Origin of the sequence: Rhodovulum sp. P5 (genome assembly GCF_002079305.1) — a bacterium.
Lineage (GTDB): Bacteria > Pseudomonadota > Alphaproteobacteria > Rhodobacterales > Rhodobacteraceae > Rhodovulum.
The window spans coordinates 2,815,457-2,928,905 of sequence record NZ_CP015039.1; the positions used below are offsets into that span (position 1 = coordinate 2,815,457).

106 protein-coding genes, 1 tRNA gene and 2 pseudogenes (1 of these 109 only partly in view) are annotated in these 113,449 nt (G+C 64.4%); 67 read left to right on the forward strand and 42 right to left on the reverse strand.

Going from position 1 to position 113,449, the window contains the following annotated elements:
* Positions 1-84: 84 nt before the first annotated feature.
* Positions 85-1,254 (forward strand): esterase-like activity of phytase family protein, encoded by a 1,170-nt coding sequence (locus RGUI_RS13660; protein ID WP_081533803.1) that lies wholly within the window; start codon positions 85-87, stop codon positions 1,252-1,254.
* A gap of 75 nt (positions 1,255-1,329) precedes the next feature.
* Here RGUI_RS13660 and RGUI_RS13665 read toward each other — a convergent pair whose 3' ends face one another.
* The gene (locus RGUI_RS13665) at positions 1,330-2,205 is read right to left on the reverse strand and encodes a 3-hydroxybutyryl-CoA dehydrogenase (RefSeq protein ID WP_081533804.1); all 876 of its coding nucleotides are present in this window, start codon (positions 2,203-2,205) and stop codon (positions 1,330-1,332) included.
* A 152-nt stretch (positions 2,206-2,357) separates the two neighbouring features.
* On the opposite strand from RGUI_RS13665, the gene RGUI_RS13670 reads away from it, so the two are divergent.
* The gene (locus RGUI_RS13670; RefSeq protein ID WP_081533805.1) at positions 2,358-3,197 is read left to right on the forward strand and encodes a DUF6473 family protein; all 840 of its coding nucleotides are present in this window, start codon (positions 2,358-2,360) and stop codon (positions 3,195-3,197) included.
* 54 nt (positions 3,198-3,251) lie between these two features.
* On the opposite strand, the gene RGUI_RS13675 is transcribed toward RGUI_RS13670, so the two are convergent.
* From RGUI_RS13675 to RGUI_RS13690, 4 genes are all read right to left on the reverse strand, one after another.
* Positions 3,252-4,178: an electron transfer flavoprotein subunit alpha/FixB family protein gene (locus tag RGUI_RS13675; protein WP_081533806.1), complete on the reverse strand. Its 927-nt coding sequence runs from the start codon at positions 4,176-4,178 to the stop codon at positions 3,252-3,254.
* 1 nt (position 4,179) lies between these two features.
* Positions 4,180-4,941, reverse strand: a complete 762-nt coding sequence (locus RGUI_RS13680; protein WP_081533808.1) for an electron transfer flavoprotein subunit beta/FixA family protein — start codon at positions 4,939-4,941, stop codon at positions 4,180-4,182.
* 153 nt (positions 4,942-5,094) lie between these two features.
* A complete protein-coding gene (locus RGUI_RS13685; protein ID WP_081533809.1) occupies positions 5,095-5,655 on the reverse strand; it encodes a cob(I)yrinic acid a,c-diamide adenosyltransferase in 561 nt (186 codons plus the stop codon).
* Between the two features lie 141 nt (positions 5,656-5,796).
* Positions 5,797-6,627 (reverse strand): SDR family NAD(P)-dependent oxidoreductase, encoded by an 831-nt coding sequence (locus RGUI_RS13690; protein ID WP_081533810.1) that lies wholly within the window; start codon positions 6,625-6,627, stop codon positions 5,797-5,799.
* Positions 6,628-6,680: 53 nt separating this feature from the next.
* Here RGUI_RS13690 and RGUI_RS13695 point away from each other — a divergent pair, with 53 nt between their 5' ends.
* The 4 genes from RGUI_RS13695 to RGUI_RS13710 all read left to right on the forward strand — a co-directional run bounded on the left by RGUI_RS13695 (position 6,681) and on the right by RGUI_RS13710 (position 11,447).
* Complete coding sequence (locus RGUI_RS13695) at positions 6,681-8,987, forward strand: DNA topoisomerase IV subunit A (protein ID WP_081533811.1); 2,307 nt, start codon at positions 6,681-6,683, stop codon at positions 8,985-8,987.
* 69 nt (positions 8,988-9,056) lie between these two features.
* The gene (locus tag RGUI_RS13700) at positions 9,057-9,683 is read left to right on the forward strand and encodes a hypothetical protein (protein WP_081533812.1); all 627 of its coding nucleotides are present in this window, start codon (positions 9,057-9,059) and stop codon (positions 9,681-9,683) included.
* Between the two features lie 88 nt (positions 9,684-9,771).
* Positions 9,772-10,947 (forward strand): elongation factor Tu, encoded by a 1,176-nt coding sequence (gene tuf / locus RGUI_RS13705; protein ID WP_081532260.1) that lies wholly within the window; start codon positions 9,772-9,774, stop codon positions 10,945-10,947.
* A complete protein-coding gene (locus tag RGUI_RS13710) occupies positions 10,944-11,447 on the forward strand; it encodes a thermonuclease family protein (RefSeq protein ID WP_156882971.1) in 504 nt (167 codons plus the stop codon). The genes tuf and RGUI_RS13710 overlap by 4 nt, the downstream gene beginning before the upstream one ends.
* An 88-nt stretch (positions 11,448-11,535) precedes the next feature.
* Here RGUI_RS13710 and aroQ read toward each other — a convergent pair whose 3' ends face one another.
* Positions 11,536-11,982 carry a type II 3-dehydroquinate dehydratase gene (gene aroQ, locus RGUI_RS13715; protein WP_081536094.1) on the reverse strand — a complete coding sequence of 149 codons (447 nt, stop codon included), beginning with the start codon at positions 11,980-11,982 and terminating at the stop codon, positions 11,536-11,538.
* A gap of 202 nt (positions 11,983-12,184) precedes the next feature.
* On the opposite strand from aroQ, the gene RGUI_RS13720 reads away from it, so the two are divergent.
* On the forward strand, positions 12,185-13,015 hold the full coding sequence (locus RGUI_RS13720) for an MBL fold metallo-hydrolase (protein ID WP_081533814.1): 831 nt from the start codon (positions 12,185-12,187) through the stop codon (positions 13,013-13,015).
* 49 nt (positions 13,016-13,064) lie between these two features.
* Positions 13,065-14,483 (forward strand): FAD-binding oxidoreductase, encoded by a 1,419-nt coding sequence (locus RGUI_RS13725; protein ID WP_081533815.1) that lies wholly within the window; start codon positions 13,065-13,067, stop codon positions 14,481-14,483.
* A gap of 51 nt (positions 14,484-14,534) precedes the next feature.
* On the opposite strand, the gene RGUI_RS13730 is transcribed toward RGUI_RS13725, so the two are convergent.
* Complete coding sequence (locus RGUI_RS13730; RefSeq protein WP_081533816.1) at positions 14,535-15,074, reverse strand: adenine phosphoribosyltransferase; 540 nt, start codon at positions 15,072-15,074, stop codon at positions 14,535-14,537.
* Positions 15,075-15,397: 323 nt separating this feature from the next.
* Between RGUI_RS13730 and RGUI_RS21735 the strand changes: the two genes are divergently transcribed.
* On the forward strand, positions 15,398-15,562 hold the full coding sequence (locus tag RGUI_RS21735) for a hypothetical protein (RefSeq protein WP_253798423.1): 165 nt from the start codon (positions 15,398-15,400) through the stop codon (positions 15,560-15,562).
* Between the two features lie 32 nt (positions 15,563-15,594).
* On the opposite strand, the gene RGUI_RS13740 is transcribed toward RGUI_RS21735, so the two are convergent.
* Both RGUI_RS13740 and RGUI_RS13745 read right to left on the reverse strand, forming a co-directional pair.
* On the reverse strand, positions 15,595-16,467 hold the full coding sequence (locus RGUI_RS13740) for an S-methyl-5'-thioadenosine phosphorylase (protein ID WP_081533818.1): 873 nt from the start codon (positions 16,465-16,467) through the stop codon (positions 15,595-15,597).
* Positions 16,468-16,568: 101 nt separating this feature from the next.
* The gene (locus RGUI_RS13745; protein WP_172841218.1) at positions 16,569-17,174 is read right to left on the reverse strand and encodes a flavin reductase family protein; all 606 of its coding nucleotides are present in this window, start codon (positions 17,172-17,174) and stop codon (positions 16,569-16,571) included.
* Between the two features lie 73 nt (positions 17,175-17,247).
* On the opposite strand from RGUI_RS13745, the gene RGUI_RS13750 reads away from it, so the two are divergent.
* Positions 17,248-17,751, forward strand: coding sequence for a GNAT family N-acetyltransferase (locus RGUI_RS13750; RefSeq protein WP_081533820.1), 504 nt, complete (start codon positions 17,248-17,250; stop codon positions 17,749-17,751).
* A gap of 62 nt (positions 17,752-17,813) precedes the next feature.
* Here RGUI_RS13750 and RGUI_RS13755 read toward each other — a convergent pair whose 3' ends face one another.
* From RGUI_RS13755 to RGUI_RS13785, 7 genes and pseudogenes are all read right to left on the reverse strand, one after another.
* Entirely contained in the window at positions 17,814-19,460 is a 1,647-nt protein-coding gene (locus RGUI_RS13755) for an IS1634 family transposase (protein ID WP_081532493.1), read from the reverse strand.
* Between the two features lie 292 nt (positions 19,461-19,752).
* Positions 19,753-20,820, reverse strand: coding sequence for a type I restriction endonuclease (locus tag RGUI_RS13760; RefSeq protein WP_081536095.1), 1,068 nt, complete (start codon positions 20,818-20,820; stop codon positions 19,753-19,755).
* A gap of 105 nt (positions 20,821-20,925) precedes the next feature.
* Positions 20,926-22,572, reverse strand: a complete 1,647-nt coding sequence (locus RGUI_RS13765) for an IS1634 family transposase (RefSeq protein ID WP_081533821.1) — start codon at positions 22,570-22,572, stop codon at positions 20,926-20,928.
* A gap of 289 nt (positions 22,573-22,861) precedes the next feature.
* Positions 22,862-25,104, reverse strand: a pseudogene (ptsP, locus tag RGUI_RS13770) (phosphoenolpyruvate--protein phosphotransferase).
* An 11-nt stretch (positions 25,105-25,115) separates the two neighbouring features.
* The gene (locus tag RGUI_RS13775) at positions 25,116-26,354 is read right to left on the reverse strand and encodes an aspartate kinase (protein WP_081533822.1); all 1,239 of its coding nucleotides are present in this window, start codon (positions 26,352-26,354) and stop codon (positions 25,116-25,118) included.
* Between the two features lie 67 nt (positions 26,355-26,421).
* On the reverse strand, positions 26,422-27,087 hold the full coding sequence (locus tag RGUI_RS13780) for an SDR family NAD(P)-dependent oxidoreductase (protein ID WP_081533824.1): 666 nt from the start codon (positions 27,085-27,087) through the stop codon (positions 26,422-26,424).
* A gap of 10 nt (positions 27,088-27,097) precedes the next feature.
* Positions 27,098-27,520, reverse strand: a complete 423-nt coding sequence (locus tag RGUI_RS13785; protein WP_081533826.1) for a DUF1178 family protein — start codon at positions 27,518-27,520, stop codon at positions 27,098-27,100.
* Positions 27,521-27,659: 139 nt separating this feature from the next.
* Between RGUI_RS13785 and RGUI_RS13790 the strand changes: the two genes are divergently transcribed.
* The 4 genes from RGUI_RS13790 (at position 27,660) to RGUI_RS13805 (ending at position 29,644) form a co-directional block, all read left to right on the forward strand.
* Positions 27,660-28,187, forward strand: coding sequence for a glutathione peroxidase (locus RGUI_RS13790; RefSeq protein WP_081533828.1), 528 nt, complete (start codon positions 27,660-27,662; stop codon positions 28,185-28,187).
* A 164-nt stretch (positions 28,188-28,351) separates the two neighbouring features.
* On the forward strand, positions 28,352-28,918 hold the full coding sequence (gene thpR / locus RGUI_RS13795; protein WP_081533830.1) for an RNA 2',3'-cyclic phosphodiesterase: 567 nt from the start codon (positions 28,352-28,354) through the stop codon (positions 28,916-28,918).
* Between the two features lie 27 nt (positions 28,919-28,945).
* Positions 28,946-29,431: a hypothetical protein gene (locus RGUI_RS21290; protein ID WP_156882972.1), complete on the forward strand. Its 486-nt coding sequence runs from the start codon at positions 28,946-28,948 to the stop codon at positions 29,429-29,431.
* A 137-nt stretch (positions 29,432-29,568) separates the two neighbouring features.
* Positions 29,569-29,644, forward strand: a tRNA-Trp gene (locus tag RGUI_RS13805).
* A gap of 109 nt (positions 29,645-29,753) precedes the next feature.
* Here the strand turns inward: RGUI_RS13805 and RGUI_RS13810 are convergent.
* The gene (locus RGUI_RS13810) at positions 29,754-31,673 is read right to left on the reverse strand and encodes a tetratricopeptide repeat-containing sulfotransferase family protein (RefSeq protein WP_081533834.1); all 1,920 of its coding nucleotides are present in this window, start codon (positions 31,671-31,673) and stop codon (positions 29,754-29,756) included.
* Between the two features lie 181 nt (positions 31,674-31,854).
* Here RGUI_RS13810 and secE point away from each other — a divergent pair, with 181 nt between their 5' ends.
* The 9 genes from secE to RGUI_RS13855 all read left to right on the forward strand — a co-directional run bounded on the left by secE (position 31,855) and on the right by RGUI_RS13855 (position 44,952).
* Positions 31,855-32,052 carry a preprotein translocase subunit SecE gene (secE, locus tag RGUI_RS13815; RefSeq protein ID WP_081533836.1) on the forward strand — a complete coding sequence of 66 codons (198 nt, stop codon included), beginning with the start codon at positions 31,855-31,857 and terminating at the stop codon, positions 32,050-32,052.
* Positions 32,053-32,228: 176 nt separating this feature from the next.
* On the forward strand, positions 32,229-32,762 hold the full coding sequence (gene nusG / locus RGUI_RS13820) for a transcription termination/antitermination protein NusG (protein ID WP_081533838.1): 534 nt from the start codon (positions 32,229-32,231) through the stop codon (positions 32,760-32,762).
* Positions 32,763-32,868: 106 nt separating this feature from the next.
* Complete coding sequence (gene rplK / locus RGUI_RS13825; RefSeq protein WP_081533840.1) at positions 32,869-33,297, forward strand: 50S ribosomal protein L11; 429 nt, start codon at positions 32,869-32,871, stop codon at positions 33,295-33,297.
* Positions 33,298-33,302: 5 nt separating this feature from the next.
* Positions 33,303-34,001 carry a 50S ribosomal protein L1 gene (rplA, locus tag RGUI_RS13830; RefSeq protein ID WP_081533842.1) on the forward strand — a complete coding sequence of 233 codons (699 nt, stop codon included), beginning with the start codon at positions 33,303-33,305 and terminating at the stop codon, positions 33,999-34,001.
* Positions 34,002-34,450: 449 nt separating this feature from the next.
* Positions 34,451-34,969 carry a 50S ribosomal protein L10 gene (gene rplJ, locus RGUI_RS13835; RefSeq protein WP_081533844.1) on the forward strand — a complete coding sequence of 173 codons (519 nt, stop codon included), beginning with the start codon at positions 34,451-34,453 and terminating at the stop codon, positions 34,967-34,969.
* Between the two features lie 72 nt (positions 34,970-35,041).
* Positions 35,042-35,422, forward strand: a complete 381-nt coding sequence (gene rplL, locus RGUI_RS13840; RefSeq protein WP_081533858.1) for a 50S ribosomal protein L7/L12 — start codon at positions 35,042-35,044, stop codon at positions 35,420-35,422.
* Positions 35,423-35,669: 247 nt separating this feature from the next.
* Positions 35,670-39,806, forward strand: a complete 4,137-nt coding sequence (gene rpoB / locus RGUI_RS13845; protein ID WP_081533874.1) for a DNA-directed RNA polymerase subunit beta — start codon at positions 35,670-35,672, stop codon at positions 39,804-39,806.
* A 50-nt stretch (positions 39,807-39,856) separates the two neighbouring features.
* Entirely contained in the window at positions 39,857-44,101 is a 4,245-nt protein-coding gene (rpoC, locus tag RGUI_RS13850; protein ID WP_081533876.1) for a DNA-directed RNA polymerase subunit beta', read from the forward strand.
* Between the two features lie 146 nt (positions 44,102-44,247).
* On the forward strand, positions 44,248-44,952 hold the full coding sequence (locus RGUI_RS13855) for a DUF2306 domain-containing protein (RefSeq protein WP_156883091.1): 705 nt from the start codon (positions 44,248-44,250) through the stop codon (positions 44,950-44,952).
* Positions 44,953-45,028: 76 nt separating this feature from the next.
* Here the strand turns inward: RGUI_RS13855 and RGUI_RS13860 are convergent, their stop codons facing one another.
* From RGUI_RS13860 to RGUI_RS13875, 4 genes are all read right to left on the reverse strand, one after another.
* Positions 45,029-46,300 carry an NAD(P)/FAD-dependent oxidoreductase gene (locus RGUI_RS13860; protein WP_081533880.1) on the reverse strand — a complete coding sequence of 424 codons (1,272 nt, stop codon included), beginning with the start codon at positions 46,298-46,300 and terminating at the stop codon, positions 45,029-45,031.
* Positions 46,301-46,484: 184 nt separating this feature from the next.
* Positions 46,485-48,014 carry a cryptochrome/photolyase family protein gene (locus RGUI_RS13865; protein WP_081533882.1) on the reverse strand — a complete coding sequence of 510 codons (1,530 nt, stop codon included), beginning with the start codon at positions 48,012-48,014 and terminating at the stop codon, positions 46,485-46,487.
* Positions 48,008-48,676: an SDR family oxidoreductase gene (locus tag RGUI_RS13870; RefSeq protein WP_081533884.1), complete on the reverse strand. Its 669-nt coding sequence runs from the start codon at positions 48,674-48,676 to the stop codon at positions 48,008-48,010. The genes RGUI_RS13865 and RGUI_RS13870 overlap by 7 nt, the downstream gene beginning before the upstream one ends.
* A 24-nt stretch (positions 48,677-48,700) precedes the next feature.
* The gene (locus tag RGUI_RS13875) at positions 48,701-49,414 is read right to left on the reverse strand and encodes a hypothetical protein (protein ID WP_156882973.1); all 714 of its coding nucleotides are present in this window, start codon (positions 49,412-49,414) and stop codon (positions 48,701-48,703) included.
* A gap of 327 nt (positions 49,415-49,741) precedes the next feature.
* Between RGUI_RS13875 and RGUI_RS13880 the strand changes: the two genes are divergently transcribed.
* From RGUI_RS13880 to RGUI_RS13915, 8 genes and pseudogenes are all read left to right on the forward strand, one after another.
* On the forward strand, positions 49,742-51,301 hold the full coding sequence (locus RGUI_RS13880) for a 2-isopropylmalate synthase (RefSeq protein ID WP_081533886.1): 1,560 nt from the start codon (positions 49,742-49,744) through the stop codon (positions 51,299-51,301).
* A gap of 174 nt (positions 51,302-51,475) precedes the next feature.
* Positions 51,476-52,084: a PEP-CTERM sorting domain-containing protein gene (locus RGUI_RS13885; protein ID WP_172841151.1), complete on the forward strand. Its 609-nt coding sequence runs from the start codon at positions 51,476-51,478 to the stop codon at positions 52,082-52,084.
* Positions 52,085-52,330: 246 nt separating this feature from the next.
* Complete coding sequence (locus RGUI_RS13890; RefSeq protein WP_081533890.1) at positions 52,331-53,368, forward strand: rod shape-determining protein; 1,038 nt, start codon at positions 52,331-52,333, stop codon at positions 53,366-53,368.
* 30 nt (positions 53,369-53,398) lie between these two features.
* A pseudogene (gene mreC, locus RGUI_RS13895) lies at positions 53,399-54,291 on the forward strand (rod shape-determining protein MreC).
* Positions 54,284-54,823, forward strand: a complete 540-nt coding sequence (locus RGUI_RS13900) for a hypothetical protein (protein WP_081533892.1) — start codon at positions 54,284-54,286, stop codon at positions 54,821-54,823. Before mreC ends, RGUI_RS13900 begins: the two are co-directional and overlap by 8 nt.
* Positions 54,820-56,766 carry a penicillin-binding protein 2 gene (mrdA, locus tag RGUI_RS13905; protein WP_081533894.1) on the forward strand — a complete coding sequence of 649 codons (1,947 nt, stop codon included), beginning with the start codon at positions 54,820-54,822 and terminating at the stop codon, positions 56,764-56,766. The genes RGUI_RS13900 and mrdA overlap by 4 nt, the downstream gene beginning before the upstream one ends.
* Positions 56,763-57,908, forward strand: a complete 1,146-nt coding sequence (gene rodA / locus RGUI_RS13910) for a rod shape-determining protein RodA (protein ID WP_081533896.1) — start codon at positions 56,763-56,765, stop codon at positions 57,906-57,908. The genes mrdA and rodA overlap by 4 nt, the downstream gene beginning before the upstream one ends.
* Position 57,909: 1 nt before the next feature.
* Entirely contained in the window at positions 57,910-58,842 is a 933-nt protein-coding gene (locus RGUI_RS13915) for a glyoxylate/hydroxypyruvate reductase A (RefSeq protein ID WP_081533898.1), read from the forward strand.
* A 6-nt stretch (positions 58,843-58,848) separates the two neighbouring features.
* On the opposite strand, the gene RGUI_RS13920 is transcribed toward RGUI_RS13915, so the two are convergent.
* Positions 58,849-59,625: an SseB family protein gene (locus RGUI_RS13920; RefSeq protein WP_081533900.1), complete on the reverse strand. Its 777-nt coding sequence runs from the start codon at positions 59,623-59,625 to the stop codon at positions 58,849-58,851.
* Positions 59,622-60,224, reverse strand: coding sequence for a uracil-DNA glycosylase family protein (locus RGUI_RS13925; protein ID WP_081533903.1), 603 nt, complete (start codon positions 60,222-60,224; stop codon positions 59,622-59,624). Before RGUI_RS13925 ends, RGUI_RS13920 begins: the two co-directional genes overlap by 4 nt.
* 79 nt (positions 60,225-60,303) lie before the next feature.
* Between RGUI_RS13925 and RGUI_RS13930 the strand changes: the two genes are divergently transcribed.
* From RGUI_RS13930 to RGUI_RS13940, 3 genes are all read left to right on the forward strand, one after another.
* Positions 60,304-60,648: a helix-turn-helix transcriptional regulator gene (locus RGUI_RS13930; protein WP_081533906.1), complete on the forward strand. Its 345-nt coding sequence runs from the start codon at positions 60,304-60,306 to the stop codon at positions 60,646-60,648.
* Positions 60,641-61,687: a permease gene (locus RGUI_RS13935; protein WP_081533909.1), complete on the forward strand. Its 1,047-nt coding sequence runs from the start codon at positions 60,641-60,643 to the stop codon at positions 61,685-61,687. Before RGUI_RS13930 ends, RGUI_RS13935 begins: the two co-directional genes overlap by 8 nt.
* 85 nt (positions 61,688-61,772) lie before the next feature.
* Positions 61,773-63,047 (forward strand): Na+/H+ antiporter NhaA, encoded by a 1,275-nt coding sequence (locus RGUI_RS13940; protein WP_081533912.1) that lies wholly within the window; start codon positions 61,773-61,775, stop codon positions 63,045-63,047.
* 178 nt (positions 63,048-63,225) lie between these two features.
* Here the strand turns inward: RGUI_RS13940 and rpmE are convergent, their stop codons facing one another.
* The 13 genes from rpmE to RGUI_RS14005 form a co-directional block, all read right to left on the reverse strand.
* Positions 63,226-63,447 (reverse strand): 50S ribosomal protein L31, encoded by a 222-nt coding sequence (rpmE, locus tag RGUI_RS13945; protein ID WP_081533915.1) that lies wholly within the window; start codon positions 63,445-63,447, stop codon positions 63,226-63,228.
* A gap of 11 nt (positions 63,448-63,458) precedes the next feature.
* A complete protein-coding gene (rplS, locus tag RGUI_RS13950; protein ID WP_081533918.1) occupies positions 63,459-63,836 on the reverse strand; it encodes a 50S ribosomal protein L19 in 378 nt (125 codons plus the stop codon).
* 49 nt (positions 63,837-63,885) lie between these two features.
* A complete protein-coding gene (gene trmD, locus RGUI_RS13955) occupies positions 63,886-64,716 on the reverse strand; it encodes a tRNA (guanosine(37)-N1)-methyltransferase TrmD (RefSeq protein ID WP_081533921.1) in 831 nt (276 codons plus the stop codon).
* Between the two features lie 38 nt (positions 64,717-64,754).
* Complete coding sequence (locus RGUI_RS13960; RefSeq protein WP_081533924.1) at positions 64,755-65,102, reverse strand: hypothetical protein; 348 nt, start codon at positions 65,100-65,102, stop codon at positions 64,755-64,757.
* A 28-nt stretch (positions 65,103-65,130) separates the two neighbouring features.
* On the reverse strand, positions 65,131-65,637 hold the full coding sequence (gene rimM, locus RGUI_RS13965; protein ID WP_081533927.1) for a ribosome maturation factor RimM: 507 nt from the start codon (positions 65,635-65,637) through the stop codon (positions 65,131-65,133).
* Positions 65,638-65,639: 2 nt separating this feature from the next.
* Positions 65,640-66,290, reverse strand: coding sequence for a 5,6-dimethylbenzimidazole synthase (gene bluB / locus RGUI_RS13970; protein ID WP_081533930.1), 651 nt, complete (start codon positions 66,288-66,290; stop codon positions 65,640-65,642).
* A gap of 3 nt (positions 66,291-66,293) precedes the next feature.
* Positions 66,294-66,680 (reverse strand): 30S ribosomal protein S16, encoded by a 387-nt coding sequence (rpsP, locus tag RGUI_RS13975; RefSeq protein ID WP_081533933.1) that lies wholly within the window; start codon positions 66,678-66,680, stop codon positions 66,294-66,296.
* 38 nt (positions 66,681-66,718) lie between these two features.
* Complete coding sequence (locus tag RGUI_RS13980; protein ID WP_081533936.1) at positions 66,719-67,015, reverse strand: chorismate mutase; 297 nt, start codon at positions 67,013-67,015, stop codon at positions 66,719-66,721.
* Positions 67,008-67,613: a GNAT family N-acetyltransferase gene (locus RGUI_RS13985; RefSeq protein WP_081533939.1), complete on the reverse strand. Its 606-nt coding sequence runs from the start codon at positions 67,611-67,613 to the stop codon at positions 67,008-67,010. Before RGUI_RS13985 ends, RGUI_RS13980 begins: the two co-directional genes overlap by 8 nt.
* On the reverse strand, positions 67,613-68,149 hold the full coding sequence (locus RGUI_RS13990; RefSeq protein WP_081533942.1) for a GNAT family N-acetyltransferase: 537 nt from the start codon (positions 68,147-68,149) through the stop codon (positions 67,613-67,615). The genes RGUI_RS13985 and RGUI_RS13990 overlap by 1 nt, the downstream gene beginning before the upstream one ends.
* Positions 68,146-68,661 carry a GNAT family N-acetyltransferase gene (locus RGUI_RS13995; protein WP_081533945.1) on the reverse strand — a complete coding sequence of 172 codons (516 nt, stop codon included), beginning with the start codon at positions 68,659-68,661 and terminating at the stop codon, positions 68,146-68,148. The genes RGUI_RS13990 and RGUI_RS13995 overlap by 4 nt, the downstream gene beginning before the upstream one ends.
* Positions 68,661-70,169, reverse strand: coding sequence for a signal recognition particle protein (ffh, locus tag RGUI_RS14000; RefSeq protein ID WP_081533948.1), 1,509 nt, complete (start codon positions 70,167-70,169; stop codon positions 68,661-68,663). The genes RGUI_RS13995 and ffh overlap by 1 nt, the downstream gene beginning before the upstream one ends.
* A 247-nt stretch (positions 70,170-70,416) precedes the next feature.
* The gene (locus tag RGUI_RS14005) at positions 70,417-71,010 is read right to left on the reverse strand and encodes an FMN-dependent NADH-azoreductase (protein WP_081533951.1); all 594 of its coding nucleotides are present in this window, start codon (positions 71,008-71,010) and stop codon (positions 70,417-70,419) included.
* Positions 71,011-71,117: 107 nt separating this feature from the next.
* Here RGUI_RS14005 and RGUI_RS14010 point away from each other — a divergent pair, with 107 nt between their 5' ends.
* Together RGUI_RS14010 and RGUI_RS14015 are read left to right on the forward strand one after the other, a co-directional pair.
* A complete protein-coding gene (locus RGUI_RS14010; RefSeq protein ID WP_081536097.1) occupies positions 71,118-71,987 on the forward strand; it encodes a LysR family transcriptional regulator in 870 nt (289 codons plus the stop codon).
* Complete coding sequence (locus tag RGUI_RS14015) at positions 71,978-72,868, forward strand: DMT family transporter (protein WP_081533953.1); 891 nt, start codon at positions 71,978-71,980, stop codon at positions 72,866-72,868. Before RGUI_RS14010 ends, RGUI_RS14015 begins: the two co-directional genes overlap by 10 nt.
* Here the strand turns inward: RGUI_RS14015 and RGUI_RS14020 are convergent.
* Positions 72,865-73,215 (reverse strand): metalloregulator ArsR/SmtB family transcription factor, encoded by a 351-nt coding sequence (locus RGUI_RS14020; RefSeq protein ID WP_081533956.1) that lies wholly within the window; start codon positions 73,213-73,215, stop codon positions 72,865-72,867. The two genes, RGUI_RS14015 and RGUI_RS14020, sit on opposite strands and share 4 nt — an antisense overlap.
* Before the next feature lie 195 nt (positions 73,216-73,410).
* Here RGUI_RS14020 and RGUI_RS14025 point away from each other — a divergent pair, with 195 nt between their 5' ends.
* From RGUI_RS14025 to RGUI_RS14060, 9 genes are all read left to right on the forward strand, one after another.
* Positions 73,411-73,755 (forward strand): AtpZ/AtpI family protein, encoded by a 345-nt coding sequence (locus tag RGUI_RS14025; RefSeq protein WP_081533959.1) that lies wholly within the window; start codon positions 73,411-73,413, stop codon positions 73,753-73,755.
* A 2-nt stretch (positions 73,756-73,757) separates the two neighbouring features.
* Positions 73,758-74,510 (forward strand): F0F1 ATP synthase subunit A, encoded by a 753-nt coding sequence (locus tag RGUI_RS14030; protein ID WP_253798426.1) that lies wholly within the window; start codon positions 73,758-73,760, stop codon positions 74,508-74,510.
* A 48-nt stretch (positions 74,511-74,558) separates the two neighbouring features.
* The gene (locus RGUI_RS14035) at positions 74,559-74,795 is read left to right on the forward strand and encodes a F0F1 ATP synthase subunit C (RefSeq protein ID WP_074220027.1); all 237 of its coding nucleotides are present in this window, start codon (positions 74,559-74,561) and stop codon (positions 74,793-74,795) included.
* Positions 74,796-74,881: 86 nt separating this feature from the next.
* Positions 74,882-75,442 (forward strand): F0F1 ATP synthase subunit B', encoded by a 561-nt coding sequence (locus tag RGUI_RS14040; protein ID WP_081533962.1) that lies wholly within the window; start codon positions 74,882-74,884, stop codon positions 75,440-75,442.
* A 4-nt stretch (positions 75,443-75,446) separates the two neighbouring features.
* Positions 75,447-76,001 (forward strand): F0F1 ATP synthase subunit B, encoded by a 555-nt coding sequence (locus tag RGUI_RS14045; RefSeq protein WP_081533964.1) that lies wholly within the window; start codon positions 75,447-75,449, stop codon positions 75,999-76,001.
* Positions 76,002-76,228: 227 nt separating this feature from the next.
* Positions 76,229-76,366: a hypothetical protein gene (locus RGUI_RS21295; RefSeq protein WP_156882974.1), complete on the forward strand. Its 138-nt coding sequence runs from the start codon at positions 76,229-76,231 to the stop codon at positions 76,364-76,366.
* A 432-nt stretch (positions 76,367-76,798) separates the two neighbouring features.
* On the forward strand, positions 76,799-77,713 hold the full coding sequence (locus tag RGUI_RS14050; protein WP_253799157.1) for an SIS domain-containing protein: 915 nt from the start codon (positions 76,799-76,801) through the stop codon (positions 77,711-77,713).
* Between the two features lie 50 nt (positions 77,714-77,763).
* The gene (locus RGUI_RS14055) at positions 77,764-81,027 is read left to right on the forward strand and encodes a hypothetical protein (protein WP_081533969.1); all 3,264 of its coding nucleotides are present in this window, start codon (positions 77,764-77,766) and stop codon (positions 81,025-81,027) included.
* 147 nt (positions 81,028-81,174) lie between these two features.
* On the forward strand, positions 81,175-82,392 hold the full coding sequence (locus RGUI_RS14060; protein WP_081533971.1) for a glycosyltransferase: 1,218 nt from the start codon (positions 81,175-81,177) through the stop codon (positions 82,390-82,392).
* Between the two features lie 28 nt (positions 82,393-82,420).
* Here the strand turns inward: RGUI_RS14060 and RGUI_RS14065 are convergent, their stop codons facing one another.
* On the reverse strand, positions 82,421-83,119 hold the full coding sequence (locus tag RGUI_RS14065) for an NnrU family protein (protein ID WP_081533974.1): 699 nt from the start codon (positions 83,117-83,119) through the stop codon (positions 82,421-82,423).
* A 355-nt stretch (positions 83,120-83,474) separates the two neighbouring features.
* Here RGUI_RS14065 and RGUI_RS14070 point away from each other — a divergent pair, with 355 nt between their 5' ends.
* The 6 genes from RGUI_RS14070 (at position 83,475) to pssA (ending at position 89,194) form a co-directional block, all read left to right on the forward strand.
* Entirely contained in the window at positions 83,475-83,795 is a 321-nt protein-coding gene (locus RGUI_RS14070; protein WP_081533977.1) for a hypothetical protein, read from the forward strand.
* 149 nt (positions 83,796-83,944) lie between these two features.
* The gene (locus RGUI_RS14075; protein WP_081533980.1) at positions 83,945-84,472 is read left to right on the forward strand and encodes a molybdopterin-dependent oxidoreductase; all 528 of its coding nucleotides are present in this window, start codon (positions 83,945-83,947) and stop codon (positions 84,470-84,472) included.
* A 70-nt stretch (positions 84,473-84,542) separates the two neighbouring features.
* Positions 84,543-86,723, forward strand: a complete 2,181-nt coding sequence (locus RGUI_RS14080) for an ATP-binding protein (RefSeq protein ID WP_081533983.1) — start codon at positions 84,543-84,545, stop codon at positions 86,721-86,723.
* A gap of 87 nt (positions 86,724-86,810) precedes the next feature.
* Entirely contained in the window at positions 86,811-87,629 is an 819-nt protein-coding gene (locus RGUI_RS14085) for a cyclopropane-fatty-acyl-phospholipid synthase family protein (RefSeq protein ID WP_081533986.1), read from the forward strand.
* Positions 87,630-87,742: 113 nt separating this feature from the next.
* Positions 87,743-88,426, forward strand: coding sequence for a phosphatidylserine decarboxylase (locus RGUI_RS14090; RefSeq protein WP_081533989.1), 684 nt, complete (start codon positions 87,743-87,745; stop codon positions 88,424-88,426).
* 3 nt (positions 88,427-88,429) lie between these two features.
* Complete coding sequence (gene pssA / locus RGUI_RS14095; protein ID WP_081533992.1) at positions 88,430-89,194, forward strand: CDP-diacylglycerol--serine O-phosphatidyltransferase; 765 nt, start codon at positions 88,430-88,432, stop codon at positions 89,192-89,194.
* 22 nt (positions 89,195-89,216) lie between these two features.
* On the opposite strand, the gene RGUI_RS14100 is transcribed toward pssA, so the two are convergent.
* The gene (locus RGUI_RS14100) at positions 89,217-89,873 is read right to left on the reverse strand and encodes an ABC transporter ATP-binding protein (protein ID WP_081533995.1); all 657 of its coding nucleotides are present in this window, start codon (positions 89,871-89,873) and stop codon (positions 89,217-89,219) included.
* Between the two features lie 3 nt (positions 89,874-89,876).
* Positions 89,877-91,163: a hypothetical protein gene (locus tag RGUI_RS14105; protein ID WP_081533998.1), complete on the reverse strand. Its 1,287-nt coding sequence runs from the start codon at positions 91,161-91,163 to the stop codon at positions 89,877-89,879.
* Between the two features lie 122 nt (positions 91,164-91,285).
* On the opposite strand from RGUI_RS14105, the gene RGUI_RS14110 reads away from it, so the two are divergent.
* Positions 91,286-92,041 (forward strand): ABC transporter permease, encoded by a 756-nt coding sequence (locus tag RGUI_RS14110; RefSeq protein ID WP_253798429.1) that lies wholly within the window; start codon positions 91,286-91,288, stop codon positions 92,039-92,041.
* Between the two features lie 24 nt (positions 92,042-92,065).
* On the opposite strand, the gene RGUI_RS14115 is transcribed toward RGUI_RS14110, so the two are convergent.
* On the reverse strand, positions 92,066-93,469 hold the full coding sequence (locus tag RGUI_RS14115) for a short-chain fatty acyl-CoA regulator family protein (protein ID WP_081534004.1): 1,404 nt from the start codon (positions 93,467-93,469) through the stop codon (positions 92,066-92,068).
* 169 nt (positions 93,470-93,638) lie between these two features.
* Here RGUI_RS14115 and RGUI_RS14120 point away from each other — a divergent pair, with 169 nt between their 5' ends.
* The 8 genes from RGUI_RS14120 (at position 93,639) to RGUI_RS14155 (ending at position 103,423) form a co-directional block, all read left to right on the forward strand.
* Positions 93,639-94,616, forward strand: coding sequence for a tripartite tricarboxylate transporter substrate binding protein (locus RGUI_RS14120; RefSeq protein ID WP_081534007.1), 978 nt, complete (start codon positions 93,639-93,641; stop codon positions 94,614-94,616).
* Between the two features lie 79 nt (positions 94,617-94,695).
* Positions 94,696-95,190, forward strand: a complete 495-nt coding sequence (locus RGUI_RS14125) for a tripartite tricarboxylate transporter TctB family protein (protein ID WP_081534010.1) — start codon at positions 94,696-94,698, stop codon at positions 95,188-95,190.
* A 13-nt stretch (positions 95,191-95,203) separates the two neighbouring features.
* Positions 95,204-96,721, forward strand: a complete 1,518-nt coding sequence (locus tag RGUI_RS14130; RefSeq protein ID WP_081534012.1) for a tripartite tricarboxylate transporter permease — start codon at positions 95,204-95,206, stop codon at positions 96,719-96,721.
* 35 nt (positions 96,722-96,756) lie between these two features.
* Complete coding sequence (locus tag RGUI_RS14135; protein ID WP_081534014.1) at positions 96,757-98,286, forward strand: acyl--CoA ligase; 1,530 nt, start codon at positions 96,757-96,759, stop codon at positions 98,284-98,286.
* An 87-nt stretch (positions 98,287-98,373) separates the two neighbouring features.
* Entirely contained in the window at positions 98,374-99,354 is a 981-nt protein-coding gene (locus tag RGUI_RS14140) for a 2-dehydropantoate 2-reductase (RefSeq protein WP_081534017.1), read from the forward strand.
* 359 nt (positions 99,355-99,713) lie between these two features.
* Positions 99,714-100,667 (forward strand): TRAP transporter substrate-binding protein DctP, encoded by a 954-nt coding sequence (gene dctP, locus RGUI_RS14145; protein ID WP_253798432.1) that lies wholly within the window; start codon positions 99,714-99,716, stop codon positions 100,665-100,667.
* 86 nt (positions 100,668-100,753) lie between these two features.
* A complete protein-coding gene (locus RGUI_RS14150) occupies positions 100,754-102,064 on the forward strand; it encodes a TRAP transporter small permease subunit (protein ID WP_081534020.1) in 1,311 nt (436 codons plus the stop codon).
* Between the two features lie 3 nt (positions 102,065-102,067).
* Entirely contained in the window at positions 102,068-103,423 is a 1,356-nt protein-coding gene (locus RGUI_RS14155) for a TRAP transporter large permease subunit (RefSeq protein WP_081534023.1), read from the forward strand.
* 55 nt (positions 103,424-103,478) lie between these two features.
* Here RGUI_RS14155 and RGUI_RS14160 read toward each other — a convergent pair whose 3' ends face one another.
* Complete coding sequence (locus RGUI_RS14160) at positions 103,479-104,249, reverse strand: DeoR/GlpR family DNA-binding transcription regulator (RefSeq protein WP_081536099.1); 771 nt, start codon at positions 104,247-104,249, stop codon at positions 103,479-103,481.
* 173 nt (positions 104,250-104,422) lie between these two features.
* Between RGUI_RS14160 and glpD the strand changes: the two genes are divergently transcribed.
* From glpD to RGUI_RS14195, 7 genes are all read left to right on the forward strand, one after another.
* Positions 104,423-106,021, forward strand: coding sequence for a glycerol-3-phosphate dehydrogenase (glpD, locus tag RGUI_RS14165; RefSeq protein WP_081534026.1), 1,599 nt, complete (start codon positions 104,423-104,425; stop codon positions 106,019-106,021).
* Between the two features lie 90 nt (positions 106,022-106,111).
* Complete coding sequence (glpK, locus tag RGUI_RS14170) at positions 106,112-107,602, forward strand: glycerol kinase GlpK (RefSeq protein WP_081534029.1); 1,491 nt, start codon at positions 106,112-106,114, stop codon at positions 107,600-107,602.
* Positions 107,599-108,744 carry an iron-containing alcohol dehydrogenase gene (locus RGUI_RS14175; protein WP_172841152.1) on the forward strand — a complete coding sequence of 382 codons (1,146 nt, stop codon included), beginning with the start codon at positions 107,599-107,601 and terminating at the stop codon, positions 108,742-108,744. The genes glpK and RGUI_RS14175 overlap by 4 nt, the downstream gene beginning before the upstream one ends.
* A gap of 72 nt (positions 108,745-108,816) precedes the next feature.
* Positions 108,817-109,767 (forward strand): TAXI family TRAP transporter solute-binding subunit, encoded by a 951-nt coding sequence (locus RGUI_RS14180; RefSeq protein WP_081534035.1) that lies wholly within the window; start codon positions 108,817-108,819, stop codon positions 109,765-109,767.
* Positions 109,768-109,831: 64 nt separating this feature from the next.
* Positions 109,832-111,631, forward strand: coding sequence for a TRAP transporter fused permease subunit (locus RGUI_RS14185; RefSeq protein ID WP_081534038.1), 1,800 nt, complete (start codon positions 109,832-109,834; stop codon positions 111,629-111,631).
* 174 nt (positions 111,632-111,805) lie between these two features.
* Entirely contained in the window at positions 111,806-113,050 is a 1,245-nt protein-coding gene (locus RGUI_RS14190) for an ABC transporter substrate-binding protein (protein ID WP_081534041.1), read from the forward strand.
* 88 nt (positions 113,051-113,138) lie between these two features.
* On the forward strand, positions 113,139-113,449 hold the 5' portion of the coding sequence (locus RGUI_RS14195) for a branched-chain amino acid ABC transporter permease (RefSeq protein WP_081536100.1). It continues 958 nt past the right edge of the window; the window shows 311 of its 1,269 coding nt (coding positions 1-311); it begins with the start codon at positions 113,139-113,141; its stop codon lies off the right edge, out of view.

Here is a 113,449-nt window from a genome sequence, read left to right on the forward strand (position 1 = left end):
TCGTCCCGTCACAGGAGCACAGCATTTCTGTTACGCCGGTTGCGTATGCGGAAACGGTCTGTTCACTCTTGGGGGATTCCAAACATGGCACTCCGACTGACCGCAAGCGCGGCTGCTCTGGTTCTTTCGGCCTTCTCGGCCAATGCGGCACCGATTACGCTGAACCTGCTGGGTTCGACCGTTGTCCCGGATGGCACCGAGTTCGAAGGTGTCGAATTCGGCGGTATTTCGGGCCTTCAGATGGCCGAAGACGGGACGTTCTACGCCCTGTCGGACGACCGGGGCGATGCCGGCCGTGCGCCGCGCTTCTACACTCTTGACCTCGACTATGACCTGGGCGGGTTCAACGGCGTGACAATCCTCAGCCAGACGGCGCTGACGGACACGGACGGCTCGCCGCTGCCCACCGATGCGCCGACGGTCGACCCCGAGGCGATCCGCCTTGCGCCCAATGGCAACCTCTACATTTCCAGCGAAGGCAATTTCAGCACCGATCCGGACGCGCTGGTGCAGCCCTTCGTGCGCGAATACACCACCGATGGAGAGTATGTGCGCGATCTCGCCTATCCGGATGTCTATCGCTATGTCGACAACGCCACCGATGGCGCCCGCGACAACAAGCTTTTCGAGGCGATGGCGGTGGATGCCGACGGCACCATCTTCGTCGGTAACGAGGAAGCGCTGATCCCCGATGGCGCGACATCGACCGCGGATGAGGGCAGCTTTGTGCGCATTGCCGAAATCGACCCCATCCTTGGGGAAGCGGTTGCCCAATATGCCTATGCCCTGCCGGCGATCCCGCTGGACGGTGACGCCGGTGCGCCCGGTCTGGTCGAGCTTCTGGCGTATGGCGATGGGTTCCTCGCGCTGGAGCGGTCCTATGCCAGCGGCGTCGGCAACACCGTGACGATCACCTATTCCGAGATTCTGGACGACAGCACCAACATCCTCGATCTGGCGGCGCTGGACGGAGAGGACGTCGTGCCGATGAGCCGGGAGGTCCTGCTGACCATCACCGACCCGTTCATGGGCATCGACAACGACAATCTTGAGGCGATGTCCTTCGGTCACACGCTGGCCAACGGCAATCTCAGCCTTGTCCTTGCCGCGGACAACAACTTCAACCCGCGCTATCAGGAAAGCCTGTTCATCGCTTTCGAAATCGCGCCGGCAGCCCCGGCCGTGCCGCTTCCCGCCGGTCTGCCGCTTCTGCTGTCGGCGCTGGGCGGCATAGCGGTTCTGCGCCGCCGCTGAGCCTGCGCTTTCAAAACACGAACGGGCGCCTGTCGATGGCGCCCGTCTTCGTTTGACCGGTGACGAAGTCCCGGCTTACCGGGTGGGAACCGGCGTTTCCCCGCGATAGTCGTAGAAACCGCGCTGGGTCTTGCGGCCGAGCCATCCGGCCTCGACATATTTCGTCAGCAGCGGGCAAGGCCGGTACTTGGTGTCGGCCAGCCCGTCATGCAGCACGTTCATGATGGCAAGGCATGTATCCAGCCCGATGAAATCGGCCAGTTCCAGCGGCCCCATCGGATGGTTCGCGCCAAGCTTCATCGACTCGTCGATGGAGCGGACATTTCCCACGCCCTCATAAAGCGTATAAACCGCCTCGTTGATCATCGGCATCAGGATCCGGTTGACGATGAAGGCCGGGAAATCCTCTGCCGACGCCGCGGTCTTGCCGATCTTTTCGACCAGCGCGAGCATTGTCTTGTACGTGTCCTCATCGGTCGCGATGCCGCGTATCAGTTCAACAAGCTGCATCACCGGAACCGGGTTCATGAAATGCAGGCCCATGAACTTTTCGGGACGGTCGGTCCGGCTGGCCAGCCGCGTGATCGAGATCGACGAGGTGTTCGAGGTCAGGATCGTGTTGGGCTTCAGATGGGGCTGAAGGTCTTCGAAGATCGCGGTCTTCACGGTTTCCCGTTCGGTCGCGGCCTCGACGATCAGGTCGGACGGGCCGATATCGGTCAGCACCGTCGTGGTCGAGATCCGGGCAAGCGCGGCTGTCTTCTCCTCTTCGGAGATCTTGCCGCGGCTGGCCTGCCGCGAAAGGTTCTTGTCGATCTCCGACAGGGCGCGGCTCAGCGCGTCGGCCGACAGGTCGTTCAGCGTGACCTCATATCCCGCAAGGGCAAAAACATGGGCGATCCCGTTGCCCATCTGACCTGCGCCGACAATCCCAACCGTCTTGATATCCATTGCCCGTCCCCGCCATGTTCGCGGGGACCTTAAGGCGGTGTGCTGCGGTCGCGCAAGGGGCTGTGGATGGATAAAATCCGAACCTTAGCGACTTCGAAACCCGGGCCCGACACTCTCGCGACAGGTGAGTCGAATTATGCGAGCGGGCGGATATGAGCTTCCAGCAACCGGGCGCCGGGACCTTGGCCTACTTCCCGTGCCGATACGGTAATTCAAGGCTGCTTTTCCGGGGGCCGCGTCAGGACGTCGACAAGCCCTACTGCGCCGTCGTCGGCGGGACCGAGACATATGGGAAGTTCATCCCCAAACCCTTCCCGGCCCTTGTGGAAGAGCGGACCGGCACCCCGGTGGTCAATCTGGGCTGCGTCAATGGCGGCCTCGATGTCTTCGCCAATGATGCTTCGGTGGTCGATCTGTTGGCCGGGGCCCGGGTGGCCGTCATTCAGGCGCTGGGCGCGCACAACATGTCGAACCGCTTCTATGTGGTTCACCCCCGGCGAAACGATCGGTTCCTCCGGGCCTCATCCATGATGAAGGCCCTGTTCCCGAGCATCGACTTTGCCGAATACAATTTCACGCGCCATCTGTTGTCGACGCTGAGAGATACCTCGCAACCCGCCTTCGAAATGGTCGTGGCAGAGTTGCAGATGGCGTGGCAGGCGCGCATGCGCGGGTTGGCGGCGGGCATCCCCGGTGAAAAGGTCCTGCTGCGGTTTTCGTCGAGGCCGCCGGAACATGCCGGGCCCGACGACGATCTGGGCGACGATCCGCTGTTCATCACCCCGCACATGATCGACTCCGTCCGCCCCTATTTCAGCCGGGTGGTGGAGGTCGAGCCGAGCGAGCCCGCGCTTTCGCAGGGCACGGCCGGCATGGTCCACAGCGAAATGGATGAACCGGCGGCCGCGGCGCTGCCCGGTCCGGCCGTGCACGAGGAGATCGCCGCGGCCCTTGCCCCGGTGGTAGAAGACCTGATGGCGGCCGCCCGATAGAAAAAGGCCCGCGACGATGCGCGGGCCTTTCGTGTTCCCAAGGGTGCGTCCCGGTCAGAGCTTTTCGACCAGTTCCGGCACCGCGTCGAACAGATCGGCCACCAGCCCGTAATCGGCGACCTGAAAGATCGGGGCTTCCTCGTCCTTGTTGATGGCGACGATGACCTTGCTGTCCTTCATGCCCGCAAGGTGCTGGATCGCGCCGGAAATGCCGACGGCGATGTAAAGCTCGGGCGCGACGACCTTGCCGGTCTGGCCCACCTGCCAGTCATTGGGCGCAAAGCCCGAGTCGACCGCGGCGCGCGAGGCCCCGACGGCAGCGCCCAGCTTGTCGGCCAGTTGTTCGATCAGCTTGAAGTCGTCTTCCGACCCCACGCCGCGCCCGCCCGACACGATCACCCCGGCCGAGGTCAGTTCCGGTCGGTCGCTTTCGGCGGCGGTGTCGGACACCCATTCGGACATGCCCGGATTGGCGGCGGTGGCCGCGTCCGCGACGGGGGCGGCATCGCCTTCGCCAGCAGCCTCGAAGGTCGAGGTGCGGATGGTGATGACCTTTTTCGGGTCTCTCGACTTCACCGTCTGGATCGCGTTGCCGGCATAGATCGGCCGGTCGAACGTGTCGGCATCGACCACGCCCACGATCTCGGAGATCACCATCACATCCAGAAGCGCGGCGACGCGCGGCATGATGTTCTTGGCATCCGTCGTGGCCGGGGCGACGATGTGGTCGTAGTCGCCGGCCAGCGAGACGATCAGATCTGCGGTCGGTTCGGCCAGACGGTGGTTGTAGATGGCATCCTCGGCCACCAGAACCTTGGCCACGCCGTCGATCTTGGCGGCAGCTTCGCCTGCGGCCTTGGCATGGGCGCCGACACACAGCGCGGTGATGTCACCCAGCGGTTTGGCGGCGTTCACGGCCTTGGCGGTGGCATCCAGTTGCAGTTCACCGCCGGTGACTTCGGCAAGAAGAAGAACGGCCATCTTACAGCACCCCCGCTTCGTCTTTCAGCTTGGCGATCAACTCGTCGACCGAGGCGACCTTGACCCCGGCCTGACGCTCGCGCGGCTCGGCTGTTTTCAGGATCTCAAGCCGCGGCGTGACGTCCACGCCGTAATCGGCGGGGGTCTTTTCCTCCAGCGGCTTCTTCTTCGCCTTCATGATGTTGGGCAGCGACGCATAGCGCGGTTCGTTCAGGCGCAGGTCCACGGTGATGATGGCGGGCATCTTCACCTTGATGGTCTGCAGGCCGCCGTCGACTTCGCGCGTCACGCTTGCGCTGTCGCCCTCGATCTCGACCTTCGAGGCAAAGGTGGCCTGGCTCCAGCCCAGAAGCGCGGCCAGCATCTGGCCCGTCGCGTTCATGTCGTTGTCGATCGCCTGTTTGCCGGCCAGAACAAGGCCCGGCTGTTCGGCGTCCACGACGGCCTTCAGCAGCTTGGCGACCGCCAAGGGTTCGATATCGTCATGCACATCCTCGGCGGCGACGATCAGGATGGCGCGGTCGGCCCCCATCGCCAGCGCGGTGCGCAGCGTTTCCTGTGCCTGCTTCACGCCGATAGAGACCGCGACGATCTCGTCGGCCTGGCCTTTTTCCTTCAGCCGGATCGCCTCTTCCACGGCGATCTCGTCAAAGGGGTTCATCGACATCTTGATGTTGGCGAGATCGACGCCGGTGCCGTCCGCCTTCACGCGGACCTTCACGTTGTAGTCGATCACGCGTTTGACGGGTACGAGGACCTTCATCGGCGTGCGTCTCCATGGCTAGCGCCCCGGATGTCGGGGCAGGACAGTCATTCCGCCACCTGTTAGCGACTCTGAAACGCGGACAACAGGCCAAAATCGACACGACAGGAAGTTTCCGCGTCGCGTCGCAGCCTTTTCGATTGTTGCGCGCTCCTATTGGCGCTTTTCGCCGGGGGTCCAAAGCACGTCGGCCTTGCCCCCGTCATTGGCGGTGCGGGCGGCCACGAAAAGCCAGTCTGACAGGCGGTTGAGATAAGACATGACCTCAGGGTTCACGTGGTCGTCGGTGGCAAGCTTTCGGGTCAGGCGTTCGGCACGGCGCACAAGCGTGCGTGCCATGTGCATATGGGCGGCCAGCGGCGTGCCGCCGGGCAGGATGAATTGCGTCAGCGGCGGCAGGGTCGCCTCCATCGCGTCGATTTCCGATTCCAGCCGGGTCACCTGCGCGGCAGAGATTCGCATCGGCGCGTTGTCGTCGCCAATGTCCTTGTGCAGGTCGGCGCCCACATCGAACAGGTCGTTCTGAACGACGCCAAGGCGCGCATCCATGTCGCCCGATGCCTGAAGCCGGGCCAGCCCCAGGGCGGCGTTGGCTTCGTCCACGGCCCCATAGGCACGGATCCGGGGGTCATCCTTGGGCAGCCGGGTGCCGTCGCCAAGCGCGGTTTCGCCGTGGTCGCCTGTTCTGGTGTAGATGTTGCTCTGCTCGGGCATCGTTGGCCTCCCTGTATCTGTATCTGTATCTGTATCTGTATCTGTATCTGTATCTGTATCTGTGACTGTGTCGTTCGGGTCGGTGTTTCCGTACCCGACGCCTCGACATAGGGGGCAGGCGGCGAAAGGCGATACGGGGAGTCAGTTCTTGTTGATCAGCCAGTCCAGCGCGGCGGTCGGGAACACCCGTCGGGCAAAGCCCATCAGGTAGGTCGGCGTGGTGACATAGTAGCGGGCGCGCGGCGTGGGCGATTCCAGCGCATGAATCAGTTTTCGGCTGACCGCAGAGGCCGGCAATTCGAACGGATCGGGCCCGCGATCATCGTAAAGCCGTTTCAGCAGAGAGGTCCGGTACTGGTCGGCCCGTGCGCTGTTTTCCCAGTCGACCCAGCGCTCGAAATGCGGAATTGCCTTTTGACGAATGCTTGATGTCACCGGGCCGGGCTCAATCAGGATGATCTTGATTGCCGTATCGCGCATCTCGATCCGGAGCGTATCGGTCAGCCCTTCCAGCGCATATTTGGTGGACACATAGGCGCCGCGCCATTTGCCAGCGACAAACCCCAGAACCGAGGAGCAGTTGACGATCCGGCCATGCCCCTGTGCCCGCATGGTGGGGATCACGCGGTTCGTCAGGTCATGGACGCCGAAGAGATTCGTCTCGAAGATCTCTCGCAATGCACCACGCGGCAAATCCTCTACCGCGCCGGGGCAACCGAAGGCCCCGTTGTTGTAAAGCGCATCCAGCGTGCCACCGGTTCGGGTCAGGGTTTCATCGACGGCGGCCGCAATGCTTGCCTCGTCGGCATAGTCGAGCACGAAGCTCTCCAGCCCCTCACCGCGCAGCCTGTCGCAGTCGGCCACCTGCCGGCAGGTGGCAAAGACGCGCCATCCGCGGGCGTGCAATGCATGGGCCGCATCATAGCCGATGCCAGAGGAACACCCCGTGATCAGAACCGATCTTTGCGCCATCTGTTAACCACTCGCCTCTGGACCGCGTATCACGGCCGTTCTACACAACATCCATGGCCGATGCCACAGATGACCCCAAGATGAATGCCCCCCTGGCCGAACCGCTGCGCCGTGCAATCGGAGAGCGGTATCTGACCTATGCGCTCTCCACGATCATGGACCGGGCGCTGCCGGATGCGCGGGACGGGCTGAAACCGGTACACCGGCGGATCCTCTACGCGATGCGAGAGTTGCGGCTCTCGTCGTCGGGCGGGTTCCGGAAGTCGGCGAAGATTTCCGGCGATGTGATGGGCAACTATCACCCCCATGGCGACGCCGCGATCTATGACGCGATGGCGCGGCTGGCGCAGGAGTTCAACGTCCGCTACCCGCTGGTCGACGGGCAGGGGAATTTCGGCAATATCGACGGCGACAACCCCGCCGCCAGCCGTTACACCGAGGCCCGCCTGACCGCGGCGGCCGAGGCGCTGATGGAGGGGCTGGCCGAGAACGCGGTCGATTTCCGCCCCAATTACGACGGCACGCTTGAAGAACCTGTCGTTCTACCGGCCGCGTTTCCGAATCTGTTGGCGAATGGGTCCTCCGGCATCGCCGTCGGCATGGCCACGAACATCCCGCCGCACAATATCGACGAACTGGTCGGCGCCTGCCTGCACCTGATCAAGACGCCCGACGCCCGCGACGACACGCTATTGAACTATATTCCCGGCCCGGATTTCCCGACCGGCGGCGTGATCGTGGAGCCGCCCGAGAATATCGCGCAGGCCTATCGCACCGGCCGGGGCAGTTTCCGGCTGCGCGCCTATTGGCAGGTGGAGGATCTGGGGCGCGGCACATGGCAGGTGGTGGTCACGGAAACCCCCTATCAGGTGCAGAAATCCAAGTTGATCGAGCGGATTGCGGACCTGATCCAGACCAAGAAGATCCCGATCCTTGCGGATGTACGCGACGAAAGCGCCGAGGATATCCGCCTGATCCTTGAACCCCGGTCGAAGAATGTCGATCCGGAGGTTCTGATGAACACGCTGTTCCGCAATTCCGATCTGGAGGTGCGGTTCAGCCTGAACATGAACGTGCTGATCGACGGGCGCACGCCGAAGGTCTGCAGCCTCAAGGAGGTTCTGCGCGCCTTCCTGGATCACCGGCGCGAGGTGCTGCTCCGGCGCAGCCAGCACCGGTTGGAGAAGATCGACCACCGACTTGAGGTTCTGGAAGGGCTGCTGATCGCCTTTCTCAACCTCGACCGGGTGATCGACATCATTCGTTATGACGACGACCCCAAGGCCGCCCTGATGGCCGAGGACTGGTCGAAAGGTCATGTGCGGGCGGCGTCTGAACGGGATTATGTCTCGCCCCTGCCGGCCGAGGGGGAGGGCCAGCTGACCGAGGTTCAGGTCGAGGCGATCCTGAACATGCGCTTGCGTTCGCTCCGCCGCCTTGAAGAAATGGAACTGACCGCAGAGCGCGACAAGCTGCTTGAGGAGCGCGCCGCGCTGGAAGACCTGCTGGAAAACGAAACCGTCCAGTGGACGCGGATTTCGGAGGAGTTGCGCGAGGTGCGCGAGGCATTCGGCCGGAAAGCGCCGGGCGGCGCCCGCCGCACGCGCCTGGCCGAGGCAGCCGAGGTCGAAGAGGTTCCGCTGGAAGCGATGATCGAGCGGGAGCCGGTGACGGTGGTCTGCTCGAAAATGGGCTGGGTGCGGGCGATGAAGGGACATATCGACCCCGGCACTTCCCTGAAATTCAAGGACGGTGATGAAGGCCGCTACCTGCTGCATGCGGAGACCACCGACAAGGTCTTGCTGTTCGGGGCGAACGGGCGGTTTTACACGCTGCCGGTCACGCAACTGCCCGGCGGGCGTGGCATGGGCGAACCGGTGCGCCTGATGGTCGATCTGCCGAATGATTGCGACATCGTCACCCTGCGGGTGTATCGCCCGGGCGAGAAACTGCTTGTCGCGTCCAGCGCGGGCGACGGCTTCCTTGTTGCCAGCGATGAGGTTCTGGCCCAGACGCGCGCGGGCAAGCAGGTGCTGAACGTCCGGGACGGTACGGTGGCCCGGGTCTGCAAACCGGTTTCGGGCGACCATGTCGCCTGCGTGGGTGAAAACCGCAAGGTGCTGGTGTTCCCCCTGTCGGAATTGCCCGAGATGACGCGCGGCAAGGGCGTGCGCCTTCAGAAATACAAGGACGGGGGCCTGTCGGATGCAGCGACGTTCACCTTGGCAGACGGCCTGTCCTGGCTTGACCCTGCCGGACGCCGGCGCACCGAAACCGATCTTGCCGAATGGCTGGGCAAGCGGGCCGGCACGGGCCGTATGGCCCCGCGGGGCTTCCCGCGGGACAACCGGTTCACCTGACGGGCGTCGTTGCACCGTCTTGGCGGTTGCACTATTCCGGGTGCGAACCGCTTCATCCTGGGGGAGCCCATGCATCGGCTGTCGTGCCTGATCCGTCCTGTACTGCTTCTGGCCAGCATGGCGTTTGTGGCCGGCTGCGCGGCCCGGAACCAGGAGTTGTCGCCCCCGCAGGATCTCGGGAATTTCCGGCTCGGCCATAACATCGTGGTGTCTAAGAACATGGAGAAGGTGCCCCCCAGCCGCGATGCCAGCGCCGAAGAGTGGAAGACGGTACTGACCGAAGCCATCGACAAGCAGTTCCGCCGCTATCAGGGCGACAAGCTGTACCATCTGGGCGTGAATATCGATGGCTACTCGCTGGCCGTGCCGGGGATTCCGGTGATCGCCTCGCCCAAGTCGATCCTCGTCATCTCGGCCAATGTCTGGGACGATGCTGCCGGCAAGAAGCTGAACACCGAAGTCAAGCAGATCACGATCTGGGAGAGTTTGTCGGGCGAGATGCTTTTGGGCTCCGGCCTGACGATGAGCAAGGACCAGCAGATGCGCGACCTTGCCGCGAATGCGGCGCGCCAGATCGAGGCCTGGCTTGTCGAGAACCGGGAAGAGTGGTTGGGCTATGATCCGGCATCAGCCACGGGCCCTGCCGCCGAAACGGCCACATCGCGTCCCGCGCCGCGACCGGCAAGCCTCAACTGACGCTTGATTTATTTCCGTCCGCGGACTAGAGAGCGCCCGATGTTGAATCGGGCCCGGTCCGGCCCCCTAATCGATGAGGCGCCCCACCATGGCGAAGGCAAAGTTTGAACGGACGAAACCGCACGTGAACATCGGCACGATCGGCCACGTTGACCACGGCAAGACGACGCTGACGGCGGCGATCACGAAGTATTTCGGCGAGTTCAAGGCCTATGACCAGATCGACGGCGCGCCGGAAGAGAAGGCCCGCGGGATCACGATTTCCACCGCGCATGTGGAATACGAGACCGAGAACCGTCACTACGCGCACGTGGATTGCCCCGGCCACGCCGACTACGTCAAGAACATGATCACCGGTGCGGCGCAGATGGACGGCGCGATTCTGGTGGTGAACGCGGCCGACGGCCCGATGCCCCAGACGCGCGAGCACATCCTGCTGGCCCGCCAGGTGGGCGTGCCCGCGCTGGTGGTGTTCCTCAACAAGGTCGACCAGGTCGATGACGAGGAACTGCTGGAACTGGTCGAGATGGAAGTGCGCGAGCTTCTGGACAGCTACGACTTCCCCGGCGACGATATCCCGATCGTCGCGGGCTCGGCGCTGGCCGCGATGGAGGGCAACAACCCCGAGATCGGCGAGGAGAAGATCAAGGAACTGATGGCCGCCGTGGATGAGTACATCCCGACGCCGGAACGTCCCGTGGACCAGCCCTTCCTGATGCCGATCGAGGACGTGTTCTCGATCTCCGGCCGCGGCACGGTTGTGACCGGCCGGGTGGAGCGCGGCGTGATCAATGTGGGCGACGAGATCGAGATCGTCGGCATCAAGGACACCCAGAAGACGACCTGCACGGGCGTGGAAATGTTCCGCAAGCTCCTGGATCGCGGTGAAGCCGGCGACAACATCGGCGCGCTGCTGCGCGGTATCGACCGCGAGCAGGTGGAACGCGGCCAGGTGCTCTGCAAGCCCGGCTCGGTGACGCCGCACACCAAGTTCGAGGCCGAAGCCTACATCCTGACCAAGGAAGAGGGCGGGCGCCACACGCCGTTCTTCGCCAACTACCGCCCGCAGTTCTACTTCCGCACGACGGACGTGACCGGCACGGTTCAGCTGGCCGAGGGCACCGAGATGGTGATGCCGGGCGACAACGTGTCGTTCACGGTGGAACTGATCGCGCCGATCGCCATGGAAGAGAAGCTGCGCTTCGCCATCCGCGAAGGCGGGCGCACCGTCGGCGCCGGCGTCGTGTCGAAAATCATCGAGTGACCGGACGACGCGTCACGTCAGTTTTGGGAAAGGCCGCGCTTCTGTGCGGCCTTGCTTTCTTTGGTGCAGCGGGGTCATCCGCGGCCCAGACTGCGTTCGACAAATTCCCGCAATATACGGGCCGGGTGGTGCGCGTCATCGATGGCGACACGATCGAGGTTGAAATCAACCTCTGGCCAGGTCTGGTCGCACGCTATTCGGTTCGTGAGCGGGGGATCGACGCGCCGGAACTCAGGCGCGTGGCCTGTGAGGAAGAGCGCATCTGGGCCGAAGATGCCCGGAGACAGCTTACGCGCCTCTACCCGGAAGGCACCATCGTCAGACTCGACGATGTAGAGGAGGACTCATTCTCGGGACGCGTGGTTGCTGACATTCGACGGTTGTTGCCATCAAATCAGTGGATTCCACTGGAACGCGACATGGTCTCGCGCGGCTTGGCCGTCGAATGGACGCCGAAACAGCCCGACGTCCCTTGGTGTCTTCTGGCCAAGACGCGTTAACCTGACCTGCTGGAATCGGCCAGGACGCTGACAAGCCATTCGGTGTCGGTCACGTCGGCGGTGCAAAAACGTCGTGAGAACTCGATGGTCAACCGCCCGCGGAAACCACCGAACAAATCCGCCGCACCGCAAGTTCGTAGCCTTCCACACCGAACCCCGCCAAAACGCCATCGGCGCGGAGCGAGACATAGGAATGATGCCGGAATGCCTCGCGCTTATGGACGTTCGAGATATGGCATTCGATCACCGGCCCCTCGAAGGTGTTGAGCGCATCGAGGATCGCCACCGAGGTGTGGGTGAAGGCGCCGGGGTTGATGACGATACCGCAGGCGGCGGACCGGGCCTCGTGGATCGTGTCGATGATCACCCCTTCGTGGTTGGACTGGAACAGGTCGACCGAGAACCCCTTTCCCTCGGCCAGCTGTGCGCATCTCTGCCGGACGTCGTCGAGCGTGTCGTAGCCATAGATCTCTGGCTGTCGCTGACCGAGGAGATTGAGGTTCGGGCCGTTCAGGATGTAGATCGTTCTGGACAAGGTACGCTCCGCCATCGTTTGGGTTCTGTCCGGGCTTGAACCTTGCGCGAGGGCGCGCGCGCCTGCAAGGGGCGCCTCGTGACCCCAGCAACCGCAGGCGTCTGTCATTTGTGGGGGCCGCGGGTCATTCCGCCCCACGCCGGAAATCCCGTGACAGGTACAGGTTGTGTCGTATCCTTTCCGTCAGGGGAGGGAATCACAAATGCTGCGTTTGCTGATTGTCGTTACGGCTGTCCTGTGCGTCACGCCGGCCTTGGCCCAAGAGCGTCGCCCAAGCCATTGCATCGCGATTGCCGAGGCTGATCCAGCGATGGAGTTCGTGCAGCTTGCAGGGTTTCGCATGCCCTTTCCCGACGCCTATACGGTGCGGATCAATTATATCGAGCACGCCACCTTCCTGATCGAGACCGCCGGCGGTCTGACGGTGGCGACCGACTATACCGGTATGCTGGGGGCAACCACCCTGATCCCCGATGTTGTCACGATGAACAACGCCCATGAGACGCACTACACCGTGTTTCCCGACCCCGATATCGCTTATGTTCTGGAAGGCTGGGCGCGCAACGGGAAGGCCGCCGACCACTATCTCGACCTCGGAGAGATGCTGATCCGCAACGTGCCGACCGATGTCCGGGGGTATGACAGATCACGGGTGCGCCAGAACGGCAACTCGATCTTCGTGTTCGAGGTGGCGGGGCTGTGTATCGGTCACCTGGGCCACCTGCATCACGAACCGGACGAGATGCAGTATGCCTCGCTCGGGCGGCTGGACGTCGTGATGGCGCCGGTCGATGGCGGGATGACGCTGGATTTGCCGACCATGATCAAGGTTCTGACGCGGCTGAAAAGCTCCATCGTGATCCCGATGCACTGGTTCGGTACCTACTCCCTTGACCGGTTCCTGGCGGGTATCTCGGAGGAGTTTGAGGTGCATCGCCCCGGGATCACGTCCATAGAGGTTTCGCTCCGCACGCTGCCCCAACGCCCGACGGTCATCGTGCTTGAACCGTCCCCCTTGGTCGACCCATGGTGACTTGCGTGGCGACCGGCGCCGTGCTTCACCAAGGGGGAAAGGACTGCCCATGCTGAACCCGGTTACCGACGCCTTTGCCGCGGACCTGCGTGGCCGATTGCCCGACCATGTATTCCGGGAACTGGCACCGGCCTATCTGGAGGAACCGCGTGGCCGCTATGTGGGGCGGGGGGGCCTGTTGCTGGCCCCCTCGAGCACGGCAGAGGTGGCAGAGATCGTGCGCGCCTGCGCCGCGGCGCGGGTCGGGATCGTGCCCTATGGCGGCGGCACGGGGCTGGTCGGTGGGCAAGTCATGCCCGATGGCCCCGCCCCGGTCATCGTGACGCTGGAACGGATGCGGGCGATCCGGGCGGTTTATCCGACCGAGAATGTGATCGTTGCCGAGGCCGGTGCCATTCTGGCCGAGGTGCAGGGGGCCGCAGAGAACGCCGGGCGGCTGTTCCCGTTGTCGCTGGCGTCGGAAGGGTCGGCGCGGATCGGCGGGCTTTTGTCGACCAACGCCGGCGGGGTGAATGTGCTGCGCTATGGCAATGCGCGGGATCTGTGTCTTGGTGTCGAGGCCGTGCTGCCGGACGGAACGATCCTGAACGGATTGAAACGGCTGCGGAAGGACAACACCGGCTATGATCTGCGCCACCTTCTGATCGGGGCAGAGGGCACACTGGGCATCATAACAGCGGCGGCGCTGAAACTGGTCCCGCGTCCGGTTCAAACCGGTTCGGCGCTGATGGTGGTGACCGATCCTGCGGCGGCCTTGGACCTGCTGGCCTTGGCCGGGGCGCAGATCGGCGAGGGCGTGTCGGCGTTTGAGTTGATGCACCGGATGGGGCTGGACTTTCTGGCCGAAACCCTGCCGCAGGTCCGCCTGCCATTCGGGCAGGCGCCAGAATGGATGGTCCTGATCGATGTCGGGCTTGGGGCCGGTCAGGACCCGTCCGAGGCGCTTGAAACCCTGTTCGTTGCGGCAAGCGAGGCCGGTCTTGTCAGCGACGGTCTCATCGCCCGGTCAGAGGGGCAGAGGGCGGAGTTCTGGGCCGTGCGCGAGAGCATCCCGCTGGCCAATCGCAAGATCGGCTCGATCTCCTCGCACGACATCTCGGTGCCGCTCTCGGCGATCCCTGAATTCATCGAACGTGGCGGCCCGGCGCTGGCAAAGCTCGGCCGGTTCCGGATCAACTGCTTCGGGCATGTGGGCGACGGGAACCTGCACTACAACGTCTTCCCGATGCCGGGGGAAACGCGCGCCGACCACGATCACCTGCGTGGGGACATCAAGCGCTGCGTCCACGATCTGGTGCACGACCTTGGCGGGTCGGTCAGCGCCGAACACGGGGTGGGGCGCCTGAAGGTCGACGATCTGGAGTGGTATTCTGATCCGGCGAAACTGGCGGCCATGCGGGCGATCAAGTCGGCCCTCGACCCTGCGGGGATTATGAACCCGGGGGCTGTGCTTCGGTCACCCGACTGAGACGCACGTCCCACGACGGAGGGGCGGGCCGGGGGTGGCCCGCCCTTTCGGTCAGTGGCCCGAATATTCGCAAAGCGCGTGGACATCCATGCCCATTGCTTCCAGCCGGCGGCGGCCGCCGAGGTCCGGCAGGTCGACAACGAAGACGCATCCGACGACCTCGGCCCCAAGACGTTCGCACAGCTTGATCCCCGCCTCGGCAGTGCCGCCGGTGGCCAACAGGTCGTCCACGATCAGGACCTTCTCCCCCGGTGCAAGGGCATCGTCGTGGATCTCGACGATCGCCTCGCCGTATTCCAGCTGGTATTCCTCGGCGATGGTGGCGGCGGGCAGCTTGCCCTTCTTGCGCACGGGCACGAAACCCCGGGACAATTGGTGTGCAATGGCCCCGCCAAGGATGAAGCCGCGCGCCTCAAGCCCCACGACCTTGTCGATCTGAGCGCCGGCATAGGGGTGAAGCATCTGGTCGATGGCCATGCGGAACCCGCGCGGGTCGGCAAACAGCGTGGTCACGTCGCGGAACATGATCCCTTCATGCGGGAAGTCGACGATGGTTCGGATATAGTCCTTGACGCTGTTGCTGTTCGCCATCTTCGGGGCCCCTTGCAGAATTTTCGCGCCCCGGTTTGGCCGATCAGGGGTCCCCGCGCAAGGGCCTGCTTTGCCGCAAGCGCGGGGCGGAGGTCATTTTTTCCAGGTGGCGAAGTAGCGGTAGAAACTGTCGGACATCCACTTCAGGTGCGGCTTCCGCCAATCCATCCGGTCGCGAAGCAGCAGCGACTGTGCAGTATGAAGATTCATGGCATAGTTCCCTTTTTTGTCGTTATTGCTAACTGTTAACGTGTTGTGGTTAATGAGATATGTATATACAGTGCATAGGCAAAAGTCAAGAAATGGCGGAAGGTGCGGCAGATATGGGGAAGAAGAGTGGCAAGAAGGACAGCCAACTCGTTCTGCGGCTCGACAAGGACGAGCGCGACGACTTCGTCCGGCTGTGCAAGGAACTTGACACAAGCGCGGCGCGGGAAATTCGCGCCTTCATCCGGAAATTCATGAAAGAAAACGGGAACAAGGGCTGACCCTTGCTCCCGTCAGAGTAAGGCGGCCAGGGTCAGGCGTTCAGAACGCGGCCCGCAACGGCACTCAGCTTGCCCACCAGCGCGGGGTCGCGCTTTTCCGGCGCGGTCAGGATGGCATAGTCCAATGCCCGGTCGCAGCCCTTTTCACAGGCTTTGTGCTCACCCAGAAGTTTCGGCAGCCGGGTTACCATCGCGCGGGCCTTTTCGGCGTTGCCCATCAGTGTCTTGACGATGTCGCCCACATCGACGGCGTCATGGTCGGGATGCCAGCAGTCGAAATCGGTGACCATGGCGATGGAGGCATAACAAAGCTCCGCCTCGCGGGCGAGCTTGGCTTCGGGCATGTTGGTCATGCCGATCACGTCGCAGCCCCAGTTCTCCCGGTAGAGCTTGGATTCGGCGAGGGTCGAGAATTGGGGGCCTTCCATCGCCAGGTAGGTGCCGCCGTCATGGACGGTGATCCCCTCATCGCGAGAGGCCTGAAGACAGGCGGCCGACAGCCGCCCGCAGGTGGGATGGGCGACGCTGACATGGGCCACGCAGCCGGTGCCGAAAAAGCTCTTCTCGCGGGCGAAAGTCCGGTCGATGAACTGGTCAACCACGACGAATTCGCCCGGTGCGAAATCCTCGCGGAACGACCCGCAGGCCGACACCGACACGACATCGGTTGCCCCCAGACGCTTCAGCGCGTCGATATTGGCCCGGTAGGGCACGGTCGAGGGCGAATGCACATGGCCGCGTCCGTGGCGGGGCAGAAAGGCCATCTTCACACCGTCCAGTGTGCCGGTCAGGATCTCGTCAGACGGTGTGCCCCAAGGGCTCTCCACCGCCTGCCATGTCGCATCTTCCAGTCCGTCGATGTCGTAGACGCCGGAGCCCCCGATCACCGCAATCATCCGTTCCATGTCATCCGCCCCTTTGTTTGAAATGGCATGCGGCCCCCTTATCGGGGCCTCGTGCGCAGAAGGAAAGCCTCAGCAAGGCCGCAGGAGTGAATATCGCCTATTCACTCGTCCGGGCGCTTGAGTTCGAAGATCTCGCGTACAACCGTGTAGTCGCGGTAACCCATGCGGGCGAGCGGTTGAAAGCGGGTCACGTCGAACCGCCCGTCGACAAGACAGTCGTCGCGCAGATGAATTCCCGTGACCTCGCCCAGCACCAGGAAATTGGAGGTGCCCTCCAGCTCCACGATTTGCGTCATCCGGCATTCAAGGCTGGCCGGTGCCCCGGCCACCCGGGGGCAGTCGACGGTTTCGCAGTCGGCTTTCGCCAGCCCGGCTTGGTGAAACTCGTCCACCTCGCGCGGCCACGGGCCAGAGGTGACGTTCATCGCGTCGCAGGCGCCATGTTCCACAATGTTGACGCAGAAGACGCCGGTGTCGCGGATATTGGCCACGCTGTCCTTTGTCCCGTCGCGGTCCGGCTTGGCCGAGGTCGAGGCGAACATCACCTGGGGTGGCGTATAGGCCACGGCATTGAAGAAGGAATAGGGGGCAAGGTTGTCCCGGCCATCGGCGCCGCGGGTTGCGATCCAGCCGATGGGGCGGGGGGTGACGATGGCGTTGAAAGGGTTGTGCGGCAGGCCGTGCCCGTTCGCGGGGCGGTAGAACATCGGGGTCCTTTCAGACATTTGCCCCCGACATACCCGCGTGCTAGGGCCGTTTCCAGAGTTAAGCGGGGGCAGCGTGATCCGGCTGGCAGAAGAAACGGCCGAGGACTGGTGGGAAGTCGAGGCGCTTTACGACCTGTGCTTTGCGCCGGGGAGAGAGGCGCTGTCGTCCTACCGTTTGCGGGACGGAGTGGCGCCGGTGGCGGGCCTGTGCCTGACCGCCCGCGACGACCACGGGATCCTCGCCGCCGCGATCCGGTTCTGGCCGGTGCGGATCGGGCAACATGAGGCCCTGTTGCTGGGCCCCATCGCCGTTCACCCCACACGGCAGGGGGAGGGGCTGGGCGCGATCCTGATGCGGGAGTCGCTCCAGCGGGCGCTGGATTTGGGCCATGGCCGGGTGATGCTTGTCGGCGATGCGCCGTACTATGCCCGGTTCGGGTTTGAAAAGCTGGACGGGGTAGAGATGCCGCCCCCCACCAACCCCGACCGGGTTCTGGGTATCGCACTGGTGCCCGGCGCGTGGGAGGGTGTTTCGGGGCAGGTTGAGCGAGATGAAGTCCCTCAAGTTCACCAGTAAAACGCGTAAGTGATTGATATCGTTATGGCGAGATTGGCCAAAATGTAACTACGCGAGGGTGATCAGGCGGGTTTTGGCAGGTTCAGGGTGTCGAAGAGGTCCAGTTGTTCGGGGGTCGGGGTGGTGAGGCCGTCGAGCTTTCGGTCGGCGATCCGGGCTTCGTGGCGGTGGATGCGCGCGAGCATGTCGAGGGCGGTTCGTGGGCTGGCGTCATGTCCTTTTGCCTTCAGCCGCATGCGCATGACGCGGTAGAGGACGAGGGCGAGAAAGCAGATCAGCGCGTGGGCGCGGATGCGGTCGGGCAGCCGATGGTGGACGGGGGCGATCTCGATATCGGATTTCAGGACGCGGAAGCCGCGTTCGATATCGGCCAGCGACTTGTAGCGGGTCACGGTTGCGGTCGGCGTCAGGTCGGGGGCATTGGTCAGCAGGGCGAGCTTGCCGTCGAAGAGTTCGGCTCGGGCGACGGCGTCTTCGTCGATGCTGTAGCTGAACCGGTCGGCCTGCAGGTCTGCCTTGAGGAACCGGGTCAGTTCGGCCTCGGCCACGGCGCGCGTGAAGCGGCTATAGGCGCCGCGGTCGGAGGCGCGGCGGCCCCGCGCCGTCTGGCCGTCGTCTTGCGCATCGAGCTTGGCGACCATCTTTTCGGCCTGGGCTTCAAGTTCGGCGATGCGGGCGCGACGTCGTTCGGATTGGTCGGCGGCTCGAACGGGATCATGGGCGACGATCAGGCGATGGCCGGCAAAATTGCTTTCCGCTAGGCCGCCTTCGTCGAAGGCAAGGCCCCGAAAGGTCTCGACCAGATCGGCATAGCGACGGGCGGGGACGGCGAGGATGAACTCCAGCTTGCGGTCGTCCTGATCGGCCAGGGCGGTCAGTTCGTCGATGTTTTCAAGGCTGAGCAGGCCACGGTCGGCGACCAGGATGACACGCTGCACGGGAAACCGCTGCAACACCGTCTGCAGCATGCCCTGCAGGGTTTTCGTCTCCCCGACATTGCCGGGGTGGACCGTGTGCATGAGCGGCAGGCCGTCGGCGGTTTGCACGACGCCGAGCACGAATTGCCGGGCGATGCCACCGGTTTCCTTGTTCATGCCATAGGCGCGGAGGTCGTCGTCAACCTCTCCGTCGCCATGGATGCGCACCGTGGTCAGGTCGTAGAAGACCACGGCCAGGTCCCGATCGACCAGCGGACGGATTTGTCTGGCCAGTTCCATCTCGACCCGCTCGGCATGGTCCATCAGCGCATCCATGGCGCGGAGCAGATGTTGATGCGTGACGGTGTCCGGCATCGCCGGCATGGCGACCGTTTCCAGCCAGCGCAGGCAGCCCAGCTTGCTTGTGGGGTCGCACAACCGATTGAACACCATGGCGCGGACCAGCGCCTCCACGTCGACTTTCCGCTTGCCGGAACGCAGCGCACGGCCGAGGGCATGATCGAAACCAAGGTCCTTCCACAACTCGTGCAGGGCAAAGACGTCGCCATAGCTGCGCGCCGCCTCGTAGGTGATCTCGGCCTTCTCGGGCTCGACCCGACCCGCGGCGCGACTGAGCCCCCGGATCAGCGCATCGAGCTGGCCATCCTTCATCCCGTCCACGCGCCCCAGATTGGCCACGACGCGCAGCCGGGGCTTGCCCGCCTCGTTACGGAAGGACTCGACAATCTGCAGATAGCGACGCCCGCCGCTCTCGGTGATGCGCGTGAACATGGCATGCAGGATATCGCACGTTTGGGCGCATTCATAGGGTCTTAAACATCATAACGTGTAACTACACGACTTCGGCCGAACTGCCCACCTCGCGCGCCTTAAGCTATTGAAATCCCATACCTGCGCTGAACGCGCTCACGCAGATTCCCCCGGATTTTGTCGAAGTTCGGAAGTCCATCGCTAAGGTCTGGACAAACGGGTCCAAGTGCCTGGTTGCGGGGCAATGTCGGGGCTGGGGTAATACGATTTTCCGCCGATGCGTCCCCTCATAGGTTCCACGGCGCCTATAGCCTCACGCGTTCAAGTACGCTTGCACTACCGTTTCTATTTTCGCCGCGTGCTTGTAAAGATCCTCAGGTCCCTCAACCCGGACTTTTGTTTCCACCTTCTCGGCGTTGAAAAAGCCAATATTCTTTGTTGTGGATGAATTGAAGTACAGGCGACATATCGGGCGTCGGTTGTTGTCGTCCATAAGGATAGCACAATAACTTTTGGCATCCCTAATCGTGATGCGTTCGATGGGGGCAATTCTCGCTGCGATGGCGCGAACGATCATGAAACCTTCGCGTTCTTCCTGCGTGGTCTCGATTTCAGAATCTGCCGCTACCTCGCCGGACGCAGGCTTTTCCGCGGTTTTAGAACCTTCATCACGGAATGTGATGCTAAGCTTGTCTTGAATGCGGTCGCGGATAAGCTCGTCGAGGGCTGCTTGTATCGATGGTTTAAGTTGCTCTGAGACAGACTTTGTAATGGAGCCATCGTGAATTTGGCGGCCAACCAGCCGCACGAACTCATCGTCGGGATCTTCGAGTTGGTGCTTGAGGTATGCCGCCGCCAATTTCGTATATTTTAGATTTGATGCTGCCTCTATAATTGAATCTATCGCAAATGAGTTCTTGTGGAATCGGGAAAGCTCTTGAATTTGAGATTTGTCGTGTTTTTGGAAGTCAAATGTGAAGAATGGGCGCTTGTCCATTTTGTTTGGTTCATCTGTATCAGAGAAAAACCATGCTTCTTTCCCGTTTGTGAGAATGGCTAGCCGTGCCTCTGTGACATGAAAGTACCGAAAAAGCTGGTTGAATTGGGTGTCGCCCAGCTTGCAGTTGATCGGTTTGGCTTCAACCAGCATGGCAATCTTGCCGTCGATCTTGATCACAAAATCGACTTTCTCGCCCTTCTTCATGCCGACATCGGCCACAAACTCTGGCACGACTTCTTCAAGGTTGAAAACGTCGAAGCCGAGGCTCTGAATAAAGGGGAGGATGACGGCAGTTTTTGTGGCCTCTTCAGTTAGAGCTTGACGCGCCGCAGCCTTTGAACGAGCGGCCAGTGCCTCAACCTGCTCTTGAAACTCGCCCATAAGCCACCCCATTTGCTGCTTGATTCCTCAAGTTCACCAGCAAAACGCGTAAGTGATTGATATTGTTATGGCGAGATTGGCCAAAATGTAACTACGCGAAGGTGGTCAGGCGGGTTTTGGCAGGTTCAGGGTGTCGAAGAGCTCCAGTTGTTCGGGGGTCGGGGTGGTGAGGCCATCGAACTTGCGGTCGGCGATCCGGGCTTCGTGGCGGTGGATGCGGGCGAGCAGGTCGAGCGCGGTGCGGGGGCTGGCGTCATGTCCTTTGGCCTTCAGCCGCATGCGCATGACACGGTAGAGGACGAGGGCGAGAAAGCAGATCAGCGCGTGGGCGCGGATGCGGTCGGGCAGCCGGTGGTGGACCGGGGCGATCTCGATGTCGGATTTCAGGACGCGGAAGCCGCGTTCGATATCGGCCAGCGACGTGTAGCGGGTAACGGTCTCGGCGGGCGTCAAGTCGGGGGCGTTGGTCAGGAGCGCGAGCTTGCCGTCGAAGAGCTCCGCGCGCGCGACGGCGTCCTCGTCAACACTCCAGCTGAACCGGTCGGCCTGCAGGTCTGCCTTGAGGAAGCGCGTCATTTCCGCCTCGGCGACGGCGCGGGTGAAGCGGCTATAGGCGCCCCGGTCGGAGGCACGGCGACCTCGCGCGGTCTGGCCGCCGTCCTGCGCGTCGAGCTTTGCGACCATCTTTTCGGCCTGGGCTTCAAGCTCGGCGATGCGCGCGCGGCGCCGGTCGGATTGGTCGGCGGCTCGAACGGGATCATGGGCGACGATCAGGCGGTGGCCGGCGAAGCTGCTTTCCGCCAACCCGTCCTCGTCGAAAGCAAGGCCCTGGAAGGTTTCGACCAGATCGGCATAACGACGGGCGGGAACCGCGAGGATGAATTCCAGCTTGCGGTCGTCCTGATCGGCCAGGGCGGTCAGCTCGTCGATGTTTTCAAGGCTGAGCAGACCGCGGTCGGCCACCAGGATGACACGCTGGACGGGGAAGCGCTGCAAGACTGTCTTGAGCATGCCCTGCAGGGTTTTCGTCTCGCCGATGTTGCCCGGGTGAACGGTATGCATGAGCGGCAGGCCGTCCGCGGTCTGGACCACGCCCAACACGAACTGCCGGGCGATGCCGCCGGTTTCCTTGTTCATCCCGAAAGCGCGAAGGTCGTCCGCGACATCCCCGTCGCCATGGATGCGCACCGTGGTCAGGTCATAGAAGACCACGGCCAGATCGCGATCGACCAGCGGACGGATCTGTTTGGCAAGCGCGCCTTCGACGGTATCGGCGTGATCCATCAACGCATCCATGGCGCGGAGCAGGTGTTGATGGGTGACGGTGTCCGGCATCGCCGGCATGGCGACCGTTTCCAGCCAGCGCAGGCAGCCCAGCTTACTTGTGGGGTCGCACAACCGATTGAACACCATGGCGCGGACCAGCGCCTCCACGTCGACTTTCCGCTTGCCGGAACGCAGCGCACGGCCGAGGGCATGATCGAAACCAAGGTCCTTCCACAACTCGTGCAGGGCAAAGACGTCGCCATAGCTGCGCGCCGCCTCGTAGGTGATCTCGGCCTTCTCGGGCTCGACCCGACCCGCGGCGCGACTGAGCCCCCGGATCAGCGCATCGAGCTGGCCATCCTTCATCCCGTCCACGCGCCCCAGATTGGCCACGACGCGCAGCCGGGGCTTGCCCGCCTCGTTACGGAAGGACTCGACAATCTGCAGATAGCGACGCCCGCCGCTCTCGGTGATGCGCGTGAACATGGCATGCAGGATATCGCACGTTTGGGCGCATTCATAGGGTCTTAAACATCATAACGTGTAACTACACGACTTCGGCCGAACTGCCCACCTCGCGCGCCTTAAGCTATTGAAATCCCATACCTGCGCTGAACGCGCTCACGCAGATTCCCCCGGATTTTGTCGAAGTTCGGTGATTCGCTCATTCGCTTAAGCGTAAATTCGCAAATAGTAAAAGGCGCCGAAGTATTAGCGTCAAGATGCGCGCTGCCGGATGCGTCTGCAGATAAGGCACTGATCCGCCCCTTCGGCCTCAATCCCGCCGCCGCAGCCACTCCATCACGGCGGGGCGCACCGATTGAACGCCGGTCGCCCGGGCGGCGTCGATCACGGCGCGGGCCTCGGCCAGGTTGCTTTTGCGCAGCATGTGCTTGACCGGCCCGATAGAGGCCGGGCGCATCGACAGGGCGTTCAGGCCGATGGCGGCAAAGCACAACGCCTCTACCGGGCGGCCCGCGTCTTCCCCGCAGAATGACAGCGGCGTGTTGGTGTCGGCGCAGCGCTTCACGATCTGTTCCAGAAAGCTCAAGAAACTGACGTTCAGCGTGTCATAACGGCGGCGGACGCGTTCATTTTCCCGGTCGGCCGCAAAGAAGAACTGCTTGAGGTCGTTGCCGCCGATGGAAATGAAATCGGCCATCTCGAAGAATTGCCGCGGGGCGAAGGCCAGGCTGGGGGTTTCCAGCATGGCGCCGATTTCGACCTTTTCGGGCAGTACGCGGCCAAGCCGCTCCTCCCGTTCCAGTTCCATCATCATGTGTTCGCGCGCCGCGCGGAATTCGTCGAGTTGGGCGACGAAGGGGAACATCACGCTCAGCGGGCGCCCTTGCGCGGCGCGGATCAACGCCTGCAACTGCATCCGCATGACGCCGGGTTTGTCCAGCCCCACCCGGATCGCCCGCCAGCCCATCGCCGGGTTCGGCTCATCCTGCGGCTTCATGTAGGACAGGACCTTGTCAGATCCGATGTCGAGCGTGCGGAACACCACGCGCTTGCCCTTGGCTGCATCCATGACGCGCGAATAGGTCGCCGCCAGTTCCCGCGCCGCGGCACGGTGGACCGCGTCAGGAATTGCAGTTCGGTCCGGAAAAGCCCCACCCCCTCGGCCCCGGAGTTTTCCAGCGAGGGCAGATCGGCCATAAGGCCGGCATTCATGGTCAGCTTGATCCGGTGGCCGCACAGCGTCAGCGCCGGTTCCTTCCGGATCCGGGCATATCGCTTCTGCGCCTTGGTCTGCATCGCGATCTTGTCGGTAAAGGCGACGGCGACGCTTTCCTCCGGGCGCAAATGCACGACCCCCTGCTCGCCATCGACGAGGATCGGATCGCCGTTCAGCGCCTCGGTCGTGATCCGCCCGGCATGGACGACCAGCGGGATCGCCAGCGCGCGGGCCACGATGGCCGCATGGCTGCCGACCGAACCCTCCTCCAGCACGATTCCGCGCAGGGAGCGGCCATAGTCCAGCAACTCACCGGGGCCGATATTGCGCGCAATCAGGATCGGGTCGGCGGGGCGTTCGGCGCCGGTGCGTTCCCCCTGGCCTGTCAGGATGCGCAACAGCCGGTTGGACAGATCGTCGAGATCGTGCAGCCGTTCGCGCAGATAGGGGTCGGGCACCGTCTGCATCCGGGCGCGTGCGGCCGACTGTTCCTTCTCGACGGCGGCCTCGGCCGACAGACCGCGGGTGATGTCTTCTTCCATGCGCCGCTTCCAGCCCCGGGAATTGGCGAACATGCGATAGGCTTCCAGAACCTGGAACTGTTCCTTGTCGCCGGCGGGGGCTGCGCTCAGCATGTCTTCGACGGTCACGCGCAGCCGGTCCACCGCTTCGCGCAGGCGGGCAAGTTCCGTTTCGGGGTCGTCCGCGATCGGGTTCGTGACCACCACGCGCGGTTCGTGCAGCCAGACATGGCCGATGGCCACGCCCTCCTGCCCCACCGTGCCCTGAAGCGTAACCGGGCGCTGGTGCAGCGCGGCCAGTGCCTCGCCCTCGCCGACGAAGGCGCCAAGCTCTGTCATCTCGGCCAGAACCATGGCGACGACTTCCAGCGCATAGATCTCGTCGTCTGAATACTGCCGGCCTTCGCGCGACTGCACGACAAGAACGCCCAGCCGTTCCCCCAGCCGCTGGATCGGCACGCCAAGAAAGGACGAATAGATCTCCTCCCCCGTCTCGGGCATGAAGCGAAAGCCGCGTTCTTGCGGGGCGTTGCCGGTGTTGATGGGGTGGGCCGTCTTGGCGACGCGCCCGACTAGCCCTTCGCCCACGCGCAGGCGGGTCTGGTGTACGGAGTCGGGGTTCAGGCCCTCGGTCGCGCAAAGCTCCAGCGTGTCGGCATCGCGGAACAGATAGATGGAACACACATCGGTGCCCATCTGCCCGGCGATGATGGACGTGATGCGGTCAAGCCGTTCCTGCCCGGCGCCCGGCTCGGCAAGGGATTCCCGCAGCCGACCAAGCAGCCTGCGGCTGGCACTTTCGGTTTCGTCGGCCATAGGGCCCCGTGTCAGGCTGCGTTTTCCAATTCGAACGCATCATGGAGGGCTTGCACGGCAAGTTCCATATATTTCCGGTCGATCAGTACGGAAATCTTTATCTCCGAGGTTGTGATGACCTTGATGTTTATACCTTCAGCGGCGAGCACCTCGAACATCTTCGATGCAACCCCGGCATGGCTGCGCATGCCAATGCCCACGACCGAAACCTTGGCAACGTCGGTATCGGCCAAGAGATCGTGGAAATTGATGTTGCCGTCTTCCTTGGCCTTGGCCAGCGCGTCTTTCGCGCGGGCCACCTGATTGACCGGGCAGGAAAACGTCATGTCCGTGCGCCCCTCTTCGGAGATATTCTGGACGATCATGTCGACGTTCACGCCGGCCTTTGCCAGAGGTCCGAAGATGGCGGCGGCGATGCCCGGACGGTCGGCGACCGAGATCAGCGTCATCTTCGCCTCGTCGCGCTGGTAAGCGACGCCAGAGACCACATTCTGTTCCATGATTTCCTCCTCGTCACAGACGAGCGTGCCGGAGTTTTCGTCCGTTTCCTCGAAGCTGGACAGCACGCGCAGCTTCACCTTGTAGCGCATCGCCAGTTCGACCGACCGGGTCTGCAGGACCTTCGCGCCGAGACTGGCCAGTTCCAGCATCTCCTCGAAGGCGATCCTGTCAAGCTTGCGTGCCTTGTCCTCGATCCGCGGGTCGGTGGTATAGACCCCGTCCACATCGGTGTAGATGTCGCAGCGGACCGCGTCGAAGGCGGCCGCAAAGGCCACGGCGGTGGTGTCCGATCCACCGCGGCCCAGCGTGGTGATCCGGCCCTCGGGACTGATCCCCTGAAAGCCGGCGACCACTGCGACCTTCATGCCCTCGGCGAATTTCTGGTCGATATTGGCGCGCGGGATATCCTCGATCCGCGCGGCGGAATGGGCAGAGGTCGTCTGCACCGGAACCTGCCAGCCCTGCCAACTGCGCGCCGGCACGTCCATTTCCTGAAGCGTCAGCGCCATCAACCCCGCTGTCACGTTCTCGCCCGAGCTGACGACCGCATCGTATTCGCGCGCGTCGAACAGGGGCGAGGTCTCCTCGACCCAGCCGACCAGTTCGTTGGTCTTGCCAGACATGGCCGAGACGATGACGATCACGTCATAGCCGCGCTCAACCTCGGCCCTGATCTTCTGGGCGGCATTCTTGATGCGGCCCAGATCGGCGACCGAGGTGCCCCCGAATTTCATTACCAGAACCGGCATGGCTCGCCTTGCTGTCCCTTCGTGTGAGTCCGCGATGCTCTAGGGGAACGTCCCGGGAAGGGCAAGCTCAATAGGGGTGCGGGTGTCCGTCCCATGTTTCGAAACAGCCGGTGGTCTCCAGTGTCAGTGCGTCGAACCGGGCGCGCAGCCCCGCCGCGGCTTCTTCCACCCCGATCTGTGCGTGCTGCCCGCCCATATCGGTGCGGACCCATCCGGGATGATAGACGCCAACGGCGATGCCCGCCGATTTCAGGTCCTGCGCCAGGTTGCGCCCAAGGTTCAGAACGGCCGCCTTGGACGCCCGGTAGATGTAGGATCCGCCCGGCGCACGCTCCTGCGACCCCATCATCGAGGAAATGATCGCGATCTTGGGCGCCGCGGCACGTTCGAGGTTCGGCAGCAGAGTCTGGATGGTCAGAAAGACACCCGTGACATTGGTTGCGAACATCTCCGCCCACATCGCGGGCGGATAGCCCGATGGGAGTGTTTCATGCTTGTCCAGATACTGTCCGGCATTGCAGATCAGCAGATCGACCGTCTCGCCCTCCAGCTTGCGGCCAAGGTCCCTTTGCTGTCCGGGGTCGGCCACATCAAGGTACTCCCAACGGACCCCGGCAATATGGGGCGGGTCGTCCGTTCGGGTGGTTCCGATAGGGCTGCACCCCGCCTTGGCGTAGTCCTGCAACAGGCGCAGCCCGATGCCGCGGTTTGCGCCGGTAATCAGCGGTGTCATGGTCCGTGCCTCAGTTGGTTTTGCGCGTCGGCATGAAGGGCAGGGGGGCGACGGGGATGCCGTCCTCGATCAGCCGTTTCGCTTCGTCCAGCCGCGCCTCCCCATGAATCGGGCGTTCTGGGATGGTGCCATCATGCATGTCCCGGGCTTCCTGCGCAAAGCGCAAGCCAACGTAGTCGGAGTTTTCCTCGATCTTTCGCTTGAGCTCGGCAATGGCCTTTTCGGGCGGCGTGACGGCGCCCGGCCTTGGGTCAGGCGCATTCGATGCCTCGGTCGCCACGCTGGGCGTCATGAGGGTCTTGCTCACCTTCGTTCCGGCGCAGACCGCGCATGACACCATGCCGGCGGCCAGAAGCTTGTCGAAGGCATCGGCCGACTGGAACCAGCTTTCGAACCGGTGACCTTCGTCGCAGATGAGCGTGTATCGGATCATGCCAAATGGTTCCGCAAGAACATTAATGAACGACTAACAGGCGACAGGCCGGGTGCAATGTCAACGGCGCTGTGCTTGACCGGAAGCGGGGCCGGTATATCTGCGCGAAAAGAAGCCACAAGCTGCCCAGAGGTTCGACATGCGTCTCCTGCCCGTGCTCGCCACACTCGTGTTCGCTTCGCCCCCGCTGGCGGCAATGGCCGCCCCGAGCTTCGATTTCGCGTCAATCGATGGCGGGGAAATCCGTCTTGACGACTATCGCGGCCATCCCGTTCTGGTGGTCAACACGGCCTCTCGCTGCGGGTTCACCCCGCAATATGACGGTTTGCAGGCCTTGCACGAAAAATACGGCGCGCGTGGCCTTCTGGTGCTGGCCGTCCCTTCCGATGACTTCCGGCAAGAGCTGTCAAGCGAGCAGGCGGTCAAGGATTTCTGCGACGCGAATTTCGGCCTGACCTTGCCCATGACGGAAATCACCCATGTGAAGGGCGACAACGCGCATCCGTTCTACAAGTGGATGAAGGCCGAACACCGTTTCGAACCGGGCTGGAACTTTAACAAGGTCCTTCTGGGGCCCGAGGGTGAGGTCGTGGCGACCTTTGGGTCCTTCACCAAGCCGACATCGAGAAAGCTGACGCGGCCGATCGAGGCGATGCTGGATCAGTGAGCGCGACCCGGCGGTCCATTGTCAGCGGTGCGTGCTGCGTAGGGTGATCGCCGCTGAGGTGATCGACAGGCGGGGCAGGCGGACAGGAGCGAGCCGCTTTCGGTCTTGGTCCGAACGGGCAAGAATGGGCGAAGGCCCCGATTGTTCCGCAAGAGGTTCCAGCCATGATCCGTGCCTTTGCCGCCATTGCGCTTCCCGACAGCGTGCTTGACGCGCTCGCCTGCGCGCAGGCCGAATTGCCGGTCAGCCGCCCGACGCCCGAAGACAACCTGCACCTCACGCTCGTCTTCCTTGGTGACGTACCCGAGGTCAGCCTTGAAGAAGTCCATCTGGCCTTTTCGGCCATCCGGGCGGCGCCGTTCGAACTGGTCCTGTCCGGGATGGGGGTGTTCGGGGGGCGCAAACCGCGGCTTGTCTATGCGGGTGTTGACCACAGCGATCCCCTGATCCACCTGCAGGCCAAGCTGGACCGGGCGGCGCGGTCCGCGGGAATCGAGGTCGAACGGCGCAGGTTCACGCCGCATGTGACCCTTGCCTATCTCAATGCCAAAAGGGACGACCCGCTGCGAATCGAACGCGCAGTTGCTGCGCAGGCGGGTTTTCGAACCGCGCCATTTCGGGTGGAGGGCTTCGGATTATACCAGTCGGAACTCGGCAAAGGCGGCGCACGCTATCGTGAACTCGCGTATTACGCGTTTTCCCCTTCGGAAAGCGCCGTGCCTAAGGCATAATGGCGCCACCACACAAGGGGGGAATTCATGATGGTGTGGACCATTGTGCCGGGGCAGGGCCTCGGGCGTTTGAGATTTGGCATGTCACCGGAAGAGGTCGCCGCATTGCCCGGAATGGGGCGAGCGGGGCATGTGTATCGCGGTCGCGGCAACCGGATCATGGAATACCGCGGTCTCTCGGTTCCGGTTTGCGAATACAGCGGTGGTGCGCTTTGCGCGATCGTCGCTGGTCGTCATGTCGAAGCTGTCGTGTTCGACGGCATCGATCTGTTCGCGGCGGGGCCGCGAGAGGTCTTGCACGGCTTGGAACAGCGGTTCGGCACGGCCCAGCTTTGCCAGGAGCAACTGGTTTTCGCCCCGGCCGGCTTGCGGCTCGGTGGCTATTACGATGCCCATGACCACCGCTTTTTCGAACCGGGCGTCGATTATCATGATGAACGCTTCGTCACCCTGTGCGTCCCGGATCAGGTGGTCGCCCCGTCCGAGCAGAGGGAGGAAGTCAGTCTTCCCTAGGCGGGCCAGTTTCCCCCGCTGCCCGCCCGCGCGTCGCCGCCTTTCGCATGCGGAATGCGTGTTGTCGTGCCGCATCCTCCGATGACATCATCGCCTGTTGACGCTTCCTTCGAAAAAACCTAAGCAGCAACGACCGCAGGGGTGTAGCTCAGTTGGTAGAGCATCGGTCTCCAAAACCGAGGGTCGGGGGTTCGAGTCCCTCCGCCCCTGCCAGTCAATAAAGTCCTGTCATGGAACGTTGGCTCAAGATCGTTACGCGCGCTTTGAAGCTCGGGTGAGCGGACGTTGTGCATGCGCCTGCTCTGCCCGGTTCCGACGCCCCCTATTCGTATCCTTCGAGACAGCCATTTTCGCGCAGGCGGGTCAGCAGCGGTCCAAGATGGGCCTCGTAGCGCCGCCAGGCTTCGTTGCTGCCCTTGTAGATCGGCTTGTGCACCTGCCCGGCCGAGGCCGTGCGGATCGCCCGTGTCGACTTGTGGAAGTCAAGGCAGGCCGGGTCCCAGTCAAGGCCGATTGCGTCGATCAACTGCCGCGTCATCGGCTCGGGCTCGTCGACAAGGCGCTGATAATCCAGTTCGAAGACCCGGCCGGGGAAGCGTTGATGCCAGAAGGCCATCATCTCGTCATGCATCGTGACATATTCGGCGAGATCCAGTTGGTCGTAGGTATAGCTGATCGCGGCGCTGCGGTTCCGGAAGAAGCGCTGATAGCCTGACCAGCAGACCGGGCGCGGATCGCGCCTGAGGTGCACAATCCGCGCCTCGGGCAAGGCGGTCAGGATCGCGCCGATCGTCATGAAGTTGCCGGGCATCTTGTCCGTAAAGAAAGGGCGCTGATCCAGATTTCGCCGCGCGGTGCCGGAGATATAGGACTGCCGGACGCGGGACATGACCTCCGGGGTTGCGCCGAATTCCAGAAGCCGGGCGCCGATCAGGCTGCGGGACAGGGTTTCCAGCTCGCCGCCGGGCAGCACGGCATTGTGGCTTGAGATGATCTGTTCGACAAGCGTGGTGCCCGAACGCGGCATGCCAAGCACGAAGATCGGCACCGACGCGGCCGGTTCTGCGTCGCCAAGGCTCGGCAGATCGCCCCGGAAGATGTCCCTCAGCAATTGGGCCGTCTGCCGCTCCCGGGCGATATCGAAATCAACCTCGGCCCGGCGCAGGCGGTTGGCGGTTTCCAGATGCGCAAAGGCCTCTTCCGTCTCGCCAAGCTTGTCCAGCGCCTTGAACAGCGCAAAGCACAGCATGCTCCGCTCGTTGTCGCTCAGGTTGCCTTCGGCGGCGATGCGGCGCATTTCCTCCAGCCGTGCGCTATCGGGCTGATATCCGGGCACGTTGGCGATGTTGAGATAGGTGCTGAAATAGGTCGGATCGACCACCAATGCCTGTTCATAGGCGTCCCGCGCACCCTCCCTGTCGCCCATGGACATGCGGATCTGCCCAAGCTGGTTCAGCGCGAAACTGTCGGACGGATCAAGCTCAAGGACGGCGCGTGCCGCGCGTTCCGCGGTCTCGGTGTCCTCCATCTGGTAGCTGACATGGCTTTCCTTCATGGAGGGGACCTTGCTGGTCGGATCGATTTGCCGGGCCGCGTCAAAAGCCTCTGCCGCGGCGGCGGGCCGCCCGGCCAGTGTTTCGGTCTCACCCAGTGCGATGCGGTGGACCATCTGGCCGGGGTCCAGGTCGGCAGCGGCGCGGAACCGTTCGGCGGCGGCGTCGAAGTCGTCGAGGTCCAGAAGCGTCAAACCCAGTTGCGACAGGATGTCGACGCGCTTGGGCGCAAGGCGATGCGCGGTCTCAAACGCGGCGCGCGCTTCTTCGTGCCGCTTCTGGGCGCGCAGGACCCCGCCAAGGTTGAACGCCGCATCGGCATTGTCGGGGGCGAGTGCCAGAACCCGCGCAAACCACTGTTCCGCATCGGCGTGATCGCCACCGCTGGCTTTCGCCGCCCCGGCGATCAGTATCAGCGGAATGCAGTCGGGGAACAGCGCCAGCAGAGGCTGGGCGCGGCGGAACGCCTCGTCATACTGACCGTCCGTGAAAAGCCGGCGAAGATTGTCGAGGTCGGCCTGCGTCGGGGCGGCGTATTTCGCACGCAGCTTGTTCAGCCCGTCCCGTGCGCGGCGATTGGCCGGTTTCTCCATCAGGACGGACATGAACAGAAGCGCGGCGGTGGGCGCCTCACCTTGACGCGATAGGCGCTCGGCATGTGAAATCGTGGTGCTGACGGACTGGGCCATGACGGGATCATCCAGGGCTGGGGCAGAAAAACTGAATGCCAGCAGTAGGCCCGTGGGATAAAGTTAGGGTTAACCGCGCTGCGCCCGGGACCCCGGATACGCAGCATCGTGCCGCTGCCCTTGCAAAGCCCGGGCCCACAGCGTATTTCACCGCCGTCGAAGAGAAGGATCGGAACGGAAGATGGCCATAACCAACCCGCTGAAGTTCATCCAGCAGACCCGTGGGGAAATCTCCAAGGTGGTCTGGCCGACCCGGCGGGAGGTTCTTCTGACCACGGTCATGGTGCTCGTCATGGCGACGCTCACCGCGATCTTCTTCTTCTTCGTTGACTTGCTGATCCGCACCGGCCTGCAGCTTGTTCTTGGGGTTTTCGGCTGACCGGCGCGTCTTTTGCCGGACCCCGCACTTGAAACGGTGATGCGGGCGCTGTAAGGCGAACGCCACCCCGACAGCGGCGTGCATCGATTCGGCATGCGCGCTGCTTTTTGTTCGGGGCAGGCTGAATTCACGCAGACGTCCGGCACCGGGCCGGAGAGGACGAGGTAACAGGCGACATGGCAAAGCGATGGTATTCGGTGAGCGTGCTCTCGAATTTCGAGAAGAAGGTCGCCGAACAGATCAGGCAAGCCGTGATCGACGCCGGCCTTGAGGACGAGATCGAAGAGGTTCTTGTTCCCACCGAAGAGGTGATCGAGGTGCGCCGCGGCAAGAAGGTGACGGCGGAACGGCGTTTCATGCCGGGCTATGTCCTCGTCCGGATGGAGATGACCGACAAGGGCTATCACATCGTCACCTCAATCAACCGCGTGACGGGCTTCCTCGGCCCGCAGGGCAAGCCGATGCCGATGCGCGATGAAGAGGTGAACCAGATCCTCAATCGCATCGAGGAAGGCGATACCCAGCCGCGGTCGACCATCACCTACGAGGTGGGCGAGCAGGTCAACGTGACCGACGGCCCGTTCGAGGGCTTCGCCGGCATGGTCGAGGAAGTGGACGACGAACACCAGCGCCTGAAGGTGACGGTGTCGATCTTTGGCCGGGCAACCCCGGTCGAACTGGAATTCACGCAGGTTTCGAAAGAAGCCTGACGTGGAGCGTTGTGGGAGGCAGGCGGGCGCGCCCGTCATGCCGGACCACTAAACCGATGCGCCGCCCTCGCGTGGGTTGGCGCGGTGACAAGAAGGAGATGGCCAGATGGCCAAGAAACTCGTGGGCAGCATGAAGCTGCAGGTGCCCGCCGGTCAGGCGAATCCCAGCCCGCCCGTGGGCCCGGCGCTGGGTCAGCGCGGCATCAACATCATGGAATTCTGCAAGGCGTTCAACGCCAAGACGCAGGATATGGAGCCGGGTGCGCCCTGCCCGACCGTGATCACCTACTACCAGGACAAGTCCTTCACCATGGATATCAAGACGCCGCCCGCGTCTTACTATCTGCGGAAGGCGGCCAAGCTGAAATCCGGCGCCAACAATCCGGGGCGTGAGACCGTGGGCAGCGTCACCGTCGCTCAGGTCAAGGAGATCGCCGAGGCGAAGATGAAGGATCTGAACGCCAACGATATCGAGGCGGCGATGCAGATCATCCTGGGGTCGGCCCGCTCGATGGGCATCGAGGTGAAAGGGTAAGCGCGATGGCAAAGCACGGAAAACGTACCCGCGCCGCGCGCGAGGCTGTCGCCGGCAAGGAGAACATGACGGTCGAGGAGGCGGTCGCGCTGGTCAAATCCAATGCGACGGCCAAGTTTGACGAAACCGTCGAGATCGCGATGAACCTCGGCGTTGATCCCCGCCATGCGGATCAGATGGTCCGCGGTGTGGTGACCCTGCCCAACGGCACCGGCAAGACGGTTCGCGTGGCGGTGTTCGCCCGCGGTCCCAAGGCGGAAGAGGCACAGGCCGCCGGGGCCGATATCGTCGGTGCCGAGGACCTGATGGAAACCATCCAGGGCGGCAAGATCGAGTTCGATCGTTGCATCGCAACCCCGGACATGATGCCGATCGTCGGTCGTCTGGGCAAGATCCTCGGCCCGCGCAACCTGATGCCGAACCCCAAGGTCGGCACGGTCACGATGGACGTCAAGGCGGCCGTCGAGGCGGCAAAGGGCGGTGAGGTTCAGTTCAAGGCTGAGAAGGCCGGCGTCGTTCATGCCGGTGTTGGCAAGGCGTCCTTTGACGAGGCGAAGCTGGTCGAAAACGTCCGCGCTTTCGTGGATGCGGTGAACAAGGCCAAGCCCTCGGGCGCCAAGGGCACCTACATGCAGAAGGTGTGCCTGAGCTCGACGATGGGCCCGGGTGTCACTGTCGACGTGGCATCGGCCACCGGCAACTGAGACAGCCCGGCGGACGGGTTTGGAAAACGGCGGGGCAGGTCCCGCCGTTTTCGCTTTTGATCCGATACGCTTTCGGGTCAGTCGCGCGTTGGGGCGTAGACTTTTCCCTGCGACGCGGCCCCAAATGGCATGAAGTGTATCTCCGGATGCAATTCACGCTCTGGATGTGTTTTTTCTCTAAACCACCCCTTCACATCTGTGGAAAAAGCGACTAACAGAACCTTCCGTCAGAGCGCTGACCGGTGGTTGGCGCTCTGATGATTCGTCCGAGACGGTGGGTGTCGCAAGGCATAATTCCTGCCCGAGACGGGAACATGACCAATTCTCTTCGGGGCCGTTCCGGCCTTCGAGGGCGATTTTGCGAAGGACCCGTGCGGACCGTGTTGTCGGCGTTTGTCGGCAAGAACTGAGCCGGAGGGGTCCGCCCCTCCACTACTTGGAGTAATACTGTGGATAGAGCCCAGAAAGAGAAAGTGGTCGAGGAACTCGGCCAAATCTTCGAAAGCTCTGGCGTCGTCGTGGTTGCACACTACGCGGGTCTCACGGTTGCCGAGATGCAGGACCTGCGCGCGCGCATGCGCGAGGCGGGTGGGTCCGTTCGCGTCGCCAAGAACAGGCTCGCCAAGATCGCCCTTGAAGGTAAGCCCTGCGCAAGCATTGCCGACCTTCTGACGGGCATGACCGTACTCTCCTATTCCGAAGACCCCGTGGCGGCAGCCAAGGTCGCGGAAGCCTATGCCAAGGACAATCAGAAGTTCGAGATCCTTGGTGGTGCGATGGGAGAGACGGCCCTGGACCGGGCCGGTGTCAAGGCAGTGTCCGATATGCCGTCGCGCGAGGAGCTTATCGCCTCCATCGTCGGCTGCATCGGTGCACCCGCCAGCAACATCGCCGGCGCCATTGGCGCACCTGCTTCGAATATCGCGAGCATCCTCTCGACCATCGAGGAGCGTGCGGAAGCCGCTTGAGCAACATGTGATCCCGCGTGAGCTGCAATTGCGTCGCGTTGGAACAGGAAATGTGAAAGAACGGAACAGAAAATGGCTGATCTGAAGAAACTTGCCGAAGAGATCGTGGGTCTGACCCTGCTCGAAGCTCAGGAACTGAAAACCATCCTGAAAGACGAATACGGCATCGAGCCCGCCGCTGGCGGCGCCGTGATGATGGCTGGCCCCGCCGCTGGTGGCGAAGCTGCCGCTGCCGAAGAGAAGACCGAATTCGACGTGATCCTCAAAGCCGCTGGCGACAAGAAGATCAACGTCATCAAGGAAGTCCGCGCCATCACCGGTCTTGGCCTGAAAGAAGCCAAGGAACTGGTCGAGGCCGGCGGCAAGGCCGTCAAGGAGCAGGTCTCCAAGGACGAAGCCGAAGAGATCAAGAAGAAGCTCGAAGAGGCTGGCGCCGAGGTCGAGCTCAAGTAATCGGGGTGCGGGCCACTGGCCCGCGACCTGCAAGTGCAAGGCTGGGTCCGGGCAATCCGGGCCCGGCCGAACCTGTCTTGAAAATGGCTTGATGCCTCAAGTCCTTTTCAAGGTGCGGTTCGAGGTTCGGGAGCGGCCGGTGGGACGGCCCGCAGGAATGGAACCTCCCCCCTTGTTTCGTGAGCGGTGCATCGCCGGGGCCCGACGGCAGGACGCAACCGCGACAGACGAAAGGTGAGACCACAAGATGGCGCAAACCCACATTGGCCAGAAGCGTATCCGCAGATATTATGGCAAGATCCGCGAAGTGCTGGATATGCCGAACCTCATTGAGGTCCAGAAATCTTCCTATGACCTGTTCCTGAATTCCGGCGATGGCCCGGCGCCCGCAGATGGCGAAGGCATCCAGGGCGTGTTCCAGTCGGTCTTCCCGATCAAGGATTTCAACGAGACCGCGGTTCTGGAATTCGTCCGTTACGAACTGGAACGGCCGAAATACGACGTTGAGGAATGCCAGCAGCGCGACATGACCTATTCCGCGCCGCTGAAGGTCACGCTGCGCCTGATCGTGTTCGATGTCGACGAGGATACCGGTGCGAAATCGGTGAAGGACATCAAGGAGCAGGACGTGTTCATGGGCGACATGCCGCTCATGACGCAGAACGGCACCTTCATCGTCAACGGGACGGAGCGGGTGATCGTCTCCCAGATGCACCGCTCCCCGGGTGTGTTCTTCGACCACGACAAGGGCAAGACGCATTCGTCGGGCAAACTGCTGTTTGCCTGCCGGATCATTCCCTATCGCGGGTCGTGGCTGGATTTCGAGTTCGACGCCAAGGATATCGTCTTCGCCCGCATCGACCGGCGCCGGAAACTGCCGGTGACGACGCTGCTGTATTCCCTCGGTCTCGATCAGGAAGGCATCATGGATGCCTATTACGAAACGGTCGAGTTCAAGCTGGAAAAGAACCGCGGCTGGGTCACCCGGTTCTTCCCCGAGCGTGTGCGCGGCACGCGCCCGACCTACGATCTTGTCGATGCCGGCACGGGCGAGGTGATCTGTAAGGCCGGTGACAAGGTCACGCCGCGGCAGGTCAAGAAGCTGATCGAGGAAGGCAACGTCACCGAATTGCTGGTGCCGTTCGACCATATCGTCGGCCGTTACGTCGCCAAGGATATCATCAACGAGGAAACCGGCGCGATCTATGTCGAGGCCGGGGATGAACTGACCTGGGACGTGGACAAGGATGGCGAGGTCACCGGCGGTACGCTGAAGGATCTGCTGGATGCCGGCGTCACCGAGATCCCAGTGCTCGACATCGATAACATCAATGTCGGCCCCTACATCCGCAACACCATGGCGCAGGACAAGAACATGAGTCGGGAAACCGCGCTCATGGACATCTACCGCGTCATGCGCCCGGGCGAGCCGCCCACCGTCGAGGCCGCGACCGCGCTGTTTGACTCGCTGTTCTTCGACAGCGAGCGCTATGACCTTTCCGCCGTCGGCCGGGTGAAGATGAACATGCGACTTGCCCTCGACGCGCCCGACACCCAGCGGACGCTGCGCAAGGAAGACATCATCTCCTGCATCAAGGCGCTGGTGGAGCTGCGCGACGGCAAGGGTGAGGTCGACGATATCGACCACCTCGGCAACCGCCGGGTGCGCTCGGTCGGCGAGCTGATGGAGAACCAGTACCGCGTCGGCTTGCTGCGGATGGAACGCGCGATCAAGGAACGCATGTCGTCGGTCGAAATCGACACGGTGATGCCGCAGGACCTTATCAATGCGAAACCGGCCGCGGCCGCGGTGCGCGAATTCTTCGGCTCCTCACAGCTGTCGCAGTTCATGGACCAGACCAACCCGCTGTCGGAAGTCACCCACAAACGCCGTCTGTCGGCGCTTGGCCCGGGCGGTCTGACGCGGGAGCGTGCGGGCTTTGAAGTCCGCGACGTGCACCCGACGCATTACGGCCGCATGTGCCCGATCGAAACGCCGGAAGGTCCGAACATCGGCCTGATCAACTCTCTGGCGACCTTTGCGCGTGTCAACAAGTACGGCTTCATCGAAACGCCCTATCGCATGGTCAAGGACGGGCAGGTGACCGACGAGGTCCACTACATGTCTGCGACCGAGGAAATGCGGCACACCGTGGCCCAGGCCAACGCGCATCTTGATGCCGAGGGCCGGTTCGAGAACGAACTGGTGAACACCCGCCAGGCGGGTGAATACACCATGGCACCGCGCGAAAGCGTGGACCTGATCGACGTGTCGCCGAAACAGTTGGTGTCGGTCGCGGCCTCGCTGATCCCGTTCCTTGAAAATGACGACGCCAACCGCGCACTTATGGGCTCGAACATGCAGCGGCAGGCCGTGCCTCTGCTGCAGGCCGACGCGCCGTTTGTCGGGACCGGCATCGAACGGGTCGTCGCGCAGGATTCCGGCGCCGCGATCATGGCGAAACGCGGCGGCATCATCGACCAGGTAGATGCACAGCGGATCGTGATCCGGGCAACCGAGGATCTGGAACCCGGCGATCCCGGCGTGGACATCTACCGCCTGCGGAAGTTCCAGCGTTCCAACCAGAACACCTGCATCAACCAGAAACCTCTGGTGAAGGTGGGCGACACGGTGATCAAGGGTGAGGTCGTCGCCGACGGCCCCTCCACGGATATGGGTGAGCTTGCGCTCGGCAAGAACGTGATCGTCGCGTTCATGCCGTGGAACGGCTACAACTATGAAGACTCGATCCTGATCTCGGAACGCATCGCACGCGATGACGTCTTCACCTCGATCCATATCGAGGAATTCGAGGTTGCGGCCCGCGACACCAAGCTCGGGCCGGAAGAGATCACCCGCGACATCCCGAACGTGGGCGAGGAAGCGCTGCGCAACCTCGACGAGGCGGGGATCGTCTATATCGGCGCCGAAGTGGGGCCGGGCGACATCCTTGTCGGCAAGATCACCCCCAAGGGCGAAAGCCCGATGACGCCGGAGGAGAAACTCCTGCGCGCGATCTTCGGTGAAAAGGCGTCGGATGTGCGCGATACCTCGCTGCGGCTGCCGCCGGGCGATTTCGGCACCGTCGTCGAGGTCCGGGTGTTCAACCGCCACGGCGTCGACAAGGATGAACGCGCCCTGCAGATCGAGCGGGAAGAGGTCGAACGCCTTGCCCGCGACCGGGACGACGAACAGGCGATCCTGGAGCGCAACATCTATGCCCGTCTGAAGTCGATGATCCTTGGCAAGGTTGCCGTGAAGGGGCCGAAGGGCGTGAGCCCGGGCTCGACCATCGATGAGGCCCTTCTGGACGGCCTGTCCAAGGGCCAGTGGTGGCAGCTTGCGCTGGAGAACGAGGAAGACGCCGGACAGGTCGAGGCCCTGAACGCGCAGTTCGAGGCGCAGAAGCGTGCGCTGGAACACCGCTTCGAGGACAAGGTCGAGAAGGTGCGCCGGGGCGACGACCTGCCGCCGGGCGTGATGAAGATGGTCAAGGTCTTCATCGCGGTCAAACGGAAGCTGCAGCCGGGCGACAAGATGGCCGGGCGGCACGGCAACAAGGGTGTGATCTCCCGCGTTGTTCCGATGGAGGACATGCCGTTCCTGCAGGACGGCACGCCGGTCGATCTGGTGCTGAACCCGCTGGGCGTGCCCTCGCGGATGAACGTGGGCCAGATCCTCGAAACCCATATGGGCTGGGCCGCGCGTGGTCTGGGGCTCAAGATCGACGACGCGCTGGGCGAATACAAGCGCTCCGGCGATCTGACCCCGGTGCGCGAGGCGATGCGCCTGGCCTATGGTGACGAGGTCTACGAGTCCGTCATTGCCGGTATGGATGAGGGTCAGGTGGTTGAATCCGCCTCGACCGTGACCCGCGGTGTGCCGATCGCGACCCCCGTTTTCGACGGGGCGAAGGAACCGGACGTGAACGATGCGCTGATCCGCGCGGGCTTCAGCCAGTCGGGCCAGTCCGTCGTGTATGACGGCCGCACGGGCGAGCAGTTCGCGCGCCCCGTCACCGTCGGCGTCAAGTACCTGCTGAAGCTGCACCACCTTGTGGACGACAAGATCCACGCGCGCTCGACCGGGCCGTACAGTCTTGTCACGCAGCAGCCGCTGGGCGGCAAGGCCCAGTTCGGCGGTCAGCGCTTCGGCGAGATGGAGGTCTGGGCCTTGGAAGCCTATGGCGCCGCCTACACCCTGCAAGAGATGCTGACGGTGAAGTCGGACGACGTGGCGGGCCGGACCAAGGTGTACGAGTCGATCGTCAAGGGTGAGGACAATTTCGAGGCCGGCGTGCCGGAGAGCTTCAACGTTCTGGTGAAGGAAGTCCGCGGCCTCGGGCTCAACATGGAACTCCTGGATGCGGAGGAAGACGAATAGGGGCCGCCTGACCGGCCCCACCTTCCCCGCACCCATCCAAGGATCGAGAGATGAACCAGGAACTGACCACCAACCCTTTCAACCCGCTGGCCGCGCCCAAGCAGTTCGACGAGATCAAGGTCTCGCTGGCAAGCCCGGAGCGGATCCTCAGCTGGTCCTACGGCGAGATCAAGAAGCCCGAGACCATCAACTACCGGACCTTCAAGCCCGAGCGTGACGGGCTGTTCTGCGCGCGTATCTTTGGCCCGATCAAGGACTACGAGTGTCTGTGCGGCAAATACAAGCGGATGAAATACCGCGGCGTCGTCTGCGAGAAATGCGGCGTCGAGGTCACGCTTCAGAAGGTCCGGCGCGAGCGTATGGGCCATATCGAACTGGCCGCGCCCGTGGCGCATATCTGGTTCCTGAAATCGCTGCCCTCCCGCATCGGTCTGATGCTGGACATGACGCTGCGCGATCTGGAACGCGTCCTCTATTTCGAAAACTACGTCGTGATCGAGCCGGGTCTGACCGACCTGACCTACGGCCAGATGATGACCGAGGAAGAGTATCTGGACGCGCAGGACCAGTACGGCGCAGATGCCTTCACCGCCGGCATTGGGGCCGAGGCGATCCGCGAGATGCTGGCCCAGATCGACCTTGAGGCCGAGGCCGAGCGTCTGCGCGAGGAACTGAAAGAAGCCACCGGCGAACTGAAGCCCAAGAAGATCATCAAGCGGCTGAAGGTTGTCGAAAGCTTCCTCGAATCCGGCAACCGTCCGGAATGGATGGTCCTGACCGTGATCCCGGTGATCCCGCCGGAACTGCGCCCGCTGGTGCCGCTGGACGGCGGCCGGTTCGCGACCTCGGACCTGAACGAACTCTACCGCCGCGTCATCAACCGTAACAACCGTCTGAAACGGCTGATCGAACTGCGCGCGCCCGACATCATCGTCCGCAACGAAAAGCGGATGCTGCAAGAGGCCGTGGATGCGCTGTTCGACAACGGCCGGCGCGGGCGGGTGATCACCGGCGCCAACAAGCGGCCGCTGAAATCGCTCTCCGACATGCTGAAGGGCAAGCAGGGCCGCTTCCGTCAGAACCTTCTGGGCAAACGGGTCGACTTTTCGGGTCGCTCGGTCATCGTGACCGGGCCGGAACTAAAGCTGCACCAGTGCGGTCTGCCGAAGAAGATGGCACTCGAACTCTTCAAGCCGTTCATCTATTCGCGGCTTGAGGCAAAGGGGCTGTCCTCCACCGTCAAGCAGGCGAAAAAGCTGGTTGAAAAGGAACGTCCCGAAGTCTGGGACATCCTGGACGAGGTGATCCGTGAACACCCCGTGTTGCTGAACCGCGCCCCCACGCTGCACCGTCTGGGCATTCAGGCGTTCGAACCCACGCTGATCGAGGGCAAGGCGATCCAGCTTCACCCGCTGGTCTGCTCGGCGTTCAACGCCGACTTCGACGGCGACCAGATGGCCGTGCACGTTCCCCTCAGCCTCGAAGCCCAGCTTGAGGCGCGGGTGCTGATGATGTCGACCAACAACGTTCTGTCCCCCGCGAACGGCGCGCCGATCATCGTGCCGTCGCAGGACATGATCCTCGGCCTTTACTACATCACGATGGAACGGCAGGGCATGCAGGGCGAGGGCATGGCCTTCGCCGATGTGGACGAGGTTCAGCACGCGCTCGATTCCGGTGCGGTGCACCTGCACGCCAGGATCACCGCGCGGATCAAGCAGATCGACGAACACGGCAACGAAGTGCTGATGCGCTTTGAAACCACGCCGGGCCGTGTGCGGCTGGGCGCGCTTCTGCCGATGAATGCCAAGGCCCCGTTCTCTCTGGTCAACCGCCTTTTGCGGAAGAAAGAGGTGCAGCAGGTCATCGACACCGTCTACCGCTATTGCGGCCAGAAAGAGTCGGTCATCTTCTGCGACCAGATCATGGGGCTTGGCTTCCGCGAGGCATTCAAGGCGGGCATTTCCTTCGGCAAGGACGACATGGTCATCCCCGAGAAGAAATGGCCCATCGTCGAGGGTGTGCGCGACCAGGTCAAGGAATTCGAACAGCAATACATGGACGGCCTGATCACCCAGGGTGAGAAGTACAACAAGGTCGTCGATGCATGGTCGAAATGTTCTGACGAGGTGGCCGCCGCGATGATGGAGGAGATCTCTTCCGTCAAGCTGGACGACGAAGGCCGGCAACAGGAACCCAACTCGGTCTACATGATGTCCCACTCCGGCGCCCGGGGGTCCCCGGCGCAGATGAAGCAGTTGGGCGGCATGCGCGGCCTGATGGCCAAACCGTCGGGCGAGATCATCGAGACGCCGATCATCTCGAACTTCAAGGAAGGCCTGACCGTGCTGGAGTACTTCAACTCCACCCACGGCGCCCGGAAGGGTCTGGCCGATACCGCGCTGAAGACCGCGAACTCGGGCTATCTGACCCGGCGTCTTGTGGACGTGGCGCAGGACTGCATCGTGCGCAGCCACGATTGCGGCACCGACAACGCGATCACCTGCGAAGCGGCGGTCAATGACGGTGAGGTCGTGGCCTCGCTGGCCGAACGCCTGCTGGGCCGCGTCGCGGCCGAAGACGTGCTGAAACCCGGCACCGACGAGGTGATCGTCAGCCGCAACGAACTGATCGACGAACGCAAGGCCGACGCCATCGAAAAGGCCGGGCTTGCCGCTGTTCGGATCCGTTCGCCCCTGACCTGTGAGGCGGAGGAAGGCGTTTGTGCTGCCTGCTACGGGCGCGACCTTGCCCGCGGCACCATGGTCAATGTCGGCGAGGCCGTGGGGATCATCGCGGCGCAGTCGATCGGTGAACCCGGCACGCAGCTGACGATGCGGACCTTCCACATCGGCGGCATCGCGCAGGGTGGTCAGCAGTCGTTCCAGGAAGCCAGCCAGGAAGGCAAGATCGAGTTCCGCAACCCCAACCTGCTGGAAAACGCAGCCGGTGAAAAGATCGTCATGGGCCGCAACATGCAGGTGGCCATCATCGACGACAACGGGGTGGAACGCGTCAGCCACAAGGTCGGCTATGGCACAAAGATCTTCGTGTCCGAGGGGCAGGCGGTCAACCGGGGCGACAAGCTCTTCGAATGGGACCCCTATACCCTGCCGATCATCGCCGAGAAGGCGGGCGTGGCGAAGTTCATCGACCTGACCACCGGTATCTCGGTGCGGGAAGATACCGACGACGCCACCGGCATGACCCAGAAGATCGTGTCCGACTGGCGCGCGGCGCCCAAGGGCAACGACCTCAAGCCCGAGATCCTGATCGTCGACCCGGCGACCGGGGAACCGGTGCGCGCGGACAACGGCAACCCTGTGACCTACCCGATGTCGGTCGACGCGATCCTGTCGGTCGAGGACGGGCAGGATATCAAGGCCGGTGACGTGGTTGCACGTATTCCGCGCGAGGGCGCCAAGACCAAGGACATCACCGGCGGTCTGCCGCGGGTGGCGGAACTGTTCGAGGCACGCCGTCCCAAGGACCACGCGATCATTGCCGAGATCGACGGCTATGTCCGCTTCGGCCGCGACTACAAGAACAAGCGGCGGATCAGCATAGAGCCTGCGGACGACACGCTGGAGCCCGTGGAATACATGGTGCCCAAGGGCAAGCACATCCCGGTGCAGGAAGGCGACTTCGTGCAGAAGGGCGACTACATCATGGATGGCAACCCCGCGCCGCACGACATCCTGTCGATCATGGGGGTCGAGGCGCTGGCCGATTACATGATCGACGAGGTGCAGGACGTCTATCGTCTGCAGGGCGTGAAGATCAACGACAAGCATATCGAGGTGATCGTTCGCCAGATGCTGCAGAAGTGGGAGATCCTCGACTCGGGCGACACCACGCTCCTCAAGGGGGAGACCGTGGACAAGGCCGAGTTCGACGAGGCCAACGAGAAGGCGCTCGCCAAGGGCGTGCGGCCGGCCGAGGGAGAGCCGATCCTGCTGGGTATCACCAAGGCCTCGTTGCAGACCCGGTCCTTCATCTCTGCCGCCTCCTTCCAGGAAACCACGCGGGTGCTGACCGAGGCTTCGGTTCAGGGCAAGCGCGACAAGCTGGTGGGCCTGAAGGAAAACGTCATCGTCGGCCGGCTGATCCCGGCGGGCACCGGCGGGGCAAGCCAGAAGGTGCGCCGCATCGCGGCCGAGCGCGACCAGAAGGTGATCGACGCGCGCCAGTCGGAATCGGAAGCCGCAGCCGCCCTTGCCGCGCCGATGGCGTCCTATGACGACATCGATCCAGACGATCTGGGCCTCGTGGAAACGCCGGAAAGCCGCGAGTAACAATCGCCGGCTGACCTGGGTATCAGGACGCCCCCGTCGATCACGGCGGGGGCGTCTTGCGTTTGAAGGGGCGGCGCGGTTTGACCGGCCCCATCGGCCCGCTATCCTTGGGGCGTTCGCGACAGGGAAACCGACGCATGACCGCCATGCCATCGCGCCAAAGGGTGAAGGATACGGGGCTTGCCGCCCTTTCGGTCGCCGCGGTGGTCTTGCTGATCCTCGGCGTCTGGTGGTTCGTCGCGTATTCGGTCGGCCGCGGGCTCAGTATCGCCGACCCGGAGGAGCAAGCCACGCGCCTGTTCCACGCGGGGGCGCCGGTCTCGAATGTCGCGCTCTACGGCCATATGGTGGTGGGTGGTTTGTTGACCTGTCTGGCGCCGCTCCAGCTTCTCGGGCTTGTGTGGCGGCGCGTTCCGTGGCAGCATCGCGCTCTGGGCTATGCGGTCGCATCGCTTGCCCTTGGAACGGGCGTCGCGGGTTTGGTCTATATCGCGCAGCAGGGGACTATCGGCGGCCCCCTTATGAATGCGGGCTTCGGACTATACGGGGCCCTGATGGTGTTGGCCGCGCTCCAGACCGTACGCCTTGCCCGCCGCCGCGACCCCGCGCATCGGGACTGGGCCTTGCGGCTGGTGGTTTTGGCGCTGGGATCATGGCTGTTTCGGGTGCATTACGGGCTTTGGGTGGGGGTCACCGGCGGGGCCGCCATGACGGACGATTTCCGGGGCGCCTTCGACCGGGTGCAGACCTTCGCGTTTTACCTGCCCTATCTCGCGCTTCTGGAACTCTACCTGCGGCTGTTCCGCAGGCGGGATGTCTTCCGACCCGCCCCGACCCACGTGGCAGAGTAAGACCCGCACAGAAAAAGCGCCCGGCCGGCGGGCGGCACGGGCGCGTTGATGACTTGAAAAGCGTTGCGTGGACCGATCAGGCCTTCAGCTTGGTGATCCGCAGCATCCGCATGATCATCTTTTCATAGATCGGTTCGCTGATCCCGGTACGGACCTTGCGCATGAAATACCACTCGAACGCCAGTTTCGCCCAATGGACCCAGCGCCCCTGGGACGCCCAGTTGAGGTTCCGCGGCGGGTTTTGCGGCATGGCAAGGAACGCCGCTCCCCGGTTGCCGAAATCGGCAAGGCAAAGGGCGTTCCATGTCGGCTTCTCGAACGGCTCACCGCCCGCGATCACCCGCGGCAGGTTGTGCGCGGTGGCCGTCACCATGCTTTCGATCATGAAGCCGGTCTTGGGCACGCCGGTCGGCACGGGGGTGGCCTTGGGCGGGGCGATGGCGATGCACACGCCGATGGCGTAGATGTTGGGATATTTCGGGTTGCGCTGGAATTCATCGGTGATGATGAAGCCGCGGGGGTTTACCAGCCCCTCGATATCGCGCACGGCCGGAATGCCGCGGAAGGCTGGCAGCATCATCGAATACTTGAAGGGGATCTCGTGCTTCTTCTTCTCGTTGCCGTCCTCGTCGAATTCGGTGACGAAGACCTTGTCGGGGTCGAACTTGTCGACCTTGGCATTGGTGATCCATTCGATGTCGCGGTCGCGCATCAGCGATTCAAGCAGGCCCTTCGTGTCGCCCACGCCGCCTAGGCCCAGATGGCCGATATAGGGTTCAGAGGTGACGAAGGTCATCGGCACCTTGTGCTTGATCCCGCGCTTGCGCAGGTCGGTGTCGATGGTCATCGCGTATTCATAGGCCGGACCAAAGCAGGACGCGCCCTGCACCGCACCCACGACGATCGGGCCGGGATTGGCGCAGAAGTCATCCCATTTGTCACCGGATTCCGCGGCATGTTCAATCGAGCAGACGGAATGGGTATGCCCGTCGGGGCCGAAGCCCTGGATCTCGTCGAAGGCGAATTCCGGCCCCGTGGCGATCACGAGGTAGTCGTAGCTCACGAACCGCCCGCTTTCGAGTTCGATCTTGTTCTCGTCGGGATGCAACCGCTTGGCGCCGTCGCAAATGAACTCGATCCCACGTCGCGACATCACCGGCGCAAGCTCGACCGTGATGTCGCCTTTCTTGCGCCAGCCGACGCCCGCCCACGGATTGGACGGCGTGAACTGGAAATAGGACTTGTTCGAAATGACGGTGATCTTGTCGTCCTTCGACAAGGTTTCCTTCAGTTCATAGGCCTGAAGGGTCCCCCCCAGACCGGCCCCCAAGACGACCACATGTGCCATGTTTTTCCTCCTCCCTGGTGGCGGCCTTTGCTTGCCCTAAGTCACCGGGACAAAATGCAGATCCGCCGTTAATATATTGGGATGAATGATTGCCCATCGCGGGCCGAATCTCCAAGAAGAATTTTTTCCGTCGAAGGATTATGGGAAGATCGGTCGCAGCGCATGGTGCGGCCCTGGCGCAGGATCAGACGGTTTCGCCCTTGCTCATCCGGTCCAGAAAGGCGTCGGCTTCGGCCAGGATGACCTCTCGTTTTTTCGCGTCCATCCTGTCCCATGTCCGGTACATCTGCGCCATGCGCGGATTGCCCTGAAACCGGTCGCGGTGGCGGTTCAGGAAATACCAGTACAGCAGGTTGAACGGGCAGGCGCCGTCGCCGGTCTTCTTCGTCACGGCGTAGTGGCAGCCCCGGCAGTAGTCCGACATCTTGCTGATATAGTTGCCGGAGGAGACATAGGGTTTGGACGCGATGATCCCGCCATCGGCAAACTGGCTCATCCCCACGGTATTGGGGGCCTCGACCCATTCATAGGCATCGGCGTAGACGGACAGGTACCACTCGTGCAATTCCGTCGGGCTGATCCCGGCCAGCAGGGCGAAATTACCCGTCACCATCAGCCGCTGGATATGGTGGGCATAGGCGTCGTCCCGCGTCTGGGCAACGGCATGGGCCAGGCAATTCATCCGGGTTTCGGCCCCCCAGTACAGGGCGGGCAGCTTGCGCTGGTGGTTCAGCGCATTGCGGCGCGGATAGTCGGGGCCCTCGCGGAAATAGATGCCGCGGACATATTCACGCCAGCCGATGATCTGCCGGATGAAGCCCTCCACCGCGTTCAGCGGTGCGTGGCCCGAACGATAGGCGGCCTCGGCCCTGCGGCAGATGTCCAGCGGGTCCAGAAGACCGGCGTTCAGATAGGGCGCGATCACCGCGTGGCAGAGGAACCGGTCGCCTTCCAGCATCGCATCCTGATAGTCGCCGAAACAGGGCAGGGCGTGTTCCATGAAGTGTTCGAAGGCCCGTTCCGCCTGATCGGCATCGGTGGCGAACCAGAACGGGCGCAGGGCGCCGAAATTGTCCGGGAACCGCTGCTCGACAAGGGTCAGAACCTCTTCCACGGTCTCGTCGGGGTCGAATTTCAGCGGCCCTTGCCGGAACAGGTCGTCCTGCGCCGGTTTGCGGTTGTCGTGGTCGAAGTTCCACTTGCCGCCCGCCGGCTCGTCCCCGTCCATCAACAGGCCGGTCTTGCGGCGCATCTCGCGATAGAAATACTCCATCCGCAGGCTCTTGCGTCCCTCGGCCCAGCGGTCGAATTCCGCGTGCGAACAGATGAACCGGTCGTCGGGGTGCTGATGCACGGGGATCGGCAGGTCCGACAGCGCCTCGATCAATCGCCATTCGCCCGGTTCGGTGGCTAGGACCTCCTGCGCGCCCTCGGCCTCGGCCCGGCGCAGCAGCTCTGCGGGGATGCTCTGCGCGTTCTCGGGGTCATCCAGCCGGGTATAGGCGACGCGCCAGCCATCCGCTTCCAGGACGCGTGCGAATTTGCGCATGGCGGCAAAAAGGAAGGCGATCTTCTTGGGGTGGTGGCGGACATAGGACGCCTCGTCCATCACCTCGGCCATGACGACAAGGTCGGAGGATTTGTCCGCGGCCTGCAGCGCCGACACGCCGGGCGACAACTGATCGCCAAGGATCAGGACAAGCCGGCTCACCACGGCACCGGCTTTCCAGCCCAGTCGAAGAACCCGCCGGAGTCCTTCGGTGTCAGGCCGTCGATGACACGCAAGAGGTTGGTCGCTGACTCCTCTGGCGCGACGGTCTTGTGCCTTGCGGCGTAGTCCGCGGTGAATGGGGTGCGCACGGTACCGGGATGCAGCGCGACGCAGATCGCCCGTTTATGGGTGCGGCCCAGTTCGATGGCCGCGGTGTGCAGCCCCTGGTTCAACGCCGCCTTGGCCATGCGGTAGGAATACCATCCCCCCAGCCGGTTATCCCCGATGGAGCCGACCCGTGCCGACAGAACCGCGATCACGCTGCGCCGGTCGCGCGGCATCAGGCGCAGTGCGTGCTTCAGCACCAGAAGCGGGCCGATTGCGTTCACCGCGAACTGGTCGGCCATCTGGGCCGCGCTGACCTCCTTCAGCGCCTTTTCCGGGGGGTGTCCGGCCCCCTCCAGAATGCCCGTCGCCACCAAGATCAGGTCGAACGGCCCGTCGATCGCGGCAAGACACCGCGCAATGCTGGTCTCGTCGGTCACGTCCAACCCATCCTCACGCCGCGACAGGCCGTTAACCGCCACACCGTGCTGCGCCGTCAGCGCAGTGCAGATGGCCTGCCCGATACCGCCACTGGCGCCGATGATAAGTGCCCGATCCATGCCCGTCCTTTCGCGCCCTGTCAGCTAGGGCGCGCGCCCGGAAGGCAAGGGCGCACCCCGGCGCGGTGGCAGGTGCAGGACCAATGCCGACAGAAGCAGCCCGATCATCAGACCGTTCAGCAGGTGCCACAGGAAATGCGTGCCGATCCCGGTGGCTGCGCAGGCGGTCAGGTCAACGGTGCGAAAGCCGAGTGACATCAGGAAGGTCAGCGTCGCCCCGGCCAGCAGCAGGCGCGCGGGATGGCCGCGCCACAGGGCAAGGCCTGCAAATACGACAAGCGCCACCAATGCTGGCAGATACTGGAGCGATCCGTTGAATAGGTCGGCCGGCGCCTCCGGCCCCGTGATCCGATCCTGCCCGGTCAGAAGGAACAGGCCCACGGTCACGCCCCCGGCAATTGCCGCGATGCGCAGGGTGCGCAGCGGGCTTTCCCCCGTCAGGCGATAGATCGTCAGCAGGATAAAGGCCGCGACGAAGCCCCAGATCGGGACGACGTCGGCCCATTCGGACCAGGGCGTCGCGAAGGTATGAAACAGGAAGGAGCCGACCCCGATCAGCCCGCCCATCGCGATCACGGCCCGCTCGGGCCAATCGCCGTCACCGCGCCGATGTGCAAGCCCCCATGCCACAAGGGCCGCGACCGGAAAGGCCATGTTGGTCAGCGCGTTCCACGGCTCGTCCCAGAAACCGGGGCCGGTGCGTTCGCAGTAAAGGTCGATGAAGGTCGGGTCGATCATGGCGGGTCCCGGAAAGGGGGCTTGCAAGGTTGTCCCGCTGATACCGCACCACCGCGCCCGCAGGCCATCGGTTTTCGGGGCGGGGCGCCCCGTGAAAGTTTCGCATGCGAAAATGCACTTCCCCTTAACCAAAGCTGCGCCTATACTGCCGCGCATGACCCGCCAAGGACATATCCCCCCTGCTGCCGCGCCCCTGCGCGTGCTGCCCCTTGGCCTTCTGCTTCTCCTTAGCCGCCTCTGAGCGTGCCGTTCCGGCGCGACCGCTCAGAGGATGCCAGCCCCGCGCCATTGCAGCCCAAGGCTAAGGAACAGGAAAGAGACAAAGCCATGACCGATACCCCGCAACAGGACCGCGTCCTGATTTTCGACACGACGCTGCGTGACGGCGAACAAAGCCCCGGCGCGACCATGACCCATGACGAGAAGCTGGAGATCGCCTCCATGCTGGACGACATGGGCGTGGACATCATCGAGGCGGGCTTTCCCATCGCCTCCGAAGGGGATTTCGAGGCGGTGCGCGATATCGCCAAGCAATCGCGGAACGCCGTGATCTGCGGGCTGGCCCGTGCGCAGTTCCCCGATATCGACCGCGCGTGGGAGGCGGTGCAGCACGCCAAGCACCCCCGCATCCACACCTTCATCGGCACCTCGCCGCTCCATCGCGACATCACCAAGCTGACGCAGGACGAGATGGTGGAGCGGATCGAGGCGACCGTGACGCACGCCCGGAACCTCTGCGACAACGTGCAATGGTCGCCGATGGACGCCACGCGGACGGAACATGACTATCTGTGCCGGGTCGTTGAAATGGCGATCAAATGCGGCGCCACCACGATCAACATCCCCGACACGGTCGGTTACACCGCGCCGCGCGAGAGCGCGGACCTGATCGCCATGCTGCTGGAACGGGTGCCGGGTGCGGACGAAATCGTCTTCGCCACCCACTGCCATAACGATCTGGGCATGGCGACGGCCAATGCGCTCGCCGCGGTCGAGGCCGGGGCGCGCCAGATCGAATGCACCATCAACGGGCTTGGCGAGCGTGCGGGCAACACGGCCCTGGAAGAGGTGGTGATGGCGATGCGGGTGCGCAACGACATCATGCCCTACGCCACCGGCATCGACACGACCAAGATCATGGGGCTGTCCCGCAAGGTCGCGACCGTGTCGGGCTTTGCGGTGCAGTACAACAAGGCCGTGGTCGGCAAGAACGCCTTTGCGCATGAATCCGGCATCCATCAGGACGGCGTGCTGAAGAACGCCGAAACGTTTGAGATCATGCGCCCCGAGGATATCGGGCTGAACGCCACCAACCTGGTGATGGGCAAGCATTCGGGCCGCGCGGCGCTGCGCGCCAAGATGAAGGAACTGGGCTACGATCTGGGCGACAACCAGCTGAAGGACGTGTTCGTGCGGTTCAAGGCGCTCGCCGACCGCAAGAAAGAGGTCTATGACGACGACCTGATCGCGCTGATGCGCGACAGCGACCTCGACGCCTCCCACGACCGGATACAGGTGCAGTTCCTGCGCGTGATCTGCGGGACCGAGGCGCCGCAATCGGCCGACCTGATCCTGTCCATCGACGGCAAGGAACACCGGGTCACCGCGCAGGGCGACGGGCCGGTGGACGCTACCTTCAACGCGGTCAAGCAACTGGTGCCGCACAATGGCCATCTGGAACTTTACCAGGTGCATGCGGTCACCGGCGGTACCGACGCGCAGGCCACGGTCAGCGTGCGGTTGCAGGAGGCGGGCCATATCGCAACGGGTCAGGCATCGGACACCGATACGGTGGTGGCCAGCGCCAAGGCCTATGTGAACGCGATCAACCGCCTGATGGTGCGTCGCGAAAAGACCAAGCCGGAGAGCGAAATCCAAACCGCCTGAGCCTTCCGTGCGACGCCCCGTGCCGCAACGCGACCGCGGCACGGGCCCAACGCCCCTGATCCAAGGCACCGTCGGGAAGGTGAGCGCCTTTCAGGCAGCCCTTGGGTTGAGTGACGATTCGCCGGTTTCGTGGTATTTGAATTATTCAAATCACCAGAACGGGGAATGGTATTCATGCAGTCCATTGTCAGAACCGGCCTTGCCGGTGCAGGTCTTGCCTTGCTGGCGTCCAGCGCATTTGCGCTCACGATTTCGGAAAACGATGTCGGCGATTTCGAGAACACGAACGACCCCTATTCGGTCACGGATACGGTCGGCGTGCTCGATCTGGGGCTCAATACGGTTTCGGGATCGATCCAAAGTGACTGCAAGAACGATGGGCAGGATATCCTGTGCATCGGGGGCGCGGATGCCTCGGACGTCTTCATCTTCACGATTGCAGCGGGCCAGCAACTGGACAGCCTCGTTGCGACGATATCGGGATTTGGGCCGACCGGCTTTGCGCCGGGGTCGGGGATATTCGAGGCCAACACCATTTTCGAGAACGACACCGCCGTGCTGAACGGAACGAAGGCGCTTTACGCGTCTTTCATGCCGTTGGGGGCGAACAGCTATGTCTTCGGGATCGGCCAGGGGCTGGCCAGTGCGGAAGGCGCGGCAGAGTATGACTGGACGTTGGAATACACGGTTTCGGCGGCGCCGGTCCCGGTGCCCGGCGCAATGGGGCTGTTGCTTGCCGGACTGGCCGGTCTTGGACTGAGGCGAAAGACTTCGCGCCCCTGACCGACCTGTCTGCCACTGAAGCAGACATACGGACGTCGGTTCCGGCGATGGTCGGGCAATGCGCCGGTGGGCCGTGAATCGCCGGCCGCGGGCGGCAACGCATCGGATGCCCAAGCGTGGCGGAAAGCGGCTGATTTGGCGCTGCGGGGCCTTTACCCCCCGCCCGACGCACCCCTATAAGCAGAACGGCCCGCTCCCCGACAGGGATTCGCGGGCCCACTATAATTTGCAGGGAAGACCCGACGCATGGCAGGATTTGGCGGTTTGTTCTCGTCGGACATCGCGATCGACCTTGGTACGGCCAATACGCTGGTCTACGTCAAGGGGCGCGGCATCATTCTGAATGAACCCTCGGTTGTGGCCTTCCACGTCAAGGACGGGCGCAAGCAAGTTCTGGCCGTGGGCGAGGATGCCAAGCTGATGCTGGGCCGGACCCCCGGCAGCATTGAGGCGATCCGGCCCATGCGCGAAGGGGTGATCGCCGATTTCGACGTGGCCGAAGAGATGATCAAGTATTTCATCCGCAAGGTTCACAAGCGCACCACCTTTACCAAGCCCAAGGTCATCGTCTGCGTCCCCCACGGTGCGACACCGGTTGAAAAGCGCGCCATCCGCCAGTCTGTCCTGTCGGCAGGCGCCCGGCGTGCAGGGCTGATCGCCGAACCGATCTCGGCCGCTATCGGGGCGGGCATGCCGATCACCGATCCCACCGGAAGCATGGTGGTCGATATCGGCGGCGGCACGACCGAGGTTGCGGTTCTCAGCCTGGGCGACATTGTTTATGCGCGCTCCGTGCGCGTGGGCGGCGACCGGATGGACGACGCGGTGGTGAACTACCTGAGGCGCCAGCAAAACCTGCTGATCGGCGAGGCCACGGCGGAGCGGATCAAGACCTCCATCGGCTCCGCGCGGATGCCCGATGACGGGCGCGGCGCGGTGATGCATATCCGCGGGCGTGACCTGCTGAACGGTGTGCCGAAGGAAATCGAGATCAACCAGGCCCAGATTGCCGAGGCGCTGGCCGAACCGGTGCAGCAGATCTGCGAGGCGGTGATGACCGCGCTGGAGGCCACGCCCCCCGACCTTGCCGCCGACATCGTGGACCGGGGTGTCATGCTGACCGGGGGCGGCGCGCTGCTGGGGGAACTGGATCTGGCGCTGCGGGAACAAACCGGCCTTGCCATCTCGGTGGCCGATGAATCGATGAACTGCGTGGCACTCGGGACGGGCAAGGCGCTGGAATACGAAAAACAGCTTCGGCATGTGATAGACTACGAAAGCTAACCCCGACCGCCGCGCGAAGGCGAGGCAGACTTGGCCGCAGACCGCAACGCATCCCTAGACTACACCCGTCCGATCCGGCGTATCCTGATCGGAACGCTGGTGCTGTTCCTGCTGGCGCTTTTCGTGTTCTGGCGGATCGACAGCCCGCGGGTGGAACGCGTGCGCGCGGCGATGGTGGACCGGGTCGTGTCCAGCATGGACTGGGTGCTTGTCCCGGTGACGAAAACGACCCGTCTGGTCGAGGGCTTTCAGTCCTACGCCCGTCTGGCAGAGCAGAACCAGGAATTGCGGCGCGAGCTTCGGCAGATGAAGGCGTGGAAAGAGGCCGCCCTTCAACTGGAGCAGGAAAACGCCAAACTGCTTGACCTCAACAAGGTGCGTCTGGACCCCAAGCTGACCTATGTGACCGGTGTGGTGATGGCCGATTCCGGGTCGCCCTTCCGGCAGTCGGTGCTGCTGAACGTGGGCGCGCGCGACGGGATCATAGATGGCTGGGCGACGACGGACGGTCTGGGGCTGGTCGGGCGGATTTCGGGGTCGGGTCTTCGACCGCGCGGGTGATCCTGCTGACCGACTCCAATAGCCGTGTGCCGGTCACGATCCAGCCCTCGGGGCAGCGGGCGATTCTTGCGGGCGACAACTCCGCCGCGCCGGTGCTGGATTTCGTCGAAGACCCCGAGCAAGTGCGACCCGGCGACCGCGTGATCTCCTCTGGCGACGGGGGGGTGTTTCCTGCGGGTCTTCTGGTCGGGCATGTGGCGCTGGGCCGCGATCAGCGCCAGCGGGTCCGGCTTGCCGCCGATTACGAGCGGCTTGAATTCCTGCGGGTCCTGCGCTCCCACCCGAGCGAGGCGGTCCGCGACCCAGGCAGCCTGGTGGCCCCACGGCCGGGCGGGCTGTCGGCGGAGGCGACCGATGGTTGATCCCCTCACGCTGGAGCGTTGGATCTACCGGTCGGTCTTTTGCCTTTGGGCGGCGGTCTTCGCGGTCGTCATGATCCTGCCGCTGGAAACCCGGCCGGGCCGCCTGCCGGGGCCGGAATGGATGCTGTGCCTGACCTTTGCCTGGTTGCAACGGCGGCCGGATTTCGTGCCCGCCTGGCTGATTGCCGGTGTATTTCTCAGCCTCGACATGCTGTTGATGCGGCCGCCGGGTCTGATGACGGCGTTCGTTCTTTTGGGTTCGGAGTTCCTGCGGTCCCGGCAATACGGCACGGGCGAGATGACCTTTGGTACTGAATGGCTGACCGCCGCGGCCGCCATCGTGGCCGTGTTCCTTTGTGACGGGCTGGTTCTGGGGCTGTTCGCCGTGCCCGAGGCCGATTTCGGCCGACAGGTCGTGCAGGCGGTTCTGACGGTTCTGGCCTATCCCTTCATCGCCGCCCTGTCGCATTACGGGTTCCGCGTGCAACGGCAGACCCCGGGCACGCTGTCGGCACGGGGGATGATCCGATGAAGCGCACCTCCCGCGATGCAGAGGAAAGCGGCCGCCGCATCACGCGCCGGGCGCTTGTGGTCGGCGGTGCGCAGGCCCTGTTCGTGTCGGCCCTTGCCCTGCGGATGCGTCATCTTCAGGTCACGCAGGCCGATCAGTTCCGCCTGCTGGCCGAGGAAAACCGGATCAATATCCGTCTGATCGCCCCGGCGCGCGGGCTGATCTATGACCGCACCGGTCACATCGTGGCCGACAACGACCAGAACTACAGCATCGTCATCGTGCGCGAGGATGCCGGCGACCCGGACGAGGCGCTTGCGCGGCTGAACCGTCTGGTGCCCCTCGACGAGGAGACGATGGAGCGGGCCTTGAAGGAAATCCGCCGCCACAGCCCCTTCGTGCCGGTCACCATCGCCGACCGGATGCGGTGGGAAGACGTGGCCAGCGTGGCCGTCAACGCCCCGGTGCTGCCCGGCATTTCGCCCGAGGTCGGCATGTCGCGCAACTATCCCATGGGCCGGGATTTCGCCCATGTGGTGGGCTATGTCGGGCCGGTGTCGGACTATGACCTGTCCAAGATCGAGGACCCCGATCCGCTGTTGCAGATCCCGCGGTTTCAGATCGGCAAGACCGGGGTCGAGGCGAAATCGGAGTTGGACCTGCGCGGCAAGGCCGGCACCCGCCGAATCGAGGTGAACGCCGCTGGCCGGGTGATCCGCGAGCTTGACCGGATCGAGGGGCAGCCGGGATCGGAACTGCAACTGACCGTCGATGCCGGCTTGCAGAACTTCATGCAGGCCCGGCTGGGGGAGGAAAGCGCCGCCGCCGTGGTCATCGATCTGGAAGACGGCGATCTTCTCGGGATCGCCTCGTCGCCCAGTTTCGACCCCAACAAGTTCGTACGCGGCATTTCTGTGCCCGACTATCGTGCGCTGACGGAAAACCCCTATCGGCCGCTGTCCAACAAGGCGGTGCAGGGGGCCTATCCGCCGGGATCGACCTTCAAGGTCGTCACGGCCCTTGCCGCGCTGGAAGACGGCGCCATCGGCCCGGGTGAAACCGTCTGGTGCCCCGGTTACATGGCGGTTGGCGGGCGACGGTTCCACTGCTGGCGCCGGGGCGGGCACGGCCATGTCGACCTGATGAAAAGCCTGCAGCAGTCCTGCGACGTCTACTATTACGAGGTCGGTCAGCGGGTGGGCATCGACAAGATCGCCGCGATGGCCCGCAAGCTGGGTCTGGGGGAGCGTCACGACGTGCCGCTTTCGGCCGTGGTGGCCGGGATCGCCCCGGACAAGTTGTGGAAGCGCGAGAAACATGGAGAGGACTGGCTGCCCGGCGACACGCTGAATGCCGCGATCGGGCAGGGCTATGTGCTGGCCAGCCCCCTGCAACTGGCGGTGATGAGCGCGCGGATCGCCACGGGGCGTGCCGTCCGGCCGCGGCTGATCAAATCGGTGGACGGGGTTGAACAACCGTCCGGCCGGGGGGAACCGCTGGATATCAGCCGGGCGAACCTGATCCGCATCCGCCGCGCGATGGACGCGGTCGTCAACACCACCCGCGGCACGGCGCGCAGTTCCCGCGTGGTGGCCGAGGGGATGGAGATGGCCGGCAAGACCGGCACCAGCCAGGTGCGCAACATCACGGCGGCCGAACGCGCCGCCGGCGTTTTCCGCAACGAAGACCTGCCGTGGAACCGGCGCGACCATGCCCTGTTCGTGGCGTTCGCCCCGGTGGAGCGCCCGCGCATCGCCGTGGCCGTCGTGGTCGAACATGGCGGCGGCGGGTCGAGTGCCGCGGCCCCCGTGGCGCGCGACATCACGCTGCGGGCGCTCTACGGCCGGGTGCCGCCGCTTTCGGCCTATCCCAAGGCGCAGCGCTGGAAGGTGGAGGAGCGGTTCCGCGGGCTGGAGCTTGACGATCCGGGCACGCCGACCTCCAGCGGGCGGAGCCGGGCATGAGTTATCTTGAATACACCGTCAAACGGGTGCCGACAGGGTTCAGCAAGCTGCTCTACGTCAACTGGGCGCTGGTCCTGCTGCTGTGCGCCGTGGCCGGGATCGGGTTCATGATGCTCTACTCGGTTGCGGGCGGGTCGCTGATGCCATGGGCAGAGCCGCAGATGAAACGCTTCGTGCTGGGCCTTGTGGCGATGTTCGTCGTGGCCTTTGTGCCGATCTGGTTCTGGCGGAACATGGCGGCGCTGGCCTATGGGCTGTCGATCTGCCTGCTGTTGGGGGTGGAACTGTTCGGCGCCGTGGGGATGGGGGCGCAACGCTGGATCGACCTTGGTTTCTTCCGGCTGCAGCCTTCCGAGGTGACGAAGATCACGCTGGTGATGATGCTGGCAGCCTATTACGACTGGCTGGATATCCGCCGCGTGTCGCGCCCGGAATTCGTGGCGATCCCGCTGCTGTTGATCCTGATCCCGACGGGGCTTGTGCTGAACCAGCCCGACCTTGGGACTGCGTTGCTGCTGATGGCCGGGGGGGCCATCATGATGTTCCTCGCCGGTGTGCACTGGCTCTACTTCGCGGTGGTCGTGGTGCTGGGCGGGGGGCTGGTGGCCGGGGTGTTCTTCAGCCGCGGCACGCCATGGCAGCTTTTGAAAGACTACCAGTATCGGCGGATCGACACGTTTCTTGACCCCTCCACCGATCCGCTGGGGGCGGGATACCACATCACCCAGTCCAAGATCGCGCTGGGGTCCGGCGGTTGGGCCGGGCGGGGATTCATGCAGGGCACGCAGTCGCGGCTGAACTTTCTGCCCGAGAAACACACCGACTTCATCTTCACCACGCTGGCGGAGGAATTCGGCTTTGTCGGCGGCATATCGCTTCTGGCGCTTTACGTGCTGATCATCCTGTTCTGCGTGTTCTCGGCGTTGCAGAACCGGGACCGGTTCTCCTCGCTGCTCACGCTTGGGATCGCCTCGACCTTTTTCCTGTTCTTTGCGCTGAACATGTCGATGGTCATGGGGCTGGCCCCCGTGGTGGGGCTGCCCCTGCCGCTTGTGTCCTATGGCGGGTCGGCCATGCTGGTGCTGATGGTGGCTTTCGGGCTGGTGCAAAGCGCCCATATCCACCGGCCGCGGGGGGCGTGAGGTGCTGACCGTTCTGTTTTCCGCGCCCGCCCGGCGCTGGGCGGAATATGAGGCGCCCCTGACCACCGCGCTGGCAGAGGCCGGGATCGCGGCGAGGCTGGTGACCAAGGCCGACCGGCCCGGCGACGTGGATTACATCGTCTATGCCCCGAATGGCGGGCTGGAGGATTTTACGCCCTTCACCGGGTGCCGCGCGGTGCTCAGCCTTTGGGCGGGGGTCGAAACCATCGTCACGAACCGGACCCTGACCCAGCCGCTCTGCCGGATGGTCGACGCGGGGTTGGAGGAAGGCATGGTCGAATGGGTGACGGGGCATGTGTTGCGCCATCACCTCGGGCTCGACCGGTACATTCTGAATGCCGACCGGACGTGGGCGCCGCAGGTGCCGCCCCTGGCCCGTGACCGGAGGGTGGCCGTGCTGGGCCTCGGTGCCCTTGGCCGGGCCTCTGCCGAGGCGCTGGCCGCGTTGCGCTTTCGGGTGCTGGGGTGGAGCCGGACAGCGCGGGATATCCCCGGCATCGACTGCCGGCACGGGCCGGACGGGTTGCGCGCTGTGCTTTCGCAGGCCGAGATCGTCGTGCTGTTGCTGCCCCTGACGGCAGAGACGGAGGGGCTGATGGATGCCGAGCGTCTGGGCTGGCTGCCGCAGGGTGCCGTGCTGCTCAACCCCGGTCGCGGGGCGCTGATCGACGATGACGCGCTGCTGGCAGCGCTTGATCGCGGGCAGGTGGGGCATGCCACGCTGGATGTCTTCCGGGTCGAGCCGCTGCCCGAAGGGCATCCGTTCTGGGCGCATTCGCAGGTGACGGTCACGCCCCATATCGCGTCGGAAACCCGCGCGACGACCGCAGCGCGGGTCGTGGCCGAGAACATCCGCCGCGGCGAGGCGGGGGAGCCGTTCCTGTACCTGGTCGACCGCGACCGGGGATACTGAGCGCGGTTATCGCAGGCGGGGCGGGGCGTCTGGGTCCGGCACGACGGACACCCGTTCTTGCACCGGGGCGGGCAGGTCGATCCGCACGCCTAAGCGGGCCAGCGCGACCGCGACGGGATCATCGGCGGCCAGACAGGCGACATCGACCGCGCCGTCCTCAAGCCCGCTGAACCGCACCGCGTCGGACACCGTGCGTGCGATGGCGTTTTCCGCGCCGGGCATCACGCCGCAAAAGGCCAGAAATACCCCGGTGCTGCCATCGTCCCCCCGCAGATCGGCCAGCCATGCGCTTTCAGCCAGTCCCGCGATTGCGCCCAGATGGGCATGCAGGGCCATCAGCAGCGGCCCATTCAGATCGCGCGGCGGGGTCAGCGCCTCTGGGCGCATGTCGACCGGGGCCGGCGGGGTGGCCAGAACCCGCGCCCACCAGTCGATGGCCTCTGCGGGCAGCAATTCGGCACTGTCCGTCCCGAAATTCACGCCCAGCCCCAGCCCCTTCCCGGCCAGCATGTCCGCCAGCACCCGGCCGGGCAGCGCGGCATAGGGGGACGGTGCGCCGGTAAAGGCGGTCAGACGCTCTTCGCTGTCGAAGGCGAGCACGACCTGGCCATCCTCGGTCTCGAAGGCGGCAGGCACGATCTGATCGCCCTCGGCTTCGGCCTCCAGCAGCAGGATCATCTCGGCCGCCGCCAGCGCCCCGAAATAGCGCAGGCGCGGCACGGTCTCGTCCGGGGCCGCGACCATCGCGCGGTGGGCCTGATCCAGCGGGGTTTCTTCGGTCATGACAGTACCTCGTTCACGCGGGCGCGCAGGGCGGGGACGAGGTCGGCCTCGAACCACGGATTGCGCTTCAGCCACGCGGTATTGCGCCATGACGGGTGAGGCAAGGGGAAGATGCGCGGGCCGAAGCCTTGCCAGTCGGCGACGGTCTTCGTGACACCCGCCTTGGCCGCGGCCCCAAGGTGCCATTTCTGCGCATAGCCGCCGATCAGCAGGACCAGCGGCACCTCGCCCAATGCCGCCATCACCCCGGCGTGCCACGTCGCGGCGCATAGTGGCGGCGGGGGCAGGTCTGAACCGCGGGCATTGTAGCCGGGGAAGCAGAAGCTCATCGGCAAGACCGAAACCCGCGAAAGGTCGTAGAAGGTGCCCGCGTCGATCCCCATCCAGTCCCGCAGCCGGTCGCCGGAGGGATCGAAGAACGGCTTGCCCGCCTGATGCACCCGCATTCCCGGGGCCTGTCCGCAGACAAGGATACGTGCGCCCGGCGCGAACCACGGGACCGGGCGCGGCGCATGGGCCGTCGCGGTGGCCGCGAAACGATCGGCGCAGAGGCGGCAGGCAGCGGTCTGGTCGCGCAGATGGTCAAGGGGGGTGGTCATGAACACGACTTAGGCGGTCAACCGCGCAGCTGCAAATCGGGGCTTGATTTCATTTCGACGTTTCTAGAAATATTGAACCATGAATCAGACCGCCTTCCCCGACCTGACCCTTGCGCGCATGGCCTCTGCCTTTGCCGCGCTGGGATCCGAACAGCGGCTTTCGGTCCTGCGCACACTGGTGCGGGCGGGGCCAGAGGGGTTGCCGATCGGGCAGTTGGGCGCGCGGTCGGGGATCACCGGGTCCACCCTGACCCATCACATGAAAATCCTGGCGCAGGCCGGGCTGGTCACGCAGACGCGGCAGGGCCGGTCGATCATCTGTGCCGCGGCCGCCTATCCCGAGATGCAGGCGCTGTCGGACTTCCTGCTGTCGGAATGCTGCGCCGACGCCACCTGCCCGCATGAGGATCACGCCCATGGCTGACACGACGCAAGTTCCCGCCCGCCTGCCCGCGCTCTGGCGCCGGATCGACAAGGCATGGCTGGCCATTCCCGTGATCCCGTTGCTGGTCGCGCTGTTTGATTCGCCGCAGACATGGCCGACCGTGGAATTCGCGGTGGGGGCGCTGGGCCATACTGCGCCCTTCATCGTCTTCGCCGTGCTTGCGGTCGCCTATCTGAAGGCCAGCGGGGCGGAGAGCCTTCTGGCCAAGGCGTTCGAGGGACGCACCGGCCGGATGATCGTGCTGGCCGCCCTGCTTGGCGGACTGTCGCCCTTCTGTTCGTGCGAGGTCATCCCCTTCATCGCGGCGCTTCTGGCGGTGGGGGCGCCCTTGTCGGCGGTCATGGCGTTCTGGCTCTCCTCGCCGCTGATGGACCCGGCGATGTTCTTGATCACGGCCGGGACGCTTGGCACCGGTTTTGCCGTGGCCAAGACCGTGGCGGCGATTTCTATCGGGATGCTGGGCGGCTTTCTGACGATGACCTTCGCCGAAAGCCGCATCTTTGCCGATCCGCTCCGCCCCAAGAAATCCACCTGTTCCAGCGGTGGGTGCGGCTGCGGCAGTCCCGACCACTTCAAGGGGAAGCCGGTCTGGAAATTCTGGGCGCATGCCGACCGCCGCGCCACGTTCCGCGAAGCGGCACAGGAAAACGCGCTGTTCCTGTTCAAGTGGCTGGCCCTTGCCTACATGATCGAGGCGCTGATGCTGCACTATGTACCGGCAGACGCCGTGGCGGCGGTGCTGGGGGGCGAGGGGCTGAAGCCGATCCTGCTGGGCGCCATCGTCGGCGGGCCGGCCTATCTGAACGGCTATGCCGCGGTGCCGCTGGTCGACAGCCTGCTGCGGCAGGGGATGAGCGATGGCGCGGCGATGTCCTTCGTAATTGCGGGCGGTGTCAGTTGTATTCCGGCTGCGATCGCGGTCTGGGCGCTGGTCAAGCCGCGGGTTTTTGCCGCCTATGTAGGCTTTGCCAGTGTGGGTGCCGTTCTTGCGGGCCTGACCTGGGGCATGATCGCCTGACGGCTGTCCCCGTCCAAAGGGGCGGTTGCCCCTCATGGCCCGTTCGACTATCCAATCTGAAAGTCCTTAGCGGGTCGGTGGGGTCATGTATCGCGTCTGGAATTTCGTCACGAACTATTCGCTGCTCCTGATCGGGGGCGCGGTCTTGGCACTGGCGTGGGTGAACCTGCATCCCCATTCCTACCACGACTTCGTCGAGTTCGTTCTGATCGACAACTTCTTCATCGGCCACGCGCATGAGGTCGAGGGGCATATCCACCGAACGCTGACGGTCCATTACCTCGTCAACGACGTTCTGATGGCTTTCTTCTTCGCCATCGCCGCGAAAGAGGTGTGGGAGGCCATCATCCTCAAGAACGGCTCTTTGAGGGGCAAGAAGGCGGCAACGCCGTTGTTTGCCACGGCGGGGGGCATGCTGGGGCCGATCACGGTGTATCTGGGTCTGGCCGCGATCCTTGGGTCTGACACGTTCGATGCGGTGTCCCGCGGATGGGCCATCCCGACCGCCACCGACATCGCATTTTCCTATCTCGTTGGTCGTATCGTCTTTGGCGCGGGTCATCCCGCGGTTCGGTTCCTGCTGCTTCTGGCCATTGCCGACGATGCGGCGGGGCTGATCATCCTTGCGGTCTTCTATCCGTCCGGCGAGTTGCAGCCCTTGTGGCTCCTCGTATCGGCGGGGGCGTCGCTGGCGACCTTTGTCTTCTTCAACTGGTTGCCGCGCATTCTGGACCGGGGCGACCAGTTGCGCCCGGTTTCAAGCTGGGTGCGAAAGTATCTCAGCTTCTGGCCCTATGCCGTTGCCGGTGCAGTCAGCTGGTACGGGTTTCAGGAGGCGGGGCTTCACCCCGCGCTGGGCCTTTTGCCGGTGGTGCCGGCCATTCCCCATGCTGACCGGGCCTTCGGCATCTTTTCGGAGGCCGAACAGTACCTGACGGACCTGTTGAACCAGATCGAGCATATGCTGAAATACCCGGTCGAGGTGATCCTGTTCTTCTTCGGCCTGTGCAATGCGGGGGTGGAGTTCTCGTCTATCGGGACGCCCACATGGCTGGTGCTCGCGGGGCTGCTGATCGGCAAGCCGGTGGGGGTTCTTGTCTTCGGTTGGCTGGCGGCACATCCGCTGCGCCTTGGCCTGCCGCAGGGTATGCGCACAGCCGATCTGTTCGTCGTCGGCTGCGTCGCGGCCATCGGCTTTACCGTGTCGCTGTTCATCGCCTCGGTCGCCTTCACCGGCGGAACGACGCTGGAAGGGATCAACGTGCAGGATGCCGCGAAGATGGGGGCGCTGTTCAGTTTCGGTGCCGCGATCATCGCGATCACCGTTGGCAAGGTTCTGCGGGTCGAGAAACAGCAATAGCGCCGATAGCCGTCAGAGTAATTCTGTGCGACAGAAATGCGCCGGTCCTTCGTGACCGGCGTATGTCGTTTTAAGCCTGTGGTCGTCCAACTGGGGCGCAAGCAAGGCACCACCGATCCGGCAAACGAAAACGCCGCCCCAAGGGGCGGCGTTCGCATCAACGGAAAGGCAGCTTCGCTTAGAAGCCCAGGCCTTCGTATTTCTTCTTGAACTTCGACACACGGCCGCCGGTGTCCATCAGGCGGGACGAGCCGCCGGTCCAGGCCGGGTGCGCGGACGGGTCGATATCCAGCGCCAGCGTATCGCCTTCCTTGCCGTAGCAGGATTTCATCTGGATGATCGTGCCGTCGGTCAGCTTGACGTCGATGATGTGGTAATCGGGATGCAGGTCTTTTTTCATCGGTCCGCTCCTTACGCCTCGGCCTTGGGCTTGTAGTGGGTGTCCTCGGCGATCCGGGCGGATTTGCCCCGGCGCGAGCGCAGGTAATAGAGCTTGGCACGGCGCACGCGGCCACGGCGCACGACCTCGATCGAGTCTATGTTGGTGGAGTAGAGCGGGAACACCCGTTCCACGCCTTCACCGAACGAGATCTTGCGAACGGTGAAGCTGCCGGCGATGCCGCTGCCGTTCTTGCGGGCGATGCAGACGCCTTCGTAGTTCTGAACGCGGCTGCGGGTGCCTTCGGTCACCTTGTAGCCCACGCGGATCGTGTCGCCCGGCTTGAAGTCGGGGATCTTCTTGTCGAGGGCCGCGATCTGTTCGGCCTCGAGTTGTGCGATCATGTCCATCGCAATTCTCCATGTCACTCGCGGTTGGTCCGCGAAGGTGGTGCTGCCCTCAGAGCTCTCGGTCTCCGTCCGGGTCCCTACCGTGGGTCTCACGGTAAGCCCGCCAGAGGTCAGGGCGGCGTTCCTTTGTCAGCCTTTCGGCCATGGCCCTGCGCCAGTCGGCGATCTTCGCGTGATGACCCGACAGGAGAATGTCGGGGATCGCGCGGCCTTTCCAGACGGCGGGCCGGGTGTACTGGGGATGTTCAAGCAGGCCGTCGGAGAACGACTCCTCCTCGGTCGAAGCCTGATTCCCGAGTACGCGGGGTATAAGGCGGACCGTGGAATCGATCAAGGCTTGTGCGGCGATCTCTCCGCCCGAAAGGACGAAATCGCCCAGCGAAATCTCCTCAATCCCGTATTCTTCCAGAACACGCTCGTCCACGCCCTCGAACCGGCCGCACAGAAGCGTCAGGCCGTCGGCTTCGGCAAACCGCTGGGCGGTGGCCTGGGTGAAGGGTTTGCCGCGGGGCGACAGGTAGACGACGGGCCAGCGGGCGCGGTCCTTCGGCGTGCCGATGGCGGCCTGATCCAGCGCGGCCCCCACGACATCGGCGCGCAGCACCATTCCGGCGCCGCCACCGGCGGGGGTGTCGTCGACATTCTTGTGCCTGCCTTCGCCAAACGGGCGCAGGTCGATGGTTTCCAGCGCCCAAAGCCCCTGATCCAGCGCCTTGCCAATCAAGGAAAGGCCCAGGACGCCCGGAAATGCGTCGGGGAACAGCGTGACGATCCTCGCGGTCCAAGCGCCCTTCAGGCGCGGCCGGTCGGCCATCAGGTCACGGGGTTGCAGGCTGGCGCTGATCGAGAGCCGCCCATGGGAGCGTGGTTTGTCCGTCATGGGCGGTCTCTATCGGGTTTCGCGGGGCTGGTGAAGACTCAGCCTTTCAGGCCGGTGACCACCGCGCCGCCGGCCCCCGCAAGGGAGATCACCAGCGCGACGATCAGGGGCAGCGGCAGCAACGGGCCGCCGATCAGCCACGCGATGCCGAAGCCGATCAGGAAGACAAGGTTCGTCCAGATGATCTGATTGACGACCAGCATGGGCAGCGCCTTGGTCAGGGTCTTGCCCTCGGCGGCGCGGGCGGCCTTGGCTTCGGGGTCGAAGACCTTGGCGACCACGGCGAAGGCGGCGATGATGACGATCACCCAGGGCGGGTTTTCGGCGGCACCTGCAACAACGGCACCGGCAAGGATGATGGCGTAGAACACGGATGGAAGGGACATGGGGTCCTCGTGGTTTGTGAACGCTGCTTCAGGGGAACAACCCTTCGGGCGGATCCGCAATGAGACGCCCCGCCGCAAGATCGACGGTCGGCACGCAGGCATTGGTGAAGGGCAACAGAACGGTCGATTTCAGGCCCGGGCCCTGGACCTCCAGAAGATCGCCGGCGCCGAGGTCAAGAACGGCGCGCACCTTTCCCAGAACCTGCCCGCCGGTATCGACGACCTCCAGCCCGATCAGGTCGGTGTGATAGTACTCGTCCTCGGGCAGGTCGGGCAGGCGGTCGCGGTCGGCGAAAAGCCGGGTGCCCTTCAGCGCGTCGCCCTGTTCCTTGGTGGACACGCCCGACAGCCGCGCGGCAAAGCCGCCCTTGACCGGGCGTGTGATCGTCACGTCGAAGCTCCGCTTGCCGGCCTCGTCGAAAAGCGGTGCATAATCGGCAATCGCTTCGGGATCGGCGCAGAAGCTTTTCAGCCGCACCTCTCCGCGGACCCCGAAGGCCCCGGAAATCACGCCCACGCAGACCCGGTCGGTCATGCCTACCGCTCCTCGATATGCAGCGCCGCGTCGCGCATCTCCCAGCCGATCTCTTCCAGTTCGGGCTGGTCGCGTTCCAATGCGGGCCAGCCGACGCAGAGATAGGCCACCAGCTTCCAGCTTTCCGGAGCGTTGAGGTCACGGGCCAGCCGTTCGGGATCGAGCACCGACACCCAGCCAACCCCCAGCCCTTCGGCCCGGGCCGCAAGCCAGAACATCGCGATCGAGCAGACGACCGAGTAACGCCGCATTTCCGGCATGGTGGCCGCGCCCAGCCCGGCGCCCTTTTCGGTGCCGTCGTCGCAGAAGACGGCCAGTTGCACAGGCGCCTCGTCCATGCCGGAAAGCTTCAGCCGCGGGTAAAGCGCGGCTTTCTCGCCCTTGTAGCCAAGCAGGGCTTCGGCATTTGCGAACTCGAAGTTTTCCCGCGCGGCAGTCAGTGCCTCGGGGCTTTTCAGGCGCAGGAAGCGCCACGGTTCGGAAAGCCCCACGGAGGGGGCAAACCGAACGGCCTTCAGGCATTTTTCCAGCAGGTCTTCGTCCACCGGAGTCGACCGGAAGTGACGCACGTCGCGCCGCCAGCGCATCAGTTTGAACAACTCGTCCCGAAAGACATGGTCGAAACGATGCGGCAGGGGGTCGGTGACGACCATCGCTTATTCCGCCGTTGCTTCGGCCGGTTCCTCGGCGGGGGCAGCTGCGGCTTCGGCGGCCTTGGCGGCTTTTTCCTCGGCCCGTTCCTTGGCCTTGGTGCCGGGCTCGGCCTTCTTGGGGTTGTTGCGCGTCTGCTTTTCCAGAACGCCGGCGGCTTCCAGCATGCGTGCGACGCGGTCGGTCGGTTTCGCACCCTGGCCCATCCAGTGCTTCACGCGGTCGAGGTCCATCTTGATGCGGTCCTCGCTGTCCTTGGCAAGCAGCGGGTTGTAGGTGCCCAGCTTCTCGATGAAGCGGCCGTCGCGGGGCATGCGGCTGTCGGTCACGACGATCCGGTAGAAGGGACGTTTCTTGGAGCCGCCGCGGGCGAGACGAAGTTTCAGTGCCATTTTGGTTTTCTCCTTATCTGGCGTATCGGCAGAGATGCCTATTTCTGGTGTTCGATGTGATGCCGGATGACTTCCTGAATCACGAAATTCAGGAACTTCTTGGCGAATTCGGGGTCGAGGTCGGCCCGCCGCGCCAGGTCTTCCAGCCGGGCGATCTGGCGTTCCTCGCGCGCGGGGTCGGACGGGGGCAGGCCGTGTTCGGCCTTCAGGCGGCCCACCGCCTGCGTATGCTTGAACCGTTCGCCCAGCGTGTAGATCAGGATCGCGTCCAGCCGGTCGATGCTGTCGCGGTGCTCTTTCAGAAGCGCCTCGGCGCGGGTGGCGTCGTCAGTCAAGGGGCACTCCCTTCGTCTTGAAAAGCGGGTCTATGTAATGGCCGATCTCCAGCGCGATGCCATCGGCAAGCTGCGTGCCGTTCAACTGCGCGGGAGAGGGGTGGCGATAGACGATGTCATGGCTGTCGACCGTGTCGGCCGCGACGTCCTCTTTCGCGCCAAGCCGTTCGCACAGCCGCACGGAGGAGATGTTCTTGGGGTCGACATAGGTCACCGCCGTTTCCCAGCCGAGCGTCTCATAGCACCAGTGCCGTACAGCATGCACGGCCTCCAGCGCGATGCCGCGCCCCTCCGCATGGGGCCAGATCACCCAACCGATTTCCCGCTCGGGCCAGCCCTTGGGAAACCATCCGCCGGCCATGCCATAGGTCGCATCGGTATCGCGGTCATGGATCATCCACATGCCGAAGCCGTGGATCTGCCAGTGCCCGATTTCGGCGGCGTAAAGCATCCAGGATTCGTATTCCGACAGCGGCCCGCCCATGAAGCGCGCGCGATAGCTGGTGAAGGTCGACTCGAACTTCGGATAGTCCTCCGCCTCGGGGCCGCGCAGGATCAGCCGTTGGGTTTCGATCACGGGAATGGCGGACAGGGGCATCAGGCACACACCTCCGGCGCCGGATGTCGGTAGACGAGGCAGGTCAGGTCGTCGGGACGGGCGGCGTCGGCGTCCAGCCTGCAGCCCAGCCGTTCGGCCAGCGCGATGGAGCGGGCATTGGCGGGGTCGATATAGCTGACCGCCGTCGTCCAGCCGAGCGTGCCGAAGGCGAAATCGCGCGCTGCGGATGCGGCCTCGAACGCATAGCCCTCGCCCTCGGCTGCTTCGGGCCAGATCGACCAGCCCAGTTCGCATTCGGGCCATGTGATCGGATGCCACGGGCCGGTCATGCCGATGGCGGCGCCGGTGGCCTTGTCCTCGATCACGAAGGAGCCATAGCCGCGCAGGTGCCACATGCCGGCAACGTGGGCCAGCGCGCGCCATGTCGTGTTGGCATCCATCTCGGCCTTGCTGCGCACGAAACGCGACCGGTCGGAGGTCATGAAGGACAGCATCGGCTCGATATCCGACATCTGCGGGCCGCGCAGGATCAGCCGGTCGGTCTCGATCACCGGGATGTCGAAGCAGACCGTCATTGAAGCCTCGCAGGCGCGGGGTGGCGGTACACCAGATCGCCCGGATCAGGGCCGAGGACATCGCTATCGCGGGTCGCGCCCAGCCGTTCGGCCAGACGGATGGAGCGGTCGTTTTCCGGGTCGATATAGCTGACCAGCGTGTCGAACCCCAGATCGCCATAGGCGAAGTCGCGGGCGGCAAGCGCGGCCTCGTGGGCGTAGCCGAACCCCTCGAACCGGCGGAACAGCAGCCAGCCCAGTTCCCGTTCGGGGAAATGGTCGGGCTTGTTCAGACCGACCTGCCCGATAAAGGCGCCGTCCATTTTCCGCTCCAGCCCCCATGCGCCGAAGCCCAGAAGCCCCCATTGCCCCACGTCAGAGGCAAAGCCATGCCAGACCCGCCGTCGCGGCAATGGCCCGCCGATGAACCGCGACCGGTCCGAGGCGAACAGCGCCGCGAACGGCTCGAAATCCTCGATCCGGTGCGGGCGCAGCCTGAGGCGCGCGGTTTCTATGACGGGGGCTTCGGTCATCACTTCTTCTTGCCGAAACCCGCAAGGCCCGGGGGCAGGTCCATGCCGCCAAGGCCCGGCATGCCACCGGGCATCCCGCCCATCTGCTTGGCCGCGGCCTCCAGCGCCTTGGGGTCCATGCCAGCGCCCATCGCGCCCATATCGGCGGGCATGCCGCCCTTTCCGAACATGGCGCCCATCGCCTGTTTCATCAGGTTGCGGCCGCCCTTCTTGCCGAGCTTCTTCATCATGTCGGCCATCTGCCGGTGCATCTTCAGCAGGCGGTTCAGTTCGGGCACGTCCATCCCGGCGCCCTTGGCGATCCGCTTCTTGCGGCTGGCCTGCAGGATCTGCGGGTTGGCGCGTTCCTTTTTCGTCATGGAGTTGATCAGCGCGATCTGGCGGCGCAGGATCGAGTCGTCAAAGCCCGCGTCCTCGATCTGCTTGGACATTTTCGCCATGCCCGGCATCATCCCCATGATGCCTTCCATGCCGCCCATCTTGAGCATCTGTTCAAGCTGCATCTTCAGGTCGTTCATGTTGAACTGACCCTTCTGGAAGCGCTTCATCATCCGCTCGGCCTGTTCGGCCTCCAGCGTCTGCTGCGCCTTCTCGACAAGGCTGACGATGTCGCCCATGCCGAGGATGCGGCCGGCGATCCGTTCGGGGTGGAATTCCTCGATCGCGTCGAGTTTCTCGCCAAGACCGACATATTTGATCGGCTTGCCGGTCACCGCGCGCATCGACAGCGCCGCACCGCCGCGCCCGTCGCCGTCCATCCGGGTCAGGATGACGCCGGAGATCCCGATCCGTTCGTCGAAATTCTCGGCCGTGTGCACGGCGTCCTGCCCGGTCAGGCCATCGACGACCAGAAGCGTCTCGCGCGGGGTGGCGATGTCGCGCACGGCCTCGACCTCGGCCATCAACTCTTCGTCGATGGAAAGCCGGCCGGCGGTATCCAGCATGTAGACGTCATAGCCGCCCATCGCGGCCTGTTGCTTGGCGCGCTTGGCGATGTCGACGGGCCTCTGCCCCGGCACGATGGGCAGGGTGTCCACGTCGATCTGGCGGCCGAGAATGGCAAGCTGTTCCATGGCCGCGGGGCGGTTGACGTCGAGCGAGGCCATCAGCACCCGCTTGCCGTTGACCTCTTTCAGCCGCTTGGCAAGCTTTGCAGTGGTCGTCGTCTTGCCGCCGCCCTGCAGGCCGACCATCAGGATCGGCGCGGGGGGGCTGTCGACCTTCAGATGCCCCGGTTCGCCTTCGCCGGTCAGCACATTGACCAGTTCGTCATGGACGATCTTGACGACCTGCTGGCCCGGCGTGACCGATTTCGTGACCGCCTGACCCGTCGCCTTGTCCTGCACCGATTTGACGAAGCTGCGCGCCACCGGCAGCGACACGTCGGCCTCCAAGAGTGCGACGCGTACCTCGCGCAGGGCGGTCTTGACGTCGTCCTCGGAAAGCGCGCCCTGCTTGGTCAGCCGGTCGAATACGCCGGACAGGCGGTCGGAAAGACTTTCGAACATAGGCGTGGCCCTCCTTCGACCGTTTGCACCTGCCCCCGTTATCGGGTGGGGACGACTCACTTGATAGCGGACACCGTCAGGAATGTGACCGCCAAACGCTGAACGCCCCCGTGGGCGAAACCTCGCTGACGGGGGGCGATCCTCGGTATGAAACGAGGACCGGAAGGGCATACACCTTTCCGGACAACAGGGCGCGTCTAGACGCTTGGGCGGGGCGGAGTCAAGTCCTCACGCGCCCGCCGGTCTGTCAGGCGGCGCTGTCGAGCGCCTCAACGGCGCGATGTGCCTGGGCCAGCGATGCCTCTGCATCCATGCTGAGCCGGTCGGCGCTGACGAAGGTCACGTCCTTGATCCCCAGAAACCCAAGGATGTGACGCAGATATCCGGTGGCAAAGTCGATCTCCGACCCGACCGGCGTGCCGCCCGTCGTCACGGCCACGATCACCCGCTTGTCGTCCAGCAGACCTTCCGGCCCGGCCTCGGTATAGCGGAAGGTCACCCCGGCCCTGGAGACATGATCGATCCACGCCTTCAGGCTGGACGGGACACCGAAATTGTAGATCGGCATGCCGATGACCACGGTGTCCGCGGCCGTCAGTTCGGCGATCAACGTGTCAGACAGGGCAAGTTCGGCGCGGTGGTCGTCGGTCCGGTCCGTGTCGGGCGTGAAATTGGCGCCGATCCACGCCTCGCTCAGCAGCGGCAGACCGTCGGCAAGGTCACGGTGGACAACGTGGGTCGTTCCGTCCGACACCTGTGCCACGATCCGTTGGCTGAGGTCGCGGGAGATCGAGCCGGTGCGGCGCGCGGAACTGTCGATATGCAAGAGTGTCTTGGTCATCGGGAAGGCTCCCTTTCTGAGGACTGATGATACACTAGGTACTTCCGGCACGGGCGAACGCAATCGGCCGTTGTCAACAGCAGTTGTGAGGGAGCGCACAGTTGGGCATCGACACCTGGGATGAGATCCGCACCGCCTATCATGTGGCGCGGCTGGGCACGGTCAGTGGCGCGGCCGACGCGTTGGGCGTGCACCACGCGACCGTGATCCGCCATGTCGATGCGCTGGAGGACCGCCTGGGCGTGAAGCTGTTTCAGCGCCATGCCCGCGGTTACACGCCGACCGAGGCGGGGGAGGAGTTGTTGCAGGTCGCCACCGTCACGGCAGAGCAGTTCAACCAGTTGGCCGGACGGCTGAAGGGGCACGGTGCGGCGATGACCGGCGATCTGGCGGTGACAACCGTCGATGCCATCGCGCCGCTTCTGATCCCCACGCTGGCCCGGTTTCAGGGGGACCATCCCGATCTTACCGTGCGCCTTCTGGCGGATCAGCGGCTTTACCGGTTGGAGTATGGAGAGGCGCATGTCGCCGTGCGGGTGGGGTCGCAGCCCGATGAGCCCGACAACATCGTTCAAAAGCTCTACGTCCAGCAAAGCGCGCTTTATGCGCACAAGTCCTATGTCGCGGCCCATGGGGCATTGGCAGAGGATATGTCCGCCCACCGCTTCGTGGGCCCCGCGGACGAGGCTCATCGCGCGCCCTTCAATCGCTGGATGCGGGCCAATGTGCCGGCGGAACGCATTACGTTCCGCGCGGGCGACGCCCGTGCCATCGGCGATGCGGTGCTGGCCGGCGCGGGGATCGGGTTCTTCCCGGTCTGGCAGGCGCGCACTTTGCCCGACCTTGTCGAGATGCGTCCGCCGCAGCCCGACTGGGAGGTGTCCTTGTGGCTTGTCACCCATGTCGATCTGCACCGCACCGCCAAGGTGCAGGGGCTGACCGCCTTCTTCAAGGAGGCCGCCCGAACATGGCCCTGAGCGGCGGCGCGGCCCGGGGCCATCTGGCGATGCTGTCGTTTTCCGCGCTGGTTGCTGGCTCGTTTAGCTTCGGCAGCCTGATTGCGGGCGATATCGACCCCGTGGCGCTGAACGCCGCGCGTTTCGCGCTGGCCGGTATCATCATCGGGGCCGCGGCGGCGCTGGGCCCGGGACTGAGGGCGCACCAGTTCCGCGCGCCGTGGCGCTTTCTGCTGCTGGGCGGGCTGTTCGCCATCTACTTTGTGCTGATGTTCGAGGGGCTGAAAACCGCGCCGCCGGTGTCTACGGCTGCGGTCTTTACCCTGACCCCGGTGATGTCGGCGGCCTTCGGCTGGCTGTTGCTGCGGCAGGCGATGACGCCGCGTATCGGGCTGGCCCTTGCCATCGGTGCGGGCGGGGCGCTGTGGGTTATTTTCCGGGCCGATCTGAATGCGCTGCTGGCCTTCGATATCGGGCGGGGGGAGGCGGTCTTTTTCGTCGGCTGCGCAGCCCATGCCGCCTATACGCCCCTGGTGCGCAAGCTCAACCGGGGGGAGCCTGCACTGGTCTTCACCTTCGGGATGATGCTGGCCGCACTTCTGATCCTTTCTCTCTACGGCCTGCCGGCGATCCGGGCCACCGACTGGGCGGGGCTGTCCCCCCTGGTCTGGCTGGTGCTGATCTATCTGGCCCTGTTCGCCAGTTCGATGACCTTCGTGCTGCTGCAATATGCGGCGCTGCGCCTGCCCTCGGCCAAGGTCATGGCCTATACCTATCTCACGCCCACATTCGTGATCGGGTGGGAAATCGTGCTTGGCCACGGCGCACCGCGACTGCTGGTGCTGGGGGGCATTGCCCTGACAGTGCTGGCGCTGGTGCTGCTGCTGGAGGAGGACGGTTAGGACGGGTCGGTCGGTCCCGGGTCTGTTGGCGGGAACTCTGTCTCCAGAAACCGCTCGAACGCGTCGAGGTTCACCGCCTCGAACTGGCCGAAGCTCTGCATCCAGATCGAGGCGTCGCGCAAGCTGTCGGGTTCCAGCTTGCACCATTTCACCCGTCCGCGCTTTTCCTGGCTGATCAGCCCGGCGCGGGTCAGGATCGTCAGGTGCTTGGAAATCGCGGCCAGCGACATCTCGAACGGCTCGGCCACATCGGTCACCGCCATGTCGTCCTCCAGGAGCATCGACAGGATCGCGCGCCGCGTTGGGTCGGCGAGGGCGGCGAATACGATGCTCAGGCGGTCTTCCATGGGGCAGCTTTGCGGCGGGACGGCGGCATCGTCAACCGTTCGGTTGAATATGGGTTTTGCCGGCTGCCCCGGCCGATCGCAAGGCCGCCCCTGCAAAAATGAAATAAAAGCAATGGGTTGCGCTGCCCTTAACCCGCTTGACTCACTCCGCCCCCCTGACTAGCTTCCCCGCGAAAGTCCGAGGGGGCGTTCGCCATGATCGATCCGGCCGAGAGAGCGCGGCTAGAGCAGCTTGAAAAGCGGATCGCGGAACTGAAGAAGGCCGAAGCCACGGCCGAACAGGGGGCGACGCGGCATCAGGATGAGCATTATTCACAGGCGCAGCTTGCCTGGCGGATGGTGATAGAGCTTGTGGCCGGTCTGGGGATCGGCTTCGGCATCGGGTATACGCTGGACCTCTGGATGGGGACCACGCCGATCTTCCTGGTGCTGTTCATATTGTTGGGCTTCGCCGCCGGGATCCGCGTGATGCTGCGGTCGGCACAAGAAGCGCAGGGGCAACAGGCGGTCGAGGCCGCCAAGGACGAGAAGAGGGACTGAACGTGGCAAGCGAAGAAGCGACCGGCGGCCTGCAAATCCACCCGATGGACCAGTTCGTGGTGAAGCCCCTCTTCGGCGGCGACACGCTGCACTGGTACACGCCCACGAACGTGACCCTGTGGATGGGTGTCGCGATCCTGTGCATCGTCCTGCTGTTGGTCGTGGGCACCCGCGGCCGCGCGATCGTGCCCTCGCGCATCCAGTCGATCGCCGAACTCGCCTATGGCTTTGTCTACAAGATGGTTGAAGACGTCGCCGGCAAGGATGGCCTGAAATATTTCCCCTACATCATGACGCTGTTCATGTTCATCGTCTTCGGCAACTTCCTCGGCCTGATCCCGATGAGCTTCACCACCACCTCGCACCTCGCGGTCACGGCCACGATGGCGCTGGCGGTGTTCTTCGGCGTCACGATCCTTGGCTTCGTCAAGCACGGCATGGGCTTCCTGCGGCTCTTCTGGATTGATGCGGCGCCGCTTGCCCTTCGGCCGATCCTCGCGATCATCGAGGTGATTTCCTACTTCGTTCGGCCGGTCAGCCACTCCATCCGACTTATGGGCAACATGATGGCCGGTCACGCCGTGATCAAAGTGTTCGCGGGCTTTGCCGGGGTGCTGGGCCTTGGCGCGATCTTCCCGCTGGCCGCGATCACCGCAGTCTACGCGCTTGAGACGCTGGTGGCCTTCATCCAGGCCTACGTCTTCGCAATCCTCACCTGTGTCTACCTGCGCGATGCGCTGCATCCGCACCACTAAGACGACACAATCCGAAATCTGCCAATTCCAACGTAAGGAGTAATCGACATGGAAGGCGATATCGTTCAAATGGGCGCTTACATCGGTGCCGGTCTTGCGTGCACCGGCATGGGCGGCGCCGCCGTCGGTGTGGGCCACGTTGTCGGCAACTACATCTCGGGTGCGCTCCGCAACCCCTCCGCGGCTGCGTCGCAGACCGCCACCATGTTCATCGGTATCGCGTTCGCCGAAGCGCTGGGGATCTTCTCGTTCCTCGTCGCGCTTCTGCTGATGTTCGCCGTCTGATCCTACCCTACGATCCGATCCTTACGGCCGGGCGGGGCGCACCAATGTGCACCCGCTCGGTTTAACCGGGGTTCCAGGGGGACGACATGGCAACAGAAACGCACGCCGTCGAAGAGGGTATGGCGCACGCTGCCGACGCCGCACATGCTGCGGAATCGGTCGGCATGCCGCAGCTCGACTTTTCGACCTATCCGAACCAGATTTTCTGGCTGATCGTCACGCTGGTCGTGATCTATTTCGTGCTGTCGCGCATCGCGCTGCCGCGCATCGGCGCCGTTCTTGCCGAGCGTCAGGGCACGATCTCGAACGATATCGCCGCGGCGGAAGAGTTGAAGCTGCAGGCGCAGGAGGCCGAGAAGGCCTATGAGAAGGCGCTGGCCGATGCCCGTGCCGAGGCGCAGCGGATCGTGGCCGAAACCAAGGCCGAGATCAAAGCCGATCTCGACGCGGCCACGGCAAAGGCGGACGCCGAAATCGCCGCCAAGTCGGCCGAGGCCGAGAAGCAGATTGCGGAAATCCGCGCCAACGCGATGCAAAGCGTGACCGAGGTGGCCAAGGCGACGGCGACCGACGTGGTAACCGCGCTGGGCTTTCGTGCCGATCAATCGGCCGTCAACGCGGCGGTTGACGCCAAGCTGAAAGGGTAAGGGGATGAAGAAACTCGCAGTCCTTCTCGCCCTTGCGGCCAGCCCGGCCTTTGCCGCGTCGGGGCCGTTCTTCTCGCTGTTCAACACCAACTTCGTGGTGATGATCGCGTTCCTCTCCTTCATTGCCGTGCTGGTCTACCTCAAGGTGCCCGGCAAGCTGATGAAGATGCTGGACCAACGCGCCGACAACATCCGCAAGGAACTGGACGAGGCGCGCGCCCTGCGCGAAGAGGCCCAGACCATCCTGGCCAGCTATGAGCGCAAGCAGAAAGAGGTTCAGGAGCAGGCGGAGCGTATCATCGAGACCGCCAAGGCCGAGGCCGAGGCTGCCGCCGCCAAGGCGAAAGAGGATCTCAAATCTGCAATCGAGCGTCGTCTTGCGGCCGCCGACGAGCAGATCGAGTCCGCCAAGGCCGGTGCAGTCAAGGAAGTGCGCGACCGAGCCATCACCGTGGCCGTCGATGCCGCGCGTGAGGTGATCACGACGCAGTTGACGGCACAGACCGGCGATCAGTTGATCGACGCCGCGATCGGCGATGTGAAGGCAAAGCTTCACTGACCGGCACACAACCCGATTGAAAGGCCCGGCCCCTGCGCCGGGCCTTTTCGTTTCCGGGCGTGGGGTCCGGCGCAAGGGCCGTCGCCGGTCTGGAAAGCCGGCGAAATTAAGATTTCATTGATTGCGGATTTCCCCGGTGCGGGCGTGAGACCGCCACAATCCTCCTGTTTCTTGCGGCTTACAGATCGGGCGCTGCCCCGACACCCGTTTCAAACGAGAGGCTAGAAATGACCATCGTAACCAATCTTGACACCGCGAACCTCATCTTCCTTGCCCTGTTCGGCTGCGCGTCGATCATGCTGTGGCTGCCGATCATCGCGGCCGGCGTGACAGCGACGCGTACGTCCCTGTTCGGGACGGAGTGATCCGGACGCAACGACAAATGGACGGCGCCGCCCTGCGTGTTGCATGCCGGGCCCACTCACGGACCACAGCGCTGTACCGATAGCAAGCTCTCCCGTCGAAGGACCCGGCCGTTTGCCGGGTCCTTTCGTTTTTCACCTTCGGACCGTGTTCGGTGACCCGCCGGACGGCCCACCCACATGGCTCTGCCGCTGCGCCCGTCCTAGACAGATGGTCGGGAACTGCCGAAAAGATGTGCGGCGCGAAGGCAACTTCATGCCGACAAAATAAGCAAAGGCTTGATCGTTGCCGGCAGTGGCGTCATTTAGGAGATAGTCGCACTCTCCCATAGATAGAAGAAACTTATGAGCCACGTCGCAAAAGCCGAGCAAGTTCTGAACGAAAAACACGTGGAAGCAGGCAGTTCCATTGATGTCGCCACCCGCGTTCTGGCCATGGAGGGCGAGGCGCTGCTTTACATGGCATCCGATGTCCCGCCGGATTTCAGCCGTGCGGTCGACCTGATCTTGGGCGTTGCCGGGCGGGTGATGCTTGCCGGGATCGGCAAGTCGGGTCATGTCGCGCGCAAGATCGCGGCCACGCTGGCCTCGACGGGGACGCCGGCCCATTTCGTGCATCCGGCAGAGGCGAGCCACGGCGATCTGGGGATGATCCGTCCGAAAGACCTTTGCATCCTGATCTCGAATTCCGGCGAAACGACCGAGCTTGGCGACCTCATCGCCCATTGCAAGCGGTTCTCGATCCCGATCATCGGCATTTCGCGCAAACCCGAAAGCACCTTGATGAAGGCGGCGACCCTGCGCCTGACCCTGCCCGACTTGCCCGAGGCCTGTGCAATCGGCATGGCGCCCACGACCTCGACCATCCTGACCATGGGGCTGGGCGATGCGCTTGCCGTCGCGCTGATGGAGAAACGCCGCTTCATGCCCGAGCATTTCCGGACCTACCATCCCGGTGGCAAGCTGGGTGCGCGTTTGTCGACGGTGTCGCAGCTTATGCATGAACGCGCCATCGTGCCGGTGGTCGGCGAGGAAACCCCAATGGCCGACGCCATCGTGGAGATGAGCGCGCGGGGCTTCGGCGTGGTTGGCGTCGCCGATGATGAAGGGCGCCTTGTCGGCGTGATTTCCGATGGTGACCTGCGCCGGAACATCAACCATCTGATGTCCTTGACCGCGGGTCAGGTCTGCACGCGGTCCCCGATCACCGCACCGCCGGATCTTTTTGCCGCCGAGGCGCTGTCGCTGATGAACACCTGTGAAATCGGGGCGCTGTTCGTGGTCGATGACGAGGGTCGTCCGCTGGGTATTCTTCACCTGCAGGACTGCTTGCGCGCCGGTGTGTCCTGACACGACGGCTTGGTGACGCTCTGCACCGACACCGACAAGGGTAAGAAACGGTGGATGCCGAGGGCATGGGGTCTGGCGCGGCCGAAATGACGGAACGGGGCGCGCGCCGGATACGGCGCGTTCTGCTGTGCGGCGACCTGCTGGCGACACGCGAAAGCGAACAGGCATCGAACCTGCGATGGGTCGCGGATCTGCTGGCCCGCCCGACCGGGGTGGCCTTGGGTGGCGCGGATGCGGTGCAGGTGGGGCTTGATGCCTGGGCATTCAGTCGGGCGGCTTTTTTTGCCGCCGCGGGCCATCGCGTCGATCTGGCGGCGCGGCACGCCTGGTTCGATGCCGAGGCCCTGCCGCCACAGGCGCTGGCCCTGCTGCGCGACGCAGTCGGGCCAGAGACGCTTGTCGTCGGGTATGAATTGTCCGGGGCAACGCGGCAGGCGCTGCGGCGCGCCAACATTCCGTTCGTCGACATCTGGTTGCACCCGGTTCGGTTCGCCGACGATATCCTGTTCGCGATGCGCGCGTCGGACCCGGATATTCAGGCCCGTATCGCGCGGTTTGCCGTGCCCGAGGAAAGCCTTGCGGCGCAGGCGGACCTGCTGAAAATCCAGAACTACCGGGGATTTTCCCGCTTTGACCGCCGCCTGATCGACGGGGCGGGGCTGTTTGTCGGCCAGACACCGCGGGACAAGGCGCTGATGGACCGTGACCGGTTCGTCGATCTTATGGATTTCGCGGACGATTTCGCGGCCCTCGCCCGGGATGTGCCGCATATCTACTACGTCCGCCATCCCCATGTCGTGCGCCCGGATCGAGAGATCGAGACGTTCCTGAAGGGGTTCCGGAACGTGTCCGAAATCGCCGCCCCCACCTATCACCTGCTGGCCGACCCACGGATCGGTGTGGTGGCCGGCCTGTCCTCGTCGGTTCTGGAAGAGGCGCGCCATTTCGGCAAGGCGGTGCGGTGTCTCTTTCGCCCGCCGATCCCGCTCAGGGGGGGCGAAGCCTATGCGACGATCTTTCAGTCGCTGTGCTTTTCCGGGTTCTGGGCCGATATCCTGTCTGGCGTATCGGATGTGGCCGACTGCCCGCCTGCGCAGTTTCTGGACCCGAAGAACAAGCTGCGCCATGTCCTGTCCTTCTACTGGGGATATCCGCAGATCGACCGGTATGAACACAGCCTCACCGACCCGGTTCAAAGTGAGGCGTCAGAGGTGGCGGGCGTCACTCTGGAAACGGCCGCGCTGGTGTCGTTCGACGTGTTCGACACGCTGATCACCCGAAGCTACGCCGCGCCGCGGGATGTGTTTCGCGCCATCGCGCCCCGGCTGTCCGGGCCGCTGGGGATGGCTGCGGAGGAATTCCCGGACCGGCGGGTGCTGGCCGAGAAGGCGGCGACGCGAAAGGTGGCCCGGTCGGGGCGCGAGGATCCGACGATCTTCGAAGTCTATGCCGAGCTTGCCGACCGACCGCCGACCGATCCGCTGATCCGGGAACTTGCCGAGATCGAGATCGCCGAAGAGATGTCCTGCCTGAAGGTGCGGCCGGCGGGGCAGGCGCTCTACCATGCGGCAAGGGCAGCCGGTCGGCGCATCGTGTTGATGTCAGATATGTATCTGCCCGCTGATGTCGTGGAAGGGATGCTGCGCCAAGCCGGGTATGACGGCTGGTCGGCGCTCTTCCTGTCCTCCGCCCGGGGCAAGACGAAACGCAGTGGCACCTTGTTCGAGGTCATGATGGCCGAGACCGGCGTCGCGGCGGGGCAGATCCTGCATGTCGGGGACAATCCGCGCGGCGACCTTGCCGTGCCCGAAGGGCTTGGCATCACCTGTCGGCCCTTGCCCAAACCGGTCGAGACCATGGCGCAGGCCGCGCCATTCCTGAAGACGGCAACCGGGCGGATCGCCGCCAGCGACGATCTTGCCGCCAGCCGGATGCTGCAGCACCTCGCGCTGCAATTCTTCGATGACCCGCCGGGCGGCAGCGACCCGTTCGGCGGTGATCCCCGGCGGTTCGGGCATGTGGTTCTGGGGCCGCTTTTGACCGGCTTTGCCGCGTGGTTGCACGATATGGCAACAGCCGATGGGGTGACGCGGCTGGGGTTTCTGACCCGAGAGGGACCGGTTTTCCGCGCCGCTTATGACGCGCTCTTCCCCGACGGTCCGGTTGCAACCGTCGATGTGATCGCGTCGCGCCGGATCGTGCGTCTTGCGGCGCTGACGTCCGAGGCCGAGATCGAGGTCGCCTATCGCGCCTCGCGCGCCCGCGACTATGGCAGTCTTGCCGATTACCTGTCGGTCAATTTCGGCCTCGACCGGGAGGAGATCGACCTTGATGCCGTGGCGGCGGCCGGGCTTCCCGGGCCAGATGTCGCCATCGGTGCCGCGACGCCCGAGGATCTGTTGCGCGATCTCGTCGTCGCCCATCGGGGGCCGATCATGGCCGGGGCAGGCTGCGCGCGTGCCCTGCTGACCGATCACCTGCGCGACAGGGGGCTGGATGGTCCGGACTGTGCCGTGGTGGACATCGGCTATGCGGGCAGCATGCAGGCGGCCTTTTCCGACATCCTCGGCACCCCGCTGCGCGGTTATTACATGGCGCGGTTTCGCACCGCCTCTGACCGGTTGGGCACGATCCCCGCCCGTGGCTGGCTGGTGGAGGATGTGGCGGCCACGGATCGCGGGCACGGGATCTGCCGGCACCGGCATGTCTACGAAACCCTGCTTTGTGCGCCGGGGGCGACGTTTGTCGGGCTTCTCCGCGATGCCTCCGGCTGGCGGGGTGTCCCGGCGGCGGATCGGCAGACCCCCCTGCGCGATGCCTTCGTGGCAGAGGCGCACCGGGGGGCCGTCGACTTCGCCCATGCCATGGCCGCGCAGTCCGAAACCGTGCCCCGGCTTTCCGCCGAAGTCGCAACCGCGCTGCTCGATACCTGTCTGGACCAGCCGGGGCCTGCGCTTGCCGGCTGGATCGGCGCGCTGGAATTCGAGGATGCCTTTGCCAGGCCGGGCATCGTCCCGCTGTCCGGGGCCGCGTCTTCCGCCGGCAGCCCGATCTGGCCGGAGGCGGCCGAGGCCCTGAACACCGCGCAAAGACCACGTCGCAAGCGCGGACATCGCCCGGCATGGCGACCCTACGGCCCCTATGGCCTTTTGGGATGGCGGCACCTGCTGCCCGTGTTCGTGGCACCCGTCATCGGCCGCATCGGCGATGCCCATGATGTCGATCACTACCTGGAGGATCCGATCGGGTTCTTCCGTCGCCTGTCGGACCCGCGCTATCGCCGGATCGGGCGGATCCTCTATCCGTGGGACTGACGGGGCGGCGCCCCACACAGACAACGTATCATCTTCACCCGCTGGACTTTTCCGGCGCAGGCCGTGACTGTGGCTTCCACTAGGGGTTGTGGGGTGCGATAGATTGCGCACGCGCGGCCACCGGCGCCTGCAGGATACGGACAGGACATGCAGATCGTCTTTTCCCACATGAACTTCCCTGCCCAGTTCGGCAGTTTCGGCACCTATCTGGCCACGCAGGGCTGGGAGGTCAGCTTTTTCACCGAAAAGGAAGGGGTTACCCCCCCGGCCGGCTGTCGAATATTCCGCATGAAACCGCATCGTTCCCCGACCGAGGGGGTCCACCGGTTTGCCCGCCCGCTGGAAAAGGCGGTGATCAACGGGCAGGCCTTTGCCTCCACCGCGATCGCGGCGCGGCAGGCGGGGCTGACGCCCGACATCGTCGTCGCGCATTCCGGCTGGGGGGCAGGTACATTCGCCAAGGCCGTCTGGCCCGATTGCCGATATGTCAGCTATGTGGAGTGGTATTATCGCTATCCCCCCGTCGATATGCCCGACATCGAGACGGGGCAGAACGATGTGGACGGGCGTGCCCTCGCGCTTACTCGGAACGCGCCGACCCTTCTGGACATGGCCGAGGCCGACATGGTGCTGTGCCCGACGTATTTTCAGGCCGCGCAGTTCCCCGACGATCTGCGGCAACGCCTGACGATCCTGCATGACGGTGTCGATACCCGGTTTTTCGTCCCGGACCCGCAGGCCAGCTTTCCAGAGCCTGTCGGCGCCTTGCCCGACGGGGCCGAGGTCATCACCTATGCGACGCGCGGGATGGAACCCCATCGTGGCTTTCCGGAGTTCATGCGGGCAGTCGCCAAGCTTCAGAAACGGCGCAGCACCCTGCATGCGGTGATCGGGGGTGCGGACCGGGTGGCCTATGGCACACGGCTTGGCGAGGGCCGAAGCTGGAAGCAGATCATGCTGGATGAACTGGAGCTGGATACGTCGCGCCTGCACTGGACGGGCTTGTTGCCGCGCAAGTCATGGCGCCAGTTGATGCAGGCCAGCCATGTCCATGTCTACCTGACTGTGCCCTTCGTGCTGTCCTGGTCGGTGATCGAGGCGATGGCGGCGGGCTGTGCCATCGTGGCGTCGGATAGCCGCCCGGTGCGGGAGGCGATCACCCCCGGCCAGTCCGGCGTGCTGGTCGACCACAAGGATATCGACGCCTTGGCCGGTGCGATCGAACGGCTGCTTGATGACCGGGCAGAGGCCGCCCAACTGGGCCACGCCGCGCGGGAGGCTGCGATCCGCGATTTCGACAGTGGCTGGATCTATCCGGCAAAGGCGCGGCTGCTGGCAGACCTTGTGAAATACGGCCGCGGTTGATGGGCCCTGAGCGTGCCGTGGCACGCGCTCAGAACAGGGGCGGCAGGGGTGAGACGCCGATGACCGGTCGATGCCCCAGCAGCAAGAGCACCCAGAGCCCGAGACCAAGGGCCAAACGTCCCAGAGGCGGCGGGCCGCCCGGCCGCCATCGCCCGGCAACCAACGCGCCGAAGGGCAAATTCGACGTGTGCGCCGCGGCCCTTTGCCAGGCGGGCCGGCCCATCAGGCGCTGATTGCGACGGTCTATGACGCGCGTGCCAAAGATGGCAAACCCCGCAAACCCGCCGAACAGCAGAACATGGGCAAGATCGGGGTTGGCGACCGCATGCGCCCCGGACCAGAGCGCCAGTGCCCACAGCAGCGGATGCCGGGTCAGCCCCGCGATGCCCGGGGCGGCGGGTGTGAACCTGTCGTTCCGCCGCCCCCCGAAACTGAGCGGATTGGGCGTGGCCGCGCCGAACGCAATCAACAGGCAGACAATCGGCATCGCAAGGTTCGGGACCCATGCCTGCCAGCCAGCGACCGGCGCAAGGGGCACATGGGGCGCCCGGCCCGCGGCAACGATCAGCCAGGTCAGCATGGCCAGCGAGATCAGGATGTAGACCACCAGATAGCCGCGCCGCCCAAGCGCTGTCTTCAGCCGTGCCTTGACCGCCGGACGCGCCGGCACGGCGTGTGAGGCGAGGAAGGCCGCGAAGGCCAGCAGAAGCTCCCCCCAGCCGCCCATCACGCTGCCCGCGCTGTGTGGGACGGGCCGGCCGCAGTGACCGTGCCAAGTACCGGCGTTCCCCATCGAACAGGGGCCTGCCGCCCGGTCATCGCGCGCCAGCCTCTGTCCTCTGCTGCGATCATGGCAACTTTGCCTCCGGCGGGCCGAGAAATCCCAGTTTCGCCGCAAGTAGACCAAATTGATCGCCGAGTTCCAAGGTTATGCTGTTTCCACGATGCCGGCGAGAATCCCGCGCTCGACAGAGTTCTTGACACCATCGCGGGGTGCCAGCCGGTCAGGTCCGATAAGTTCCGGGCAATCGGGTGGCGTCCCAGACGCAAGCCCCTTGCAGGATTGAAACATCGGTACCGCCATGAGTTCGCTTACCCAGTCCCAATCCCTATACGCGGTTGCCAACATGCAGCGTTGGTACCGCCCCGTGCGGAATTTCCGCAACGCCATGATCTTTGCAGGCGTGATGCTCGCCCTTGCCGAGACGGGTCTTGGCGCCTTGCCCGGCATGATCCTTGTCCTGCTGGGTGTTTCGGGGCTTGCGTCCAGCCTGTGGTTCGCGTTCGCCCCGCACCAGTTGCCCGCACAGCACGAGACCGCCCTGACGCGAGAGGCCGGCCGCTGGGCGCTGTTGTGCGTCGTGGCGCTGGCGGCGGGCGTTCCGCTGGCGCTTATCGCGTAACGGAGTTCCCTGCCCGAAAGTTTAACCAGTTTTGCAGATCGTCAGGCACATTTGGGTAGTTTTGTTATAATTTTAATCAACTTTAAGGCGCGTTTTGCAGACCTGATGGGACAGGTCAGGGCGCGTGGCTGTGAAGGGAGAGACACGACATGATCAATCTTGCATTGCGCCATATGGTTGGGGCCGTTGCCCTGACCGTCGTAGGACTGCTCGCACCGCCGGTCGCGGCGGACGAGCTGCTCGCTGCGCCCGAAGGCCCGGTCTTGCTGACCGTGACGGGCGATATCGCGGTCACCAATGCCGGCGACGGGGCGGAATTCGATCTGGCGATGCTGCGCGCCCTTCCGGTTGAGAGCTTCACCACGACCACGATCTGGACCGAAGGCGCGCTGGAACTGACGGGCGTGCCGCTGAAGGCGCTGCTGGATCGGCTGGGCGTGACCGGTGGGACGCTGACCGCCAAGGCGATCAACGATTACGCCGTGGAAATCCCGGTTTCCGATGCGATGCCCGGCGGGCCGATCATCGCCTATCTTGAAGAGGGCGAACCGATGCCGCGGCGCAAGCGCGGGCCGCTCTGGATCGTCTATCCGTTCGACGCCAAGGATGCCTATCGGTCCGAGGTCATATATTCGCGCAGCATCTGGCAACTCGACCGTCTGCATGTGACGCGCTGAGGTGACGGCCGTGTTCAGGTTCCCCCCCATCCGGGTCAGCCGGCAGCCAGGTCAATGCCGCCGCGTGCAGATGACCGCGGTGGCCGCCTGTCTGGCCTTCGTGCTGGGCGTGATGGCGTTTCTTGCGCTCGACGTGCGGCGCCAGGTGGATGAACTGGCCACGGCCAATTCCGACAATGTGCAGTGGACGCTCTCGATCATTCAGGTCGAACTGACCGAACTGGAAAGCGCGGCCTTGATGGCGCAGGCGGGGACCGGCTCTCTCGACGAGGTGCGCCGTCGGTTTGACGTGTTCTATAACCGCGCCGACATCGTCACGAATGGCGCTGTCTATGCCGCGCTGGTGGCGGCGGGCGATCTGGAGGATGAGATCGTCCGGATCTGGCGCGAAATCGACGCGACCGTCCCCCTGATCGATGCGCCTGACCCGGTATTGGCCGCCGGCGTGGGCGATCTCGCCATACGTATGCACGACCTGCACGCCCCCCTGCGCGCCGTCGCACTGGAAGGCGTAAAGGCGCTTGCAGAGGGGGCGGACCGGCATCGCGCCGATGTCGTGGCCCTTCTGACCCGGCTGGCGCTGATTACGGCGGCCCTTGTCGTACTGCTGCTTGGCACGCTGTGGGTGCTGGTGCGGCTGAACGGCAAGATGTTCGTGCGGACGCGGGAATTGCAGATGACGTCCTCGCGGCTGGCGGCGACCGTGAATACCGCCATCGATGCCGTGATCGTGGCGGATGGCGCGATGCGAATCCTCGATTTCAACCCCGCCGCCGAGGAGATCTTCGGCTACCGCCGCGAGGACGTTCTGGGCCGGGCGGTGTACGACATCATGGTGCCCGGTGACTTCCGCTCGAAGATGACGGAGGCGCTGGAGCGGTTCCACGAGACCGGCAGGCTCCACCTGTTCGACAAGGAACGGGTCGAGGCGGAAGCGCGCCGCCGGAACGGTGAAACCTTTCCGGTCGAGGTGTCCGTGAACACCGCCGACAGCGAAAACGGCAAGATCTTCGTCGGCTTCGTGCGTGACATCTCTGACCGAAAGGCGGCAGAGGCGGAGCTGACCCGTGCCCGCGACGACGCCCTGGCGGGCGAGAAGGCCAAGGCCAACCTGCTTGCGGTGATGAGCCACGAGATGCGGACCCCGCTGAACGGCATGCTTGGGGCGCTGGAGCTGTTGCAGGACACGCCGCTGGATGCCGACCAGCGGGACCACCTGGCGATCATGGAAAGCTCTGGCCGGATGCTTCTGCATCATGTCAACGACGTGCTGGACATTTCGCGGCTCGATTCCGGTCAGGTCGAGGCCCGGGCAGAGGTGTTCGATCTTGGCGCGCTGCTGTCTGAGATGGTGACCATGCATCGCCCACAGGCTGCCGCGGCCGGGAACCGGCTGGTGCTGGAGGATGAAACCGCCGGGGGCACTGTCGTCGGCGACGACCGGAGGCTGCGCCAGATCCTCGTCAACCTCATCGGCAATGCGCTGAAATTCACCCGCGGGGGCACCGTCACGCTGTGCGCCACGCGCCCGGGGCCCGGCGATCTGGTGGAGCTTTCGGTGCGCGATACCGGCGTCGGCATGGCAGCAGCCGAACTGCCGCGCATCTTCGATGAATTCTACACCGTCGATGCCACCTATGGCCGAGAGACGGAGGGCACCGGGCTTGGCCTGTCGATCACCGCACGTCTGGTGAACCTGCTGGGGGGCGAGATCGCCGTCGAAAGCACGCCGGGCATGGGCAGCACCTTCCGGGTTCGCCTTCCCATGCCGCCCGTTTCCGTGCCTGACCTTGCCGGTGCCGTGCCGGAAGGTGACACCGCGGCGGCCACGCCCGCGCTGAATATCCTGCTGGTCGAGGACAACCGCGTGAACCGGCGTCTGGCCCGCGCGATGCTGGAAAAGCTGGGCCATGTCGTGACCGAGGCCGTGGATGGGGCTGAGGGTGTCGAAAAGGCGTTTGGCACGCCGTATGACGTGATCCTGACCGATATCAGCATGCCGCGTCTCGACGGGGTGGAGGCTGTTCGGCGTATCCGGGCCGGCGGCGCGTCCCGTCACGCCCGCATCATCGCCCTGACAGCCCACGCGATGCCCGATGAAATCGCCCGGTTCCGCGCGGCGGGCATGGACGATGTCGGCACCAAGCCCGTGTCGCGCAAGCAACTCGGCACGATGCTGGCCCCCGTCTGTCGGCCCTGCGCGGGCCTTGGCGATGACCCGGCCGCAGACCTTCGCCAGCGGCACGGGTGAGCGCGGCGTCAACCTCTCGCTTCCGGATTTTGCATCGCCCGATCCGCCTGATAGGCTGGGCGCATCTTCAGGTTGCCGGAGATCGCAATGGCAGGCCCGGACACGAACGCATCGGCCAGCGCGGCCTATTACGACGATGCCGATGTCGCGACATTCTACCGATTGTGCTGGGGCGGGGCCGACATTCACGTCGGGCGCTATGACAGCGGTGCGGAAACCGTGGCCGACGCCTCGGCCGCGATGACGCGCCACCTGCTCGACCTTGCAGGTCTTGCCCAAGGTGACCGGGTCTTAGACATCGCCTGCGGCTATGGCGGAACCTTGCGGCAACTGGCCGGGCGCGGATGTCATGCGGCCGGCGTCGATATCTCGGCTGTGTGTGTCGAGGAGGCGCAGCGCGCCAATGCGGCGGCGGGGCTTGGCGATGTCATTTCCGTCGAGCGTGGCGACTTTCACGCGCTGGAGTTTGCGGACGGCACCTGCGACGCGGTGATTTGTCAGGAGGCGCTGATCCATTCCAACGACCGCCCGCGGGTCTTTGCAGAGGTCTTCCGGGTGCTGAAGCCCGGCGGCATCTTCGCCTTCTCGGACATCCTGACGGCCGAGGGCGCGGACATCGCCGCGGTCGAGGCGGCGTTCGAACGGCTGGGGGCCGAGGCCGGGGCCACCCCGCGCACCTACCGGCAGATGGCCGTCGATGCCGGCTTTGACATCCTCCATCAGGAGGAGCGCCCGTCAGACATCCGCTGCCACTATGACAAGCTTGCGGCGCGGCTGATGGACCCGGTGCCGGGGCTGTTGGCCGATACGCAGGCGAAGATCGCGGCCAGTATCGGCCGATGGCAGGCCGCCCTTGCCGCCGGTCATATCACCTGGGCCTGTTTCATCGCCCGGAAGACCGGATAGGCGGCTGCGCCATCATGTCCCTGACAGGGGCTGGAGTCCCGCCCGCGGTCAGGTTTGAATTGCATTTGTCCGCCGCTTGTCTACCACTGGGCGGATCTGAATTGCGGGGTCCCATGTCCGTTTCCATGCTTTCCACTTTCGTCAAGCCGATGCATCCCGAGGGCCGGCGTTTCGTCGCCATTGCGGGGGTCGCGTCGCTTGTTCTCTTCCTGCTGTGGGCGCCCCTGGGGTGGGGCGGTCTCGGCCTGACGATCTGGGTCTACTACTTCTTCCGCGACCCCGAACGGGTTGCGCCCACGCGGCCCGACCTGATGGTCTCGCCGGCCGACGGGGTTGTGTCGCTGCTGGAACCTGCGGTGCCACCGGCCGAACTGGGGCTGGGCGATGCGCCCATGCTGCGGGTGTCGGTCTTCATGTCGGTGTTCAACTGCCATGTGAACCGCCTGCCTGCCGCGGGCCGGATCGAGAAAGTCGCCTACCGGCCGGGCAAGTTCCTGAACGCCTCTCTCGACAAGGCGTCGGAGGACAACGAGCGCAACGGCCTTGCCATCGCGCTGCCCGACGGGCGACGCTATGGCGTGGTCCAGATCGCGGGGCTGGTGGCCCGGCGCATCCTGTGCTGGACGACAGAGGGGCAGGCGCTGGAGCGGGGAGAGCGGTTCGGCCTGATCCGCTTCGGCTCCCGCCTTGACATCTACTTGCCCGAGGGCGCGACACCGCTGGTCCGCATCGGCCAGACCATGGTGGCCGGCGAAACCGTGATCGCGGACCTGAGCGGCACCGCGGCAGAGGCCTGAGCGATGCCCGAGACCAACCCAAAGACCGGCCCGCGCGGGGAACAAAGCCCGGTATCCCTGCTGCTCTTGCTGCCCAACATGGTCACGCTGATGGGGATGTGCTTCGGGCTGACCTCGATCCGTTTCGCGATCGAGGAGCGGTATGCGGTCGCGGTGTTCCTGATCCTTCTGGCGGCGCTGGCCGACGGGCTTGACGGACTTTTGGCGCGCAAGCTGGGGGCAGAGTCGCCGATGGGGGCGCAACTCGATTCCCTGTCGGATTTCCTGTGTTTCGGCGTGGCGCCCGCGCTTCTCGTCTATCAGGTTCACCTGACGCAGGCGGGCGGGCTGGGCTGGATCTTTGCACTGATCTTTGCCGCGGCGACCTGTCTGCGGCTGGCGCGGTTCAACGTGATGTCGGGGCAGGCGGACGACAGCACCGGCCCGAAGCGGTATTTCGTCGGCGTACCCGCCCCGGCGGGGGCGTTTCTGGGGCTTCTGCCGGTCTTTCTGTCCCATGCCGGCGCGTTCACCCCGGGTTATGCCCCGCTGGCGGTGTCGGTCTGGCTGGCCATCGTTGCCGTCCTGATGATCTCCAAGCTGAAGACCCCGTCGCCCAAGGCGGTCAAGGTGCCCCGGCGGCTGATCGCGGTGATCTTCTTCGCCACGGTGATTGCCATCGGGGTCAGCTTTTCGCGCCCGTGGATGCTGCTTGTGGCCATCGATGGGGCCTATCTGGCCGCGGTGGTCTATGCGATCGTTCGGGCGCGTGGGCGGCTGTTCGGTTGAGCGCCGCGGGGCTTCCGCCATCTCAGGCCGACAGCTTGCGATAGGCTTTCAGTCCATCCTCCAGGTCGTCGTAATAGACGGCATTCCCCGCATGCAGAAGCAGCGCGGAGTTGCAGTAGTCCTTCAGCGTCGCTTCGGAATGGGAGACCATGATCACCTGAACCCGGCCAAGCCGTTCCTCGAACGCTTCGCGGGCCTTCCGGCGAAAGGCCGCATCGCCGACGGCCGTGATTTCATCGACAAGATAGCAGTCGAAATCGGCCGCCAGGCTGACGCCCAGCGCAAGGCGCGACTTCATGCCCGATGAATAGGTTTCGAACCGCGCATCGAAATAGGGGCCCAGTTCGCAGAACCGCTGGACGTCTTCCACCATCCGGTCGGTGTTGGCCCCGTAGATGCGCGCCACGAACCGGGTGTTCTGCCGCCCCGTCAGGGAGCCGTGGAACCCGCCCGAAAACCCCATGGGCCAGCTGATCCGGCCCTTGTGCGTGATCTTGCCGCTATCGGTCGATTGCGTCCCGGCGATCATGCGCAGCAGCGTGGACTTGCCCGCCCCGTTGCGCCCGATGACCGCGATCCGGCGGTCCGATGGCAAAGACAGGGTCAGGCCGCGCAGGATGTGCTTGCGCCCGCCGCCGGGAAGGCGGAACGACTTGCGGACCGCGTGAAACTCGATCATCTCTCACGCCCGTTCGCGGATATTGTAATAGATCAGGGCTGCGGTACTCCACGCCGCAAGGGCGCAGAGCCCGACGAGAATGGCCAGCACCGCGCGTTGCGGGTAAAGGCTTTCCTCGGCCAGCGTCGGAGGAATGTGCACGCCGACATAGCGGCTCTTGCGGCGGGCCTCTGCCCGGGCCTGTTCATCTGCCGCCAGCGCCGACTGATAGGCGTTCTGGGCGAATTCCAGATCGACCAGCAGTTCTTCGTATTCGCCGATCGTCTCCACCAGCGAGGCCGGGCCGCCGGTCTTTTCGCCGATGCGTTGGCGTTCGGCCTCGATCTGGCCGCGAATGGCCTCGATCCGGCGGTCGAGGTTGAGAACGCGCTGGTCGTCCTTGCCCGCGAAGCGGATCACGCTGTCGCGGGAGACCAGCGCATCGGCCAGTTGTTCCTGAAGCACCGCAAGCACCCCGACCTGGGCATCCGCAAACTCGGTTGGGTCGATCATCTCGTTCTCGGAGCGGAATATGCGCACCCGCCGACGGATGTCGCGCAGCCGTTCTTCGGCCAGCGACACGTCTTCGCGCGCGAAGCGCATCGAATCCTGCCGCGCGATCCGGCTCAACTCATCCACAAGGCTGCCGCTGCGATCGATGATCGTTTGCGCGATCTGGCGCGCATCCTCGGGGGAAAAGGCGTGGACCTCCAGCGTCAGAACGCCGGACGAGGAATCGATGGAGACCGAAACCATCCGGTCCCAATGGGCCATCAGGTCCTCGATGCTTGCATTGCTGGACAGCGAAAAGACCCAGTCTTCGGGATGCCGGCGATACAGCGCGCGCAGATCCAGCGTTTCGTCGATCTGGGTGACAAGCGGTTGCGAGCGGATGAAGTCATACAGGATTTCCGCGTCCGACGCCGAGGAGGAGCCGATCTGCGTAAACGCGCCCAGGGCCTCCAGCGGGTTCGAGAATTCTTCGGACCGGACCGAGAAGGCGGCCTTCGAATGATACTGATCCGCCGCGACCAGCCAGAGATAGGCGCAGGCAAGGGCGGTCGGCACGACCACGCACAAGACGAAGCTGAACTGAAGCATCCGGTGGCGCAGAGGCTTGCCGGTGGCCTCGATCTCCGGCGCGGGCGGTGGAGCCGCGGGCGCGGGCGCGGGGGCCTTGGCCTTGGGCGCCGGCTTTGCGGCGGGCTTGGGCGGTGCCTCGGGTTTGGGCGGATCTTTCGGGCGCGGCGCGTCCTCTGGGCGGGGGCTGTCTTTGCTGGAGTCGGCTGAAGGGGGCGTTGGGGAAGCCATATATACTACTCTGGACCTTGCACCGCTGTTGACCTGATGGTTCTTATCGATGATGCCTGCCAGTATACCGGTACGCGACTAAGGACGAAATGCAACAATCTTCAGGGCAAAGGTGGTCGCATGTGCACCGGGTGATCGGTGCGCTTGTCGTGCGCGAGATGATCACCCGCTATGGGCGGTCGCCCGGCGGATATATCTGGGCCATTCTGGAACCCGCGGGGATGGTGGCCATGCTTGCCATCGTCTTTTCGCAGTTCATTCATTCCCCGCCCCTGGGCAAGAGCTTCATCCTGTTCTATGCGACCGGATACATTCCCTTTCACGCCTATTCCGACATTGCCGGGGTGGTCAGCAAGTCCGTCTCGACGAACCGGTCGTTGATGCAGTTTCCGATGGTCACGCCGCTGGATGCGATCATCGCGCGGTTCATCCTGTCGGTGCTGACCATCATGGTGGTCAGCGTTCTGGTCTTCGCGACGCTGCTGGTCATCGTGGACGATCCGGTGCGCCTGTCCCTTGGGCCGATTCTCGTGGGTCTGTTTTCGGCCATGGCGCTTGGGCTGGGGGTGGGTACGATCAACGCGTTCATCTTTGCCTTCGTCCCCGTCTGGCAGCAGATATGGGGCATTCTCAACCGTCCGATGTTCATCATCTCGGCGGTGTTCTTCACCTATGAGTCGCTGCCCCGGCAGGCGCAGGATCTCTTGATCTGGAACCCGGTTGTGCATGTCGTGGGCAAGGTGCGAACGGGGTTCTACCCGATCTACGAGGGCAACTATGTGTCGCTCGGCTTCGTTCTGGGGCTGTCGGCGTTCCTGTTCCTGACCGGCGCGTGGCTGATGGTGAATTACCGCAACGAGGTGATCGAGGTGCGCTGAACCGCCCTGCGGTCCTCGCCCGAGTCAGCTTTCATAACGGGTTTTCCCGCGCCGGTCGGTGTTCAGCGGCAGGTCCATGTGCACGGGTTGATGGGCGCGCTGCGGGCAGGACGGGCGCGGGCAGAGATGGCAGTTGATGCCGATCTTGCTGACCGGGCTGCGGTCGAGGTTGAGCGGCCGGGCCGAGGCCAGCCGATGCGCCTCTCCCCGCTCGCAGCCAAGGGCGATCACCAACCGGTTGTCCTGCCCGTCGCCACCCAGAAGGGGCCGGTCGGTTGTTCGGCTGATCGTGAAGAACTGCGTCCGGTCCGGCATTTCCACAATCTGGCGCAGCATCATGCCGGGCGTGGCAAAGGCATTGTGGATGTTCCACACCGGGCAGGCGCCGCCCTTTTCGGCCAGGGCGAAGGCCGTGGCGTTCACCCGCTTGGTCACATTGCCCGCCCGGTCGATCCGAAGCAGGAAGAACCCAACGCCGCGCGCCCCGTCCCGGTGGAGGGTCGTCAAACGGTGCGCGACCTGTTCGAACGTGACATCGAATTCCGAGGCCAGCCGGTCAAAGTCGTATTGGGTGGCTTCGGCGCGCTCCAGAAACGGCGCGTAAGGCATCAGAAGGGCGGCCGCGAAATAGTTCGCCAGTTCGACATGACAGCGCGCCCGGGTCGCTTCGACCTCGATCCCGCTGGCCTTGGTGAGGGTTTCCAGCAACTCCGGGATTTCCAGCAGGCTCAGAACATGGGCCAGTTGAAAGACGCGATTGGGATGGTCCAGCGCGGCGGACAGGGCAACGGTGCCCGCGGCGCGGTCGAAAAAGCGCAGCGTGTCGGGCATGTCCTCGGTGCTTTTCAAGACGACACCGATCTGGAACTGCATCCGCAGGTGCCGCTTCAGCAGGGCGTACATGTCATCCGACGCCCCGCCGATCTGGGCCCGCAACGTCCCGGCGGCCTCTTCCAGCGGGTGGAAGTAATTCCGGTTGTCCCGGAAGAAATCGTGGATCGCCGTCTCCGCCGCGGTGTCGAGAAGACCGTCTTCAGTCAGGTCGCTGCCCAGCCGGGCAAGCTGTGCGACCGCGCCGTGGTGACTGCGATAAAGGCTCAGGAACAACTCGGCAAAGCGGGGCGCATGGTCCACCACGGCGCGCAGTTCCTGAAGGTCGGGCTTGTGGCGGGCAAAGGCCGGGTCGGCGACCGCGGCGCGCAGATCGGCAAGGGTGCTGAGATCGCGGTCGTTGACCACCTCGCGCAGGTCCAGCCCATAGGCCTCGGTCAGGGCCATCAGCATTTTCACCGAAAGGGCGCGCTGGTTGTTTTCCAGCAGGTTCACATAGGCCGGGCTGACATTCAGGCGCCGGGCCATCTCTGCCTGGGTATGGCCATGCTCGCGGCGGAGCTGTCGCAGTTGCGAACCGATCAGGGTCTTGTGCATGTGTTTACAAGTTAACAATTCAGTAATTTGTAGAGGCTCATCTTAACACACCAACGTTCTTTTTTGTGAAATTTCTTCCGAAGTGCTAGGTGTATGCACGAGATTGAGGGGCCTGCCGGACGGAGGAGACATGCCGGCGCCCATTCGGTCACGAAAAGGGAGGATTTACATGATCAACAGCATCACACGTCGTACGATGCTTGGTTGCCTGACGGCTGCGGCCGTCGCACTGGGAACGCCCGCGCTTGCCGAGGGCTGGAAACCGATCAAACCGGTCGAGATGGTCATCATGGCCGGCCAGGGCGGCGGCGCCGACCGGCTAGCCCGGCTGTTCCAGTCGATTATCCAGAAGGAAAAGCTGTCCAGCATGCCGGTCCTGCCGGTGAACAAGGGCGGCGGGTCCGGCGCCGAGGCGCTGCGCTATCTCAAGGACAAGGAAGGCGACGCCCATACCATCATGGCGACGCTGAACAGCTATTACACAACGCCCCTGCGCACCGATATCGGCGTCGACATCGAAGAATACACGCCGATTGCGCGCATGGCGCTCGACACCTTTGTTCTGTGGGTCAGTGCCGACAGCGACATCCACACGCTCGACGACTTCGTCGCCGCGGTGAAAGACTCCGGCGGGACGTGGAAGATGGGCGGCACCGGCACCGGGCAGGAGGACAGTCTTGTCACCGCGATGCTGGAAAAAGAATTCGGCATCAAGGTCGTCTATGTGCCGTTCAAGGGCGGCGGGGACGTGGCCAAGAACCTTGTCGGTGGTCACATCGATTCGACGGTCAACAACCCGTCGGAACAGATGGGCTTCTGGCAGGCGGGCAAGTCGCGTCCGATCGCGGCCCTGACGCCCGACCGGCTTGAGGTGTTCCCCGACGTGCCGACCTTTACCGAGCTTGGCCATCCGCTGGTCTACTGGATGCAGCGCTCCTTCGTCGGGCCCAAGGACATGCCGGCCGACGCCGTGGCCTACTATACGGACATGTTCCAAAAGGTCGCGCAGACGGAAGAGTGGCAGACCTACACCAAGGACAAGGCGCTGATGGCGGACTTCCTTACGGGCGATGCGCTGCAGGCGTATTTCCTGGAAGAACGCGACAAGCATGCCGAGATCCTGAAGGACATGTCGGGCGAGTCCTGATCGCCGCCTGACCGGTGCCGCGCGGCCGGGGTGAGAGCCTCGGCCGTCTTTCCCTGAAAACCGAGCGTGGAGGTGCGCCATGCTTGTCGCTGACCGTCTTATTGCCGTCGCGATGATGGGCCTGTCGCTGTATTTCATGTGGCATGCCACTGTCCTGCCCATCGGATGGGTCGAAGGGGCCGGACCCGGCGGCGGTGCGTTCCCCTTCTGGCTGTCCGTCGTGATGCTGGTGGCGTCCGCGGGTGTGTTGTTGCGCAGCTTCTCGCGCGCGGCCCCCCACATGGACGAGAAATTCATCCCCGATGCCGATGCGGTGCCACAGATCCTGGGCGTCTCTGCCCTGTTGATCGCCACGATTGCCGCAATCCCCTTTGCCGGGGCCTATGTGTCGCTGATCGTTTTCCTGCTGGTCTACCTGCGGCTTTTCGGCGGGCATGGCTGGGTGCTGACCGGAAGCCTGACGCTGGCAACCCCGGTGTTCCTGTTCTTCTTCTTCGAAGTCACGCTGAAGATACTGCTGCCGAAGGGCTGGACCGAACCGCTGTTCATCCCGCTTTACGCGCAGTTCTTCTGAGAGAGGCCCGGTCATGGACACGCTCGCTCTTCTTGCAGACGGTTTTGCGACCTCGCTATCCCCGTTCAACCTGATGATCGTCCTGATCGGTGTGACCGCGGGGCTGTTCATCGGGGCGATGCCGGGGCTCGGATCGGTCAACGGCGTGGCCATCGTGCTGCCGCTGACCTTCATCGTGCCGCCTGCCTCTGCCATCATCCTGCTGGCCGCGATCTACTATGGGGCGATGTACGGGGGGGCGGTCAGTTCGATCCTCCTGGGCATACCGGGGGCGTCGACCGCCGTGGCGACAACCTTCGACGGGCGGCCCATGGCGCAGAAGGGAGAGGCCGGTCTTGCCCTGATTGCGGCGGCCGTGGCGTCCTTCGTGGGCGGCACGATTTCGGTGATCCTGTTCACGCTGTTTGCCGCGCCGCTGGCCGATATCGCGCTGGCCTTCGGCCCGGCCGAGGAATTTGCGCTGGTCCTGATGGCCTTCACGACCTTCGTGGGTCTTGGCGGGGACGATGTGTTCAAGACCATCGCGATGATCTGTCTTGGTCTGGTGCTTTCGACCGTGGGGCTTGACCTGATTTCGGGCCAGCCGCGGCTAATCTTCTTCGACATGCCGGGCTTCTATTCGGGGATCAGCTTCCTTGTGCTGGCCATCGGGGTCTACGGCGTGGGCGAGGTGCTCTACACGATCGAGACATCGCGCAGCGCTCCGTCTGTCACCGCAGCGCGGCTGACCTTCCGCGAACTGGGCGCCGGCCTGAAGAAGATGAACCAGCTTTGGCGCACGATGAGCTTTGGCTCGTTCCTCGGGTTTTTCGTGGGCATGCTGCCGGCGGCCGGGGCCACGCCGGCCTCGTTGATGAGTTACGGTCTGGCCAAGACCTTTTCGAAAAAGCCTGAAACCTTCGGCCGCGGCAATATCGAGGGTGTCGCCGCGCCCGAGACGGCGAACAACGCGGCCTCCACCGGTTCGCTCCTGCCGATGCTGACGCTGGGCATTCCCGGCTCGCCCACCACTGCACTGCTTTTGGGCGGCATGGTGATGTGGGGGCTGGTGCCGGGGCCGATGCTGTTCATCGAACAGCCGGATTTCGTCTGGGGGCTGATCAGTTCGCTTTACACGGCCAACGCGGCGGCGGTCATCATCAACATCGCGCTGATCCCGCTGTTCGTCTGGGCGCTGCGGATGCCGTTCACGGTGCTTTGCGCGCTGGTGCTGGTTCTGTGCATCGTGGGCGGCTTCGCCCCGAACCAGAAAATGCACGATGTCTGGCTGATCGCGGGCTTCGGTATCGCGGGCTATGTGCTGCGCAAGGCGGACTATCCGCTGGCACCCTTGGTGCTGGCGCTGGTGCTTGGCCCACTGATGGAAAAGAGCTTCCGCCAGTCGCTGATCGCAGAGCAGGGTGACATCATGGTCTTTGTCGAACGTCCGCTTTCTGCCATCTTCATCGGGCTGTCGGTGGTGTTCTTTGTCCTGCCGCTGATCAAGCTTATGCGACGTAACAAGGGAAAGTCATTGGCCCCGGCGGAATGACCGGGACCACAATGAAAAGATGAGAGGATGTTGACGTGCAAACCATCAGGGACTTGCTTCAGGGACATGACGACACGCGGCCGGCCATCGGCGCGCCCGAGCGTGACTGGCTGACATATGGCGGGCTGAAGGCGCTGTCGGACAAGGTGGCCGGCCAGCTGCATGCCGCGGGCGTGGGGCGCGGGGATCGGGTCGCCATCGTGTTGCCGAACGGGCCGGAAATGGCCACGGCCTTCGTGACCATTGCGCAATCGGCGGTGACCGCACCGCTGAACCCCAACTATCGGGAGGATGAATACGCCTTTTACCTTGAGGATCTGAAGGCGAAGGCGATTGTCCTGGCAGAGGGGTATGACGGCCCCGCGCTGGCGGCGGCCAACCGCTCCGGCCTGACGATCCTGCGGCTGGCTTTCGATGCCGCATCGCCCGCCGGTGATTTCGACCTGACCGCAGCGGGGGGCGGGGGAGAGTGCGACGCCGGCGTGCCGAGCTCCGACGATGTTGCGCTGATCCTGCACACCTCGGGCACCACGTCGCGGCCGAAGATCGTGCCGCTGCTGCAATCGAACGTCGCGGCCTCTGCCATTCACATCAAGGACTCGCTGGCGCTGACGGCGGACGACCGGTGCCTGAACGTCATGCCGCTGTTCCATATCCACGGGCTGGTGGCGGCGGTCACGGCGTCGCTGTCGGCTGGCGCGTCGATCTGGTGCGCTCCGGGCTTTGATGCGCTGCGCTTCTTCGGCTGGATGGCGGATGCGAAACCCACCTGGTACACCGCCGTGCCGACCATGCATCAGGCGATCCTGTCGCGCGCGCCGCGCAACAAGGAGATCATCGAGGCCGCTGGCCTGCGCTTCCTGCGCTCCTCCTCCGCCTCGCTGCCCGCACAGGTGATGACCGCCTTGGTGGAGACCTTCGACGCGCCCCTGATCGAAGCCTATGGTATGACCGAGGCCGCGCATCAGATGTGCTGCAACCCGTTGCCGCGAGGCGAGCAGAAGCCGGGATCGGTGGGGGTCGAGGCCGGGCCGATGGTCCGCATCGCCCATGAGACCGAGAACCACCTGATCAAGGGCACGGGCGAGGTGGTGATTTCGGGCCCCAATGTCACGCCCGGTTACGAGGGCAACCCCGACGCCAATGCCAAGAGCTTCTTCGAGGCCGAGGGCAGGCGCTGGTTCCGCACCGGCGATCAGGGCGCGTTCGACGAAGATGGCTATCTGCATCTGACGGGCCGCCTGAAAGAGATCATCAACCGCGGCGGCGAAAAGGTCAGCCCGTTGGAGGTCGACGGCGTCCTGATGGATCACCCGGCGATCGTCCAGTGCGTCACCTTCGCGCTGCCCCATCCCAAGCTGGGCGAGGAAGTCGCCGCGGCGGTGGTGCTGAAAGAGGGCGCCGAGGCGACCGAGCAGGACATCCGCAAGTTCGCCGCCGAACGGGTCGCCGATTTCAAGGTGCCGCGCAAGGTGGTGATCCTTGACGAGATCCCGAAGGGCGCGACGGGCAAGTTGCAGCGGATCGGTCTGGCCGAAAAGCTGGGCCTTGCCGAGCCGGCCTGAACGGGCCGTCGCCGACGCGGGAATACTCCCTGAGAAACGAACAAGCGGCGGGCTTTCGGGCCCGCCGTCTCAACAAGGGATTGTGCAATGAAGATCTGTGTGTTCGGAGCGGGCGCCATCGGCGGCTATATGGGGGCGAAGCTTGCGCAGGCGGGCGCGGAGGTCAGCCTTGTGGCGCGGGGGCCGCATCTGGCGGCGATGAAGGCCAACGGGCTGCGGCTGATCGAGGAGGAAACCGGCACCGACACGACGGTGTCGGTCACCGCGTCGGACAATGCCGCCGATCTGGGGCCGCAGGATTACGTCATCGTCACGCTCAAGGCGCATTCGGTGCCGCCCGTGGTGGACAAGATGCAACCGCTGATCGGAGAGAACACGACCATCGTCAGCGGCGTGAACGGGGTGCCGTGGTGGTATTTCCACAAGATCGGCGGGCCGCTGGAAGGCACTAGGCTGGCCTCGGTCGATCCCGGCGATGCGCAGTGGAACGGGTTCGGCCCCGACCGGGTGCTGGGTTGCGTCGTCTACCCCGCGGCCGAGGTGATCGAGCCCGGCGTGGTGAAGCATATCGAGGGCAACCGGTTTTCGCTGGGCGAACCCGACGGGTCGAAATCGGACCGCGCGATGGCCCTGTCCAAGGCGCTGAGCGCGGCGGGGTTGAAGGCGCCGGTGCGCCCGAAACTGCGGGATGAGATCTGGGTCAAGCTGTGGGGGAACCTGTCCTTCAACCCGATCTCGGCGCTGACCCATGCGACGCTGGATGTCCTGTGCACCGATCCGGGCACGCGCATCGTCGCGCGCAACATGATGGTCGAGGCGCAGGAGATCGCCGAGAAGCTGGGCGTGAAGTTCCCCATCGACGTGGATCGGCGGATCGACGGGGGCGCCGCGGTGGGGGCGCACCGGACCTCGATGCTGCAAGACCTAGACATGGGCCGCCCGATGGAGATCGACGCCCTGGTGGGATCCGTGCAGGAACTGGGCCGGGTCACGGAAACGCCCACGCCGACCATCGATACGGTACTGGCGCTGGTGCAACTGCGGGCACGTACAGCGGGGCTTTACTGATCCGGGTGACCCTCTGGGGCCATGGATCGGGGCGCCCTGCGGCGACGTTATTGGGCGAACGGCGGCGGCGGCTTTCGTCTTGCGGAAGAGCTGCCCCCACGTTCCGTATTGAATTTGGCATACCAAGCCGCGCCTGCGGCTTTACCCGGTTCGAGTCTTGCGCCTAGTATGCCCCGACGGACCTGCGGGTTCGTCCGACTTGGGAGGAAGAAAATGACCAAAACAACGACGACGCGCCGCCACGCCCTGCGCGCGCTGGCAGGGGCCGGTGCGGTGACACTCGCCGCCCCGCATATCGCAGGCGCCCAGGCCAATGGTACCACCTGGAAGATCCAGACCTCCTGGCCCGGGGCGCGGGCTTGCAGATCTTCAAGGACTGGTGCGGCACGATCAAGGAGAAGACCGGAGGCGAACTGGCCTTCCAGCCCTTCGGCGCCAATGACGTCGTGGGTGACTTCCAGCTTTACGACGCGGTCAAGAACGGGGTGCTCGACGCGATCAACCCGTTCACCATCTATGCCCAGGGCATCGTGCCAGCCGCGACCTTCCTGACCAGCTATCCGCTTGGCCTGCGCAACCCGCATGAGTTCGACGTGTTCTTCTACGGCCTCGGCGGGCTTGAGATCGCGCGCGACCTGTTTGCGCAACAGGGCATGGTCTATGTGGGTCCGGTCCATCACGGGCCGAACATCATCCATTCCAAGGTGCCGATCCGGTCGATCGACGATTTCCGCGGCCGCAAGATGCGCCTGCCCGGCGGCATGGTGGCCGAGGTCTTTACCGAGATCGGGGCGGAAACCACGGTTCTGCCGGGGTCGGAGATCTTCCCCGCGCTGGAAAAGGGCACCATCGACGTGGCCGACTATGTGGGCCCGGCTGTCAACTACGCGCTCGGCTTCAGCCAGGTGACGAATTACATCTCGATGGGCCCTCCGGGCTTCATGTCGGTCTATCAGCCGGTCGACCTTATGGATATCACCGTCAGCCAGTCGTCCTGGGATGCGCTCAGCCCCGCGATGCGCCAGTTCGTCGAGATGGAAACCCATGTCTATTCGGACATGCACCACGCCGCGATTCAGGCCGCCGACCAGGAAGCCTGGAAGAAGTTCGAGGCCGACGGCACCGAGGTCACGCGCCTGACGCAGGACGACGTGGAACTGTTGACCGAGGTCGCCGTGCCGATCTGGTTCAAATACGCCAACCGCGACAAGAACGCCGCGCGCGTGTTCAAGATCCAGCTCGACTACATGATGTCGGGCTCTCTGGGCTATGTCACGCCCGAGCAGATCGAGGGGCTTGAACTCGACCTGTAATCGCGGCCCGTTCCGCAGATCGTGACCGCCGTCCGGGGTTCGCCCCCGGGCGGCGTGTTCTCCCTCATGCCAAACAGGACTGCAAGATGCCTGGTCTCAGCTTTACGCTGCCGCATTGGCTCTATTGGGTCGGGCTGATCGTCTTTCCGCTCGTCGCCATGGTGCTGTCGCGCCGGCCCCGCCCCAAGGAACAGCGTTTTTCCGTCGCGCTCGGCTATCTGATCCTCATCACCGGCGGGATCATCGGCCTGCACCGGTTCTATCTGCGAAACCTTTGGGGCCTGATCTTCCTGCCGATCTTCGTCTTCGTGCTGTACGCCAACATCCAGACGCAGGAGGCGCGGGGTGTTCTGTCGGACATGTCCAACCAGATGCGCGTCGCCGAACGCACGGTCGAACGGGAAGAACCACGCATCGCGGAGGCGCGCGAGAGCCTGCCCGAGCTTGAGGCCGCGCTCGCCGAGGCCGAAGAGGGCTCCTTTGCGCGGCGCAGCGCCGAGAAGCGGCTGAAACGGGCCGAGGACACCATCGCCAAGGGAGAGGCACGGCTGACCGAGGCCCGGGCGACGATCGTCGAGTTCGGCCCGCAGCGCGACGCCGCGGCCAAGCTGCGGCAGGCCTGGTCGGACTGGGCCGGACGCGCCTTCTACCTGATCCTCGCACTGATGGCGCTGGACGCGGTGCTGCTGCCCTTCCTTGTGCGCAAGGCCAACGCGACGATCCCGCCCGAGCAGAAGACCGAGGCCGAACTGGCGCTGGAGGCCGCCGAGGCCGAGGAAGGCCCCAAGCATGACCGCGAATATGCCGAGAACTGGATCGACCGCCTGTCGCTCTTCTGCGGCGAGTTCGTGTCCTACTGGGCCGTGATCGCCGTCTTCGTCTACTACTACGAGGTCATCGCCCGCTATGTCTTCAACAGCCCCACCAACTGGGCGCATGAGGCGATGTACCTGATGTTCGGCATGCAATACCTGATCGCCGGGTCCTACGCGATGCTGACCGAAAGCCATGTGCGGGTCGACGTGTTCTATGCCCCGCTCACCCGTCCGAAAAAGGCTTGGGCCGATCTGCTGACCTCGATCTTCTTCTTCATCTTCGCGGGCACGTTGCTGGTAACCTCGTGGATCTTCGCGATGGACGCCATCGCGGTGCCCTCGGGCAACTCCATCGTGTCCGACTGGGCGCGCAGCGAGATGACGCTGTTCGAGATGCTGGGCAGCCTGTCGCTCGACCAATGGACCGACCCGGCCATCCGCTGGGGCGAGATCAGTTTCAACGAGTGGGAGGTGCCGCTCTGGCCGATGAAATGGGTGATGGTGATGGGGGGCCTCTTGTTGGTTCTGCAAGGCGTCTCGAAGCTCGGCAAGGATATCCGGGCAATCCGGCAGGGGGCGTGATCCATGGGACTTGAAATCGGAATCGAGTGGCTCACGCTGATCATGTTCGGCAGCCTGCTGGTGCTGCTGATGGCTGGGCTGCCGCTTGCCTTCGTCACGGGCGGTCTGGCCTGCGTGTTCCTGTTCATCCTGGGCGATGCGCAGGCGCTGAACATCGTGCCCAGCCGAATATTCCCGCTGATGACGAACTATCAGCTTTCGGCCATACCCCTGTTCATCTTCATGGCCGCGATGCTGGAAAGGGCCGGCATCATCAACGACATGTTCGACGTGATCTACAAGGTGCTGGGCAGCGTGAAGGGCGGTCTGGCCTCGGCCACGATCATCGCGTCCACCATCCTTGCCGCCATGGTCGGCGTGATCGGCGCGGCGGTGGTGACGATGGGGATCATCGCGCTGCCTGCCATGCTGAAACGCGGCTATGACCCCAAGATCGCCATGGGCTCGATCATGGCGGGGGGCACGCTGGGCATCCTGATCCCGCCGTCGATCCTGGCCATCATCTATGCGGTCGTGGCGGAACAGTCGGTGGGGGAGCTCTTCATCGGCGCGGTGATCCCGGGGCTGATGCTGTCGGGCCTCTACATCCTCTACGTGACCGTGCGCAGCTACATCAATCCGCGCCTGGGCCCGCCGATCCCGGTGGCAGAGCGTGTTTCCCCCCGCGAAAAGGTTCGCCTGTTGGGCAACATGTCCGCCCCCATCGCGCTGATCGTGATCGTGCTGGGGGTGATCTTTACAGGCGTGGCAACCCCGGTGGAGGCCGCAGGGATAGGCACCTTCGGCGCCTTCATCGTGGCCGCCATCCATCGCAAACTGGACTGGTACACGGTGCGGGAGGCCTGCGTCACCACGCTGAAAGCGTCGGCCATGGTGATCTGGATCATGTTCGGCGCCACGATCTTTGTCGGTCTCTACGTGCTGGAGGGCGGGCAGCAATTCGTGCAGGACAGCCTTGCCGCGACGGGCCTGGGCCCGTGGGGCATCCTGATCCTGATGCAGATCATCCTGATCATCCTCGGCATGTTCCTCGACTGGGTCGGGATCCTTCTTCTGTGCGTGCCGATCTTCGTGCCGATCATCAAGGCGCTGGGTGCGCAGGCTTTCGGCCTGTCCGATCCCGGCGATCTGGTGCTGTGGTTCGGGGTGCTCTACCTCGTCAACATGCAGATGAGCTTTCTGTCGCCGCCCTTCGGCTATGCACTGTTCTATCTGCGCGGCGTGGCCCCGGCAGAGATCCCGATGACCGACATCTTCAAGGCGGCGCTGCCCTTCCTGTTTCTGCAGGTGGTCGGGTTGGCGATCTGCATGCTGTTCCCGCAGGTCATCACATGGCTGCCGCGGTTGGTGTATGGCTGACCGGGCCGTCGCCGCGACCGTCTGAACAGGGCGCCCCGCAGTTGCGGGGCGTCGTCTATGGCCGTCCCTCGGCCAACAGGACCTCCGTCCCCCAGGCGTCACAGCGCCGGGCAAGATCGTCGCTCAGCGGCCTGTCGGTGAAGAAGCTGTCGATCTCGGACAGCGACGCGATCCGCGCCGGGGCAGTGCGGGTGAATTTCGAGCCATCGGCGACAAGGTACGTCTTGCGCGATTGCCGCAGGATCGCCTGGCTGACCCCGACCTCCTGAATGTCGAAGTCGAGCAGATCGCCGTCCCGGTCGAGTGCAGAACAGCCGATCACGGCCAGGGCGAACTTGAACTGCAAGATTGTATCCGCGGCCAGCTTGCCCACCAGACCGCCATCGGACCGGCGCAACTGCCCGCCGGTGACGATGACCTCGCAATCGCGATTGGCGGCGAGGATATTCGCCACGTTCATGTTGTTGGTCACGACCAGCAGGTCGCGATGGTGCAACAGCGCCTGCGCCACGGCCTCGGTACTGGTGCCGATATTCAGGAACAGGGCGATGCCGTTGGGGATACGCGCCGCGCAGGCCCGCGCGATGGCGGCCTTGGCGTCGGGGTTCAGGGCGCGGCGTTCCTCGTACCCGATATTGGTGATGCCCGAGGGCAGGACCGCCCCGCCATGGACCCGCTCCAACCGGCCGGCCTCGGCCAGGTCGGTCAAGTCGCGGCGGATGGTCTGAAGCGTCACGCCGAAATGCGCGGCCAGACCTTCGACCGTCACCTTCCCCTCGCGCCGGGCGATTTCAAGGATTTCTGGGTGGCGGAAGGTCTGCGACATGGCGTTGGCTTTCGGTTGTGTTCGTTTCTTGTCGCATGACTGGTGGCCGGCGGCAAGATATGGGCGTGTTTTGGCCGTTTCGGGTGAATTTCGATCAAAAACGAACTTCTGCGGATTGCGAATCTGCGCTATTTCGGCCATATCGAGAATAGGGAAGTCTTGGGAGGACATGCATGGCGGACTGTCGCGACACGACCCTGACCGACCTGTTCATCATCGGTGGCGGCATCAACGGCTGTGGCATCGCCCGCGATGCGGCGGGTCGTGGGCTGTCGGTGACGCTGGCAGAGATGAACGACCTCGGGTCTGCCACCTCCTCGGCCTCGACCAAGCTCTTTCATGGCGGGCTGCGCTATCTTGAATATTTCGAGTTCCGCCTTGTGCGCGAGGCGCTGATCGAGCGGGAGCGGCTTCTGACCGCGATGCCGCATATCAGTTGGCCGATGCGCTTTGTGCTGCCCCTGTATCCGGGTATGCGTTTTGCGTCGGAAACCCCGACCTCCCGCCTGTTGGGGCGTGTCTTGCCGTGGATGAAGGGGCGGCGCCCGGACTGGCTGATCCGGCTGGGGCTGCTTCTTTATGACCATCTCGGCGGGCGCCGCATTCTGCCGGCGACCCGGACACTTTCGCTGTGTGGGACGGCCGAGGGCGCGCCGCTGAAGCCGGACTTTGCCAAGGCGTTCGAATACTCCGACTGCTGGGTGGAAGATTCCCGTCTGGTGATCCTGAACGCCCGCGATGCGGTGGCGGGCGGCGCGACGATCCTGCCTCGCACCAAGGTCGTCTCGGCGGTTCGGGACGGCGCGGTCTGGCGGGTGGAGACGGAAGAGGCCGAGACCGGTGCCCGCGAAACCCATCTTGCGCGACTGCTGGTCAACGCGGCGGGACCGTGGGCGGGGGACATCCTGCGCACGCAGCTTGGACTGCAAACCAACGATCGCGTCCGCCTTGTGCGCGGGTCCCATATCGTGACCCGGCGGCTTTTCGATCACGACAAGAGCTATTTCTTTCAGGGGACCGACGGGCGCATCATCTTTGCCATCCCGTATGAAACCGATTTCACCCTGATCGGCACAACCGATGCCGATCACCCCGACCCGTCGACCGCGCCCCGCTGCACGCCCGAGGAACGCCGCTATCTGATCGACTTCGCCAACCGCTATTTCGCCACCGAGATCACCGAGGAGGATGTCGTCTGGACCTTTTCCGGGGTCCGGCCGCTTTATGACGCGGGCACGGGCAGCGCCACGGCGGCGACGCGCGATTACACGATCAAGGTGGATACGACGGGTGGCGCGCCCCTGCTGAACGTCTTCGGCGGCAAGATCACCACCTATCGCCGGCTGGCAGAGGCCGCGCTGGAAAAGATCGGCGCGCATCTGCCCGCCGCCCCGGGGCCTTGGACCGCCGGTGTCGCATTGCCCGGCGGCGATTTCCCCGTGACGGGGTTCGAGACGCTGGTTTCCGATCTTGCCGCGGCCTATCCGTTCCTGACCCCGGCCTGGGCGCGCCGACTGGTCAGGACCTACGGGACAGAGGCGGGGCAGATCCTGCATGGTGCCCGGTCGGCCGCCGATCTGGGCCGCGACTTCGGCGTAAGTCTGACCGAGGCAGAGGTGATCTGGCTTATGGACCACGAATTCACCCGCACCGCCGAAGATGTGCTGTGGCGCCGCACGAAACTGGGCCTTCGGATGACCGACGCGCAGGCGCAGGCCCTTGACGTGTGGATGGCGGCGCGGCGGGCGGGGTTTGCCGCCGCGGCCGAATAGCGGCCCGCCCGCCGCGCGCATAGGTGGCGTTTCGCAGGCGGGGGCCTGTGCTAAGGTCGCCCCGCACCAATCACGTCAGGGGAGGGGACAATGGGCTATATTCTGGCCATCGATCAGGGCACGACATCCAGCCGCGCGATCCTGTTCGACGCAAACCTGAAGATCGCCGCCGTCGCGCAAGAGGAATTCCCACAGCACTATCCGGCCTCCGGCTGGGTGGAACATGACCCGATGGATCTGTGGTCGACCACCGCGGCCACATGCCGGGCCGCGATGGAAAAGGCCGGGCTGCGTGCGGCCGACATCGCCGGGATCGGCATCACCAACCAGCGCGAGACGACGCTGATCTGGGATCGCAAGACCGGAAAGCCGATCCATAACGCCATCGTCTGGCAGGATCGCCGCACCGCCGACCTGTGCCAGACCCTGCGGGAGGCGGGGCACGAGGCGACGGTTACGGAAACCACCGGCCTGCTGCTCGACCCCTATTTCTCGGGAACCAAGGTCGCGTGGCTTCTGGACAATGTCGCGGGCGCGCGGGCGCGGGCGGAGGCCGGAGAGTTGGCCTTCGGCACCGTCGATACATGGCTGATCTGGAAGCTGACCGGCGGCAAGGCCCATGTCACCGATGCCACCAATGCCGCGCGGACGATGCTATACGATATCCGGCAAGGGGCGTGGTCGCAGACCATGTGCGACATGCTGGGCGTGCCGATAGCGCTGTTGCCGGAGGTGAAAGACTGCGCCGCCGATTTCGGGATGGCGCGGGCCGACCTGTTCGGGGCGGAAATCCCGATCCTCGGCGTGGCGGGCGATCAACAGGCGGCGACCATCGGGCAGGCCTGTTTCCAGCCCGGCATGATGAAATCGACCTATGGCACGGGGTGTTTCGCGCTGCTGAACACCGGCGCGGACCCGGTGATGTCGAAGAACCGCCTGCTGACCACCATCGCCTACCAGATGGACGGCCAGCCCACCTATGCGCTGGAAGGGTCGATCTTCATCGCGGGCGCCGTGGTGCAATGGCTGCGCGACGGGCTGAAGATCATCCGTGAGGCGAAGGAGACCCAGCCGCTGGCCGAAAAGGCCGATGCCGGTCAGTCGGTGATCCTCGTGCCCGCCTTCACCGGTCTGGGGGCGCCTTACTGGAATGCGGAATGCCGGGGGGCAGTCTTTGGGCTGACGCGGAATTCGGGGCCAGAGGAATTCGCCCGGGCCGCGCTGGAATCCGTGGGCTTCCAGACCCGCGATCTGCTGGAGGCGATGCAGGCCGACTGGGGCGCCGCTGGCGACACCGCCCTGCGCGTGGATGGGGGGATGAGCGCATCGGACTGGGCGATGCAGTTTCTGGCCGATATTCTTGGCGCGCAGGTGGACCGGCCCGAGGTTCTGGAAACCACCGCGATGGGGGCGGCGTGGCTGGCGGGCCAGCGCGCAGGGCTCTACCCCGACATGGCCGGTTTCGCGCAGACATGGGCGCTGGAACGCAGTTTCGCCCCATCCATGGAGAGCACGCTGCGCGAGGAAAGATATGCCGCGTGGAAGCGCGCGGTTGCCGCCACCATCGGGGTCGCATCGTGAGCGCAAGCGATTGGGCGGCCCTAGCCACCCCGCCGCGCACTGTTTCGGGACGCGGCTGCCGGGGCATCGTCCTTCAGGCCCTTGCGGCGTTTCTGGGGCCGGTTCTGCTTGTCCGCGGGCAATCGGTGGCATGGGCCGATACGCTGGCCGAAGAGTTGCGCGCAGAGGGGCGGGCGGTTCACACCGTCCTGTCCCGGGGAGAGCCCGCCCTTCCGGCATTGGAGGCCAGCCTGTCCGCCCTGCGCGGCGCTGATCTGCAGGCGGTGGTTGCCGTGGGTGGCGGTTCCGCGATCGACCTTGGTAAGGCGCTGGCCGCGCTTTTGCGGGTGCGGGGGCCGGTGCCGGATTATCTGGAAGTGGTCGGGCGCGGGTTGCCGCTCGATGCCGCTCCGTTGCCCTTCATCGCCGTTCCCACCACGGCCGGCACCGGAGCCGAGGCCACCAAGAACGCAGTCATCGATATCCCCGACCACCAGCGCAAGGTCAGCCTGCGCGACACCCGCATGATTCCCCGCATTGCCGTTCTGGATGCCGACCTGACCGACGGGATGCCGTGGCCGGTGACCCTGATGACCGGGCTGGATGCGATCACCCAGTTGATCGAACCCCTGCTGTCGGCGCGCGCCACGCCGGCCACCGATGTCATCTGCCGCGGGGCGATCGGCCCGGCGATGCGGGCGCTGATCCGGTTGTCGGACGGCGAATGCCCCGAGGCGCGTGCCACGATGCTGATGGCCGCGCATCTGAGTGGTATCGCGCTGGCCAATGCGGGGCTTGGCGCGGTGCATGGGGTGGCCGGGGTGATCGGTGGCCAGACCGGCGCACCCCACGGCGCGATCTGCGGGCAGTTGCTGCCCAAGGTTCTGCGGGTCAACCGGCGGGCCGCTGCGCAGGCGGGGCTGGACACCACGCAGTTCGATGAGGTCGACGCGATCATTGCCGATGCCTTCGGGCGGCCGGGACAGTCGGCGGCGGAGCTGCTGCAAGGCTTCGTGGATCGGCACGGCCTGCCCGGCTGGGCCGGAACCGCCCTGTCGCCGGATATCGACAGGATCGTGGACATGGCCAGGGCGTCCTCCTCGATGAAGGCCAATCCGGTCGCCTTGTCGCCGGAGGAATTGACCGAGGTCTTGCGGCCCTGATCCACGCCCCCCTTGACGGCCCGCCGCCGACAAGATCACTTGGGGCGAAACGGAACAGCCGGGGAGTTTGGGATGTTCAACAGGGTTTTCATGGCCGCCGCCGCGCTGGCCATCGCCGCAATGCCTGCATGGGCAGAGACGCGGGTTACCTATAAATCGGCGAAATCGACCTCGTCCTACTACCAGATGGGCGTGCAGATTGCCGAGGCGATGAAGGCTGGCACCGATGGCGCGATCATCGTGACCGTCGAGGAAAGCCAGGGCTCCGTCCAGAACGTGATGGAGGTGCGCGCCCGCGGTGGGGATTACGTCTTTACCACGCCGCCGGCCCTTGTGGGTCTCGCCCAGAAGGGCGCGGCGATGTTCGAGGGCAAGGGCGACCCGAAATTCGACACGATCCGCGCGCTGTTCCCGATCCCGTCGCTGACCATGCATTTCGTGATGTCGGACGCCTCCGGCGTGACGGATTTCGCGGGCATGGAGGGCAAGACGATCCTTCTTGGCAAGGGCTCCTTCGGCGCACGCGAGGGAGAGAAATACCTCGGCCTCTTCGGCCTGACGGACAAGGTAAAGATCGCCGATGTTGAACTGTCGAACGCGGTGCCCGCGCTGAAGAACGGCCAGATCGACGGCTTCGTCACCGCCGGGTCATGGCCCGCGCCGAATGTGATCGAGGCCGCGGCCTCCACCGGCGTCACCGTTCTGTCGCTGACCGACGACCAGATTGCCGCGACGAACCGCGCGCGGCTGGTGATCCCCGCGGGCACCTATGCGGGGCAGCAGAGCGACATCGTCACGACATCGCTGCCCGTCGTGGCCTACACCACCACGGCGATGGACGACGACACGGCCTATGAACTCACCCGGACCTTCTGGGAAGAGAAGGCCCGCATGGCCGAGGGCGCGCCCTGGTGGGCCGGGGTCGATCAGGGGCTGATGGTCAACATCGCCGGCAAGATCCATCCCGGCGCGCTGCGCTACTACAAGGAAGCGGGATTTACGCTGACCGACGCGCAGATGTAAGACGCACGCCGCGCCGCCAACCGGCCGGGCCCCGTGCGCCCGGCCGTTTCATGTTCGAGGTCTGATGCTCGCCCCCCCGCCAGAGAATTTCACCCAAGGTCCGTTCCGGCTCGTCTGGCTTGCCCTTGCGGTTTTGCTGATCGGCTTTCACATCGGGCTGATCTTCTCGGGGCTGGTGCCGAACCTCGTTGCCCGGCCGGTGCATATGGCGCTGGTCCTGCCTTGGATCTTCGTCTTCGCCGCGCGCACGCCGCGGGGTCGGGCAACCGGTGCGGTCTGGGCGGCGCTGGGCGTGGCAGCCACGCTGTGGATCGCATCGAACCATTCCGCGTTGTCCGATCAGTACGGGTTTCTGGAGGGGCGCGTTCAGACCGGCATCGCCGCGGTCCTGCTGCTGACGGTGCTGGAGGCCGCGCGCCGCGCCATCGGCTGGCCCCTGCCCACGGTCGCGGCGCTCGCGCTGGGTTACGGGCTCTTCGGTCAGCACATCCCCGGTGAATTCGGCCATTCCGGCACGCCGCTGGCCAGTTTCCTCGGCACGCTGACGATTGCCGAGGGCGGGCTTTGGGGCAGCCTGACCGGTGTGTCCGTCGGGGTCGTGGCGATCTTCGTGATCTTCGGGGCGGTGCTGAATGCGGGCGAGGCCGGGCAGGGCTTCATGAACGTGGCCGCTGCGGCAGCGGGGCGCCTGACGGGGGGCGCGGCGAAGGTGTCGCTGATCTCCTCTGCGCTCTTCGGCTCCATCTCCGGTTCGGCTTCGGCCAATGTCGCGTCCACCGGGGCGATCACCCTGCCCGCGATGGAGAAACTGGGCTATCCCAAGCGGCTGGCCGGCGCGGTAGAGGCGGTGGCCTCCTCCGGCGGGCAGATCATGCCGCCCTTGATGGGGGCCGGGGCCTTCGTCATGGTGGAACTGACGGGCGTGCCTTATACCGGCATCATGGCCGCCGCGTTGATCCCGGCGCTTTTGTACTTCTTCACGGTGTGGGTGGGGATCAACGGCTATGCCCATCGGTTCGAGTTGAAAGGGCTGGCCGAGGACGACCGGCCGGGCCTGCGCGATGTGGCGATCACCTCTCTCTTCTTCCTCGTGCCGTTTTCCGTGCTGCTGTGGGGGATGTTCGTCACCGGTGTTACCGCGCAATACGCCGCTTGTCAGGCGATCCTTGCCGGGGTCGTGCTGCTTTTGTTCAACCGCCGCCTGCATGTCGTCCCGGCCGAAGTGGCCGAGCGTGTGGAGCGCGCCTGCCTGACCGCCGCCCGGCAGGTGTCGATGATCGCCGCGATCATCCTGTGTGCCTCTATCGTGATCGGGGTCCTGTCGATCACCGGGTTGGGGGTGAAGCTGACCTCGCTGATCCTGTCGGCCTCGGGCGGGATGCTCTGGCCCTCGCTCTTGCTGACGGCGCTGGCCTGCCTTGTTCTGGGGATGGAGGTGCCGACAACCGCGGCTTACGTCATCTGCGTTTCGGTCGCAGGGCCTGCGCTGATCCAGCTGGGGCTGGGCCCGTTGCAGGCGCATCTTTTCGTGCTCTGGTTCGCGCTTCTGTCCACCATCACGCCCCCTGTTTGCGGCGCGGTCTTCATCGCCGCCGGAATGATCGAGGAAAACTGGCTGAAGGTCGCGATGACGGCGATGGCGCTGGGCGTGGGGCTGTACGTGATCCCGCTGGGCATGGTGGCCAATCCCGGGGTGCTGCAGATGGCCGAGGCGCCGGGATGGGCGCTGTTTGCGGGGGGGCGCATGGCGCTTGGTCTTGGGCTTTTGTCCTACGGGTTGATTGCTGCGCACGGGGTTCTGCTGCGGGTCGGTCTTGTGGCCGCCGGCGCGGCTGTGGTGTTCGCCGGCGCGGTCGTTGCGTAAGGGCGGCCTGCGCGGATTTGCACGTTTTTCCGGCACCTTGGCCCCAATCCGGCCCCCCGATTTGCCCCGCCGCGGCTTTTGCAACTATCGTCGGGGCATGACCTGACGAGAATCAGGGGAACGAAAACAGTGGCCGGCCTGTCGCCCCGGCCGCGCAACAGGGAGACAGACACCATGAAAAACCCGATCACCCGGGCAGGCTTCGTCATGGCTGCCAGCACGCTGGCCCTTGCCGCGGGCAGCGCATGGGCACAGGACTGCCCGATCAAGATCGGCGCATTGGCGCCGCTGTCGGCCCCCGGCACCGTTGTCGGCGGCGAAGCGATGCGCGACGCCATGATCATTGCCGAGGAAGAGGTGAACGCCTCCGGCGGTGTGCTGGGCTGCAACATCGATCTTGTGGTCGGTGACAGTGAGGGTCTGCCCGAAAAGGCCACCGCCGTGATGGAGAAGCTGATCACCCAGGACGGCGTGGTCGCGGTGGGCGGCGGCTATCACTCCTCCGTCGGGGTGGCGTCGAAAGACGTGGCCGACGCGCGCGGCGTGCCGGTCGTCTTTGCCGAGACGTGGAACGACACGATCACCGGCGACAAGCAGAAATACATCTTCCGCATCGCGCCGCTGTCCTCCTGGGCCTCGGCCACGATCTGGCAGTTCGTGCTGACCCTGCCTGGCATCGAAAAGGCCGCGATCCTGACCGAGAACACCGATTACGGCATCCCGGCCTCGGAAGAGACCAAGCGGGGGCTGGCCACCGGCGATGTGGACAGCGTGATCTTCTCCGTCGATATCGGCACGCAGGATTACGCGGGCATCGTGGAGCGGATCAAGGCGGAGGACCCCGATATCATCATCACGCTGGTGACGGGCGAGGCCGCCTATAACTTTACCCAGCAGGCCGCCGATGCGGGGATCGGGCCGCTCGACCTGCCCTTCGTCACGGGGCAGGACGCGCTGGAATCGGGTGCGTACTGGACCAATGTGCCGGACGGGCAATACGCCTTTGTTCAGCGGATCGGGGTTCCTTCGAACCTTTACACCGAAAAGGGCAAGGAGTTCGCCGAGAAGTACAAGGCCAAGACCGGCAAGTCCGATGTCGAGGGCTATGCGATGGAGGCTTATGACTCCATCATCCTGATCGCGAAGGCCATCACCGAGGCCGGTTCGACCGATGGCGATGCCATCGTCACGGCCCTGGAAGGCATCGAATACGATGGCGCGCTGGGCAAGATCTACTTCCCCTATGGCACCGGGAAAGACCCCAGCGCCGATGGCAAGGGGGATGAGTGGTGGCACCAGTGGCCCGACCCGGCGCTGACCATGATCCAGTATGTCGAAGAGGGACAGGCGTCGTCCGATGCGGCGATCGTGTTCCCCGATGCCTACAAGACCGCGGATCCGGTTCTGGTGAACGAATAAGGTCCACAAGACCCCGGCCGGGCGCCAAGGCGTGCCCGGCCCACCGATTGAAACCTCCGGGTCCGCCCGGACAGGCACGGGGGGCATCGTGGAGACACCGATCCTTTTCTGGGGCGTCATCGCTTGGATGATCGCCTGGGGCGTTCTGGGCAGCGTCCTTTTGCGCCGGCGCTATCTCGCTTGCGACCTTGACACCACCAACGCCAATTTCGTGGGCGCGATGGCGGGGGCGGCCCTTGGGCCGGTCGGCATCGGCGCGCTTTGGGCCGGCACGCCGAAACTCGGCGGGCGGCTGATCGTGGGGTTGGGGCTGCTGGCCGTGGTGCTGATCGCCGCCGCCTTTGCCTTTGCCGATCCGCAGAACAACTGCGTCACCAACGGGTCCTTCGTCGCCAGCCA

What these genes read in the sequence shown, in the direction of transcription:
- RGUI_RS13660 (WP_081533803.1), top strand. Translation starts at nt 85, where the DNA reads ATGGCACTCCGACTGACCGCAAGCGCGGCTGCTCTGGTTCTTTCGGCC.
- RGUI_RS13665 (WP_081533804.1), bottom strand. Translation starts at nt 2,205, where the DNA reads ATGGATATCAAGACGGTTGGGATTGTCGGCGCAGGTCAGATGGGCAAC.
- RGUI_RS13670 (WP_081533805.1), top strand. Translation starts at nt 2,358, where the DNA reads ATGAGCTTCCAGCAACCGGGCGCCGGGACCTTGGCCTACTTCCCGTGC.
- RGUI_RS13675 (WP_081533806.1), bottom strand. Translation starts at nt 4,178, where the DNA reads ATGGCCGTTCTTCTTCTTGCCGAAGTCACCGGCGGTGAACTGCAACTG.
- RGUI_RS13680 (WP_081533808.1), bottom strand. Translation starts at nt 4,941, where the DNA reads ATGAAGGTCCTCGTACCCGTCAAACGCGTGATCGACTACAACGTGAAG.
- RGUI_RS13685 (WP_081533809.1), bottom strand. Translation starts at nt 5,655, where the DNA reads ATGCCCGAGCAGAGCAACATCTACACCAGAACAGGCGACCACGGCGAA.
- RGUI_RS13690 (WP_081533810.1), bottom strand. Translation starts at nt 6,627, where the DNA reads ATGGCGCAAAGATCGGTTCTGATCACGGGGTGTTCCTCTGGCATCGGC.
- RGUI_RS13695 (WP_081533811.1), top strand. Translation starts at nt 6,681, where the DNA reads ATGGCCGATGCCACAGATGACCCCAAGATGAATGCCCCCCTGGCCGAA.
- RGUI_RS13700 (WP_081533812.1), top strand. Translation starts at nt 9,057, where the DNA reads ATGCATCGGCTGTCGTGCCTGATCCGTCCTGTACTGCTTCTGGCCAGC.
- tuf (WP_081532260.1), top strand. Translation starts at nt 9,772, where the DNA reads ATGGCGAAGGCAAAGTTTGAACGGACGAAACCGCACGTGAACATCGGC.
- RGUI_RS13720 (WP_081533814.1), top strand. Translation starts at nt 12,185, where the DNA reads ATGCTGCGTTTGCTGATTGTCGTTACGGCTGTCCTGTGCGTCACGCCG.
- RGUI_RS13725 (WP_081533815.1), top strand. Translation starts at nt 13,065, where the DNA reads ATGCTGAACCCGGTTACCGACGCCTTTGCCGCGGACCTGCGTGGCCGA.
- RGUI_RS13730 (WP_081533816.1), bottom strand. Translation starts at nt 15,074, where the DNA reads ATGGCGAACAGCAACAGCGTCAAGGACTATATCCGAACCATCGTCGAC.
- RGUI_RS21735 (WP_253798423.1), top strand. Translation starts at nt 15,398, where the DNA reads ATGGGGAAGAAGAGTGGCAAGAAGGACAGCCAACTCGTTCTGCGGCTC.
- RGUI_RS13740 (WP_081533818.1), bottom strand. Translation starts at nt 16,467, where the DNA reads ATGGAACGGATGATTGCGGTGATCGGGGGCTCCGGCGTCTACGACATC.
- RGUI_RS13745 (WP_172841218.1), bottom strand. Translation starts at nt 17,174, where the DNA reads ATGTTCTACCGCCCCGCGAACGGGCACGGCCTGCCGCACAACCCTTTC.
- RGUI_RS13755 (WP_081532493.1), bottom strand. Translation starts at nt 19,460, where the DNA reads ATGTTCACGCGCATCACCGAGAGCGGCGGGCGTCGCTATCTGCAGATT.
- RGUI_RS13760 (WP_081536095.1), bottom strand. Translation starts at nt 20,820, where the DNA reads ATGGGCGAGTTTCAAGAGCAGGTTGAGGCACTGGCCGCTCGTTCAAAG.
- RGUI_RS13765 (WP_081533821.1), bottom strand. Translation starts at nt 22,572, where the DNA reads ATGTTCACGCGCATCACCGAGAGCGGCGGGCGTCGCTATCTGCAGATT.
- RGUI_RS13775 (WP_081533822.1), bottom strand. Translation starts at nt 26,354, where the DNA reads ATGCCGGTTCTGGTAATGAAATTCGGGGGCACCTCGGTCGCCGATCTG.
- RGUI_RS13780 (WP_081533824.1), bottom strand. Translation starts at nt 27,087, where the DNA reads ATGACACCGCTGATTACCGGCGCAAACCGCGGCATCGGGCTGCGCCTG.
- RGUI_RS13785 (WP_081533826.1), bottom strand. Translation starts at nt 27,520, where the DNA reads ATGATCCGATACACGCTCATCTGCGACGAAGGTCACCGGTTCGAAAGC.
- RGUI_RS13790 (WP_081533828.1), top strand. Translation starts at nt 27,660, where the DNA reads ATGCGTCTCCTGCCCGTGCTCGCCACACTCGTGTTCGCTTCGCCCCCG.
- thpR (WP_081533830.1), top strand. Translation starts at nt 28,352, where the DNA reads ATGATCCGTGCCTTTGCCGCCATTGCGCTTCCCGACAGCGTGCTTGAC.
- RGUI_RS21290 (WP_156882972.1), top strand. Translation starts at nt 28,946, where the DNA reads ATGATGGTGTGGACCATTGTGCCGGGGCAGGGCCTCGGGCGTTTGAGA.
- RGUI_RS13810 (WP_081533834.1), bottom strand. Translation starts at nt 31,673, where the DNA reads ATGGCCCAGTCCGTCAGCACCACGATTTCACATGCCGAGCGCCTATCG.
- secE (WP_081533836.1), top strand. Translation starts at nt 31,855, where the DNA reads ATGGCCATAACCAACCCGCTGAAGTTCATCCAGCAGACCCGTGGGGAA.
- nusG (WP_081533838.1), top strand. Translation starts at nt 32,229, where the DNA reads ATGGCAAAGCGATGGTATTCGGTGAGCGTGCTCTCGAATTTCGAGAAG.
- rplK (WP_081533840.1), top strand. Translation starts at nt 32,869, where the DNA reads ATGGCCAAGAAACTCGTGGGCAGCATGAAGCTGCAGGTGCCCGCCGGT.
- rplA (WP_081533842.1), top strand. Translation starts at nt 33,303, where the DNA reads ATGGCAAAGCACGGAAAACGTACCCGCGCCGCGCGCGAGGCTGTCGCC.
- rplL (WP_081533858.1), top strand. Translation starts at nt 35,042, where the DNA reads ATGGCTGATCTGAAGAAACTTGCCGAAGAGATCGTGGGTCTGACCCTG.
- rpoB (WP_081533874.1), top strand. Translation starts at nt 35,670, where the DNA reads ATGGCGCAAACCCACATTGGCCAGAAGCGTATCCGCAGATATTATGGC.
- rpoC (WP_081533876.1), top strand. Translation starts at nt 39,857, where the DNA reads ATGAACCAGGAACTGACCACCAACCCTTTCAACCCGCTGGCCGCGCCC.
- RGUI_RS13855 (WP_156883091.1), top strand. Translation starts at nt 44,248, where the DNA reads ATGCCATCGCGCCAAAGGGTGAAGGATACGGGGCTTGCCGCCCTTTCG.
- RGUI_RS13860 (WP_081533880.1), bottom strand. Translation starts at nt 46,300, where the DNA reads ATGGCACATGTGGTCGTCTTGGGGGCCGGTCTGGGGGGGACCCTTCAG.
- RGUI_RS13870 (WP_081533884.1), bottom strand. Translation starts at nt 48,676, where the DNA reads ATGGATCGGGCACTTATCATCGGCGCCAGTGGCGGTATCGGGCAGGCC.
- RGUI_RS13875 (WP_156882973.1), bottom strand. Translation starts at nt 49,414, where the DNA reads ATGATCGACCCGACCTTCATCGACCTTTACTGCGAACGCACCGGCCCC.
- RGUI_RS13880 (WP_081533886.1), top strand. Translation starts at nt 49,742, where the DNA reads ATGACCGATACCCCGCAACAGGACCGCGTCCTGATTTTCGACACGACG.
- RGUI_RS13885 (WP_172841151.1), top strand. Translation starts at nt 51,476, where the DNA reads ATGCAGTCCATTGTCAGAACCGGCCTTGCCGGTGCAGGTCTTGCCTTG.
- RGUI_RS13890 (WP_081533890.1), top strand. Translation starts at nt 52,331, where the DNA reads ATGGCAGGATTTGGCGGTTTGTTCTCGTCGGACATCGCGATCGACCTT.
- RGUI_RS13900 (WP_081533892.1), top strand. Translation starts at nt 54,284, where the DNA reads ATGGTTGATCCCCTCACGCTGGAGCGTTGGATCTACCGGTCGGTCTTT.
- mrdA (WP_081533894.1), top strand. Translation starts at nt 54,820, where the DNA reads ATGAAGCGCACCTCCCGCGATGCAGAGGAAAGCGGCCGCCGCATCACG.
- rodA (WP_081533896.1), top strand. Translation starts at nt 56,763, where the DNA reads ATGAGTTATCTTGAATACACCGTCAAACGGGTGCCGACAGGGTTCAGC.
- RGUI_RS13920 (WP_081533900.1), bottom strand. Translation starts at nt 59,625, where the DNA reads ATGACCGAAGAAACCCCGCTGGATCAGGCCCACCGCGCGATGGTCGCG.
- RGUI_RS13925 (WP_081533903.1), bottom strand. Translation starts at nt 60,224, where the DNA reads ATGACCACCCCCCTTGACCATCTGCGCGACCAGACCGCTGCCTGCCGC.
- RGUI_RS13930 (WP_081533906.1), top strand. Translation starts at nt 60,304, where the DNA reads ATGAATCAGACCGCCTTCCCCGACCTGACCCTTGCGCGCATGGCCTCT.
- RGUI_RS13935 (WP_081533909.1), top strand. Translation starts at nt 60,641, where the DNA reads ATGGCTGACACGACGCAAGTTCCCGCCCGCCTGCCCGCGCTCTGGCGC.
- RGUI_RS13940 (WP_081533912.1), top strand. Translation starts at nt 61,773, where the DNA reads ATGTATCGCGTCTGGAATTTCGTCACGAACTATTCGCTGCTCCTGATC.
- rpmE (WP_081533915.1), bottom strand. Translation starts at nt 63,447, where the DNA reads ATGAAAAAAGACCTGCATCCCGATTACCACATCATCGACGTCAAGCTG.
- rplS (WP_081533918.1), bottom strand. Translation starts at nt 63,836, where the DNA reads ATGGACATGATCGCACAACTCGAGGCCGAACAGATCGCGGCCCTCGAC.
- trmD (WP_081533921.1), bottom strand. Translation starts at nt 64,716, where the DNA reads ATGACGGACAAACCACGCTCCCATGGGCGGCTCTCGATCAGCGCCAGC.
- RGUI_RS13960 (WP_081533924.1), bottom strand. Translation starts at nt 65,102, where the DNA reads ATGTCCCTTCCATCCGTGTTCTACGCCATCATCCTTGCCGGTGCCGTT.
- rimM (WP_081533927.1), bottom strand. Translation starts at nt 65,637, where the DNA reads ATGACCGACCGGGTCTGCGTGGGCGTGATTTCCGGGGCCTTCGGGGTC.
- bluB (WP_081533930.1), bottom strand. Translation starts at nt 66,290, where the DNA reads ATGGTCGTCACCGACCCCCTGCCGCATCGTTTCGACCATGTCTTTCGG.
- rpsP (WP_081533933.1), bottom strand. Translation starts at nt 66,680, where the DNA reads ATGGCACTGAAACTTCGTCTCGCCCGCGGCGGCTCCAAGAAACGTCCC.
- RGUI_RS13985 (WP_081533939.1), bottom strand. Translation starts at nt 67,613, where the DNA reads ATGCCCCTGTCCGCCATTCCCGTGATCGAAACCCAACGGCTGATCCTG.
- RGUI_RS13990 (WP_081533942.1), bottom strand. Translation starts at nt 68,149, where the DNA reads ATGACGGTCTGCTTCGACATCCCGGTGATCGAGACCGACCGGCTGATC.
- RGUI_RS13995 (WP_081533945.1), bottom strand. Translation starts at nt 68,661, where the DNA reads ATGACCGAAGCCCCCGTCATAGAAACCGCGCGCCTCAGGCTGCGCCCG.
- ffh (WP_081533948.1), bottom strand. Translation starts at nt 70,169, where the DNA reads ATGTTCGAAAGTCTTTCCGACCGCCTGTCCGGCGTATTCGACCGGCTG.
- RGUI_RS14005 (WP_081533951.1), bottom strand. Translation starts at nt 71,010, where the DNA reads ATGACCAAGACACTCTTGCATATCGACAGTTCCGCGCGCCGCACCGGC.
- RGUI_RS14015 (WP_081533953.1), top strand. Translation starts at nt 71,978, where the DNA reads ATGGCCCTGAGCGGCGGCGCGGCCCGGGGCCATCTGGCGATGCTGTCG.
- RGUI_RS14020 (WP_081533956.1), bottom strand. Translation starts at nt 73,215, where the DNA reads ATGGAAGACCGCCTGAGCATCGTATTCGCCGCCCTCGCCGACCCAACG.
- RGUI_RS14025 (WP_081533959.1), top strand. Translation starts at nt 73,411, where the DNA reads ATGATCGATCCGGCCGAGAGAGCGCGGCTAGAGCAGCTTGAAAAGCGG.
- RGUI_RS14035 (WP_074220027.1), top strand. Translation starts at nt 74,559, where the DNA reads ATGGAAGGCGATATCGTTCAAATGGGCGCTTACATCGGTGCCGGTCTT.
- RGUI_RS14040 (WP_081533962.1), top strand. Translation starts at nt 74,882, where the DNA reads ATGGCAACAGAAACGCACGCCGTCGAAGAGGGTATGGCGCACGCTGCC.
- RGUI_RS14045 (WP_081533964.1), top strand. Translation starts at nt 75,447, where the DNA reads ATGAAGAAACTCGCAGTCCTTCTCGCCCTTGCGGCCAGCCCGGCCTTT.
- RGUI_RS21295 (WP_156882974.1), top strand. Translation starts at nt 76,229, where the DNA reads ATGACCATCGTAACCAATCTTGACACCGCGAACCTCATCTTCCTTGCC.
- RGUI_RS14050 (WP_253799157.1), top strand. Translation starts at nt 76,799, where the DNA reads ATGGAGGGCGAGGCGCTGCTTTACATGGCATCCGATGTCCCGCCGGAT.
- RGUI_RS14060 (WP_081533971.1), top strand. Translation starts at nt 81,175, where the DNA reads ATGCAGATCGTCTTTTCCCACATGAACTTCCCTGCCCAGTTCGGCAGT.
- RGUI_RS14065 (WP_081533974.1), bottom strand. Translation starts at nt 83,119, where the DNA reads ATGGGCGGCTGGGGGGAGCTTCTGCTGGCCTTCGCGGCCTTCCTCGCC.
- RGUI_RS14070 (WP_081533977.1), top strand. Translation starts at nt 83,475, where the DNA reads ATGAGTTCGCTTACCCAGTCCCAATCCCTATACGCGGTTGCCAACATG.
- RGUI_RS14075 (WP_081533980.1), top strand. Translation starts at nt 83,945, where the DNA reads ATGATCAATCTTGCATTGCGCCATATGGTTGGGGCCGTTGCCCTGACC.
- RGUI_RS14080 (WP_081533983.1), top strand. Translation starts at nt 84,543, where the DNA reads ATGACCGCGGTGGCCGCCTGTCTGGCCTTCGTGCTGGGCGTGATGGCG.
- RGUI_RS14085 (WP_081533986.1), top strand. Translation starts at nt 86,811, where the DNA reads ATGGCAGGCCCGGACACGAACGCATCGGCCAGCGCGGCCTATTACGAC.
- RGUI_RS14090 (WP_081533989.1), top strand. Translation starts at nt 87,743, where the DNA reads ATGTCCGTTTCCATGCTTTCCACTTTCGTCAAGCCGATGCATCCCGAG.
- pssA (WP_081533992.1), top strand. Translation starts at nt 88,430, where the DNA reads ATGCCCGAGACCAACCCAAAGACCGGCCCGCGCGGGGAACAAAGCCCG.
- RGUI_RS14100 (WP_081533995.1), bottom strand. Translation starts at nt 89,873, where the DNA reads ATGATCGAGTTTCACGCGGTCCGCAAGTCGTTCCGCCTTCCCGGCGGC.
- RGUI_RS14105 (WP_081533998.1), bottom strand. Translation starts at nt 91,163, where the DNA reads ATGGCTTCCCCAACGCCCCCTTCAGCCGACTCCAGCAAAGACAGCCCC.
- RGUI_RS14115 (WP_081534004.1), bottom strand. Translation starts at nt 93,469, where the DNA reads ATGCACAAGACCCTGATCGGTTCGCAACTGCGACAGCTCCGCCGCGAG.
- RGUI_RS14120 (WP_081534007.1), top strand. Translation starts at nt 93,639, where the DNA reads ATGATCAACAGCATCACACGTCGTACGATGCTTGGTTGCCTGACGGCT.
- RGUI_RS14125 (WP_081534010.1), top strand. Translation starts at nt 94,696, where the DNA reads ATGCTTGTCGCTGACCGTCTTATTGCCGTCGCGATGATGGGCCTGTCG.
- RGUI_RS14130 (WP_081534012.1), top strand. Translation starts at nt 95,204, where the DNA reads ATGGACACGCTCGCTCTTCTTGCAGACGGTTTTGCGACCTCGCTATCC.
- RGUI_RS14140 (WP_081534017.1), top strand. Translation starts at nt 98,374, where the DNA reads ATGAAGATCTGTGTGTTCGGAGCGGGCGCCATCGGCGGCTATATGGGG.
- RGUI_RS14150 (WP_081534020.1), top strand. Translation starts at nt 100,754, where the DNA reads ATGCCTGGTCTCAGCTTTACGCTGCCGCATTGGCTCTATTGGGTCGGG.
- RGUI_RS14155 (WP_081534023.1), top strand. Translation starts at nt 102,068, where the DNA reads ATGGGACTTGAAATCGGAATCGAGTGGCTCACGCTGATCATGTTCGGC.
- RGUI_RS14160 (WP_081536099.1), bottom strand. Translation starts at nt 104,249, where the DNA reads ATGTCGCAGACCTTCCGCCACCCAGAAATCCTTGAAATCGCCCGGCGC.
- glpD (WP_081534026.1), top strand. Translation starts at nt 104,423, where the DNA reads ATGGCGGACTGTCGCGACACGACCCTGACCGACCTGTTCATCATCGGT.
- glpK (WP_081534029.1), top strand. Translation starts at nt 106,112, where the DNA reads ATGGGCTATATTCTGGCCATCGATCAGGGCACGACATCCAGCCGCGCG.
- RGUI_RS14180 (WP_081534035.1), top strand. Translation starts at nt 108,817, where the DNA reads ATGTTCAACAGGGTTTTCATGGCCGCCGCCGCGCTGGCCATCGCCGCA.
- RGUI_RS14185 (WP_081534038.1), top strand. Translation starts at nt 109,832, where the DNA reads ATGCTCGCCCCCCCGCCAGAGAATTTCACCCAAGGTCCGTTCCGGCTC.
- RGUI_RS14190 (WP_081534041.1), top strand. Translation starts at nt 111,806, where the DNA reads ATGAAAAACCCGATCACCCGGGCAGGCTTCGTCATGGCTGCCAGCACG.